This is a genomic window from Bradyrhizobium sp. LMTR 3 (assembly GCF_001693485.1).
GTDB lineage: Bacteria > Pseudomonadota > Alphaproteobacteria > Rhizobiales > Xanthobacteraceae > Bradyrhizobium.
The window spans coordinates 1-115343 of the sequence record NZ_MAXC01000053.1 but is presented as its reverse complement, the minus strand read 5'-3'; the positions used below and the strand labels follow the sequence as shown (position 1 = coordinate 115343).

Here is a 115343-nt window from a genome sequence, read left to right as displayed (position 1 = left end):
TTTAAGGAATGGTCGCACCATCGGTGCGTCGGGCGCCGGCGGAAGTGCTTGCATCCCGCGCGGCGTGCTCGCGCTGCCGGGCACGCCGGCGACGCTCTCTGCAACCCATTGCGCGCAGACGATCGCCTCCATTAACGAATTGCTGGCAAGCCGATTGGCGCCGTGCAGGCCGGTGCGGCTCACCTCGCCACAGGCCCACAGGCCTTCCACCGTGCTGCGCCCCGCGCCTTCAACCGCGATACCCCCATATGGTAGTGCGCGGCCGGCCGCACCGGGATCGGATCGACCGCGGGATCGATCCCGGCCATCCTGCAGAACGCGCTGATCACGGGATAGCGTGCGGCGAAATCCTTGCCCGGGTTAGTGCGGGCATCGAGGAATACGCGATGTCCCTGCGCGCGGCGCCGCCAGAGCGCGCGCGCCACCACGTCGCGCGGCGCAAGCTCGGCACCTGGCTCCTCCGTCATGAAGCGCTCTCCGGTCTCATCGATCAGGATCGCGCCGTCGCCGCGAAGCGCTTCGGTCAAAAGTGGCATCGGCCGTAACGGTCCGTCGAATGCCGTCGGGTGAAACTGCACGAATTCGAGGTCCGAAAGCGCGGCGCCGGCACGCGTGGCGAGCGCAAGGCCCTGGCCAAAACAGCCGGCAGGATTGGTGCTGTCGTCAAACAAGGCGCCGATGCCGCCGGTTGCGATCACCACGCGGTTGGTGGCGAGAACCAGCGGGCCGTCCGCACGTGCCGCGAGCAGCCCCTTGACCGCATCGTTTTCTACGATCAGTCGGCGTGCCTCAAAACCTTCCAGCAGTATGATCGACGGACAGCACCGCACGGCCGCGATCAACGCGCGCATGATCTCCCGGCCGGTGCCGTCCCCGGTCGCGTGCACGATCCGCCTGCGGCTGTGCGCGGCTTCCAGGCCTAATCGCCAGCTTCCGTCCGCCCGGCGATCGAAGCCAACCCCGAGATTCGCGAGGCGATCGACTGCGGCGGGCGCTGCGCGCACGATCCGGTCGGCAACCGCCTCGTCGCACAGTCCGGCATCTGCGGCGATCGTATCCTGCAAGATGGAGCGCGGGAGCTTCGTCCGCGCCGACCGCGGCGGCGAGACCGCCTTGCGCCCACATGGTGGAGGCTTCAGCTCCAAGGGGTGATTTCGACAGCAGCACAACCGGTTCGGGCGCAAGCAGCGTGGTCATCAGTCCTGCCGCGTCCCCGCCAACGATCACGGGCCGGCCAGCCCATTTCGAGATATCAGTGCTCATACTGCCAGCATCCTTTCCACCGAACGTCGCGCGCGATCTGCGATCTCGGGATCGATCGTCACCTCGTGCTCGCCGGTCTCGAGCGCCTGGCGGATGTTCTTTAGCGTGATCCGTTTCATGTGCGGGCACAGATTGCAGGGCCGAATGAACTCCACATCGGGGTGCAACACCGCGACATTGTCGCTCATCGAGCATTCGGTCAGCAGCACGACGCGCGAGGGTCGCTGCTTGCCGACGAAGCTCGACATCGCCGCCGTGGAGCCAGAGAAATCGGCTGCCGCCACGACGTCTGGGAGACCTTCCGGATGCGCCAGGATGGTCACGCCCGGATGATTTTCGCGCAGCTCGCGAATGTCATCCGCGTTGAACAGCTCGTGCACCTCGCAATGACCGTTCCAGGCGCTGATTTTCACCCCGGTCTGCGCAGCGATGTTGCGGGCGAGATGTTCGTCCGGCAGCATGATGACGTGGTCGGCGCCAAGCGACTCGACGACCGCCAGCGCGTTACCAGACGTGCAGCAAATGTCGGATTCCGCCTTCACCGCGGTCGACGTGTTGACATCGACGACGGGCACACCGGGGTAGCGTTGTCGCATCAGCCGCACGTCCTGTGCCCTGATGGGAATCCGCGAGCGAGCAGCCCGCCTTGAGGTCGGGAATCAACACCGTCTTGTCCGGATTGAGCAGCTTGGCCGTCTCCGCCATGAGGTGCACGCCAGCGAGCACGATGATGTCGGCCTCGACCTTGGTCGCTTCGCGCGCGAGCAAGAGGCTGTCGCCGACGATATCGGCCACACCATGGAAGATTTCCGGCGTCTGGTAGTTGTGCGCGAGCAGCACCGCATTGCGCTTGCGCTTCAATTCGAGGACGGCCTCGACGTCCTCGGCAAAGGTCACCCACTCAGGCTCCGCGGGTTCGATTGAGGAGCTATCCGCAGACCCCTGCCGCTCGCCGACACACGAGGTCGTGCTGACCTTCGATGACGGGCCTCGGCCGCCCTACACCCAAAAGGTGCTGGCAGCGCTCGCGCAGGAATGCGTGCGCGCCACGCTCGTCCCGGTCCGCAAGTCGTGTTGGCGCGGTTCATGGCAGCGGACAAAAGCTTTCGAAAGGCTCGCCGGGCGCGATGCGCAACCGATGCATCTGAGCAAGATCAACGACGAACTCGCCGTAGTAGTCTGGAGGAGCTGCATCATTGTGGCCTGCCTGCTTTGTATTCCTCAGTCAAAGCAGAGAAGCTGATGCAAAAGCATCCTGTGCAGATGCACAAAGGCTTATAAATACCGATCGATTATCTTCGAGATTTTGATTCAGCTAGACGCAATCTGAATCGCGCTGGAACGCGATGATCGCTATCAGAAACGCGAGATTTCTTGCTTCTAAAAGGCCTCGGACACGTTTTCCTTCCAGCGCACCGATCCGAACGGGCGTTCCAACATGCGTCGGACCCGCACGGGCTCAGGGCCAATGTGGAAAGCAATTGCCTGCTGTTCAATCGCGCGCTCCGACGGAGTCGAGCGGTTGCGCTGGCGCAAATAATCGAGCCATGTCGGGCAGTGATAGCGCTCGGTCCATAGTTCGGGATCGGCGATGTCGCGCGCTATCGACCAGCCATAAGCGCCATTGCGCTGCCGGAACAGCTGTACGTCCTGCATCACGTTGTGAAAGGACCGCGCATTCCCCTGCGTTACGCGATATTCGATCTCGACAACCAACGGGCCGCTGCGTCCGGTCAGCGCCAGCCGCACCTCAGGATCCTCAAGCACCTCGGCCTCTTCGCCCCACGCGCCGACGCGCGGCATGCGCCACCAAAGGCCTAGGAGCGGCGAGACCAACATCAGGGCGGCCGAGACCAGGAGCGCAGTTTGGACCCCAGCGGCATCGGTGAGATGGCCCCAACCCCAACTGCCGACAGCAATCCCGCCGGAACTCGCCGCCTGATAGGCCGCGAGCGAGCGTCCCGCCACCCAGCGTGGCGCCGATAGCTGCACGCCAATATTGAACAGCGCCCACGCCATCATCCACACGGCGCCCGCAAGAAAAAGCGCGGCCGTCGTCAGTACCGGCTCTCGGCTCAGCGCCACCGCGGCAATCGCACAGCCCATGGACAGCGCACAGGCGCGGATCGCCGCCTCGCCACTCATGCGCTTCCGCACCTCCGTGAGATTGAGAGCGCCGATCACCGCGCCCAGGCCAAAGGCGCTCAGCATGATGCCATAGGTCTGGGCATCGCCATGGAGGAGATCGCGCGCCACTAGCGGCATCAGTGCGATGATCGCGCCGCCGATCGCGCCTGTTACTATGGAGCGGGTCAGAACGATCTTGATCGATGGCGAATTGGCGATGTAGCGCACGCCCGTAACGATGGCACGGTTAAACGTTTCAGGCGGCAGACGCGACGGTTCGGAGAAAGGTTTCCACAGGAACAGCGCCAGCATTAGTGGCAGATAAAGCAGCGCGTTTAGTGCGAAAGCAGCTACTGCGCCAGCGGTCGCAACGACAATGCCACCGATTGCCGGACCTACACTGCGTGCGATATTGTAGCTGATGCTGTTCAGCGCGACGGCCGCGGGAAGCGTTTCCGACGGTACCTGTTCGCTGACCGAGGATTGCCAGGCCGGATCCATCAGCGCCACACCGCTGCCGACCACGAAGCACAGCGCCAATAACAGGTTCGGCGTGACTAGGCCGAGCCAGGCGAGGGCCGTCAGCGCGGCCGCGCCCGCGAGCGCGATACCAAGCGAAAATAGCATCACGATGCGCCGGTCATGCATGTCGGCAATGGCACCGGCCGGCATCGAGATCAGCATGACCGGCAGCATCAAGGCGGTCTGGACCAGTGCGACCTTGTCGGCCGACGATGTCATCTGCGTCATCGCCCAAGCCGCGCCAACGCCCCGAATCAAGGCGCCAAGATTAGAGAAAAGACTCGCCAGCCAGATGCGGCGGAACGTGACATGGTGGAACGGCGCAGTGATGCCATCGGCGCTGAAGGTCCGCGACTGGGGCAACTCGGTCATTTGGCTCCTGCCTCGCCTCCGATAATGTGAACCTGGGCCAGATCAGTGATGGTCCGGGCAACCTCGACGTTACCAGGCAACCTCGGTCTGCCTTGTCGATTTGGTCGACCCAGCAGCGGCATTGCTCGGTGAAGCGCGATCATCGTTCCGGTCTGGGCAGGGTTCGCAGTCAAGCACGGCATGTCCCGCTCGGTGGCGGTCTTGACTTCGAGATTGATGCTGATCGCGTAGCGAATGGACATGGCATTAGATCACGGCGACGTGAGGCGAGATCGCTGTTTCGCAGCCAAATCTCAGATGAACCTCTTGAACGGCCGAGTTCCGATATTTTGATCTCGTCAGGGTGGATGGGCCACGCGAGTGAATGGCGATACGATATTCGCGATTCTCAATTTGCCTTCGAACACCGATCTAAAGGAATTCTCCTCAGCTCTGCCGGCCGCAGCATAGAATAGAGTGACCAAACGCGGGTTTTGCGCGTTGTATGCGAGTGAGCGATGAAAAAATGCGTAAACGCACCTCGCGCCTTGGATAGCGGCATCAGCCTATACTTTGGTTTTCGGATGAAGCATCATTGCAAAGGGCAAAGTCTGCACTTGAGTACTTGAGGAATTCATCGGACCGAATATCGAGCAAGACTTCTGCCACGGCCGCAAAGCGGGCGTAGCACTTCTCCAATACGACTGTCGTCCTGAAGCGAAGCCGAATGACTTGACGCTCGCTTCGTAGAATTCCATCGAGTGGGCCCGTGGGTCGTGTGGACACTTATCGCATCCATAGGACGATGGCAGCGAAAGTGACGACGGCACGGTAATTTCGGGCGGTCTTTTCGAAGCGGGTTGCGGCGCGGCCGGAGCTGCTTGAGTTTTGAAAGGCACATTCCACGAGATGGCGCTGGACATAGAGATGCTTGTCTCGTGGATATTTGAGCGCGCGCGACGTGTTGGTGGGGATGATGACGAGCGCGCCTTTAACTGCGATAGCCTGGCGCAAGTGATCGGCCTCGTAGGCCGTATCGGGCCATGACGACCTCAACGGCGCGACGGAAACTGGAGGAGCTTCGATGCAAGTGCTGATGCCTGCAGAGCAGCTGTCTGAGGAAAGTGTTCGGCTGAAGCGCGAACAGCTTCCTGGGTAGGATTCAAGCGGGTTAGGTTGGCATGTCAAAGCGCAAGCTCCAGAAGCCTAAACATTTACCGTTCTTCGAAGCCGAATTCGTTCCAGCTGCTCGGGGATCGGCGCGCTAACGCTCCGGCGTTCAGTCAGAAACACACCTCCAAAGAAGGCCCCTCAATGTTCCTCAAGCGCGATTTTCCTGAGGTTCGCCGCAAAACCGCGCATAATTGCGTAATTTAGCTGGAAAAATGCAATCTGTCCCCGAAGCAGCGGGAATAAGGCACCGGATTCGAATAATGATTTATCAATTAACCGGTCAACGGCGCAAAGCAGCGACTGCTGCTCTCCTTGTAATGGAATTGCGAGCTTTTATGCGCAACCACGACTTTGTCTCCGATAGTCTCCTGGCCCTGACGGCGGCCGGCCTCGCGCTGCTCTGCTCGAGCCTGCTCGCGTTTGCATTCATCTAAAGGCAGCGCGCTACTCGCGCTGCGGAAGCGCTCGCCGTGCGCAAGAATGCTCTACGAGTCCTGAATCCAAAGGAAGATAACTTTGACGCTGAAAAAGGACCTTAATCTGGATGAAGGCCGAGAACACAAGGCTGAGGCCGCTGGTATCTAAACGGAAATGACGAAGGTGAGAGGTTTCGGGGAGTCGCCGACAGGAGTTTGCCTTTACTCGCTCGATCTTCTTTCTCCCACCCCCGTCTCACGATGTTGAGCCCGCCGGCAAAGCCATTCCCGCAACTTCCTCGTCGTCAGTCCGGCTCGACGGTTTGCCGGGATGGATGATCCGAAAAAAAGCGCGCCGGTCCTATTCATCGAGCAACCGCCAGCACTGCCCGATACCCGCAACTCATCTCATCTAGCCCCACGTTCCGCTTTTGATCGCTCCTGCTCCAGAGCTTCCATACCGTTTCGATGCAGCCAAAGAAGTCCCCTTGCGAGCTGACGGAGATCGTTTCGCTTCGGACCAATGGGCAGCCGTCTTGCGCGACGAAGAGCGTCCGCAGCTTGCTTCTCCAACGGCGAGAATTCCCGCTCTGTCGGCATCACCTGATCTACTCTCAATCAAACGCTCCGTTAGCTACACCGCTCAGGCGCCAAGTTTTGTGAAATGGCTCACAAAGGAAAAGCGTCGTGAACTGGTCAGGTAGCCCCCAGTCGTCTGTTTTCTTTTTGACGCAAGCGTTCACAAGAGACGCGGCATGAGCTTCGTGCAGACTGCAAACACATTCAAAGATGTGGATGGAGGCGAACGCGCGACAATGCACGACAGCTTGTCGGCGATCGTGATGCTTTGGAGGGCCCCCGACCGCGGGCCTTAACGCTGCACCATTCTGAGAGCTGCGATTGATCGCGCACGAATGCGGCTCTGGCCGCTATCGAGGAGCTAGGCTGCCCCTAGCAAGAAAATAGCGTTTCTGCCACTAGGCCGTCTGCGATGTGGCGCTGCGCTGTAGGAGACCAGCTCAGACAAGCAGAGAGCGAGCCAAGCGAATTGCCCAGTGCGCCTCGCGCAACCCGAAAGACCGTGACGTCAAAAGGTCTGCGATATGGTCAGCGCGGTGAAAGACCTCGGCGTGGAGACCTACGTCACGCTCGGCATGCTGACTCCCTGGGCAGGCCGCATGGCTCGCCGAAGCTGGGCTCGACTCCTACAATCAGAATGTCGACACTTCGCCCGAGTTCTACGACAAGATCATCACCACCGCACCCTGCAGGATCGCATCGATACGCTGGCGCACGTGCGCAATGCCGGCATCGAGATCTGTTGTAAGGCATCGTCGGCCTGGGTGAACGCGTTGATGACCGAATGGGCATGCTGGTTCTGCTCGCCAATCTGCCGAGCTATCCGGAGAGCGTTCCGATCACCTTTGGAGTCAGGTCAAGGGCGTGCCGGTCAACGATACCGCGGAGAGGCTGAATCCGATCGCCCTGGTGCGGTTGATCGCGGTCGCCCGCATTCTAATGGTGGGAAGCCCTAGGTGGTGTGGACTCTAAGGATTCCCTTTTAGGACCAAATCAGATTCAAGGCTGCTTTTGGGGAGGCAGTCTTGGGTGTGATGGATCGATTGGTCTTGAGCGACGCGGCGTGGGAGCGGATGGCGCCGCTGATCATAGGCCGGCCTGACCAGAAGGGCTCCACCGGCCGCGACAACCGGATGTTCGTGGAAGGTGTGCTGTGGATCGTGCGCACGGGCGCTCCCTGGCGTGATCTTCCGGAAGTCTTTGGGGATTGGAACAGCGTGTTCCGGCGCTTCAGTCGATGGAGCATCAAGGATGTTTGGTGGCGGATCTTCGAGGCGATGTCCGATGATCCGGACTTCGAATATCTGATCGTCGATTCCACCATCGTCCGAGCCCACCAGCACGCTGCCGGGGCCAAAAAAGGGGGTCTGAAGATCAGGCGCTCGGCCGCTCGCGCGGCGGCCTGAGCACCAAGATCCATCTGGCCGTCCGTGGCTTGGGATGTCCTGTGCGCTTCACGCTCACGGCAGGACAGAAGGGCGATGCACCGCAAGCGGCTGCTTTGCTCGAAGGCTTACCTGCCGAGGTCGTCATGGCCGATGCAGCCTATGACGCCGATCACTTGCGTCAGGCCATCGCCGCCAAAGGCGCGCTCGCCGTCATCCCCAACAACCCGTCACGCGCGCTCAAATATCCGCTCGACAAGCATCTCTATGCCCAGCGCCATCTCGTGGAATGCTGCTTCTCCAAGCTCAAGCAATTCCGCCGCGTTGCAACCCGCTACGAAAAGACCGCCCGCAACTACCGTGCCGTCGTCACCCTCGCGGCCATCATCTTATGGATGCGATAAGTGTCCACACCACCTAGTGCGGCCCTCCGCCGGAGTTGTCGCCGGCAATATTTTTCTCGCATGGTAACAAACGATCCGTTGGTTGTGAGTATTGGAAAGCGGGTTCTCCGACTGCGATGAAAAATAGCTTGTCTTCGACTCGCGCAGCCGCTCTTTCTCTGAGACTATCGATGTCAATCAGTGGTGCTTTAGAGAGGGGAACGCTGATGATCTGGAATGACGTCTTCGACGAAGCCAACAACTCCGGTCTGCGCACACCTCCGCGTCGTATGATTTGCGCGTCGTGTTGTTGACCTAATCCATTTCGCGTCAGCGTGCTGACACCGCAGATAGCGAACGCTTCTACAGCCGTACCCTGCCGTCGGATTTTGAATAGATGCGCACCCGCTTGTCTGAGCGGCGTGATGCAAGTTGCTGCCCGCTTCAATCAATCGTCCTTCGTCCCAACTCCAGCTTGCCGAGGAAAACAGGATGACCACGATAACGATCCTATCAAATTCGCCTATCGGATGCCGAATGTGTCCGGGCGGCCCCGTTGTTTCGTCGATTGAGCAACGCACCAGCTGGGAGATCGACTACAATTGAAAGCGCACCCAGATCGCCGAGAAGGCCGGCTTCGACTACGCCTTGACCCAAATCCGTTTCACCGCTGGCTATGGCGCCGACATGCAGCACGAATCGGTCAGCTTCTCGCACGCGCTACTCGCAGCAACTGAAAAGCTCAAAATCATCGCTGCCATCCCACCGGCCCATGGAACTCAGGGCTGGCCGTACTCATTCAGACGCGGTTCAATGGGGGCGACACCCAGGTCCAAAGAAGAAAGAGCGCTCCGTATGACCATGACAATCTTGCCGGCAGGTTATCTTCGATTTTTCTGGCGATTATTTCAGCTGCCATCGACACGAAGACTTTATCACCTCACCAATGGTGTGAGCTAAAGCGTCATTTGAGCTTCAAGATCGCAGCATATCTGCTTTGGGTCGGATGCTGCGGCAGCCTCGCTGCCCCGATGCTACTACGTGGTACGTTGAGCTTGGAGGAGGATGTGACATGGTGACCACGCGTGAAGTGTCTGTCGACGACGCCACAACGGTGACCCAAATGGTTGCTGCCCTACTTGCCGAACTTGGGGCTGGCCAAGCGCAGGCCGGATTAGATACCCAGCTGGTTGCCGACCTTCTCGTCATGAAAGAGCGCGTCTATGGGTTTCTCGCCTTCACCGAGGAACGTCCTGTCGGTATCATCATGGTGTCGGAAAGCGCTGCGCTTTTTGCGCGCGGAACCTACGGCATTATCACCGAACTCTACGTGGTGCCGGATCAGCGATCGTCTGGGGTCGCGATGCACCTTATTGAGGCTGCCGTGGGCCTGGGAACGGTAAAAGGCTGGGGCCAACTTGAAGTGGGAGCGCCGAGGCAGCTGATGTGGAGCCGCAGCCCCAACTCAGCATTGTACTTGAAGGCCGGTTTTGCAGAGATCGGCCCACGCCTCAAGTTGCCGTTGCACGGCCTAGCTAGCCCACGTGCGCAAGGCAATCCTGCGGGCGATCCGCGGTTAGATCCTCGGCGGCAACGCGGCCGATACCGCCGTGTCTCGGATTCATCTGCTGCAGGGTTTGCATGAGCGTCGATTTGCCGGCGCCCGATTGACCCGCGATGAAGTTTGTGACGCCAGGTGTGAGAGCATCGGCGTAGCAGCATGCGCATACCAACCCCTCGACCTGAGTGAACCGATCCGCTTGCTCAGTTCGAAAGGGGACATGAACCCCTGCGCCGCGCAGCGCGCCGGCCAACGCTCGCCAGTATCCGAGGGCGTCCGGACGGACGGCTTACGAGCGGGCCGTTTCTCGAAAGTCACGGTAGCTCTAAAGGTTCGGCGGAAGCGAACGCCGATGGCGAGCCTCTTGATCACCTTCTCCTCGCGGCTCTCCTCTCTGTAGCGCTGCCCCACAGCGGCCGTCAGTTCTCTTCGAGTCGCCATGCTTAGTTACCTCATTATCGCCCCCCGCAGTCCCATCCCACTGGAGAGCAAATTACGTGATCTTGGCGGGCTCGATCTCGGGATTGATGGACTTCGCCAGGAACTCGAGCGCGGGAACGTGATCCTTCGCCTTTGAATCGAGCGGCCGCAGCGCAATCGACGGTAGAGACGGGTCAACAACCTGATGATCATATCCAGGCGGACGCCGCCTTCCGGCGACTTCACGGCTGCGCCGTCGAACGCCACTCCGATCACCTGGGCCGTAAGCCTTTCCTCGAACGCCGACATCTTGAAATTGGTCAACACCCGCGACGCCGCCGACGCCGCGCGGTCCATGAAGTTGGCCATGGCCACCGTTCAATCCTTAATCGAAATCATCCGCGAAACCTGACCGACGGTCAGGGCTCGCCATACGCCGGCTCGGTCGAGCCGGTATGATGCAATGTTCGCGAGATCGAAGGGCGCTCGCGCAACATCCGGTATGACCAATGATAGGCATCCCACCGTCGTGGCGATCGCGTACGCATCGTCCGTGCTGGAATGATAGGCCCGACCGGGATGACTGTGTATCTGGGCGACGAGCGCAAGTTGAACACGAAGAGGTGAAGCGGATTGCCGAGACAAAATTTCCGGACGCGAGCCATCTCTTTGAGGCGGAGCATCTTTCTGTCGCTGGAAGTCATGCGCGGCCAGTTTTCGGACATGCCGAGGATGCTTGAAACGAGCCGCGTGAGGGATTTTCACTTCCTCGTCGAGGACGAGGCCGGGCATGAATTGCAGGTTGAGGATGGCCGCTTTTTGCTCAGCGAGGCTTAGCACGAAGGGCCAAGTTCGAGGCGGATCCATTGCTAGCCGGGAGTGAAGCAAGGATGTCCAGCCCTCGCTCATGGAGCCATCTCTTTTTGATAAACTGTGCCAATTGGCCCGATTTTCGACATTTCGGATCACTTTGACCCACAAAACGACAAATTGGATTGATTTTCGACCTGCACGCCGGTAGGTGGTATTCGACGATATCACCATTTTTGTGGCATAATTCGACTCTCAATATGGATTTTCGACTATGCAGCTGAACTTAGCGGAGACAAAGGCTTTCCAGGACAAGGAACTGCCTACCGAGGCCCAACTCATCGGGCTGTCCGCATTGGTCCAGACGCTGTCGGTTGCGGCACCCGTCCGTCGGCCTAGCGCCGTGTCGGAAAAGCATATCCGTGGCAGCCACCGGGATGAAGGCGACTGGCGGCTGTTCGACAAGCGATATTGGCCCGGCGACAATTTTGCAGATCACCTCACCTTTGCCCTGCGCCACGAGGACCTCGATCTCCTCGTGCTCAAGCGCGTGTTCAAGGCAGTCCCGAACGCAGAAATCCGTGACTTCGTCACGGCGGCACCAACCGGTGTACTCGCGCGCCGGGTCTGGTTCCTCTATGAAATGCTGACTGGTGAGACGCTCGACATTCCGGATACCCCGAACGTCGCAGCTGTCGATTTGTTCGACCCGAAGGCTTACTTCACAGGCAAGCCCAAGCTGTCAAAACGGCACCGCGTTCGCGACAATCTGCTCGGGACGAAAGATTTCAGCCCCTTCATCCGAAGGACTTCCGCGCTTGTTGCCCTCACAGAGAGTGGCCTTGCGGAAAAGGCCCGCGAAACCGTCGGGCGTACCGGCGGCCATGTGGTCTCCCGCGCCGCGAGTTTTCTGTTGCTCGCCGATAGCCGCGCCAGCTTCGAGATCGAAGGCGAACGCCCGCCCAGGAACCGGCTGGAGCGGTGGGGACGCGCTGTCGTGCAGGCAGGCAAGCATGCTCTGACCCTTGAAGAGATCGTGCGGCTACATGGGGTCCTCATCGAAGACATCCGGCTCGTTCATCCAGGCCTTCGGCCAGATGGCGTTTTTCTGGGTGAGCGAGACCATGAGAATAATCCGCTGCCTGAGTTCATCGGCGCCAGACCCGACGACCTGAACAGCCTCATGAAAGGCCTGATCGACGCTAACGCGCGTATGCGCGATGACGGGATTGATGCCGTTCTACAGGCGGCAAGCACAGCTTTCGGGTTTGTCTATGTCCATCCGCTTCAGGACGGCAACGGACGCCTGCATCGCTGCCTCATCCACCATGTTCTGGCGGAGCGGAAATTCACGCCGCCAGGCATGGTGTTTCCGGTATCGTCCGTCATGCTCGACCGGATTGATGACTACCGCACTACCCTACAGTCCCATTCCCGGCCCTTGATGGACTTTATCGACTGGAAACCGACAGCGGACAGGAATGTCGAAGTGCTGAACGATACCGCGGACCTCTACCGCTATTTCGATTGCACCGACGAAGCGGAATTTTTGTATCAGTGCGTCAAGAGAACGGTGGAGCACGATCTGCCGCACGAAATCGATTATCTGCGCCGTCACGACGAAGCCCGCCGCAAAATCATGGACACGGTTGAAATGCCGGATCGCCTTGCAGACGACCTGCTTCTGTTCATCCGGCAGAACAAGGGCGCGCTTCCCAAGAAAAGAAGAGAACGCGAATTCCAGAAGCTAACGGACGATGAGGTTGCCAGCATCGAGGCCGTTGTCCGGGATGCATTCGAAGGGTTTGAAGATAGCTCAAACGAGCAAAATCACGCCCCGTAAGCTTTCGCGACAAAATCCCTATGTCGCTGATTGTGCAGCCGATCGAACAAAAAACTCGGGACAGCAGAAGCCGACAATCTGAAGTCGATTCCCGCGACGGCCGTTGCGAGCCTCTCTGGCGGCCGGCTTAGTGATAGAGCAAGGACGATATGCTGCATCTGGTGACAAAACCGTCAGCCCCGCTCGTCAGCGGGGCCTTTTCTTTGATGGGACCGCGAGCACCCAGTACTCGTCGGACCGCATGATCGTCATCACGCGCTGAGTAACTGCCGAGTGGGCCGGATCCGGCGAACCAGCTGTACGCGACAGGTCGTGGTAGTCGATCTTGAAGAAGTAGCGGTCTGAGCCGAGATCGATAGAACCGAAGTCGAGCTCACCTTACGATCGTTGCCTCGAGTAAACCGATCGAACTTGCGCACGAGCTCAAGCAGCTCGGCCTAGCGCTGCCATGACAGGCTGGTGCCCCTGTTTCAGGAGGACGGTGCCGCTGAAGACAAGGGTCTGGCGAAAGCTGTCGTTCAAGCTGCGGACTGTTGCGGTCTCGGTGTTGTCGGTCGTTGGGGTTCTTCCCTCGGTTATCGGCCACGCCCTTCGCGGCCGTCGGAAATGCAAAAGGCCGGCGGTCATGAGCGGACGCGCAACGGAGGGTCCGACCGAGGGTTCCGAACTTTCGGTATGCGGTTGGATACTGTGCGCGTTCGCGCTCCCGGCCTATGACCGACATCCAGGCTGCAGCGTGGACGTGCCCAAGGGAGCCTGAACGAGGAACAGACAATGCTCGAACTCGAGACGCGTCTAGAGACGATAGCGCCGTCAGGTCGCGGCCGGAACGCTTCGGAAACTGCACTTTCCGATGATCGAAATCGGAAGGCCATTCAGGATCGTTGAAAAAGATGCGAAAGGTGAGTGCAGATGACTGTGACGCCATGGCGGCAGCGTACAACGCTGACAATGAGCACAATGTGGAGCGCGCTTTATCAGCGGCCTACCGATCTCGCTCTGCGGGGCGATGTCAAAAGTTTGCGCGAACTCGAGCTGGTTGGGGCAGGTGCAGCGCATTCCGCAGTCTTCGTTGAGGAAGGGGCGATCATCTCCAGTCTTGACCTCAGTAAGCGGGTTCGCACGACGGGTGTCTTGAGCGGCGCTAATGCGGGCAGATCGTCATCCACGCGGATGTTGCGAGGTCCTCGGTCAATTTCCCGCGACTCCCACTTACGGATATTCATGCCGTCGAGCTTCGGTCGGCCGCACGCGCATTCATTCCAATCCGATACTAATCACTCCGAAATTGGTATTGGCGTCACCAGTGGCGATTGCGTAGCGTATCGATGCGGTCGATTTCTTCGATGAACTTCAGCGCGAAATATGAAAATTCGCCTGATATGTGCGGTGCCCAGCAGAAATTGGCTAATTTTCTTCTTCATGACGAGGTAAGTCTTCCTTTGTGGACAGTGCCCGGCCGGAGGGCTCGGTCCGGTCGCCCGGATGAAAACTCAAGCCGAATGAGCGCACGCAGCAACAACTTTCCGTCGGATGCCGAGCGCGACGTTGTTCGAGATGCTGCACATGAGAGTCAAGCTCTTCGCTCCCCGCACTTACCTGCCGCAAGATTGGCGGATCACTACGATCTTGGAGCTGAACTTCACCTGTGCACGCACAGTGACTCAGCGACTCCGGAGTTCCACTACCAGGGTGGGGCCACAAAGAAGATGAGGATGCGCGATGGCCACGAACGCTTTGAGTGTCGCCCAGCGGCGGCAAGCTGCGCCGTCTGTGACAGAAAGTTTGGCCTGATCAGGTACTGCTCATGGCGGGCGACGCTGTGTTCCAAGAAGTGCCTGGACCGCGTTAAGGCACGCCGGGAACGAGACCGCCGCTGGCTGTTTCGATTTGAGGCGGTGGGCTATGCAGCAGCCCCTCAAAGGCGGCCGCAAGATGGATCTAGAGCTGCAAGTTCGATCTGGAGCTGCAAGATCTGTTCGACGGCGCGCCTCGTGAGTCGCCGATGAAGAGGTACTATTTTGATATCCGCGACGGCAGCCACTTCATCCGCGATAATGAAGGTGCGGAGCTGTCGAACATTGAGTCGGCGCGGGAAGAGGCGACCACTGCACTCTCGGAGATGGCCCGCGAATGGGTCAGAGGCAGGCCGCAGCACCGCATGGCAGTTGAAGTTCGCGATGATCACGGCCCAATCTTGGAGGCGAGCTTCAGCTTCGTGATCAAGGCGTGCGCGACGTGAAAGCCATTCGTTGGGATCGAAATGCAATCGTGGACGCCGATTGACAGCTGAAATCGCGGGTCATCACGGCGTTCTCATATAGCCAAGACCTACACAATAGACATCAGCTGATTGGGAGGCTGGTCCAGGCGCATGGGAAGCGTCAACTGGCTCTGGTCTGAGGTGTTCGCGAATCTCAGCTAGCCTTTTCCTTGTCTAGCGGATCACAAATGTCGCGTTGACACTTGTGGCGCAGAATGATTCAAGGCCGATGCAGAGCAGGCAGGAGAGAAATATGCCGACCATATCCACACGCCGCGCCGAAGTCACAGATGCCGCAACCGTCGCTCGCTTCGTTTATGCTCTCCTCGACGAGCTCTCAGATGGGAAGGCCCCCGGGATCGAAATCGTCACGCAAAACGCAGAGACAGTCCTTGCGGATATCAGCGTCGTCGCGGTGATCGCCTGCGCAGACAACGAGCCGGTTGGCGTCATGGTTCTAAACGAATGCACTGCGATCTACGCGGGCGGCAAGTTCGGAGCAATCTCGGAGCTTTATGTTCGCCCCGACATGAGATCGCAGGGCATTGCGCCTCATCTGATCGCTGTCGCTCTGGCGGAAGGACGCGCGCGGGGATGGAAGCGGCTGGAGGTCGGAGCACCGCGACAGCCGAAATGGAAGCGCACCCTCGACTTCTACCTGCGCAACCGCTTCGAGGAAGTCGGCCCCCGGCTTCGTCGCATGATATGAGCCCGTGTTGTCCGCTTAGCATAGTCTTCAAAAAGTCCCCTAGTCCTAGGCCCGCACGTCTTCCGCCATGCATGTGCGCTCAGCGTGCTGCGGGCATCGGTCCTGGTAAGTGATCGGAGACGCCTTGGGCCATCGTTCAACGGAGGGCAACGATTCCTTACCTGAAACTGGCGACGCAGCACCTGCGTGCAATCGCCCTCGAGATCCCGGGACAGGAGATGCGCTCATGAATATCTGGCCGAATACGGACGGCAGAACAATCGCGGCGACGAACATGGAGCGCATTTGCTGCCGGGAGCGGGTAATATTCTTGCTCGCTCCCATCCTCGCAGGATAGGCCGATCGGCTTTCTGATTATGTACATAAACGATGTCGTGGTTGAAGTTCGAGAAGTTTCCAATCGTGCTTCGCGACCAGATGATACCTGAAATATCCTTGAAGTAGTCGCCCTGGAACGCCGTCCGCGGGATAGCCTTACCCGGCTTTACGGCTCGTGCGATTTCACCGCTGAACGTAAACCTACGATCAACTACGTTCATCGTCTCGCGGTCGATAGAAAATTGCTCTCGCCGCAGGGATAAACCGCTGAAACTGCGTAAGGCATGCCCCAGTCACTGCCTGCAGTCCGAATTGCGCTGCCGAGACCCGCGACTATACACGAGGCCCTCGGGCATGATGCCGTCGGTCCGATAGCGTCGCAAGACCATGGCCGTCTTGTAGAGCGCGCTCGTAATCCGCAACTCGACTTCGCGTCGGGGAGCTGCCCGCAGAAGGCGTTTGCTGGTCCCGGCGGGTAAGAGTTCCGGCACTTGGACTAGATTGTCTTGATCCCGCGCGCCGGCGCGATTGCCTCAATCCAGATTATTCGCTTCCTTTGCGAATTCCGATGTCGGGCCCCTTATCTCCGTTGCGGCAGCGCGCAATTTCATTTCGAGAAGTTTCTTGCGAGCACGCACCAAATGGCGGCGGTTAAATACATCTCCCACAAACGGGATCTGGCTGCCTTGCAAACTCAGAGCGAAATAGTTGTTCGGCGTGGGAGTCACAATAAATCCAAAGCCGCTCAAGCTGCGCCTTGATCCAAGCTTCTGTCTGGCTCTTCGCTGCGTTGAGATTCTGCCATCCCACGCTCGGATCAGGGGCATCAACGTCGAACAAATCCATGCCATGCCCCGAACGCGTCAGGCGCTCGAAAGCTTCATGCGAGTGCGCCTGTCTCTGTCGTCGATGTGCCCTTATTGTGCTCCAGCTTTTTAGGCACCCTGCGAGGGAATTAAACCATTAAGTCATTGAAAGGCTTAATGGTGGACGCACAAGGGATTGAACCTTGGACCTCTCCCGTGTGAACCGTGAATTCGGTTATCACTGGGAGGGCGACTTCGTAGCTGTGATAGCTTACGGTTGAATTTATTCCAGCTTTTTGGCGACGGCCGGTGCACTGCAACCCGTCGCGGCTTGCTATACATTTAGCCCAGTTTTCGGCGACGCCCGGTCCGAGGTACTGCTCGGAAAGAAAACCTGCTGCCGTTTCGTTCTGCTGACGATCAGTCCTTAGGCAGTACAGCCGCTTCCAGGCATCGATTTCGTCGGGTTACTATGATCGGCGACGAGCGTGCTGTGAGAGCCTTGTATAGTGACACCCGCGTACCCACCGCCTTCGCTAGCTCCAGTTTGCCAGGTTTTTGATATTTGAAAGTGGCGCTGAATTTCGCTGCTGTTGGCGCTGCACGCCCAATAATGCTCTGCGGCTTAATAACTTCGGTCGTTTGCCCCAACCTGCTTTGTTAGTAGTGCATCGGACAATATGGCGTTGCAAGAATCCACGCCTTCAGCCTGTAACGCAGTTGGATAGGCGAGTTCCAGCAGTGCCAAAGATCGTGGACCTCCTGCCCATTGATGCGTTCAGCCACTCGAGGTGGACTAATCCAGAGCCACACTGAGGGCATTTTTCGTGATGTGCTATTGAGGCCGGTGCCATGTAGAACGTGCGTCATTTCCCAGGTGCAGCATACGATTCCTGGTAGTCTCGGGAAATGATCTACATCAACGATTTGCTCATTTTGGGGGACGCGCAGCGCGCCAGGAATATCCGGGTCAGCTCCGGAGCGAATTTCGGATTCAACTCGGCCATTCCCGAACTCGCAGAAGGGGCATTCGCGTCGATTTCGTCTCGGCCATGGCCGGTCTAGCGACAGAAGACCTTCAGATACACGAAGTCGATCGATATGAGCCAGCTGCGGATATCAACCCGCGCGACGGGCAAAGACTAGCGTAGCTCCCAGTGCGCACATGATGGCACCCGACACCTGTCGCATCTTGGTAAGGATTAACGGTCGAAGGCCGGCTCTCGCTCTCGCAGCCAAATGGGTCGCAACCAAATCGACACTGGTGTTGAGTGCAACCGAGATGAGCCCGAGGGCGATGAACTGCGCGGCGACGTTCGCGGATGGGTCGACAAACTGGGGAATGAAGGCGAGAAAGAATGCGGCCGTCTTCGGGTTTAGTGCCTCGACGATGATGCCGTCGCGGAAGGCCCGAGCCACCCCGGTCGTCTGCACCTCGGTCGGCTCGACAATGCGCGCTTCGCGCCAGGTCTTGAGCCCGAGCCAGATGAGATACAGGGCGCCCGCGATCTTCAAAAAAGTGAATGCCTCGGCGCTTGCCATGACGAGCGCAGATATGCCGACGGCGCCGCCGAACACGTGCACAAGGCCGCCGAGACCTAGGCCAACACTCGATGCCAACCCTTCCGTTCTGCCGCCGACAAGCGTTCGCGCCACGATATAGAAGATTCCTGGCCCCGGCGTGATCGCCACAAGCAGCGACGCTGCCAAGAACAGGAAGAACGTCTGGAAGTCCGGCATCGCCCACCCCTCTAATCGCGTCAACCAGTTCGCCTAGGGCCGGTCTTCGCACACGATGACTATGCTAACCTCAGGCCGGAATCGGAATGAGGGAAGCCACTTCCCGATCCTGCGGCTTTTCGCACGCCGCAAGGCCGGCGGCGACGCCGATGCGGTCAGCCTCGGGCCGGTTCTGGCTCATTTTGCGCTTGCCCTCGAACCTGGTGACCGGAATGCGCACTCCGATGATCCCTCGCAACTGGGAGGCAATGAAGTCGGTGGGGGCATCGCTGACGGCCCAGGGCTTCGCGCGCGACTTCTCATGGGTGTTCGTTAGCCGCGTGACCACCTCGAGCAGACGTTCGGGCTCGTGGAAGAACTCAACCGGCCCGTACGCGTGGACGGCGATGTAATTCCATGTCGGCACCACCTTCGCGGTTTCTTGCTTGGTGGCGTACCATGAGGGTGTCACGTAGGCTTCCGGACCCATGAAGATGGCCAGAGCTTCGCCGGTCGGAGCCGAACGCCATTGTGGATTGGCCTTCGCCAAGTGCCCGTACAGCACTCCGTGCTCTCCTTCGGTCTCATCGAGGAAGAGCGGCAAGGGCGTCGCAATCGGCCCGTCCGCGGTGGCCGTGACCAGGTTGGCGAGGCCGGCGGAGCAAATGGTCGCTCGGATTCTTTCGACCTCGTCATCTTTAAAGGCGGGGGGCACATACATGGCGGTTCTCCTCTTTCGGTCCTGAGATAGACCCAGCCTGGTGCGGTTAGAACTGCCAGTTATCACTGATTTTGATGGTCCAGTTGGAGGGGCATGGCGACTAGGACAATCGCCGCGAACGAAGCTGATCGACCGCCTGAGCCAGAAGCTGACAGCCGCGCTCGATCTGGCGCGCCTCCAGTGCGGCGTAACCCATGACAAGCCCGATAACGTCCGGCCGATGCCGGCGGCCAGGATGGGGGTGAAAGAGTGGGCCGACCGGATAGATGCCGACGCCTTTGACGCGAGCAGCCTCGATCAACGCTGCTTCGGACGTTTGGGGCAGATCGCGAAACCAGACCACCACATGCAAGCCGGCGGCTGCGCCGTCGATTTGGATTCGATCGCTAAATCTGCGGCGCAAAGCGTCCAGCAGGATTTGCCGCCGCTCGCCGTTGCGCCGTCGGACTCGCTTGACGTGCCTGTCGTATGCACCGGTCTCGAGCATCGTCGCGAGCGCTTCCTGCTCGATCAGCGGCGTGTGCCTGTCCATGATCTGCTTGGCCGCGGCGAACAGGGACTGGAGTTGAGAGGGCACCACCAGATAGCCGATCCTCAGCGTAGGCGAGAGCGTCTTGGAGACTGTCCCAAGATAGATGACGTCCTGGCTAGCTGCGAGCGCGTGCAGCGGGGGGACCGGCTTAGTGTCGTATCGGTACTCACTGTCGTAGTCGTCCTCGATTACATAGGCGTCGAACTTCCTTGCCCAGGCGAGCAACTGGTGCCGACGCGCGATCGGCATGACGCCGCCCAGCGGAAATTGATGCGACGGCGTCACGTACGCGAGCCGCGCTTCGGTCTTCGCAAGCTGCTCCGTGTCCAGTCCGTCGACGTCGACTGGAATCGGCACGGCGGCAGCCCCGTTCGCCGCGAAGACGTGCCTTGCCATCAGGTAGCCAGGGTCTTCCATGACGAACCGATCGTCGGAGTTGAGCAGCAGTCGCGCACACAAATCGAGCCCTTGCTGCGAACCGTTCACGATGATGATTTGATCAACGTCGCATCGCACGGTCCTCGAACGCCAGAGATAGGCCTGCAGCGCCATCCGCAGCCGCCGAGAGCCGCAAGGATCGTTGTAGGCCAATCTCGCGGGCCGCCGTGTCATTGCAGCGACCACGGCTCTTTTCCACGCGAGCACGGGGAAATCCGAAGGTGAGAGGTCACCATATCGAAAATTTGCGAGGAGGTTGCGAGATTGCTCCTCCGAGCGCGGCGCGACCTGTCTCAAACGCTCACCGTACCCCGACAGTCGCACCTTCCGTGACAACGGCCGCGACGTAGTGCGCACGCGTCCCCTCTCGATAACAGCTTGTGCAACGCGCGATCGTGCGCCATGGCGGATCTCGATGAAGCCTTCCGCCGCGAGTTGCTCATAGGCGATCGTCACCGTACCGCGAGATACGCCGAGTTCCGCGGCGAGGGCGCGGGACGACGGCAGCAGCCCATCGGCGCCGTACACGCGCCCCAGGATCTGATCCCTAAGCGCTTCGTAGATCTGACGCGCTCCCATTCGCGGGGTGCGGTGCCCAGGGGGCGTCTTGATCTGTGCCATCGAAAGTTCGCATAACTAGGCTTGCTTGATAAGCCACTCTCTAGCTATTCGGCTTGAATGCCAAGCTGTTCTGAGGAGTTAGCGACGCAGGCAACCCAGGGGCGCTCTTCCGGGTGGTGCCGCAGAATCCAATCCAGCAGGTCTTCGTTTCGGCGACCATTTCGTGCGTGCTGGTCAACGGCCGGTGCGAACGCAAGCGCCATAGAGCGCAAATGCAGTTCACCCCCGACAGCAAACCGTAATCTTTCTGCTAGTGCATTTTCAATGAACTCAGGCGCTGCATAGCCGCGGTTTTTACAGAATTATGGATTTCCTCGGGAAAGCCCTTTGGCAGCTCGCTATCGATTTTGGCGAGCGCAGCTTCAGCGGCAGAGGCGACACGTTCGATTGATTCCTGAACGAGCTTTTTCGGTACGCCCGCCGCTTCACCTGTCTGCAAGAAATGCCGGCCCTGTACTTCGGCAATGCTGTAATGATTGTTTGTCCCTACCGACGTTGCGAGCTTCATCTGCTTGCGCTGAATTTGACCGGTGTCCAGACTCGGCTGTGCCGTGAGCACGTCGTAAAGCGGTGTCAGATGGTAGCGGCCGCCCGGCGTGATGAAGATGCTGAAATTCTTCGCATGGCCGTCGGTCGCGCCAATCAGCCAAAAGAAGATCTGCGCTCTGAGCAGCGTCGCCTGATCATCAGCGGGCGTGTCGCTGCCTTTGAGCAGATCAAGAAGCTTCACCATGCCGGGACCGCCATCGCTCTGGTATTTGCGCGTCGGCGGGACCGACAAGGCCTGACAGCAGTCCTCCTGCGGCAGGCGGAGCAGGCGGCCATCCTTCGTCCACCGCCGGTCGAAGCGCTCGATGACGAGAGCCGTGGTGTTACCGAAAGTCGCAATCTCGGCATGATTCACCGGCAGGCCGAAGGCGGCAGCAAGTCTCAGGCAGTAGTATTCATTCTCGACGCTGTTCGAAAGATCGATGCCATTGGGCAGCTCCCCGATCTGGGTCTTGAAAATATGGGTCGTCGGCGTGGTGCCGTGCGGCTTCAGCCACTTGCCGCCGTGCCGCAGCAGCGCTGTTTTCTCCTGCGCTCCTGCCAGGGAAATCCGGAAATGATCGTCGCGCGTAAGCCCGAGCGGAGCCTGGGCAAGTCCGTTGAGGAGCTTTTCAATCGCTTCGTCATCGACGGCATCGCCGGCGATGGTGCGCCCATCGCCATGGTGATCATCATCGTCGGCGACGAACTGCAGGGCGCCGACGCAGTCCCTGCCGATAGCAGCGAGCAGGCTGTAGGCGTCGGTCCCGGCGGCGCTGACCCTTTGCGCTACCCGGCGACGGAGCGCGTCGGAGTCGGGTAGCAGATTGTCGAAGACGGCCGTGACGGCTTCGCCACGGAAGACATCCTCCCGCAGCGGCAGCGAGAGCGAGACGGGCAGGGCATGTTCCCATCCGAGCCAGTCAACCTCGTACCGGAATTCAATAGCGCCCGTCGCCGCCTTGCTCAGCAGGCCGACGAGGCGGTTGTTGAGGAGCACGCGCATTGGCTCATGGCGGCGACGCCGAGGCATCAGAAAATGTCCTCAAGCTCGGCGGCTGTGCCTTTGGTGCGCGGGACGATCCGGAACTCAAGGTCCAGGGCCGCGAGTACGGCAAGGATGGTGTCAAGCTTGGCTGCCGGATGGCCAGTTTCGATGAGCGAGATTGTCTCCTGGCGCAGGCCCGCCCGCGCGCCGACCTGCGACTGGCTGAGCCCCCACTTCTTACGGGTGCGGCGGATCAGGTTGCCAATCTGGTTGGGGGTGCGGGCGAGGTCGGTCATATTTTTACTCCGACCTGAGTATGCGCCAAATCCGATAAAATGGCAATATGGCAGGTGGCGCATAAATGGGGATTATGCCTCAAATTGCATAAAACACGTTTATTGGAATTAAGGCTGATTTCTCACCCATCGCATTCGCGAAGCCATGCGCGCTGACGGCCTGCTGCCTCCCCATGGGCTCTGGCGGTAAGCCGGTCGAAGTTGACGAGACTTTCTACGGTCGCCTTGAAGGCACTCCAAAGAAAGGCCGGTACGCTTGGGCCAACAAGAACGCGGTGCTCGCAGCTTCCACATTGACCAATCACTCCAAGGACGCAATACGTTCGCTGCGAAGGCGAGGACGTCATCTCAACCAACGCGGTTGAGGGTTACATTCGATCTTCAAGCGCGGCATGAAGGGCGTCTATCAGCACTGCAAAGAGAAACACCTTCACCGCTATCTCTCAGAATTTGACTTCCGTTACAGCAACCGCTGGCGCTCGGCATCGGTGACGGAGAACGGGCAGACCTGCCATCAAAGGCGCGGCTGGCAAGCGTCTGACGTATCGACCTCACAAGGCGCGATTTGTCGCGGCTAGCTCGCCGATTCCTCGGCTGGCGCGAAAAACACTACCCACAGTCGAAGCGGAGGCCTAAATTCGTTAAACATTGGCGAAAGTAGCCATTATTCTTGTTCCCATACTGGGAATCTTTAGATTGATCCCAACTTGGGAACGTGCTATGCCAATGAACGTAATAGCTAGGAAGGTACTCAAAGACTTTTGGGAACGATACCCGGACGCTGAGAAGCCCCTTAGCACCTGGTTCCAAATCGTTTCCAAGGGAACTTGGAGTTCCCCCGCAGATCTGAAGACGGCGTTTGGAAACAATGTGGACTTCGTCGGAGACAATAGAGCTATTTTCGATATAGGCGGCAATAAGTACCGCCTCATTGTTCACTTTGCTTACAAATATAAGACTGCCCTCATCAAATTTGTCGGCACGCACGAAGAGTATGACAGTATAGATGCGGAGACGGTGTGATGATGATGGACGTTCGACCCCTCCACAACGAACAGGACTATGATTGGGCTATTAACGAAGTAACTCGTTACTTCGAAAATCAGCCTGACCCTGGAACCGCTGACGGCGATCGATTCGAAGTGCTGTCCACCCTGATTAGGGAGTATGAGGACGCGCACTTTGAAATGTCCCATGCAGACCCGGTAGAGGTCCTAGAGTTCGCAATCGAATCGATGGGAAGATCACAAGCTGCCCTTGGTGATCTCATCGGACGGAATCGTGCGTCCGAAATACTCAACCGTATTCGTCCACTAACCCTCGACATGATCCGTACCATAAGTGCCGAATGGAATATTCCCGTCGAGCTACTAACTCCACAGTACGAATTAGCTAAGGCTTACGCTTAGCTCTGGATCCCCGCTTTCGCGGGGGTTTCTTTTCGTGTGCCGAGTATGAACGACAGCTTGGGGGTGGAAGTCCTCTACCTAGCCTGATGGTGGCGAAGGGTTAGCGAAGCGCAAGGGCGTCATCGTGAGGTAGGGTCTGAAGAAAGCGTGGAGCAAATCCGCGACCCGATGGACAAGAACCGGATAACGAGGCCTACCCGACCGGACGAGCGAGCAAATGATCGCGAAGTCCACAGCAATCGAGGGTCGGGGTGGTAAATTCGGCGGGTATGTGGAGAAGGCGGAACGCCCGGCGGTCACAGGACCGTCGATGGAAGCAGTAATCGAGCGTGAGAACCTGAAGAAAGCGTTGGCGCAAGTGAAGCGCAACAAGGGTACGGCAGGCGTCGACGGGATGACCGTCGGTGAGCTGCCGGCCTACCTGAAAGAGCACTGGCCTACGATCCGGGCCCGGTTGCTTGAGGGCGCCTACAAACCGCAGCCGGTACGGCGGGTGGAGATACCGAAGGCGTTGGGCGGCATGCGGCTGCTCGGCATCCCGACGGTCCTCGACCGCTTCGTCCAGCAGGCGGTGATGCAGGTGCTGCAGGCACACTGGGACGGGACGTTCTCCGAGACGAGCTTCGGCTTCCGGCCGGGGCGTTCGGCGCATCAAGCGGTGGAACGGGCGCAGGCGTATATCGCGTCTGGGCACACCGTCGTCGTGGATCTTGACTTGGAAAAATTTTTCGACCGGGTCAACCACGACATTCTGATGGGGCTAGCTGCCAAGCGGGTTGCTGACAAGCGTCTCCTGAAGCTCATCCGTGGGTTCTTGAATGCGGGTGTGATGGAAGGAGGGCTGGTCAGTCCGACGGAAGAGGGCATGCCACAAGGCGGTCCGCTCTCGCCGCTGTTGTCGAATCTGATGCTGGATGTGCTGGACAAGGAACTGGAGAGGCGCGGTCACCGCTCTATCCGTTATGCCGATGACTGCAACATTTATGTGCGCAGTCAGCGGGCAGGCGAACGAGTGCTGGCCAGCATCGAACGGGTCCTAGAAGAGCGCCTCAAGCTAAAGGTCAACAAAGCGAAGAGCGCGGTCGCCCAACCGAGTGTCCGCAAGCTCCTGGGCTTTAGCTTTACTGGCGGGACAGAGCCGCGACGTCGCATTGCGCCGCAGGCTCTCCCTCGCTTCAAGGCTAAAGTTCGGGAGCTGACGCGGCGCACGCGTGGTCGAAGCCTTGTGCGGACCGTCAAGGAGTTGTCCGTCTATCTGATTGGATGGCGCGGATACTTTGGCTTCTGCCAGACCCCGTCGATATTGCGCAATCTTCATCAATGGCTCAGGCGGCGGTTGCGCGCCATCGTCTGGAAGCAATGGAAGCGCGGAAGCACTCGTTTTGCGCAGCTGCGACGCCGCGGCGTCGGTCGGGACCGGGCGGCGAAAACCGCTGGAAGCCCACATGGCCCTTGGCGGCTCGCGAACAGCCCCGCACTCACCATCGCTCTGCCAAACAGCTTCTTCGCCTCACTCGGCTTGGCTTCCGTCACGGTACAGCGACATGCATAATCCGCCGAACCGCCGGATACGGACCCGTATGTCCGGTGGTGTGGGAGGGGCGGCGTCGTGAGACGTCCCCCTATCCCAATTGCCCTTGATTTCTCCTTCAGCGGCTTGTGCGGCGTACTCAGCCCACCACGCAACGCCGCCTCAAACCTGGCTTGGGCTTCCTTCTCAGGATAGGAATCTGTCAATGTCTCGCGCTGCTTTGAAGGCATTGTATCGCAAGCACCTGTCGCTTGATGAACTGTTCGAGACGTTGGACGGATTTCCGAAGATGCCCCCGCAAGCGGAAGCCCTGATCGGATCTTTCTCTTTTAGAGGACACGCTAAAGGAAAGCATCTTGCGCACAACCGGCGCTTCCTGCGCCTGAACGCGGTGGCGGGCGATCGGAAAGATCCGTAGCGGATCCAAGCGCAGCGTCGTCGACTCTCCAACGGCACGATGATAGCGCTCGTGCCGCCCGGCCTGGTCAGGGTTGCGCAGACGGCGCGAGCGCGGCTGCCTCTGGCAAGGAGAGGGACTAGCAAGTTTCCGTTCGGTGGCTCGCATCATCAGCTTTTCGGGCGGCGCGAAGCGCACAATTGTGTTCAATTTCGGACAGCGGCACAAAGCCCGTCGCGTTCAAAACGCTGGTCGCCGTGGAGTGCCGTTGAGCTTTTCATGGCGTGATCAGGCGCTTAATGCGCGCAGACGATGCGGCACGGACATTGCTAGTAAGGTCTAGCAATACTGAATGAGTGCTGAGTGCACACAGACGCGAGACGAGCGATGCTCTCCTTCCTTGAACCCATGTGCCCCGCTCCTGAGAGGAAAAACTTGTTGCTTGTTACTTGGAGCCTCGTCGCGCTTAGCGCGGCGGCACCGACATTCGCCGCGGATCTCGCTGGGCAGCCCGTCTACACCAAGGCACCACCGCCACCGGTCGCGGCCGCGATCAGAGATCAGCCTGCGCAAAAAGTCGCGCAACCTCTGATCGTTTTGGAGAGTAACATGGTGGTGGGCTTAGAATCTCCAGCTCCTCCGATCAAGGTGGATAACTGGCTGCGTGGCCAGCCCCTCACGAGCTTCCAGCCCGGGAAGGTGTACATCGTCGAATTTTGGGCAACGTGGTGCGCACCGTGTGTGGCGGAGCTGTCCCATCTGGTGCAGCTGCAAGAGAAATACAAAGACAGCGGAGTTGAGGTCCTCGGACTCGCAGCTCGTGAACGAGCTCCAACGGCGGACGAGGCCCGAAGCAAGTTGGATGCATGGTTGACCGAAAAGTTGCCGAATCTGAACTACCGGATCGGGTTCGACTACACAGGCGAAATGAACAAGCTTTGGATGGAGCCCAGCTTTTCTGTCGGGATTCCCACCTCGTTCGTCGTCGACCGTGACGGCCACATCGCCTTTATCGGTTTTTCGAAGCAACTCGATGACGTTTTGCCGAAAATTCTGAGCGGCAGCTGGCGCACCAGCGACGAAGCTAAAGCCGCCGCGATGACTAAGCCGATCTTCGCCAAACTTACGCCAGCGATGAAGGCGGGGGATTGGGCGAAGGCGCTTTCGGCGGTCGAAGAGGCCGTCGCTGTGATGCCGGACGATCTTAACTTCCGCGTGCTCCATGCGGATCTGTTGCTTCACAAGCTGCGCGACTTGCAGACCGGCTTGCCGGTCATGAGGCAATTAGTTCGCGACGCGATCGAAAAAAACTCGGAGCTGTGGCTGGCCGGGGCGCTGCGCCAACTCTTCGATGTGGCGAATGACAACTCCCACTTCCCGACTGCCGAGCGCCTTGCGATGGGCAAGGAGTTGTCCGAACACATTCTGGCGCTGAATCCTCCGCAACGGGGCGAAGGCTTCAAGTTCCTGTCCTATGGGGCGGTCGCTCAATATTGTTACGAGAGCGGCAATAAGGATCGCGCGATCGAGTTGATCGAGGTGGCGCTGAAGTCGCTGGACGATCCTGAGCTTACCCCGATTGAACTGAAACAGCACGTTATCTCGTTGTTGGTCCAAGTGCTTGCCAACTACAAGGGTGAGAAGGCTTGCTACGGCGCTCTTTGTGCAACTCCGCAAGACGGGTTTCCGAAAGCGTCAAAGCGATAGTCGGATTGGTCACTTGCTATCGCCTATTTCTCCGGCGGGCCAGTGGCAACTAAATCTGACAGTCCAACGACGGCTGAGCCATGCATGCGGATCGACGTCACTCATCTTCGCCCGTCGGGGCCTGTGTAGCCGCGTCGGAGGAGCCTCGTGACGGGAGAGAACGGGCTGTTCAAACAGCTGAAGAAGGCCTTGATCGAGCGGGCGCTGGGCGCCGAACTGAGCTCGCATCTGGGCTACGAGAAGGGCGACCCCGGCTGGCCGCGGCACCGGTAACAGCCGCAACGGGATGAGCTCAAAGACGATCCTCACAGATGACGGTGAGATCGAGATTGCGGTGCCGCGCGATCGTGCCGCCAGCTTTGAGCCGCAGCTGATCGCCAAAGGGCAGACGCATTTTACCGGTTTTGACGACAAGATCTTGAGCCTGTACGCCCGCAGCATGACGGTGCGGGAGATCCAGGGCGCAACCTGGCCGAACTGTATGGCACCGAGGTCTCGCCCGACCTGATCAGCCGGGTCACCGACGCCGTCCTCGACGCCTGCCGTGTCGTTCTGCCGAAGTTGATGCGCTGCTTCGAAGGTATGACCACCAAGTCCGCTTCGCGAGATGAACCGCTGGCCATACGCAAAACGCTGTCGCGGAGATTGTCGGCAACATGCCAGACAGGCATCGGAAATTCCTTGATTTCATTTGACCGCGGCGATGCTGAACGGCATTTGCGCGGCGTTCCCGGCGCCCGCGATTTGCCGGCCGTCAAATGGCGAAATGCAGATCTTGACAGCGTGCCAGCTGAAAAGCGCGCCGCGCCGGTCGCTAATCTTGAGAAGGTTCTGAGTAAATAACAGAAGGCAGGGGCGCCGCCAGCTGGCTCTGGATCTGCTGCGATCTGATTCCTGAATAGCCAAGCGGTGCCTGATCCCCACTAAGCTCGTTGGGCCGATGATCGAGCGCTTCTCGTTTGCGACGGCGCGCGCCGGCCGGATTCCCAAGAAAGGTGAGGCGATCCGGTACTTTGCGCGATTTTTGCAAGATGATCGCTGGATGATCAATTGAAGGTTCTCTTGTCATGAACGAGCAGCTGACGCAGCCGAATACCGCCTATGCGATTTGCGGGTTCAACGATATTCCAAGCCAGCGCGCCATGGGATTCGACCTCATGATCGTCGACGAAGACGGCAGCCACAGGCCGTGGCCCATTGTCGTGGTGCGCTGGGGCAAGCGGGTGTTTGCCTATCTCAACAAATGCCCGCACACTGGCGTCAATCTGGACTGGGAACGCAACCAGTTTTTCGATCCCCGCGGCATCCGGCTGATGTGCGGCAAGCACGGCTCGATCTTCGAGCTCGGCACCGGCCGCTGTGTCGACGGCCGGTGCAAGGGCAGTCTCACGCCGGTCGCGTTGACGGTGCTGGACGGCGATATCTGCGTGACCGGCGTGCGGCTTGTCGAGGAGGAGGATTCCTCTGGCTAAAGCTAAAGCCGGCGCTCAGACCGGCCGGTTCTCGTTACGGTTTCTCACGGGGTCCATCCTCTTCAGCCCGTCTTCGTAAGAGATCTCATCATAGGACATATCGACATCCTTGGCCGCGTCGAGCAGGTAGTCGAGCTTGCCGGGCGCGTCGAGCTTCTTGATGTCGTTCTTGTCGACCCCGACCAGGTCCATCATCTCCTTCCAAACGGTGGATTCATCGCACGGCAGCGCGTTGAAGGTGATACCACGAAGCTTTATTCGGTATTTCGCCAACAGGTCTATGTTGTTGCAAAACATGAAGTAGCTGCCATCAGGGCTTAGCGCGCCGTCAAGAACGTTTGCGACATCAGCAAGATAAGCGAAGCAGTGCAGATAGCCGGCCAGCACCGGAATGCTGCTTTCGCCTTCCTGCACGACCGTCAGTACCTGCTCGATCGAATAGTGGGGCGGCCGCTTCTCGTCTGCGACCTGGGCCTGGAATTTTAGTGCAATATCGCCGCGAAAGCCGAACCGGCCCTGCTTGGTAGTCCCGCCCTTGAATATGGCATTGAGCAGGCGCCCCTCCTTCTCCAACCGGCCTAGCGCGGTGTTCTCGATTGCAGTCATGAAAAATCATCCCTCGATCCAAGACAATCGCCGGACACTCCGGCGGCGGGAGACGCCATGCAAATTGTTTGCCGCCGCGTTCGTAACGCTTCATCGGCCAAATCCATAAAGAAGACACGCAAAGCCCCCGCGATCCCTCGAAGACCTTTGTCAGCAACCCGACACCCGTCGCAAAGCCAACAGGCGCGATTTCGAAAAAAGGTGAGCATTGTCAAGCTCGTGGGCGCTGGCATGCGACTTGCCAATTCGCATGCAAACGACTCGGGAAAATAAAGGGTGCCATGATCAATCTGACGGATAGCGCAGTGAATGCCCTCAAGAGCGCGATCTCGGCTTCGGCGCAGCCGACGAGCGGGCTGCGCATCATGGTCGAGGCCGGCGGCTGTGACGGATTCAAATACAGGATGGGCCTCGCCGACGAGGCAAAGTCCGACGACACCGTTATCGAGCGCGACGGGATCAAGGTGTTCGTCGACAATAAGAGCCATGAGCACCTCGCCGGCACGACGATCGATTTCGTGGTGGCGCTGGAGGGCTCGGGCTTCACCTTTGACAACCCAAACGCCAGCTCGAGCTGCTCCTGCGGCAAATCCTTCGGCAGATGAAAAGAGAAATCAAAGCATGCTGGTGGAACCAGAACGACTGAAGCAATCGCTGGTCATTGAGACCGATCGGGAGCAACTCATTCGCGCCGTGATCGAGGAGATCCGGCCCAATCTGCAACGCGACGGCGGCGACTGTCAGCTGGTCGGGATCGAGGGCAGCAAGATCATGGTCAAGCTGACTGGCGCCTGCGTATTCTGCAAGCTTTCAAGCGCGACGCTCGAAGGCATTCAGGCGCGGCTGGTCGAAAGGCTCGGTGAATTCGTTCGCCTGATCCCGGTCGCCGGCGCCGCCAATGCGCGGCATTGAACGAGGCGTTTGTGCCGATCTATCTCGACAACAATGCGACCACACGGACAGATCCGTGTGTCTTGCAAGCCATGTTGCCGTTCTTCACAGAGCGGTTCGGCAATGCCTCGTCCACCCATGCCTTCGGCAGCGAGATCGCGGGCGCGGTGGGCAAGGCGCGCCGCAGCCTGCAGAATTTGCTCGGGGCCGCCCACGATCATGAGATCGTCTTCACCTCCGGCGGGACCGAGTCCAACAACGCCGCCATCCTTTCTGCGCTTACGACCAAGCAAGGGCGCGACGAGATCGTCACCACCTCCGTCGAGCATTCCGCCATCCTCACGCTGGTCGAGCAATTGGCGACAAGGGGCATCAAGACGCATGTGATCCCAGTGGATTCGCGCGGACGGCTCGACGTCGAGGCCTTTCGCTGGGCGCTTGGACCACGCACGGCGATTGCATCGGTTATGTGGGCCAACAACGAGACCGGCACGATTTTCCCGGTGGAGTTTCTGGCCGGGTTAGCGCGTGCAGCAGGCGCGCTGTTTCACACCGATGCGGTGCAGGTCATAGGCAGAGAGCCCATCGACTTGAAAGACAGTGCTATCGACATGCTGTCGCTGTCCGCGCATAAGCTGCATGGCCCCAAAGGGATCGGAGCGCTCTATTTACGCCAAGGCACGAAATTCAGGCCGCTGATCTGGGGCGGGGCACAGGAACGACGGCGCCGCGGCGGAACCGAGAACATCCCTGGCATCATCGGTCTTGGAAAAGCTGCAGAGCTTGCGGCCGAGCGGCTCGAGCCGGAGCGCGTTCGCATTGGTGCGTTGCGCGATCGCCTGGAGCAGGCGATTTTGCACAACTGCCGCTGCATGGCGCTCGGCGATGTCAGCAACCGGCTGCCGAACACGGCCAACATTGCCTTCGAAGATCTCGAAGGCGAAGCAATCATCCACCATCTCAATCGCGCGGGCATTGCCGCTTCGCTGGGATCAGCTTGCAGCTCGTGCTCAATGGACCCGTCGCACGTGCTGCGCGCCATGAACGTGCCGGCGAGGAGCCTGCGCGGCGCGGTGCGCTTTTCCTTATCGCATGAAACCACCGTCGAAGAGGTCGATCAGGTCGTCCGCGTACTGTCCGGCATCGTGGCTAACCTGCGCGCCATGTCACGAGAGCATCCCAATCCCACCAGCAAATCGCCCCGATGCACGAGTTGATCTCATGAAAGTTATGATTCGCCGCTCTCCGGAGGCCGGCCTGTCGATTTACGTGCCGAAAAAAGATCTCGAGGAGCCGATCATTGAATCGGAGCACGAGACGCTGTGGGGCGGCTGGATCAGAATAGCCAATGGCTGGGTGCTCGATCTGCCCGAAATGGCGAGCGATACGCCGCTGCCGATCACGGTCAATGCCCGAAAGCGTGGCGAGGGCGGCGGCGACCGATGAAGGCGACCCCGCAAATCGCCTTTGTCAACGCGGCCGATGCGGAGGCGATTCTCACTGACGTAGCGACTAGGCTGCGTGCCGGCAGCATTGTTCCGTATCTCGGACCTGGCCTCGCCGATTTGTTCAAACCGGATCCGCCGATGACGCCGGAGGCCTTGGCTGCCTTCTTCGCTACCAAGGTCGCGCTGCCGCGCCGGGCCAAGGGCAACGTCTGGGCGTCGGCGCAGTACATCGAGAGCAACAAGCATCGCTCCACCGTGACGGCATTGATGGCGCAGGCCTTTGCCGCGCCGGTCGAGCCGACGCCACTGCATCATCATCTCGCCGCGCTGTCCCCGCCTATCATGGTCGATGCCTGGTATGACGGCGCAATGCGTGCGGCGCTTGGCAAGCACGAGGGGTGGGGCGAGGTGCAGGGCATTAGCCGCGCCGGCATCGGCGAGGACCGCTGGTATCGCTTCTATGATGCGGAGGGCAGAGAGGTCGATCCCACTATGGCGCAGAGCTGGACCACGGTCCTCTACAAGCCGCACGGCGGCGTGCTGCCTGCCAGGAATTTCCTGATCTCTGACGCCGACTATGTCGAGGTTCTGACCGAGATCGACATTCAGACGCCGATCCCCGATGTGGTGAAAGAGCGGCGCAGTGGTCGAAGCTTTCTCTTCATCGGCTGCCGCTTCAACGATCAGCTGCTGCGAACCTATGCGCGGCAGCTCACCAAGCGCTCGACCGGTGTTCATTACGCCATCGTGGAACCGAATGTGCTGTCCAGGAATGAGCTGCGCTTTCTGGTCGAACAGGGCCTGACGCCGCTTGCGATCCCGCTCCCGCGCGCGACCGAGATCCTGCTCGCTGCCTGACAGACCTTGTATATGAGTAATGTTGCTCGCGTGCCGGCGCACGCGAGTTGTCTTGCGTTTCGCGCCAGGGAATGACTGTGCTCATTCCGTGTCAGGATCGAGACGCCTGTCACACTTCGAACATTTCTAATGCTGTGCAGAAGGCTTCGCTTCCACGGCCAACCGCGGCAGGCGGCTCACTTTGTGACTTAGATCAAAATTGCTCGCCAATCCGGCCATGGCACGCGAGTTGCAAATCTTCTTTTCAGTTTCCGCCTGCAGGGAGAATGAAGGATGGACGCATCAGCGCTGGACGAAGCAAGCTTGGCAGGGAGCGCCGTCGACATCGGCGAGACCATGCAGGCTATCGCCGAGCACAAGGGCTGCGGCACGTCCGGCGGCAGCGGCAAGGCGAGCTGCGGCTCGCAAGCCGGCCGGGGTGAGCTGCCGACCGAGATCTGGGAGAAGGTCAAGAACCATCCCTGCTACAGCGAGGAAGCGCATCATCACTACGCCCGCATGCATGTTGCGGTCGCGCCAGCCTGCAACATCCAATGCAATTACTGCAATCGCAAATATGATTGCGCCAATGAATCGCGCCCGGGCGTGGTGAGCGAGAAACTAACGCCGGAGCAGGCGGCGAAAAAGGTGCTGGCGGTCGCCTCCACGATCCCACAGATGACCGTGCTCGGCATCGCGGGGCCGGGCGATCCCCTGGCCAATCCGAAAAAGACGTTCAAGACCTTCGAGCTGGTGGCCAAGGCCGCTCCCGACATCAAGCTGTGCCTATCGACCAACGGCCTCATGCTGCCCGACCATGTCGACACGATCGCCCGCTTCAAGATCGACCACGTCACCATCACCATCAATATGGTCGACCCCGAAATCGGTTCCAAGATTTATCCCTGGATTTTCTACAACCACAAGCGATACACCGGCCTCGAAGCCGCAAAGATCCTTACCGACCGCCAGATGCAAGGCCTCGAGATGCTGACCGAGCGGGGCATCCTCTCCAAGATCAATTCGGTGATGATCCCGGGCATCAACGACAAGCATCTGGTCGAGGTCAACAAGGCGGTCAAATCGCGCGGCGCGTTCCTACACAACATCATGCCTCTGATCTCCGCGCCCGAGCACGGCACCGCATTCGGTCTCAACGGCCAGCGGGGTCCGACCGCCCAGGAATTGAAGGCACTGCAGGATGTCTGCGAAGGCGAGACGAACATGATGCGGCACTGCCGGCAGTGCCGCGCCGACGCGGTCGGCTTGCTCGGCGAGGACCGCAGTGCGGAGTTCACTACCGAGAAGATTATGGCCATGGACGTCAATTATGACCTGGAGATGCGCAAGGCCTATCAGGCCAAGGTCGAGGAGGAGCGCGTCGCCAAGGTTGCTGCCGAGCAGGAAGAGCTCGCCGAGCTCGCCAGCGCAATGAGCGGCGTCAAGCTCTTGGTTGCGGTGGCGACGAAGGGGGCGGGCCTGATCAACGAGCATTTTGGGCATGCCAAGGAGTTCCAAGTGTACGAACTCTCCACTACCGGTGCCAAATTCGTTGGCCATCGCCGCGTCGATCACTATTGCCGAGGCGGTTATGGCCAGGAGGAGAGCCTTGCCACCATCATCCGCGCCATCAACGACTGCCATGCGGTGTTTGTGGCCAAGATCGGCGGCTGTCCGAAGAACAATCTTTTGAAGGCCGGAATCGAGCCAGTCGACCAATACGCCTATGAGTTCATCGAAAAATCAGCGATCACCTGGTTCAAGTCATATCTCGAGAAGGTGCAACGCGGCGAGATCCAGTATGTCGAGAGGGCCGAGGCGGCGATCCGGCAGGGCGCGCTGATTTCGGCTGCTTAAGGGAGGCGTCGATGCCATTCAAGATCATTGCCTCGCAATGCACGAGCTGCTCGGCTTGCGAGCAGGAATGTCCGAATGTCGCAATCTCGGAGAAAGGCGGCACGTTCTTCATCGACCCGAAGAAATGCACCGAGTGCATCGGCCATTTCGACGAGCCGCAATGCGTCGCGGTGTGCCCGGTCGACAACACATGCGTCGTCGACGCCTCATTGCCGCGCTACCAGGCACCGGCGTAAATAGGCTCGATCCCATGACCTTCACGCTGGCGTCCACCGCTGAAAAACTCGCGAGTTTCGTGCTGCGCGCCGATGACACCGCTGGCGCCAGCGTCCGGCTTGCCGTCACGACAGATGGTTGCCGGGATCGCACTGTCGATATAGGTGTTGCGCCGGCACCTCGACCCGGTCAGGAAGGCATCGAGCCGCAACGGCCTGAAGTTGCTTCTCAATGTCGAGAACCAGCTAATGCTTGGGGGTCTCACAATCGATTTGACCGACACCGCTGCACAGATCGAGCTGATCTTCCCAGAAGTAGGTGTGCTGCTCCAGCAGCAACGCTCCCATTAAAAGAGGAAAGCTGCCGATGAACCTCGATCGGACAGGCAATCCGCTGTCCAAGAGCGAGGGGGCGCTCATCGCGCACACGCTACTCGGCGACGGCCTTCCGCGCGAAGCCGAGGATCATCTGTGGCAGGCCGGGCTCTCCTATCACCTGGACGAGATCGCTGAAAAACACCTGCACGAAGCTCAGGCGCTGGCGCCGGGACACGCCGCCGTTCTGATCGGACTCTACCGCTTCTATTTCTACAAGGCTCGCTTGGCCGAGGCGTTGGAGGTCGCAAAGCTCTGTATTTCTAAGGCGGCGCGTGAAAACGGTCTCTCAGATGATTGGCGGCGGGTCAGCGCGACCGATGCTGCTTTCGCTTGCGACGAGAACAGTCTGTCGCGCTTCTATTTATTTTCACTGAAAGCCTACGCCTACCTGCAGATGCGCCTCGGCAATCTCGATGAAGGAAACGCGGCCGCCAACAAGCTCCTGGAGCTCGACCCGACCGACAAAATCGGCGCCAAGGTGCTCCTAGATGTGTTGGAGCGGATAGGACAGGACGATGACCGATGACATCGATGAGGCCCGCGACTGGCTAGGCAACGAGATCGACTGCGGCACCTGCACGCATCTCGGGCTCAGGGCCACTGGCGGCTGCTGCTTGATGCAAGCCTGCGTAAACGACCGCTATGCCCGCCGCATAGACCGCTTCTTCAACTGGAATCCGGCACTGGCCGACGCTTACATCACACATCCGCATTTCGAGGTGCGCGCGATCGCGGCCAGATACGCCAATCTGTTCCTGCTGCCGATGCTGCTCGACGACGCCGAGGAAACCGTGCGCTGGAACGCGGCGCGCCGCCTTCCCAAGCGCTTTGTGCTTCGGCTACGCAGCGACCCGCATCGGGATGTGAGGATGCGGGTTGCGACGTTGCTGGAAGGCGAGGAGCTGGCGCCAATGATGTCGGATCAGGACTATTACGTTCGCCTGGTGGTGGCGAGCCGGATCGCGCCGGCGCTGCTTGGGCGTCTCATGAACGATGACGAGCCCGAGGTGCGCCGCGTGGTTGCGCTCCGCATTCCCTATGACTGGCTTCTCGGCATGATCAATGATCACGATTCGAGCGTGCGGCTCGAGATCGCACGGCGGCTGTCTCCGGATTCGCTCAGCGTCCTGCGCCGCGATCCGGATTGGCGCGTCCGTTATGAGGTGGCAAGCCGCATTACGACGGACGAGCTGGCTGAGTTGGCCGAGGACGAGGACTCGATGGTGCAGGAAGTCGCCCGCGCGCGCGTGGCGATCCGGCCCGAACGACCGAGAGAGAGTGGGACATGAGCAACATCGTTCGCGACAGCGAGGTCGTCGAGCTCACCGGGCCGCCGTTCTTCAGCTTCGGCGAAAAGGTGCGGGCCAACCGGACCATCCGCAATGATGGAACCTATGCCGGCAAGGAAGTTGGCGAGATCATCGCCAAAAAGGGGGAGGTGGGTTACGTCGTCTCAATCGGCACTTTCCTGCAGCAGTTCTACATCTATGGCGTCGAATTTCTCGAAAGCGGCAACCGCGTCGGCATGAAGCGCAAGGAGCTCGAGCCGGTGCTGGCGCGCGAGGAGCTTGAGGACCTGCCTTTGCCGGAAGAGGCCGCGCCATGATCGACCCGAGGCTGCCGAAGTACCAATGGGGCCAGCGCGTCAAGGCGGCGGTCGACCTCATTAACGACGGCTCCTTTCCGGACGCACCGGCCGACGGACTCTTGATCGGCGCTGGAGCGATCGGCGAGATCGTGCAGGTCGGCAGGCATACCGAAGCGAACGTGCCAATCTATCTCGTCGAGTACGGCGAGCGGCTGGTCGGTCGGCTGTCTTGAAGAAGAAATCACAGTGCTTTGAGGGGAGCCTTTCACAATGACTGCCGCGGTGATGAGAAGAGTAGCGATCGGGATTAATCCTCATCCGAACGAGCTCGATTGCAAGCGGATCGAGCGCGCCTTGAGCTCGCGCCAGCGCTATCGCTATGTCTCGCCGACTGTCAAACCGGTGAGGGGTGGCTATCTGATCGAGAGTCCCTGCTGCTCTCACAATATCGACAAGGATGGCGGCCTCATCGACGTCGCGCTAGTTCACTATGACACGGTGAACGGCATGTGGAAGCTGTTTCGAAAAAACCACGCAAACGGAATGTGGGAGTTTTATAGCATTTACTACCGCCTGACCTCCGCAATCGAGGAATTGAACAGGGATCCCGAGCGGCTGTTCTGGCAATGAAGCTGATTTGGGAGCCAGTTATATGGGAGCCGCGATGGCGCTTGGCACAGACGAACTGATCGAAATCGGACGCGTGCTTGCGGCAGCGGAGCTTGATGCAAGCTCATTTTCCGAGCTGCGGCGCCGCTTTCCGCAGCTCGCCGTGACGCGCTGTGATGCCTCTGACGTGACGGAGCGGCCGTTCCTTAAGTTTCCGCATTTCGACCTGCATCTGATCGATGGCTGCGATCGCTGCGTGCAGATCACGACAGATCCAGCGCGGGCGATTGGCATCCTGCTGGCGGCAAGGAGTACTGGGCGGTGACCGGCGTTGGACTCGCGGGGCATCGCGACGATGGCGCAGACGCGGCCGAGGCCGATGTTTCCTTCATTCCGCTCTCCGATCCCGATATCACCTCCGCCGAGCTCTCTGCCGTTGAAGCGCTGCTGTGTTCGCCGCGAGTCTCCAATGGACCCATCACTGACGTCTTCGAGAAAGCCTTCGCCGCCTATCTTGGCCGCAAATATGCCGTTGCCGTCCCCAGCGGCACGATCGGGCTTTTGCTTGCGCTAAAAGCGCTCGGCGTCGGACCCGGGCAGGAGGTGATTGCCTCGCCTTATTCGTTTCGCGAGACGGTGCATGCTATCAGTCTAGTGGGCGCGCGGGCCGTATTTGCCGACGTCGACTATTGGTCGGGAGCCTTGGCTCCGGCCAAGGTCGAAGAACGTGTCACGGCCAACACGCGGGCGATTATAGGTGGCAACCCCAACGGCCATCCAGCGCCATGGTCGGAGCTGCGCGCGATCGCGCAGCACCATCAGCTGCCGCTCCTGGAGGATTCGACCGAAGCGATCGGATCGCGATACAAGGGCGAGCTCGTCGGCCGTTTTGGCGATATCGCCGTGTTCGACTTCGCCCAGCCACTGGCTCTGACCTGCGGTGAAGGCGGGATGGTGGTGACCGATGACATCGACTTGGCCGTTGGCTTACGTCGCCATCGCGCACATCGGCTGGATGAACGCTCCTCCGTTGTCATCAGCAGCGCAGCGCCCCACCAGGCCGGCATGAGCGATCTCACAGCTGCGCTGGGCCTTGCGCAGCTAAGGCGCCTCGAGGAAATCCTGGAGCGGCGCCGGCTCGCCGAACAGCTCTACAATGCGCATATGCAATCCTTTGAGGGTATCAAGCCGCCCTATGTGGCTCCCGATGCGACCGGGGTGAACTGGTTCCTCTATCTGGTCCATCTCGGGACGCGCTTCACGCGCTCCAGCCGCGATGCCATCGTCGATGACCTGCGCACCGAGCGGGTCGAGGCCGCCGCCTATTGCCATCCGTTGCATTTGAAGCGGCATTATTTTGATCTCGGCTATCGGCATGGCGATTTCCTGGTCACGGAGAAGATCGCCGATCGCGCCCTGGCACTGCCATTTCACACCCATCTGACCAGCGACCATATCGAGTTTATCGTGGCGACGGTGAAGGATGCGTCAATCAACATCGGCGCTGGCGCAGCAATTTATTAGAACCGAAGAATCATCAATGGGACGCAAAGGGAAAGCTTGAATGTCGACAGTCAGGGTCTCACAGTGGGACAAGATAATGGAGGTCATTCAGGCCACATCACTATTGGCGGTGCTGCAGAACCCGAAGATTCCACAGGGGGCAGACCAAAGACGGATCCTCCGACGTCCAGCAAGGCCGCAAGGAACTCTTGAGGATAGGTCCGAAGAGCGAGCGAGGAGAATGAGAAGCTCAAAACGATCGGAGCCGTCGGCTCCGAGTTGCCGCTCGCCCGCGAGCCCAAGGTGCTCGGAACGAAGACATGAACATCGAGCCCTTGGGCTTCGGCTCGGGCTTCTGCAGGCCCGGCGCTAAATAGCAGGGAAGGCAAATGAATTTCGCAGCAGGTCACTGTTCCCTGAACGGGATAGTGGTCGAGATCGGCGAGCGCCGGCCGGCCTTAGGCCGCACGATGGTTTTGGTTTTCTCAGCGCGCCGTCGGTGCCTGCCAGGAGCCGGCCGGTGAAGTTGGCGCGCTTCGGCTGACCCGTGCCGCCGTCGATGCCTTCAGGCAGGAAAACCTGACGACAGCATGAGCCAAGGGAGCACCGCGACATGGGCAGCCAAGAGATTGAGGTGTTCACCGTCTGTCAAGCCGATGCAATCGAGCGGGGCGGCGCGAAGGGCTTTAGCCTGTCGCGGATCGACGAGAGCGGCGAGAGCCGGCCGTTTCCGATTGTCGTGGTGCGGACCTTCGCAAACGACTACCACGGCTACCTCAACCGCTGCCCGCATGACGGTGTCTGGCTCAACATCGGCTCCGGAGAATTTTTCTCGTCGGACCGCGCCTTTATCAGATGCGGCCGGCATGGTGCGATCTTCGAGATCGACAGCGGGCTTTGCATCGACGGCCCCTGCAACGCAAAAGCCCTGGAGCCGGTCGCGCTCGCCGTGGTCGACGGCGACGTCTGCCTATGTGGCGTGAAGCTGGTGGAGGACAACGGGTTTCCCGATCCGTTCGAGGACAGCGATGAAACCATGGACATCATGATCCATCCGGATTAACAGGCATGATCTCATGGCCGTGGCTCAGGAGTCTTTCGGGAAAGCGCTGTCGTTCGGATGAACATTGGCGCAGGCCTGCGCCTGTCGCTGCTTTCGAAGTCGTGAGAGATCAAAGTGCCGGCACGCCGGCGGAAGTCATCCTGTAGCCCGGCATGAATGAATGGTACTGGGACACTCGAACAACGAGACGCGCAGCGATTTCGATGTTCGAGCGCATTGGCGGACTTGTGAGGACCGATCGGCCGTCGACAGCTCTTATAGCGCATGGAGGCATTACCCGAAACGGAGATCATCGGCGCCGTGCATCTGGCTGATGTCCGGGGCAGCAAGCAGGTGTTCAAGTGCTATCTCACGGAGTGGACGGCGGGCCAAGACTCGACAGGCCCGAGCAGGGCTACGCCAGCGCCATCTCAGTTTTCTCATTGGCGGCGCCGAGCTCAACCCCGCTGGTTCGCTTGCATCTGCGGCGCATTGCTGGGACGATTGCCAACGAAACCTCGCGCGCCGAACTGAACCTCCCGTTAGCAACGCTCGGCCGACTGGGGGCGCAACCACGCGGGCAATCCGGGATGATGAAAGACGGCGGCGCTTCCTAAAGACTCGCTTAGAGGCGCTGACCTCGTCCCGCTTGGCTTTTTCTTACCGTTCGCTCTTGGCCTGCGATAAGACGCCGGCGTCCCTTTAGGAGAATTGGCGGCTACCTCTCCATATATTGCTAGATCCACAACTCGCGTGCTGCGAGCGCGAGCTGCACGGTTCCACCCTGTGTACGGAGTGAGGCAGGCCGGCAAAGGGGGTGAACATCGACGCCAGCACTTTTTGGTCGGGTGAAGCCGGGTGCGGCCTTCTTCCGATGACAACCGCGCTTATGGAGGGCGCCGAGACCGAGCAAGTGCTAGTGACATCCAAGGCGCGCTTGAAACAGAGAAGGCCCCCGGCGGTCACAACGCCGCCGAGGGCTCCGTCTGGGCTGGAGGGGGATGTTTGAGCCCAGACGTAACAAGACCGTTAGGGTGAGATAACGATCCTGTATCAGGAGTTCTTTCAGACTCGCTGAAACTAGATTGGCCGTGCGTGCAGCGAGAGGGGGAACAACCCTGCGAAGTACCAATCCCAGTCACGCACGGCAATTCAAAGGGCATACCCATTGACCGTAGTCTTGTAATCGAGGTCTCCGCCCCAGGAATCAAGGCAAGCGCCTCAAGGTGTACAGCGCGAAGCGCCAGCGCCACTGGCATCGCTGATTGCGATTTGCCATTGGCGCCAGTCGGGCTCCTAGCCGGCGTGGCTTGCGATCTCGCGCAAGCCACGCTCGGCGATCACGCGCGCGCGCCTCGTCGTACGGTGCAACGCTCACCGAAAGATGGGTCGGTTCGCGCCGGATCATGCCGGTAGGCGACCACGCCTTGCTACAGCAAAGCGTCGATCTCATCAGGAAAATCGCCAAAATTGATGAGCTCCTCCAAGAAGACGACATTATAGCGATCGCTTCATTCTTGAGATGACATTGCAAGAGCCGGGCCATCCAGAAGGACCGGTATTCTCCGTCTATTTGGAGCCTCGCTGCGGAAAAGCTGGAGGCGTGAGCCCGGCTCGATCTTTGTCACGTCTGCAACAGAAGAGATCGCTGCTGTAGCAAACGTGACAGTGACTAGCAGTCGCACGTTGGCAGATTGAGAATGACCGGCGCGGACGCGCGCGTCGCGCATCTTGGTTCGAAGCTTGCATGGAGACGCGAGATGGCGGCCAAGCAAAGCGCGAGCGAGGAATATCGCGATGATGGGACCAGACTTTGAGGCCCTGATCAGGGAGGCCTTTCCGGAGGCGGAGGTGTCCGTGACAGATGTTGCCGGCAACGGCGATCATTATGGCGCCCGCATCATTCCGCGTGCCTTTACAGTTAAGAGCCGAAGCAGCATCAGATTTTGCATGCGGCGCTCAAGGGGACAATGGGTGACGAACTTCACGCGCTCGCGCTGATGACCGCGGTCCCAGGGGCGATGCACTCGGACCTGGTCTCTCTTCATTTAACCCAATCGAACGCGTGGCAGGCGCATGAACTCAGAAACGGAATTCGAGCTTCCTCAACTCTACAGGCATCACGTCTTTGCCTGCCACGTCCAGCGTCCGCCCACACATCCGCACGGCAGCTGCGGTGCAGCTGGCGCGCAAGTTCTGTGGGACAGGATGAGCAAGGCGATCGAAGCGCAAGGGCTCACCGATATCGGCTTCACGGCGGCGGGCTGTCTCGGCTTTTGCAACGTAGGTCCCCTGATGGTGATCTATCCCGATGGCGTCTGGTACCGCCCGACCACGCCTGACGATATCGACGAAATCATCGAGTCCCATCTCAAGGAAGGCAAACGCGTCGACCGCCTGGTAATGGTGTTGAAGCGGAGCTAGACGAAAGCTCGGTTAGGGCCGCCTGCGCGGGCTATCAGGTACGGCGCGGCTACACGTCCAAACGGAACGTCTCTGAAACGTCGTATTACCAGCTCGCCAGGATGATGAGCGGTGGTGACCTCACGCCTCTCTTCAAGAAATCCGTCCGCAACACCGAGCCCTTGACCTTATCGGTGTGGACTTGATCTCATCGGGATCTTCGGTGAGATGAATATTTCTGATCACGGTGCCGCGCGTAGAACGAGCCTTTGAGCTTCAAGTCCTTGATCACCGTGACGGTGTCACCCTGGTGGCGTACCGCTTGAAACCCTGGCCTTGACGTCCATGTGGTGCATTCCGCCAGTCGCGCCGAGATGAGACTTAATCGATTGCTCTTAACTTAATTCGATCGTGTCTGTCGTCACCTAATGCTCGCTCCGCCAATACTCACAGCCAGGGCGGATGCGGCGCCGGGGCCCGGCTCCCGGCGCTGAGAGAGATGATGCTTCTTCGAATCGTCAGCTCGCTCGATCTTTTTGTTTGGAACCGGTTTCCACTCTTCCGGATCGTGCTTTTGTCAGTACTTGTAGGTGATGCCGCCGCCGACCAGCCATGGGTCGATATTGGCGCGCCCGGTGACGGGAATGGCGTTGTTGACGGTGGCCGAATAATCCGGCCGCAGCCACAACTTCTTCACGTCGACATTGAGGCCCCAGTGACTGTCGAGCATGTAGTCGAAGCCGAATTGGACCGCGGCGCCAACCTGGTTGCTGATGTGCAGATCCGTCATCGCTAGCCCGGCAAACGGCGTATTGGCCGCAGACTGGTTGAAAAAGACGGTGTAGTTGATGCCAGCGCCAATATAGGGCTTGAACGCGCCGAAATCGGTGAAGTGATACTGCAGCGTCAGCGTCGGCGGCAACAACCAGGCTGTGCCGATTTCGAGCCCGTTGAGCGTCCCGGTGCCGCTGATCTGATGCTTGGTCACGCCGAGAATGAGTTCGGCGGCGATGTTCCTGGTGAAGAAATAGGTGATGTCGAGCTCCGGTATGGCCTGATCGCTGATCGAGAGCCCGGAATTCGGCGACGACAGGGGCGGGACACCGGCAACATTGACCGAGCTGCCTCCGGCATCCGGCAGCACGCCGAGCACGCGCAGGCGGACCATCCAGGGATTGAAGGGGGCGACCGGCGGCGCTCTGGTGTAGATCGACGCCGGTGCCAGATCCGCAGCCCGTACCGACATGGCGGCCCCACCGAACGCCGCCGCGAGCACGAGCAGCGACGCCATCGTTAGAATTGCTCTTGTTCTCATCAAAATCTCCATTCCCAAGTCAGCGCGGGGAGTCGCGCGACGCCTCTGTCACACCACAAGCGGGCTGGTGAATGATGTGATGCGGATCAAATCGAGCGGGTGATGGCGCGATTAAGTCGACACGTTGCAAAATGATCACTGGCCTTGCAGCATGATGACTTTTCTTCGAACATTTCGCTCTATATTTGTCTGAGCAGGATTCTGTCTGTATTGTACCTCAGCCGGCGAGCTCTAAGTCCACCAGGTTGCAGAGAGCGGTCGGAGGCTGGTATCTCGGCGACACAGTTCGTGACCTGTACAAGATAAGTCGTGGCTGCGCTGCATTGGCAACTACGCTGTTGTGTGCACTGAGGTTTACCTATCGCCGACCAATATCGCTCTGCGCCGAAGCGGCAATCTCGAAGACTCCATGCTGCTCATCCTCACCCATCACGGTTGCGAGGCAGTAACGTTCCGTTTTCCGTCAACCAACTGAATGGCTCCAGGCGGATGAGGCGTCTCTAATGCGCCAAGACTTCTACTCCGCGGACGAGGCGGTCAGCAAATTTGAGCCTAAGAAATCGGCGCTCGCTCAACTTGCTTGCCTGCTTGTCGATCTACCAAAAGAGACAAGTGCCAACGCAGCGGAGTCGAAAAGGCCCGCTCTGATTGGGATGGCGTGGTACTCGAACGGACGATTTGCCGCGATTGAAACGTCCATAGAATCAATTGAGGGCATGCTGCTGAGGCTTGAAGAAGTCGATTGATAACGCAAACGCTAAGGCGCACGGCGAGACAGCGGTGCCCGACGCTCTGTGTTGTCGAGCAGGGCTCTTAAGAGTGCACCAGCCGGCATCGGACGCGCCGACCGCCCTTGGATTGCGGACGGAGAATGTGCGGGCATTCGTCGCCAGACTAGGGCAAGCGCAAAAGCTCGCCCTGTCGTTGCCCGCTCCACAACGCGCTAGTTATTGCCAACTGGAGGTCGGCCGTGCGCGGCGTGTTGGCGTACTTGTCCCGCCAGCTTTTTTAAACCGCGAACTCCTCGATCGGTGAGGGGCGGCGAGTCACCATGGCTCTGCCGCCCCATACCCTGAATTTATTCTCGCCAGCTCGACCCGATGGCGTTCCAGTTAGGCGGTTCTTGCCCGAGAATGTTGCGAACGAAGAAGTCCAGGAGCTTGAGCTTGCTGTAACTGCCTGGTGCTCCGTGATCTGCGCCGGGCACCACAAGCCAGTCGAAGTATTTTCCCGCCCTGATGAGCCGGTCGGCAAGCTGGAAAGTAGAGGACGGATGGACATTGCGGTCCGTTTCGCCGACAATGAGCAGCAGCTTACCTTGCAGTCTGTGGGCGTTGTCGACGGCGGAGGATTGAGAATATTCGATGCCGACTGGCCAACCCATCCACTGTTCGTTCCACCAGATCTTGTCCATCCGGTTGTCGTAGGGGCCACTGTTCGCGACCGCTACCTTGTAAAAATCAGGATGGAAGAGCAGCGCACTCACCGCGTTCTGCCCGCCGGCGGACGTGCCAAAAATGCCGACGTTCGAGATATCGTTACCAGGAATACTTCGCACTCGCCGCCTTGTGCCACAGGATTCTATCGGGAAAGCCGGCGTCCTTCAGATTTTTCCAGACAACGTCGTGGAACGCGCGAGAGCGGTTGTTCGTACCCATTCCATCGATCTGAACGACAATAAACCCGAGCTGTGTGAGAGGCTCGACGAAGGCCGAGAAGGACTTGGGAACGAAGGAACCAGTCGGGCCGGCATAGATATACTCCACGACCGGATATCTCTTGTTTGGATCGAAGTTGATCGGCAGGTGAATGATACCCCATATATCAGTTTCACCGTCCCGCCCCTTGGCATGGAAGCTGAGTGGCGGTTGCCAGCCGGCCGAGATGAGTTCGGAGATCTCGGCGCTCTCGATCTGCATCAGCTCGGCATTATCGCTGGCTCGGTGCAGCGTCAAGCGCGGCGGGACATCGATGCGAGACCACAGGTCGACATAGTAGCGGCCGTCGGGCGAAAACTCGATGTGATGATTGGCCAGCTCAGGCGTGAGCGCAGTCAGTCCCGTCCCGTCGAAGTTGATGCGGTAGGCGTGGACGAAATAAGGGTCCTCCGCTGGGTTCATCCCGCTCGCGCCAAACCAGATCTGGCGCTTGACCGGATCGACGTAATAGACGGTGCGGACCACCCAATCTCCTCTGGTGATCTGGTTTTTGAGTTCGCCGGTCCGGCCATTGAAAAGGTAGAGATGCTCGTATCCATCGCGCTCGGATGCCCAGATGATCTCCTTTCCATCTTCAACATCGTAGCGGAAGGTCTTTCCCGTGTGACGCTGATCCGTTAGATGCTGGTAGTCAATGAACGTCTTGCTCCGCTCATCAATCAAACAGCCCACCTTGCCTGTAGCAGCTTCCACTTCCACAAGGCGATAGACCTGATGTCCGCGCTGATTATATTCGAAGGTGAAGCCGCGGCCATCCTTCCACCAGCGGATCGGCGAAAGACTGTAGGGATTTGGGAACGAAGCATTGTCGATTGCGATCTGGCGCCGACTGACGATATCAAACAGCACCGGCTGGTGCAGTGCCAAGGTATCACCCGCCTTCGGATACGTCATCGTCCAATGTTTCGGTTGAAGCTGGTCCCTCGGTGATGATTCGAGGTAATGGACCTGCCGTTTGTGCCCTGGACGGATGCGGTAACCCGCGAGGTGACGCGAGTCTGGAGACCATCTCAGCGTCGACAAAGCATAGTAGTTGGTTTCAGATCCGTCCCAGGTCAAAGGGATGCCCCGAGAGCCATCCCTGCTGCGCAGGAACAGGTTGTAGTTCTTAGAATAGGCTAGCCATTTGCCGTCAGGCGATACGCTTGTCTTCTCTCGATTATTTTCCGCGGGTGGCGTGCGGTCATAGCTGTACTGATAGGCTTCGGGTGGCATGGTATTGCTTGTGCACGCATCGCTTACAAGGTCGCAGCTCCACCGGGTATTCCCGATGTTGAAGGTGATCCTGCCAGCATCTTCGGCCAGCTTGAACGGTCGAAGGGCAGATTGTCGGCCTTATAGTCCTTGTGGCTTGCCCTGTTCAGCGCGGCCGCGAGGCGGGTGTGATCAAAAACCGGCTGTTTTGTGCCCGTGGCAGCATTCACGAGAATGAACTGATGCTTGCCTTTAGTCGTCCGCCGGTAGACGAAAGACTCACCATCTGCGCGCCAGAACGGCACGTCGGGGACATTGATAGTGAGCTTTGCATATTGGTCACCGATCGTGAGCGCTCGCTTGTAATCGGAGAGCTGCAGCTGATTTGCAACGCTATCCGTCGGAGCACTCGCGGCAGTGGACCCCTGCTGAACCAATAGAGCAAGCGTCAAAACGCCGAACTTGTACATGGACGGTTACCTCTCCTGATTGTCTGGCGTGAAATACAAGCGTTGACTTCCCGAGTGTTGTGCGGCTGCGTTCAGCGTATACTCCAAAGACCCGCACCGGACTTCTGCGCGTAAAACGCCGTGAACGCTGCTTCCAATTCCCTAGGCGCTCGTGGTGTGCAGAATCGATGCCAACGGAGCGCGATGCGCATTTCCCGCGTTTCTCGATTTAGTATGTCATCTACGCGACAAAACGTTGGATGTTGAACCAAGCCGCGCGTCTACGATCAAACACGAACCCCATGCCATTTATAGATTACTGTCGACATCAGATCGACCACGCTCGCGTCTACGCCACTTGACTCGTTATAGATATCGCCCGGCTTTTTCTGCCAAGCACGCTCGCCTTCAGGCTGCGATCGTCAAGGATGAGAAAGGCGGCGATGGGAAATGGACCTCGTCGAAACAGCCAGCATTTCGCCGTGCGGCGTTCGGCGCGCGTCGGCCTTGGTGTAGAAATGCGGGCATCCGGCCTTCAGACAGAGCTGAACTAAAATGATCGTGTTCGCCTCGATCGCAATCACGCGGAGCGATTGCAGCATTTTAGCGAGACTTCAGCTTCGCTGGGGAGCGGAATCAGTGTCGTCCTTCAGGTACTTCAGCATGTTGTTGCAGGCGTCCTCGGCCTCCGCGAAACTTTGGAGGGGCGAGCCGAGGACCTTGATCGCGCCACGGTCCTGGTGAAGCGGACGCCACGACGCGACGTAGCCCAGCCTTCCGCGAAAGCCAAGACCGGCGGGGCTCTGGAAGCTGATCACGAACGAATAGTGGTCGCTGCTTGCGCTCCATATCTCTATGTCTTCGACGGCAGGACGGAATTGCAGGGGCATCAGATTTCGTTCGCTGGGCCAGCCCGAGAACCAAACTGCTGCTGGCCGGCGCCGGGCAGGGTCAATGCAGCGCAGCACTCGCCGGCAAATTGCTGGTCAATCCATGCCATCGTTTTCTTATATCCACGGCCGGACGTAGGAGCATTAACGTCAGGCTTCGGCGTACATTGTAACAATCGAACTCCACGGACTGCTAGACCGTATGCCTGAGGAGGCCGGAGGCCTATGGCCTGTAACGAGGCCACTTCGCCTCCACATTGCACGGCAATAATATGGATGTCTTGCGGAGGGCACCTTGCGGTAAATCAATCCGGAGCCCTCGCACCAGACTTTCGCAACCGCTGTGTGACCGACTTGAGTGGTCCAGATTAACCCCGGCGCTATCCTATGGGCGGAAACACACCCGTGGGACATCGACTTCATCACCACGCCGATGACCGATAGCTTCGATCCCTCCATTTTCCCATTCCACTGGGACGGGCAGGCCGGCCGTCAGAAGTGTCGCAGTCCGTTGCAAACACCTCTTCTGGTCGCACACGCTGCAAGGCGCTCGCTCGATCAGGCAAACCGATCGAAATGGTGGCTTCCATCGGTAAACCTTCGTATAGCAGGTCCCCTCTTTTCTATACCGATCGTCCACCTCCGTACAATTGAACATGTCCTCGAACTGGTTAGCTATCGGAGGTTGTAGAGTGTAAACGGCAAATTCCTCCGCGCTCGCCGAATGGATTGATTGCACGATGCAAAGCCGCAGTAGCGAAGTGCTTTTCATGATAGGTGGCAGCATAAACCTATGTTCGGCAGCTCGGCCTATCCCTCCTGAGATGGTCAGCGCCTTGCTCCAGTATAATTGGCACACCATGAAGCTTGGCCCTAAACAACTAGAGAGGTATGTTTCTCGGCCTTTCCCGGTCGGGGACGACGCTCGCGCGTTTACTTCAGCAGCGCTCCGATATTGCACGCCGCCTGGACCGCTGCTTAATGCTGGGAATTGAACCGTTCGGAGAGTGGACCACGACATCCGGCAGGAATGCCTTTGATGCTGGGCGGGACCTCCGAATCAGTCACGATGATGAGCCGCCGTTTTCTGATGCAGCTTGCACCAGTACTTGGTAGCAGCGGGTATTTCCAGCCAAACGGGCGTCCGGCTCATCGCAACAAAGAGATATCGCAAGGTTGATACATTGCCAAATGTAACTGAATCGATTGTGCCCGGGGCACGCGCGCTAGAGGCAAACGATCGAGATCTTGGTTTAGATTTCGCGAAGGGAGTGCTTATCACTTTGGTGATCGTCGGTCACCTGATCCAATATGTCGTCTACCGAGATGAAGGCTTCTGGGAGTCGCCATGCTTCAAATGGATTTACATGTTTCACATGCCACTCTTTATGGCGATAAGCGGATATCTCTCTTGGGGAGCGCTCTTACGAAGGCCGTTCACTCGAGCCATCGGTGATCGTGCGATGCAGCTCTTCTTGCCCATGCTGTTTTGGTACTTTCTTCTGAAGACCGCCAAGTTGGCCGTATTAAGCTCGTCCGCCAGCGAACCAGGCAGCGTTTTGCAGTGTCTAAAGGATTCCGCCGGCACATACTGGTTCATCTGGGCTGCTTTTGTTTCTTTCCTTCTCGTCAAAATTCTTTTGATTTTCAATCATCGTTCGCCCTGGATCTTATTCGTATCAGTCATACTAGTCGTACTTGCACCTCTGACATTTTCCATATCACCTCTCATCAAGTACACGTTTCCGTTTTTCTGCCTAGGAGTATCGTTTGCTCAGTCGAGAGAATGGTGGACGAGCATAACGCGATCTCACAAGCCGTTCATCATCATGTTTCTTTCCATAGCGGCTTTGGTGTGCTTTCTAGCCTGGGGCAAAGACACTTACATCTACAACAATCTCGCCCAAGTGCAGGATGTGCAGTCGGCAAAAAATGTAGTTCTGATGCTTCTTGGCTCCGCAGCGGCCTCAGCGATCATGATCGTGCTCGTCCTCCAATGCTGGAAAGTTGGCCGCTCAAATCGAGTGACCCGCTTCATCACCGTGAAACTGGGACAGAGCACGTTGCTGCTATACTTGATACAAGGTGCGGTCTTTCGTCTCATGGATTCGATCCAGTACGGGGAACTTTGGGATCTCACGACTAGGTTGGCCGTCGCGGGAATTCTTGGGGGAGCAATTGTTGCCATCGCGCTGATCATACACTGGATCGTGCGCGACATTCCCTATCTAGCTCAGCTCGTTCTTGGATCGCCACCACGCTCGGCTCGTTTAAAGTATCAGCCCGCAGACAACTAGCTGCAGCCGAGATCTGAATTCTGGCCCGGCTCCTGGGTCTCCTCGCAGCCTCTGCCATTGTGGTGACGTGATAGACCTGGTTCACGTGTGTCGTTATGGCGCCGCAGCACGCCGTCCGCCGCGATATGGATCATCGCCGTCGTCATAACTTCTCAGTCCCACCTTGCGGTCAACGCGCGTCCGACAGCCGTTAAGCTCGATCTCGATGACTTCTGCCCCCCGCGCGCGGCGGAGTCGAAGACGGCGGCGTCAACGCCGAGAACCGGCGTAGAGGTGATCTCTAGAGGAACACGCGCCGGCACGGCGTCCCCGCCCAGTCGGCCTTAGCGCGCTAATCGGCGCCACGTGAACAATTCGCTTGCAGACAAGGCGTTGCGCCGCGCCGTTATTGACACCAAGCGTGGCCCGCCACAGCTCTCGGCAATGATCCGCTGCTTTTCTTCCAACACAACAGCGTCGTGCGCCCGTCGAAACAACCCGCAGTCAGGGAAAGCTTCGAAATAGGCCGTATGAATTAGTCATGCGCCCTATGTATTCACTATCGATCGCACCGATAAGGCGGCCTTCGCCGGAGCGATACGGAGAAGCTCAAAAAGTCGACGCCGCACCGAGCCAATGGGATGCCTTGTGTACGCGCCCGGTACGCGACTGCGAGAACGACTGCGGCTCGCCGAAGCCGGAGCAGATGACTCGAACTATTTGTTCTAGGGACGGTTACTTCGGCACGCGGGGATGCTTCGTCCAAAATGCGGAGCTGATAGTTGTTATCAAATCAGGACAACAGTTCATAGATGGCGGGAGCTCAACATGGCCTTTCCCACCCAGGCCTGCTACGATCGGACCGCCGCGTCGCCCTCAGCCCATTTCAATAGCGACAGTTCGGCAGAGAACCCTGGACCGAACGCAGCCAAGATCCCGTATGATCCTGGCGCCTGCTTCTCATGTTCAAGCACGTGATCTAAAACGAATAATACAGTTGCGCTGGACATATTTCCATGGCGTCGAAAAGTCTCATAGCTGGAAATGAAATCCTTAGACGATCTCCCGAGACCCCGCTCAAAACCTCCAATACCCTTCTCCCGCCCGGATGAAAGACTAAGCTCTTCACCTGAGTAAGATGGATGCTATCTGCCGCTAGCAATGGTGGCAGCGCAAGTGGCATCAATTCGCTTATGATCGATGGAACGCGCTTTGAGAATACAAGTTCAAATCCGAAGTCGCCGAAATGCAAGCCCATTCCAGGACTCGTGTCCGGGTAAAGCAAGCTCGTACTTCTCACAATTCCAACTTGCCCGCGCCCCCTTCAGCTGGGCCAACATTAGCTACCGCAATGAGGAGTATCGTGCTCGGCTGGACGTTCTTTATCGAGCTGGATTACGAGTGCCACGTGTCCGTCTTTTCCATCAATTGCTAAAGCTGGTAGTTGACTGGTGCTGCCGCTCCGCTTTGAGGTGCATTGCATTAGGGTATGATCCGGAAACACGGAACCAATTTACCGAGAAGATATCAACCTAGCCGCAGCGGTAACGCTGATCGGGACGCCTCTAGGTTGCACCGCCTGTCATGTCCGGCAAACACTTGGGAGTTCATTGACGGGGGAATGTTGGCCAATTCCCCGGTTTCCTCTTGCTGAAGGGCGCCGGCCGGCAATTGACCAATCAATTTCCGCGTCGTGCCTGGGCGTGGGTTTGGAAATGCGTCGGGCGACGATACTCATCAGGCAGTGATAATCGCCGGATACGGCCTTCACACAATTCGTCGAGCATGTGTAGCAATTGGGACAGCGTCTCGGCGGCGCGGCGAATACGCCGATCGCGGAGGGCAGGGCAGATGCTCCAGTCGGTACCGGGCTGGCGCATTGATCGACCAAGCCTCCAAGCCCGTTCGCGGTCGACGCCTCCACGCGGCGCAGGCCCGTAACTCAAGCTGCTGAAGCAACGGTTCCGAGGCGGCGAGCGGCGATTTTGGCGTTGCCCTTGCCCATCTTGACATAAACGTTCGTATCGTTCCGTCCCACCCTCTGGATGCTCGACGATTACCTGCGTTCAATTGAGCTGCCGAGGGCGTTCATCCTAGGCTGCATCCTGCCCTCCTTGGGCGTTTCCTCCCTAGACTTCGGCCGCTTGTGGCAACGCAGGCGGCCTTTTCTTTATCAGGTGCCCGCTGACCGGCATCACGCTCTCCAATTGGCTCGGAAAACAAGTGGCTGGGCTGTAAATGAGCGTCACCTTCGCCGCCGAACCGGCGAACATTGATGAACTGGATACTGGATAAGTGATCGACGCCCTCACGTCGGCAATCTCACAGCTTGCGGCCGATATCAGCGCAAGGTGGGCGAAGGCGCTCGCCGACGCGCGCACGCTGCTCGATTAGACGATGGAAGAGATCCTGAAAGAGTAGGGGGAGAGGAAGGGATGCTAGGCGTTTCGACACTGGAACGGCGCTCGAACTCGGAGGACCAGTAGGCAGAGCTGATGAAACTCATTGCCGATCTGTGCAGCATCGAGCTATCGAACAACAAAGATCTTGGTCGGCATCTACGCCGAGCCGGAGAAGACCAAGGGCGGGCTCATCCTGTCGACCGGGGCGATCAAAGAATCAGTCGGGCAGGGCACCGTCAGCCTGGTGCTCAAGAAGGGCAAGACCCCTTCAAGGGTGAGCCGGAGACCGGTACCTATTTCCACGGCCAGGACGTCAAGATCGGCGATTGGGTTGTGTTTCGGCCCGGCGATACTCGGAGCGTCCAGATCAATGGGCGTGGATAGCCCATGGTGGTCGACAACGTGCGTGATCAACACCGCAGATAGTGACGCATCGGCAGAGCCTTCGGGCGCGCTCAACGAGAGCGCCCTGTTGTCAGCTTCGAGACGAATGTCCGCGACTTGACGCTACACACATCCAGTACGAAGCGACTGTAGAACCTCCAACTTTCAACATCGGCTCGCCGCTTGCTTTATTCGTGGCACCATCACCGGTCGGAGGCGGGGCGGTGCTTTAGGGGGGACGTCCTCGGGCGTCCGGGCCCGCCAATTTGCTGGGAGGCGACATGAAGCAGCATGTTCCAGCGCCTGCAACTGCGGTCGCAGCCGCTCATGCTCTCCACTGTGATGTTCTTAGCAAGCACGAACACGAAACCACTAACTCGTCCTTCGGGGTTCCCCGATGACGTCCGTCGATCGCCTGGCCACCCGGCTCACGACGCGACTTGCATTTTTTGTCTCCGGCTTCGGCATTGCGGCGTGGGCGCCGCTGGTACCGTTTGCGAAGGAGCGGCTGGCGGTCGATGTCGGAGTTCTCTGCTTTCTGCTGCTCTGCCTGGGCATCGGCTTGCTCGTCTCGATGCTTTTGAGCCGTTTGTTGTGCGCGCGCTACGGCAGCAAACCGATCATCCTGATCGGCGGTTTCGGAATCGCGCTCATCCTGCCGTGGCTCGCGGTCGCCAATACGCCTCTGGAGCTCGGGGCCGCGTTGGTTGCCTTCGGCGCCTCGCTAGGCTCGATCGACGTCGCTGCGACTGTCAATGCGGTCGAACTGGGGCGTGCAGCGAAGCGTCCGCTGATGTCCGGCTTTCACGCGCAATTCATCACCGGCGAATTTGCGGGCTTCGACGCGATGACCGCATTGGCTGGCTGCACGTTGTGCCTTTTTCATCAATCCTAATATCCTTGTCCGGCTTCTGACAGCGGCAAGAATCCTGTCACGTTCAAAACACCTGGTTCATCCACCGGTCGCGCGAAGTTTTCAAAGTAGATCAGAGGCTTAAAGGGCGTGGAAAGGGTTGGCACGGCGGTTGCTACGAGGATGCAGCAACACTGAGTGAGGGCTGAGTGCACGCAGACGCGCAAGACGAGCGATGCTCTCCTTCCCTTGAACCCGTGTGCCTCGTTTCTGAGACAGAAACAAGCTCGCGCGCAAGCGAGCGCGCAATCTTTGGCAAATTGGTTGATGGAGAGCAACATGTCTTCACTGAGACAAATCGCGTTCTACGGCAAGGGCGGCATCGGCAAGTCGACCACCTCGCAGAACACGCTGGCGGCGCTGGCTGAGATGGGCCACAAGATCCTGATCGTGGGCTGCGATCCCAAGGCGGACTCGACCCGCCTGATTCTGCACGCCAAGGCGCAGGACACGATTTTGAGCTTGGCGGCGAATGCCGGCAGCGTCGAGGACCTGGAAATCGAGGACGTGATGAAGATCGGTTATAAGGACATCCGCTGCGTAGAGTCGGGTGGTCCAGAGCCGGGCGTCGGCTGCGCCGGCCGCGGCGTCATTACCTCGATCAACTTCCTCGAAGAGAACGGCGCCTATGAGAACATCGACTACGTCTCCTACGATGTGCTCGGCGACGTCGTCTGCGGCGGTTTCGCGATGCCGATCCGCGAGAACAAGGCGCAGGAGATCTACATCGTTATGTCCGGCGAGATGATGGCAATGTATGCGGCCAACAACATCTCCAAAGGCATTCTGAAGTATGCCAACTCTGGCGGCGTGCGGCTCGGCGGCCTCATCTGCAACGAGCGGCAGACCGACAAGGAACTGGAACTGGCGGAGGCGCTGGCCAAGAAGCTCGGCACCCAGCTGATCTATTTCGTGCCGCGCGACAACGTCGTGCAGCATGCGGAGCTGCGCCGCATGACCGTCCTGGAGTATGCGCCGGAATCCCAGCAGGCCGATCACTATCGCAATCTCGCGACCAAGATCCACAACAATGGCGGCAAGGGCATCATCCCGACCCCGATCTCCATGGACGAGCTCGAGGACATGCTGATGGAGCACGGCATCATGAAGCCGGTTGACGAGGCCATCATCGGCAAGACCGCAGCCGAACTCGCAGCCGAGTAATAGGACATACCGAGAGAGGCCGGCCTTCCCAATGCTGATTAGGAGGTCGGCGCTTCGGCGAAAGATGTCGTGACCAGCATCACGATGCAGCGGAGCATATATGATCACTGTAGAAAGGTCAGCAATCCATGTCCGAAGCGCAATTCTTTCCGCTTATGGCCGCCAGAGCGACTGAAGCGAACGATGAGCGGCATAGGGGAATTGCGACCTACCGCCTGCTCACTGGGGCGGACCCCGCAGATGCTGACATACCCACTGACGGCAATTTCGATCGTCACGTGCTGGCGTCCATTCTGGCGGCCGCCACGATGGATGGTGGTCTGGTCTCAGAAAAGGTGGGTCTGTCCAGCCATGAGCTGGCTGCGTTGCTGGAGCAGTACTTCCCGTTGATACGGATAGACGCCGAGGAGTTGCTCTTGCCTTTAAAGCACAATGAGAGCGACGAGGCCGCAATGTTGCGTGATCTTCTGCTCTCGCAACGCTCGACCGAAGGGGACATCGGCAACTGGCTAGCTGCGATGATCGCGCGTCGCGCGATCGAGCCAAATCACTTGTGGGAAGATCTCGGATTGCGCGGTCGTGGCGAACTATCCCGGCTCCTAGCCCGCCATTTCGCGCCGCTGGCCACGCGCAATACCAATAATATGCGCTGGAAGCGCTTCTTCTATCGCACGCTGTGCGAGGACGACGGCCTTGTCATGTGCACGACGCCAGTGTGCACGCAATGCAATGATTTCAACCTTTGCTTTGGCGATGAAAGCGGCGAAAGTCAGATGGCCGAGCGTCGGCGCGACGTTCTGCTGCAGGCGGCTGTCCCGCTCTCGGCCGGCACCTGGCCCTGAGCGACATGGGATGAATCGGTTGTTGGCCAGACTTCCGACCAGGGACGCCGGAGACCATGCGAGCCTCGACGAGTTGCAGGTGGAACAGGCCTCCGTCCAACTCAGTGGGCAATATCCCGCCGCCGGCTGGAATAACGTGTTGCTCAAAGCCGGGGTGCGACCGACGCGCCAGCGCCTGATCCTAAGCGAACTGTTGTTTGCCAGGGGCGCCCGGCACGTCAGCGCAGAGATGCTATTTGCCGAGGCGCACGAGACCGGCTTTCCGCTCCCATGGTCTACCGTCTACAACACTTTGAACCAGTTCACGCAAGCCGGCCTCTTGCGCCGGTTCTGTCTTGATGGGTCGCGAGCATTATACGACACCAACACCACACCGCATCCGCATTATTATCTACATGGCGAGGATACGCTGCTCGATGTCCCCGATGGGGATCTCCTGCTTGTGAATGTGCCGGAGCCGCTGCGCGGTCACGAAGTCTCCTGCGTCGATCTGATCATCCATCTGCGCCGGAAGCGGAGTTGAGGGCATCCACCGCGTGGTGAGGTAAGCCGACGCCTTGAGTTTTGCGATGCTGTCGCGTTTGCGACAATCCGGATGTGCCGAAAACTGCGAGCTAGTTCAATAGCTTGGGGCCGGGTGCCGGCGTGGCATGCGGGTTGCTCAAGCCTTGCTTTGCCAGGAACAAGGAGCCTTCCATGATCGCCGTCGCCTCTGCCAAACCGTCATGGTCCAAGACGTCATGGGCAGGTCCAATCGTGCTCAACGACACGACACTGCGCGACGGCGAACAGGCTCCTGGCGTTGCCTTCACCATCGACGAAAAGGTGACGATCGCGCAGGCGCTGGCGCGGGCCGGTGTCACCGAGATCGAAGTAGGCATGCCTGCCATGGGCAGTGAGGAAATCGCGGCTATCCGAGCCGTGGTCGAAACCGGTCTCCCGATCACCAGCATCGGCTGGTGCCGGATGCGTGAAGTCGATGTCGATGCGGCAATCGAGGCCAAGGTGTCGATGGTCAATATCTCCATCCCGGCCTCTGACGTGCAGATTGCCGCCAAGCTTGGCGGCGACCGCGAGCTGGCACTTGAGCAGGTGAGACGGGTGGTCAACTATGCCCGCGAGCGGGGGGTTGAGGTTGCCGTCGGCGGCGAGGACTCCTCCCGGGCAGATGCCGATTTTCTCATCAAGCTGATCGCCACCGCAAAAGCCGCGGGCGCACGGCGCTTTCGTATTGCCGATACTCTCAGCGTGCTTGATCCCGACTCCAGCTATGCGCTGATCGCGCGGTTGCGCGCGACCACCGATCTTGAGCTCGAATTTCATGGCCATGACGATCTCGGGCTCGCGACTGCCAATACGCTTGCCGCCATCAAGGGCGGCGCGAGCCACGCCTCCGTGACCGTCATCGGGCTCGGCGAGCGGGCGGGCAATGCGCCGCTCGAAGAAGTCGCGGTCGCTCTCAAACAGCTCTATGGGCGCGACACCGGCATCGTGCTGCCGGAGCTGCAGAACGTCGCGACCGTTGTGGCAGCCGCGGCTGTACGCACGATTCCTCTGAACAAGGCGATCGTCGGTGAGCATGTGTTCACCCACGAATCCGGCATTCATGTCCATGGCTTGATGAAGGATCAACGCACTTATCAGTCGCTCGACCCCCATTTGCTTGGTCGCTCCAACCGTATTGTGATCGGCAAGCATTCCGGGCTGTCGTCGATCACCACGTTGCTTGACGAACTGCAGCTGGCCGCCAGCGCCGAGGAGGCAAGACAGATCCTGTTGCGGGTGCGGAAACATGCCACCGTGCACAAGCGACCGGTCGCGCGCGAGACGGTGGTGGCGATCTGGCGCGACGTCTGCGAGCGCTTGTTGAGCAATGGTGCGTGAGGCGGCCATGGTCCGGCATTATTACAGCCGTCCACTTCGAAACCGCCGGTGTGCCACGGAAGCCCTCGCTGATCGAAGACGTAGGCTGCGGGACCATATGCACCGCCGCCTGCGCGAAGCAGCGTCGCAAGGAGATGACCAGCCGGTGTCGGGTCCCGCCCACAGGCCGGCGATCTAACCCAAAGGAGATAATTCGATGAGCAACACACAGGCGGCAGTCGGCATCCTGGATCGACTCAACAAGGCCTCCTCGGCCGAAGACTTTTTTGCGCTGCTTGACGTCGATTACGACCCGAAGATCGTCAATGTCGCGCGCCTGCATATCTTAAAGCGCATGGGACAATATCTCGCCAAGGAAGAATTCGAAGATAGCGCGGAGACCGAGGTCAGGGCGCGGTGCAAGGCGGTGCTGGAACAGGCTTATGCTGACTTCGTGGCGTCCTCGCCCATCGACCAGCGGGTGTTCAAGGTCTTGAAGGATGCGGTCGCGGAGCCCAAGAAACCGGCGGCCTTCGTGCCGTTAAGCTCGCTGAAATAGCCTCACATATCAGTTCAGATCTGCCGCAAGCCATGTCGGTCCAGCGCGTTGTGCCATATTCCTCCTCATCCACATCAACTCTGTCCAGTAATGCGCGAAGCGGTGCTGTCGCATTCGCGACGTATGTCGGAATTGTATGGACGGCGATGCTGACGGCCCGCATTGATGAACTTTCTCAAGGCGTTGATTGGACGCCTAATTCTTGATTTTCCCAACTGGTACGACACTTGCTGTTCTCCGGCTAAGTCCGCTCATTGCGCCGACTACACAGAATGTTGCCGTCCGAGATGAGATCTGGAGCACGACCAATCATGTTGCCGTTACTGCTCGCCGCTCGCGCCGGCATCCACTTATGGCTCACGCTCGCGTTAATGCCGTTCGAAGTTGCCCTTGACGCCATTGAGGCTGGGATTGACCGGGAGATGACCGCCAATGGGTAACTCGCGATCTACGCTAGTCTGGAGAAGATATGCAAGATATCGTTTGCACCAAGCAGGTTCCCAATTCAGCGCAGATTCGCGTCAGCCCGTGACCAACACTATCGTGCGTCAGGGGCGCCAGGCATCATCAACCATTACGCCTTGTTCGCGCTCGAGGCCGTGGACTAATTGCGTGACAAGTTCGGCGGCGAGATCACCGCGCTCACCACGGTCGACGCGGAGTGCTGCGCCAAACCCGGCGTGCAAATGTGGCGCACAAGGCTGCTCAATCTGGCCAACTATGGCAGAAGCAAACCAGCCAGATTTGCCGCGCCGTGGTGACCGACGGCCGGCACGCGGCGGTGGGCCGGCTGTGAAATGGAGCGCGCGGGAGACCGACGTCACGGAGTCTCGAAACGCCCGGCTCGCGCCGACCATCGTCAAGCGAGCCTTTGCGCCGTCGCCACGCGCCGAGAAGACGGAGCCGGTGGAAGCCGCCAAGCAGCCGAAGGAGGTGCTGATGAAAGCCATCTTGAAGGGCCAACCCAAGCTGGAGACCGATCTTGTGGTGCAGGCGCGCAGGTTCTAAGGGGAATTCAAAGCTATGAGCAACATCACCAAAGCTCCCACGCCGGCCGCGGGCGGCCGCGCAGGAATAAAAAAAGAATTGCCCGAGCACTTTAAGGCCTACAAGCACATCTGGGTCTTCGTCGAGCAGGAGCGTGGCCAGGTGCATCCCGTCTCCTGGGAACTCATGGGTGCAGGCCGCAAGCTTGCCGACAAGCTGAAGGTTGATCTCGCCGCGGTCGTCATCGGCCCGGAGGCCGAGACCACACGCAAGGCCGCGCTCGAATCCTTCTGCTACGGCGCCGATCTAACCTATCTCGTGACCGAGAATGTGCTCTCGGAGTATCGAAACGAGTCCTACACGAAGGCGCTGACCGATCTCGTCAACACCTACAAGCCAGAGATCCTGCTGTTGGGCGCCACCACGGTCGGTCGCGATCTTGCAGGCTCGGTAGCCACCACACTACTGACGGGTCTCACCGCGGACTGCACAGAGCTCGACGTCGACGCGGATGGTTCGCTTGCCGCCACGCGTCCGACCTTTGGCGGATCGCTGCTTTGCACGATCTACACTTTGAACTACCGGCCGCAGATGGCAACCGTCCGCCCGCGCGTGATGCCGATGCCAGAGCGTGTCGAGCGCGATGCCGCCCGCATCATCGTCCATCCGCTCCGCCTGCTCGAAGAAGACATCGTGACCAAGGTGCTGTCCTTTGTGCCCGACCGTGATTCGGCCAAATCCAATCTCGCCTATGCCGACGTCGTCGTCGCCGGCGGGCTGGGATTGGGTTCGCCAGAGAGTTTCCAGCTGGTACGACAGCTCGCCTCCGTGCTCGGAGCCGAATATGGCTGTTCGCGTCCGCTGGTACAAAAGGGCTGGGTCACCTCCGATCGGCAGATCGGCCAGACGGGCAAGACCATCCGGCCAAAGCTCTATATCGCCGCGGGCATTTCCGGCGCGATCCAGCATCGGGTCGGTGTGGAGGGTGCCGATCTGATCGTCGCCATCAATACCGATAAGAACGCGCCAATCTTTGACTTTGCCCATATCGGCGTCGTCAACGACGCTATGCACTTGTTACCAGCGCTGACGGCCGCATTTCGTGCACGGCTTTCGCCGCATTCGCGTGACCGGATCGCGAGCTAGAGGAGGTTGTTGTGATCGAGGAGAAGTTCGATGCAATCGTGGTCGGCGCCGGCATGTCGGGCAACGCGGCGGCGCTGACCATGGCTAAACGCGGCATGAAGGTGCTGCAGCTGGAGCGCGGTGAATATGCCGGCTCGAAGAACGTTCAGGGCGCAATTCTCTATGCCGACATGCTCGAAAAGCTGATCCCGGATTTTCGCGACGACGCGCCGCTCGAACGTCATCTCGTCGAGCAACGGTTCTGGCTAATGGACGATCGCTCCCATTTCGGCGTGCACTACCGCTCCGAAGACTTCAACGAGGAGCGGCCGAACCGGTACACGATCATCCGCGCGCAGTTCGACAAATGGTTCTCGTCCAAAGTGCGTGAGGCCGGCGCGACCGTGCTGTGCGAGACCACCGTCACTGAGCTCGCGCGGGACGCCCATGGGAAAGTCATCGGTGTTCATACCGATCGCCGCGACGGCGAAATCCACGCAGATGTCGTGGTGCTGGCCGAAGGTGTGAATGGCCTTCTCGGCACGCGTGCGCGACTGCGCGAACGGCCAAAGCCTGACAAGGTGGCACTCGCGGTTAAGGAAATGCACTTTTTGCCACGTGAGACCATCGAGGCCCATTTCAATCTCAAGGGCGACGAAGGCGTCGTTGTCGAAGCGGCCGGCACCATTTCCCGTGGCATGACTGGAATGGGCTTCATCTATGCCAACAAGGAGTGCATCTCGATCGGCATCGGCTGTATCGTCGCCGACTTTCAGCGCACCGGAGAGACGCCTTACGGGCTACTCGATCGTTTCAAGCGTCACCCATCCGTGGCGCCCCTGATCGAGGGCTCGGAGGTCAAGGAATACTCCGCGCACCTCATTCCTGAAGGCGGCTACAAGGCGATCCCGCAGCTCTATGGCGATGGCTGGGTGGTGGTGGGCGATGCGGCGCAGCTCAACAATGCCATTCATCGCGAGGGCTCTAACCTCGCGATGACTTCGGGCCGTATCGCGGCGGAAGCGATTGTCCAGGTGAAATCGCGCCGCCAACCCATGACCGCGGCAAATCTGTCAGTCTACAAGAAGATGCTGGATGAATCTTTCGTGATTAAGGATCTCAAGAAGCACAAGGATATGCCGATGCTGATGCATACCAACTCGCAAAACTTCTTTCTTACCTATCCGCAGCTCGTCTCCAGGGCGATGCAGAACTATGTACGCGTCGACGGTACGCCGAAGGCTGAGAAAGAGAAGGGGACATTGAAATCCTTTGTCAACGCGCGGTCCTGGACCGGTCTATTTGGCGATGCATTCCGCATCGCCCGTGCCTGGCGCTAGCCAGCCAAAATCGAAGCCAAGGAAGCTGAAATATGAATGTCGAGACATCAGTGCGCGTCGAGGACAAGCTGTTCTACAACCGCTATCTCGTTGACGTCGGTCGTCCCCACGTCAAAGTGCGCGCACACACGAGCCCATCCCCGCAGCTGCTTGCACTTTTGAAGGTCTGCCCGGCACGCTGCTATGAGCTCAACGATAAGGGGCAGGTCGAGGTCACCGTCGACGGCTGCATCGAGTGCGGCACCTGCCGCGTAATCGGCGAGCCCACCGGGGACATCGAATGGAGCTATCCGCGTGGCGGATACGGTGTGTTGTTCAAGTTCGGATGAGAGCTGCACGGCAGGCGTAGTGTGATTGCCCTTTATTGAGGTGATCTCACGGTAGATCCATGTCTCCGCGCCTCTGCGCGCCGCCCTGCTTGTGCGCAGAGGCTGTATCGATGGCGGTAGCTGGTGACGTGCCCAGCGAACGGAACGGTCGCGGGAGCTTTGCGTTGCAATCAAATTCCCCAGATTTTCTGCGCGCCATCATTGGCGCACTGATTAGAAGATCAGGATCTTCGCACCGCTGCACGTCGGAGAACCTTTGTGCGTTGCTCTCGCCTCGTCAAAGCCTGATCCAACGCGGCAGGCGGCTCCGCGAACGCCGGTTTGGTGGGAGCCGGCGCCGGTAGGCGGCAGCAGCCAATCTCATCAAGGAGGGCGGGACGATCGGGCGAGAATGTCGTCCCTTTGAGAAGAGGGAGCAGTTCGGTGACAGCAGCCATGCCCATGGTGAAGAATGGTTTGGTCATGCGCGGCGAGGCGCATGTTCGAGGAAGATCCACTTGCACCTACGAACTGCTGACGTCCAATTCCCTAGAGCAGGTGTACGGCCAAGTCGGAAGGACGAACTGATGAAGTACCATGAGGAGTTCTTCTGGATGACAAGGCGCGCCTGGTTTCGGGCGGCGGAGATCGTCAAGGTGTGCAGTTTAGGTCCACGCGAGAAAGATGGGCTCGAGCTGATCGCTCCGCTGCACCGCCACTGATCAACAGAGCGAAGCAAGGAACATGTCATGGGACGTGTGAACGAAAAGGTCATTCTGGTGACCGGCGGAGCTCGTGGGATGGGTGCAGCTCATGCGCGCCTGCTTGTCGCTGAAGGCGCCAAGGTCGTAATCACGGATATTCTTCATACAGAAGGAGAGGCTCTCGCGGCTGAACTGGGCACTTCCGCCATCTATGTGCGTCAGGACGTCACCCAGCCGGAGGAGTGGGCCAGGGCGGTCGCGACCGCCGAGAGCAGCTTCGGCGCGCTGCATGGGCTGGTTAACAATGCTGGCATCGCCAGCATGGCCCCGATCGAGCAGTTCCCGCTCGATCAGTGGAACAATGTTATTGCTGTCAATTTAACCGGTGCGTTCCTTGGAATGCAGGCTGCCCTGCCGGCAATCCGGCGCGTAGGCGGAGGTTCGATCGTCAACATCTCGTCCGTCGAGGGGCTGCGGGGCACTGCCGGGCTTCATGCCTATGTCGCTTCCAAGTTCGGCGTGCGGGGTATAACCAAATCTGCTGCGCTGGAGGCGGCGGCCTCCGGCGTCCGCGTCAACTCAATCCATCCCGGCTTCATCACCACGCCGATGACCGAGAGCTTCGATCCCTCCATTTTCCCCATTCCACTGGGACGGGCAGGCCGGCCGCAGGAAGTGTCGCAGGCAGTCTTGTTCCTGCTCAGCGACGAGTCCAGTTATCTTACCGGTTCCGAGATCGTCATCGATGGCGGTCTGACGACCGGCATCCCACACAAATGGCTGGCGCCCGAGTATATCTTTTGATGAGCACCAACTGATCGACCACGCCAGGACAACAAGACGGCGCGGTTCATCGTCTCAGCTCTAGGGATCTTCGGAGGTGGTATCTCAGTTTGAAATTAGACCGCCCAAGTGCGGTGCCTCTTCTCGGCTTCGACCGAAAAGGCAAGTTTTGTCGGCTCGCAATCTGCGACTTTGCCGTGAACGAATTTCAGGCAGAAATTGAGCTTGTCCAAAAGCTCTTCGGCGGCCGCCACAACATCCGACATGCCGGATAGTGATCGGTGGTGATAAACCGCATTCCGCGCCTCCCGCACCTTCTCAAATTTGGCGGTGAAGTCGGCTGCACTTAGCGGACGGAATTTTGGGGAGAATACCGCCCAGTGTTCCTCAATAAGCTGCCGTATGTGGGCCAAATGACAATCGTGCATAAACTCGTAGCCGTTCGCCATTGCATCAATCGGCCCATTGGGGAACTGCTTGCCCTCAATATCCAAGATGACCGTGCCGATTCTAAAGGCCGCATGGCGGGCGAGTGGAACGCCGCCGATCTGCGCAATATTCTTGGCTCGCCCGGCCCTTCTTTAGCTCCTCGTAAATGGCGCGCCACCACCGTGGATGCTTGTAGTGCTGCTCTAAGGTCACTGCGACAGTCGAGCGCAAAGCGTTCTCGAAAGAGTGAAAGACCGGGAACAGCTGAGCGTGTTCAGCCACTTTGCGGTTATATACGGAGAAGATCGCCGGTCGCCAATCATTCGGGAGGTATTTGAGTATTTGACCCTTGTTTCCCTCCTTGACTTCGCTCAGGGAGCCCTCAAGTAGGTATGGACTTACAAGGGTCAAATCGGACTGAAAATCCTCAACCTGGCTGGGCGTTGGGGAGAACGGCAAATAGTCGGTAAAGAACTTCGTTAAAAATTCGTAAGAGATATCTGACATTTAGGCTGGACCGACTATTTTTTTAAGGAACTTGACAGGGGAGCACGAGTTAGCGATAAACCTGACCACTCCGGGAGTGATGGCGCGTTGCGACATTTGCCGTTGGGCCGCTACCTGAGTCTAAACATCTTTGAAAGAGGCTCCCGAATAGGGGGCCTCTTTCGCCGTTTAAAGACCTCATAACTTGCCCAACAAACCGAGACAGCCCCCTCAAGGGCTGTCTGTGGTATGAGACGAACCGTCTGGGTGAGCCACACGAACGTGCCGCTCTCGTGCATCACAACCAGCACACTCGATCCAACTTTAGCCGACGCCATACTCGGCCAGCGTACCTTTGTCCTAGAAAAGAAGCCCGTTGATCTTCTCGATTGTCAATCCGGCCGTCTTGGACGGGCTTGACGGCGTGCGCGAGCTCCAAGAACCTGCGGTGGGCTTTTTCTTCGGGTCGGGGTAGGGCGGTCTGCAGTCGGCTTCATGCAGCAATCTTGATGATCTTCGTAGGCTCCGCGCATAGCGATCTTGCGCACATCATCCGGCAGAGGACGCTATAGCGCCTTGCTTCATCCCATGGCGCCCGCATCCAGACGTCACGGCCTTAGCGGTCGCCAGGATCACGTGCATGGCTTTTGGGTGAATAGGCTCGATAAGCGCGTTCGGGCCGTCATCAGAAAGCGTAGACGAGGTGAGGCCCGAGACCGGCTTTGGATTTGGTGCTGCGGTCGCCCTTGAACTCGGTCCCGATGCCAGCGCAGGCACAGAGCGGCCGATCCTCATTCATCGCGAAACAGATGACATCCTTCTTCGTTTCGGGGTTCGCTTCGGGGCGCATTCGGCAAAGCCGTTGAAGGGCACGAGGCACCGGTTGTCCAGCTTGAGCCACACGCGCCAGTGTGGCGACGACGTGTTCCGGATGTTGCTCACTGGCGGGCCGCCGGTCTGGGCCGCTCAAGCCGCAACGGGTCGGAGATGTGGACGAAAGAGCGCTAACGCCTGAAAACTGCGTAAGCACGCGCCAAATGAAGACTTTCCGAATGCGTCTGTGGCATGCTCGCTTTTTTTAACACGTCGTCCCCTGCATACAATCGGTAGCGTCGATTCCAAGCGCCGGCCACAGACAAAAGGACCAAAAATGAAGAATCAGAAGAAGCCGGGAAGTGATCACGGCGCGGATTTCGTCGAAATCACGATTGTCGTGAACGGTCAGCCTGTCGTCATTAAGGCCGTAGAGCAGCAGCCGCTGCATGTGGCCTGCCAAAAGGCGCTGGAGGAGACCAAGAACCTGGCTCAGCCGCCCGAGAATTGGGAGATCAAGAACGAAGCGGGCGAGCTGTTGGATCCGGACAAGAAGGTAGGGGAGTTTGGATTCGGCAAGGAAGTGACGCTGTTCCTGAGTCTCAAGGCTGGCGTGGCCGGTGGCTGATCTCCAAACTGTCGATCCCGAGGTCTCGCGCGTAAAGTTCGAGCGGGAGCTTGCCAACTATCGGAGCATGGAATCGGTCTATCGCAAGAGGGGCTGGATCCTGCTTGAAGCAGAGTTTCCGGAAATCTTCGTGGTTTTCGCGGCGACCAAGCCAAGACCGCCTCCGATCGTCGCTGGCATCGCGCTGAATTTTACGGATTACGATCTACGGCCGCCCTCCGTCAGGTTCGTGGACCCTTTCACGCGCGAACCGATACCCGCCAAATTGCTCCAGGTGCAAATGCTTCGCCGTGCGGCAATCCCGGGCGCAACTCCCGAAACCATTCTGGCGCTGGCCCAGCAGGGAGGGGTGCAAATGACAAACATGATTCAGTACAACAGCCCTGATGATCGGCCATTTATTTGTCTTCCCGGTATTCGCGAATACCACGACAATCCCGCTCACACGGGTGATTCATGGCTAATGCATCGAGGCTCTGGCGAAGGATCCTTAGCTTTTATCCTCGAAAAGATATGGCACCACGGGGTAAAGCCGATCGAGCATTACCAGGTACAGGTGCAGGTCCAGATCCCGGCGGTGAACGTGCTGCCCTCATTACTGGCCGTACCGGAATGAATCAGATTGCGGACGTTACGGTCCTCTCGGTACCGCCTGGCTGCGTAGACGAACTCCATGCCCATTTGCGGAAGGTGGGTCGTGAAGGGCATGAAGGTCTCGGCCTCTGGGTAGGCCGTCAGACGGGGCACCATTTTCAGGTACATAGGACGCTCATTCCCGCCCAGCGCCACATACGTACTGCCGATGGGGTGTGCGTCGTAATAGGACCTGAAGAGCTGCATCGCATAAATGTATGGCTGTACCGGGAGAAGCTTGCGCTCATTGCCCAGATACACAGTCATCCCGGCCGAGCCTATCATTCCAGCACGGACGACGAGTACGCGATCGCCACGACGGTGGGGTGCTTGTCTTTGGTCGTGCCGGACTTCGCGCGAGTGCCCTTCGATCTCAGGGACGTCGCATCGTACCGGCTTGACGGGGCTGGAGTGTGGCGCCCCTTGTCGGTTGGCCAGGTTACGCGGATGATTTTAATCAAGGATTGAACGATGGCCAGGGCCAACTTCATGGACCGCGCGGCGTCGGCAGCGTCGCGGGTGCTGACCAATTTCAAGATGTCGGCGTTCGAGGACAGGCTTGCCGCGCAAGTGATCGGAGTGTCTTTCGACGGCGCAGCCGTGCAGTCGTGGGAAGGCAGAGCCAGCCTTGATATGATCATCAGGCTGTTGTCGCGTCTTTATCCCACAATCGCGCTGCGGCCTCTCGATGAAAAGGCGAAGGATCATGTTCCAATCCTGGAGTTCCTGGCGAAGTCCATAAATCCTGAGATCGAGCTCGCGAAAACCAGGAAGGCCGTTACGGTTTCCGTGGTCGTTGGAAGCAGTCCGTCGCGCATTAAGTGTCCGACCTTCTTCATCGGCTCGGACGAATGGAGAGCCAAACTTTCGAGCCGCGTTCCGGTTGGCTCCGGCAAGTCGATGAATCCGTTTGGCGCGGGAGCTACGGCATGCTTCGCGGCAGCCAACGTTTTTCGGACGGTATTTGCCGACCAGCTGGAGCAGGGCGACGCCGACGAACTTATCGACCTGTCAATGCTGACCTACGCCCAGGGTACTCCTGACTCCGGTCCGGGTATGGAAGGAACGGATATCGGCGAGACTCACCTCGTCGGGCTCGGCGCGATCGGCAATGGTGCCATTTGGGCCTTGGCTCGCACGGCGAGCCTTAAGGGATCGCTCCGTCTGGTGGACGATGAGGAGGTCGATCTTTCGAATCTACAGCGCTACGTGCTGGCCGGCCAATGTGATGTTGGTTCACCAAAAGTGGATCTGGCGCGTGCCGCGCTCGCGGACACGGCGCTGGAAGTGTCGGCTCATTGTGCCAAATGGGACGTCTATGTGAGCGACCGGAACGATTGGATGTTCGAAAGAGTCGCTGTCGCATTGGACAACGCTCCGGACCGCATTGCCGTGCAGGGGGCGTTGCCGAAATGGATCGTAAACGCCTGGACACAAGAACTTGATCTCGGAGTGTCGCGCCATGGCTTTGATGACGGCCGGGCATGTCTGGCCTGCCTTTACTTGCCTCACGGGAAGATAAAGGACGAAGACGAGAAGATTGCTGAGGAGCTGAAGATGCCGGAGGCGCAACAGGAGATCCGGGATCTCCTTCAGACGAACAGGCCGGTGGATGTAGGTTTCGTCGAACGTGTCGCCAAGGCGTTCAACATTCCGTCCGAAGCCCTTAAAGAGTTTGTCGGCCAGTCCGTCCGATCCTTTCACCAGCGGGCAATCTGCGGGGGGATTGTCATGCGCCTGACGGACGGAGCGCAGCCGGTGAGAGCCGTTGTGCCGATGTCGTTTCAGTCGGCTCTCGCTGGTATAATGTTGGCGGCGGATCTCGTGAAGCACGCTTCCGGGCTTCTGAACCTGCGGACCACAAGCACACGGATTAACCTGCTTCGTCCACTCGCCTCGCACCTTCACGATCCCAAGGCGAAAGATCCGTCGGGACGGTGCATCTGCGCCGATGAAGACTTCTTAGCTGCATATCGACGAAAGTACGGAAGCTGCAGAGCTCGTTAACTTCGATCTGATCACTATAGAATGCCTCGCCTCACGGTAGGCGCCGCCAACGTGCGCCTCCAGCCGGACGCGCTGTTTTCATTTGGAAACGGCTGCCAATCTATTGAGATTGCTGAGGGGCGCCTTTTCCCAAATGCGCCACTATGAACCGGATTTCGATTCCAGAACACCCCCGGCAAGAGCGCGAAGGAGTGGATCACACCACCGCCTGGGTCACGCCCATGCCGGCCGCCTCGATCGCAACCGCAACCGACTGCACGATCGCGGCAAAGCGGACCGCGGTTTGGATGGCCGCCGAGCTGACGCCGGCTTCCCGCAGCGCCTTCTCATGAGCGTCCATGCAGGCGCCGCAGCCGTTGATGGCGCTTACCGCCAGCGACCACAGCTCGAAATCGGCTTTGTCCACGCCGGGATTGCCGATCACGTTCATGCGCAGCCGCGCCGGAATCGTCTTGTATTCCGGATTGGAGGCGAGGTGAACGAAGCGGTAGTAGACGTTGTTCATTGCCATCACGGAGGCTGCGGATTTCGCCGCCGCGACCGCGGCCGGCGTCATCACGACGGCGGCCTCAGATTCCATTGCGGCGATCACCACGGGATTGCGCGCCGCGATCGCGGTGGCGAGCAACAGCCCGTATTTGCTCTGCGGTGATAGCGTCTCATCCGACATCATCGACGCCAAGTTGAGTCTGACGTCCTTGGCGAAATCGGGAATCTGGTCCTTTAGCTGTTCAATCAACATGATGCCTCAAGCAACTTTCAAGGTTTCGCCGCCGATCTCGCGGTTACAGGCGCAGAGCTCGTCGGTCTGTAGCGCGTCCAGAACGCGCAGCGTGTCCTTCGGGCTGCGGCCGACATTTAGATTGGTCGCGTAAACGTGCTGGATCGTATTTTCGGGGTCGACGACGAATGTGTAGCGATAGGCGACGCCGTCGGGCGAACGCACATCGAGGCCATCGACCAGCCCGCCCTTAGTGTCGGCAAACTGCCAGATTGGCAGATGTTGCAGGTCCTTGTGCGAGCGCCGCCAGGCGAGCTTGCAGAACTCGTTGTCGGTCGAACCGCCTAGCACGACCGCATCGCGGTCGGCAAAATCCTTCGATAGCCGGGCAAACTCCGCGATCTCGGTTGGGCAGACGAAGGTGAAATCCTTGGGGTAGAAGAAGATGACTTTCCATTTCCCAGGGAAGCTGTTCTCCGTCAGCGTCTCGAACGCGCTCTGCCCGTTCTCCTCGTGCTGGTGAAAGCCGGGCTTGACGCCTGTGATTTCGAACGACGGCAGCTTACTTCCAATTCCAAGCATATTGTCCTCACAAGATTGCTTCGCGCGGAAACTGATGATTCCGGCATCAGGCGAAGCAAGCGATATGCCAGATGATATCGCGATTCAACTGGCGGAAATGCAACAATCGGACGCTCGCCGTGGAGGCAACTCAACATCATGGTTTCCATTGAATGGTCCTGCCGTCCTGCTTCAATGACTGAGTATGTTGCCGTGCTCGACCGGTTGCGCGCCTTTGAACGATTAGCCCAAGTCAAATGTTCGGGTGTGTTATAATGCCAAAAGAATGCGCTTGATAAGATGAACTCAGCGCGCGGGGCAATGTTCCGCCAAGCCACTGGTCGCCCTCACGACGCGCGCGAGGACCGCTGATGTGAGGTGGAGCGGGAGCTGGGATGAACTTGTTTTGATCGATGCCGATGGATCGGGGATAGTAGCCGAGCGAGCTCAAGCCAGATCCGTTGATCAGGATCAAAGGCAGCGTAGACGCTTTTAGGCATAAGGAGTGATCTGGAAGAATTGGGAGGCACGGATGTCAGCAACTGAAATCGCGACACGTCATTTTTCCGCCGCCATTGCGGAGGCGGAGGGCGCGGGTCTTGGGACTGACAGCGTTTGCCGCGCGCTGCTTAGTTGTTTGGTCGCGAAATATCTCGAGAGCCGGCCGGTCGACGACGTTCAGTCGGAGTTGCGCTTCGTCGCCGATAATTGCGATCCAGCGACGGATTTCATGTTCATGCGGCCGTAGCGCGGCTGCGCTCTCTCTCTTCATCATTGCGAGGAGCGGAGCGACGAACTAATCTATTCTCTCCTTCTGCCGCACGATGGATTGCTTCGCTGCATCAGCGGCTTGCCTTCTGGGAGGTCAAGGCTCGCTCATGGCCCTCGTGTGAGAAGAAACGTCACGTTCAACGCGAGCACAGAGATCGATGTCAAGCGCGCCAAGCCCTCCTGTAACATCGCGTCTGTCATTGGCGATGTAACGGCGATCCGGACGGTTTTGGGAATTGAGTCATCGGCGCTCTCCCCGAGGACAGCAAACATTTCGGCAGCGGGAATGTGAACAATAAGCCTCGCTGCTATTGCGACGCATGCGCGGGCCGAAATGTTCGACGGTAATTCGAGATCGATGCCGTAGGAGAGACGTACAGCGGCGGGGTCGCCAAAGGCGGTGCCTCAAACTGTTACAACACAGCGTCCATCAGCAACGCTTTAACTACATCATCGGCGTTGAATTCGCGGCCACGGGACTTGGCGCGTCGCTGCATTTGCTAAGATCGAGGCCGCCGCGGACGTTCTCGGGGTCAAAATTGTGGATTTCCTCCCGCCGTGATCAAGCTGTCGGATCTGATGATTGGTAAATAGGCGCTGACGCGATGGAATGCGCGCGAATGCGCGGCAGACGCAGGGCGATGTCGCGCCATCGTCCCTCCACGACCTGTCGCTAGCACAGCAGCGTCGTGCCGACATCTCCGGTGAAAGTCCGCCACGCGGCATGGTTTTTCGGGAACAGCAGTGAGGAGCGGCACGCCAGCAATGATCGCATCAGCAAATTCCTCGCAGGCCCTGCCCGGACGCCTCCTTCCTGGAGAATTTGTTGATCACGAGGAGATCGACGTGCCGTTTGATCGCGCGGGACACGACAACTGCGGCATCGGCAAACCCATTAGCATCGTGTTTGCAGGACATGGCGCCGCTGCCGAGCGGCCGACGGATCGGAATCTCGCGCCCCGTTGCAACGTCGAGTGCTAGCATGGTTTTTCGTGCCGTTTGCGCCCTTGAAGGTTCGCTGGACGATGCCGCCGACGCGCACGCCTTGCCGCGCGAGATCCTGGGTCAAGTCGGCGAGCAGTCTATCCGCGTCTTGTTCCGGCCTGTAGAGGATTGCCGCAACGCGCTTGGGATCGATCTCGGCGAGGTTGGCGATCATAGGCTTGATCCTCTGGTCGTTTCACCTGCAGCGCCTGCCTGTCCAGTATCTACTGCTGGCGTAGATGGCGCGATGCCCTAGGGTTCAGAGGTCGTGAACCGGCGAGACGACCTTTGACCTGGGGCGAATACGTCAATTCCATAGTTGAGCCTTAGCGCATAGGCAGCTGCGCGTCATGCGCGCCGTGCTGGAGGTCGCCGCCACACCTTTGGCCCGTACACTGAACTGCGCATCGATTGCAAAGCTAGCGAGCCTATCGCTGAAGGCGATTTCGATCCGGTCTGGTGTGGCTGTCCTCACGTGCTCTCCTTGCGCTGCACTTCTCGATCAACGCTGCGGTGAAGATTACCGCAAGGCCGAGCATCACCATGCCCACGGCGAGCCAGCTTGGCCACGGCGGCGTTCGGAAGCGGCTGCACCACGAAAGACAGCCCGTACAAAACCGATCCGACCACAAGCCCGGCAAAGGTGAAGGGGAGGGTGCGTCCGTCCCACAGAGACGCGCGAATTCCGCGATCAGCTTTGGCTGCGTCGACTCACAGGTGCCGAGCGCTTTCACAGCGTGCTCCGCGGCTGCGCCATAAAGCGCCGCCGCCGGATTGTAGATCGACAGTTTTGCGAAAGTCTCCGCGTCGTTCACAAACTTCTGAGTCGAACTCCACAGCACGAGGTTGCCGATCGCATAGGTGAAGCGGCTTTCCGGAACCGCGAGACGGTTCTCGACCAGTTTGCTCGGGCGGGCATCGTCGGCCGAGAGAAACATCTCAAACGGCGCCCCTTGCGTGATCTGGCCGTAAAACTGTCCGCTCGCGCCAAAGCTCAACGGGGCCTCGCCTAGTCTTCTGCTTAAACGACGCTGCATCTCCTTGGCCTGCATGGTGAAGTTCGCAGCGACCGTCACATCGATCTCTGCCGCTTCTGCAGTTCCGACCACAAGCAGCGTCAGAATTGAATTGATCAGGATCAATCGGGTAAGCGTCATCGGGAATTCCTGGGACGGGGCCGCTGCGATGGCTGTGGCCATCGCGGCTCTTTACTCCTCATCCCAGCAATCCGCGTGCCGTTCAGGAAAATGGTGCGCGGCCTTGGTTGATGATAGTAAAACGCGCATAGCTGCCAGCGTGCCCTGTCGAATGGCTGGGTCGGCTTGTCATGCTTCCGATATCGGCGTCTTCAACCGCACATGCGTGGCACGACAAGAGTGGAAGCTTAAGATGATGCCGCTCGCCTCTCGTGCCGAGCTTCTCGTTTCACGCCGCGGCGCTTGCCTGTCCAGGCTCTGCTGTTGGTGTGGAAGCCGCTATGGTTTGCAGTGGCGGTTCGGAGGCCGAGAGCAGCGAAACTTGCTTGAGCTGGGCGAATACGTCGATTCCAGCCTTGAGGCCTAGCGAATCAAAGGAGAAACGCGTGATGCGCGCCAAAATCTCCGCGCCCGAGCCCCCGGTGCCGAGCGCAAGTACCAGCGTGATCTCAGCCGCGCCGAGCGGCAAACAGGCTCTGATGCGCGCCGGAAAAACGTTGAGGATGGAGCCTGCGCGCGGCGCTTCGCGCGCGACGCTGACGTCGCAGGCAGAGATGCGCAGCCGTTGGTGCACGCCTGGTGCAAGCGGCGGCGCCGGCACCAACAGGCGCGCACCTTTGAGGCGGAGAATAAGAAGCCCATAGCGCGCATCATAGCCGCTCACCACGGCATCAAGGCTGATGGCGGCTTCCCGGCTCGTCGCAATCGGCAGCGCAGGATCGCTCTGCAAGACATGCAGTGGCCCAGCCGCGGTTACCATGCCGCGCTCCATCATAACGAGATAATCGGCAAAGCGTTCGATCTCCGCCATGTCATGGCCGATGTAGATCATCGGCAGAGCGAGCTTCTCGGGCAGGCGCCCGACGAACGGCAGAATCTCACGTTTGGCGCAGCTGTCGAGCGCGCCAAGCGGCTCGTCCATCACAAGCAATCTGGGCTGAGACAAGAGCGCGCGACCGATGGCGACGCGCTGCCGCTCGCCGCTGGAGAGATGCGAGGGAGAGCGGTCGAGCAGCGTCGCCAGATCGAGCAGTTCGATCACCTCATCAAACGCGATCGGCCGCGGTTTGGGCTTGGGCGCACCGTAAAGCAAGTTGCGCCTGACCGACAAATGGGGAAAAAGGCTAGCTTCCTGAGACACATAGCCGATAGGACGCAGATGAGGTGGGCGGAAGGTAGTCTCGTCCTGCCATACCTCGCCATCGATGGCGCAGAAGCCGGTCGGCAAACGCTCAAGGCCGGCGATGCAGCGTGCCACCGCAGTCTTGCCGCAGCCTGGCGGGCCGAAAATCGCCGCCACGCCTTTGGCCGGTACGCTCAAGTGCGTATCGACCGGAAAGCTAGTGATACCGCCGCTGAAGGCAATTTCAATTCGGCCCGGTGTGGCTGTCCTCACGTGCTCCTCCTTCTGCTGTATTTGTCGATCAAGGTTAAGGTGAGGACTACCGAAACGGCGAACATCGCCATGCCGCCGGCAAGCCAGCTTGCTTCGCGCCAGCGCGACACTTGGACAAAATCGAAGAGAAAGGCCGACAGGACCTTGGTGCGCCCAGGAATGTTGCCGCCGATCATAACCACGACCCCGAACGTGCCGATCGTATGCGCAAAGCCAAGCACGGCGGCTCTCATAATACCCGGTAACGCCAGAGGCACGGCGACCGTGAAGAAGGCATATAATGGCGAGGCGCGCAGAGTGGCCGCGATCTCAAGCGGGCGGTCACCCACAGCAGCGAAGGCGTTGCGGATGGGCTGCACCACCAAAGGAAGCGCGGACAAGACCGATCCGACCACGAGTCCCGCAAAGGTGAAGGCCAGCGTGCGCCCGCCCCAGAGAGAGGCGAGAACGCCGACCGGGCGGGGGCCGAGCAGGGCAAGCAGATAAAAACCGAGTACTGTTGGCGGCAGCACCAGCGGCAGCGCGATGATCATGGCCACCGCCTCAGTCCAAAGGCTCTTCGAGCGTGCTAGCCACCACGCGAGCGGCGTGCCAATGATCAGCAGGATCACGGTGGTCACGCTCGCGAGCTCGATCGTGAGCCCGAGCGACTGCCAGATTTCTGGTGAAAAGCTATCCATGCGCGTCAACTTAAGCGTTCGAGCACAGAGCAGATGGTCATGCTCGCGCAATGATTGCGTAGGCTAGCGGGCCCTTTACGGAAGGCGCGCGTCGCTCGTTTATTGGCGTCAGTCTCCAACCGCACCACGTCCTGCAAGATCGGGTCACAAACTCCTGCGGCACGAGCCAGCGCGAAACGGTCTTGCTGTCTGCGAGTTGCGAATGCGGGGCGGCGCTGAGCTCGGCATTGACCGTCTCGACCAACTGGGTAGGCCTGCGTGATGGTTGCGCTTTCGACCAGCATCGGTTGCATCCCGACATAGACGTCGATCGCCTTCATCGCTTCCACCGCAGCCGCGCCATAGAGCGCCGCGGCGGAGTTGCAGATCGACAATTTTAGGAAAGATGCTGTCCTGAACGTGTCGGAGCCGTTCACGAACTTGGCCATCCTGCTCCAGAGCACCAGGCTGCCCCTAGCGTAGGTGAGCCGGCTTTCACGTACGGCGAGAACATCCTCGACCAATTTCTTCGTGCGGGAATCGCCGGCCGAGAGAATCACTTGGCGCAGCCCGTCCGGCGTAATCTGGCTATAAAGCTGTCGGCTCGCGCCGAACACGGCCTTCTGTTTGGATTTCTGCTTGAAGGTTGCGAGGTCCCCGGCCGGCTCGGTGAACTTGGCGGCAACCGCGACATTGATTTTCGCCCGTTCTTCACTTCCGAGCATAAGCGGCATCAGTGCTTTGATCGGGATCAATCGAGCGCGGCTCATCGGGCAGTCCTGAGACGGGGCCGCTGCGAGCACTTTGGCAGCGGCGGGTTTGCTCCTGATCCCAGCAATCGGCGTGCCGCTCGCCGGATCTGGTGCGTGCCTTGCATGGCCAGCGAAAACACGCGTAACTGCGTGCTTTTGGATGATGTTGCCGATCGTCGGACTTCCGACATCGTCGTCTTGAATCGGACAGGTTGGCCGCTCGTGTTATGTCGGTCGCCTCTCAACGCGCGGCGGCCAGATATTCGAGCGTATTGAGGGAGGAAAATCATGACAGGATCGGAACTGCGGCCGCCGCGCGGGCGTCTCGACCTGGTGAAACCTCCTTTATGTCCAGGTTCTGATCGCGATCCTGATCGGTGTCCTCGTCCGCTGCTGTCGCCGTCTCTCGCGACCAATAACTTGGTAAAGTCGCTCGGCGACGGCTTGATTAAGCCGATCAAGATTGGTGATCGCGCCGATCATCTTCTGTAAGGTGGTTTCCGGCATCGCTCGCATCCGTCATGCGAAAAAGGTCGGACGCTTATATGCCCCAATGAACCAACCATGTGTGTAAGTTCAATGGGTTAGATGTGGTAATCTACCACGTGCCGGACGCAGGAAAAGCGCTGTAATGAGTTGATAAGATCGCAAGTTTAGTTGCATTTCAATGGTTTGCTCCCTTCGTCTAGCGGTCAGGACGCGGCCTCTCAAGGCTGAAACAGGGGTTCGATTCCCCTAGGGAGCGCCAGCCTCACTCCTTTCGATCTGAGTTTCCTCTCGTTTTCGGCTTTTTCCCAAGCCCACGGAAGTGGTTTGGACAATCCTGTTCGCCTTGTGTCCCTCAAGCTTGATCACTGCGTCTTCCGCAAGCCCAAGCCTCTTCGGTATAGCGCTCAGCTTCAGCCAGCGTCGTGTGTCCGAGGACAGACATGATCATCTTCGCCGTTGCGCCGGCTTCGGCGAGCAAACGTCCGGCGGCTTTCCTTAGGCCGTGCGGCTTGCAATCGAGAGGCAGTCCGGCCTCCGAGATAGCGTTGCGCATCCATCCACTAAACCATCAACGGTGAAGGACTTGCCGTAAGCAGTCGTAATGATCACGACGTGTTGCATGTCATAAGCGTCGAGCGCTTCGACGGTGTCCCGATGTAACGGGATGAGAAGCTCGCGCCCGGTCTTCTGTTGCTTTATCCTGATCTTGCGCTCTGCCGTGATTGTGCGTCTGCGCCATCCAGACTACGTCGGAGCGGCGCTGACCCAGATTGAGGAAAAGGTGAAATGCCGTGCGCTGTTTGGTGCCGAGCGGCCAGCGTTTTTTGAATTGCTCAATTTCGTCATCGGTCCACGACGAATTTTTTTGATCTCCGGCCGCTTGATACCCAATGAGGGATCATGCTTCAGCCATCCGATGTTGATCGCGAGACGGATCAGGATCCGAAGCTTCTTCAGAGTATCGAGTGCCGCACCGGGGTGATCCGCATAGGCTGAAGAATGCCGGTGATGATGCGCTCACGCGAGAGCCCGGCGACCGTGCGATGACCGTGTTCGGTGCGGAGCGTCTCAAGGCGGCTAATGTAGCCTGTCTTGCTCGTATCACGGAGGCCAACGTATTCGGCGCTCTTCATGTAGGAGGCAATGAGCGCCGAGATGGCGCCTGGCGCGGCCGGCACAAACCGATCTCGAACCGGGGCTGACTGGCCTAGCAGTGCGGCTTGGTACGCCGCCATAAATTCTTCGCTTGCGGGGTCATTCGGCAAACGAACGCCGATGTCCTTTGCCGCGACGAAACGATAGGTATGTATGGCCCTTGACGTGATTGCGCTCAACGTGAGGCGGCAGTTTGCGGGGCATCGACATCACTCCACGTTTCGTCAACGCGAGTATTATTGCCTTCGGATGGCGCTGCATGCCGCTCATAAGGAAGCACAGAAGCCCTTCGCCCGCGCCGCCGGAGCGATCTTTGCATTTTTTTGGAGCGCGTCCCTGGACTTAGATCAGTTATCGCGCCGCTTCGGAAGATCCGAAGATCAATCCTGCCGAACGCCAGCGTCTTGAAACGAAGCGCTTGGCCGGCACCATCAACGCGAGCGGTTCTTGTTTGAAAGGAAGCTCAAGGCGCTGGCCCGGTTGGAGGCGCGGGAGAGGAAATCGCTGGAGACGAAAATCCGCAGACAAATCTACGAGGCGGAGCCTGGTCGGGATGAGAAGGCTCGAAACTACTACGATCAGTTCATGACCAACATGATCGATGTCACGGGGGCCAAAGAGGCAGACCAAGTCGGCATGTCCAATAAAAAATCTTGGAAGAACCTCAAATCGAGCAATCGGAAGCCGACTGGCTACGCTTGGGGCGAGGCGACCGTTCCGAACGTTTGTATAGTTTAAGCTTTACATTCAGATTAGAATGTAAAGCTATAGATTGACATTCAGTGCCATTCTCGTATAGTTTTATCTATACAAGTCCTGGCGATCTGTCAAGCTATGAGTATGCAAATGAGTGTTCAAGACGTAGTTCAGAAGCAATATCAGAGGCTTGTCGACAAGGCAGCGGCAGACCACGCCGCTTTGCGGACACCGCCGGAAGGGTGGTTCCGAACGGTCCGAAACGCACTAGGCATGTCTGGCACCCAGCTGGCGAAGAGGTTGGGCGTCACCCGGGCTCGCATCCCTCAGATTGAGCAGGCTGAACTTACTGGCGCAGCAACCCTGAAATCGATGCAGGCTGCAGCGGAGGCCATGGGCTGCCGGTTTGTCTACGCCGTCCTTCCCGTCGGAACGATCCAGGATGTCATAGCTGCTCAGGCGCGAAAAAAGGCGCAGGCGTTAGTCGGTCGGGCAAGCACCCACATGGCGCTTGAGGACCAAGCACTTTCCAATGCCAAGATCGCTGCGGAAGTGGAACGTATAGCAGCCGACCTCATGCGGGAGATGCCGTCCAATTTTTGGAGCGACAAATGACCGGGCTGACAGAATATCCGGAGGGCGCCACACCCCTAGACCCCAACGAGCTCGGGGGCTTGAAATTCAAGCACATCACCACTCGTGAAGAGCTGGACGAACTTGAGCAAGCGAATATCGAGTCCGGTTTGCAATGGCTTGGCCGCCATCGCGGCGAGGTTCTGACGGATGACTTTGCAGTTAGCCTGCATAAGCGGATGTTTGGCGACGTCTGGGACTGGGCAGGTACGTTCCGCAAGACTGGCAAGAATATCGGCGTCGATCCTCTTCACATCCCCGTTCAATTGCGGACGTTGATGGATGACGCGCGGTACTGGTCACAAAATAAGACATATCCTGAATTGGAGGCAGCGGCACGGTTTCATCATCGGCTGGTTCAAATCCACCCATTTCCAAACGGAAACGGACGGCATTCTCGGATCATGGCGGATACGATGCTTGAGCGGGTCTATGGTGCGAAGCCTATCGATTGGGCGGGTGGATACGACCTTCAAAAAATGAATGATCGGCGCACTACCTATATTGCAGCGCTGAAGGCTGCCGACGCAGGCAATCTCACCCCGCTAATGGCCTTCTGCAATCCTAACGGTGGCCGCTGACAACGACGTGAAAAAGCGATGGTAGGCGCACGAAGGGGGAGCGCATGAGCCGTACCGTCACAATTCCGACCGCCGGCATCGGCAAGGCCATCGCAGCCCTCACAATAGGCTTCGTCAAGCTTGTCCGACGGCGCGTTGAAGATCGTCGCAACCGGCCAGAAGGAGATCCCGCAGCGCCGGCATAGCGAACCGGACGCACGAAGCAGACTGACCGCGATCGCAAGGCGCGCTCTCCTAGAGGTTGCGGGACACGACCATACACGGAGGCCGAATTTGTTCTGCCTTATCGAGCTACCCGAGCAGCCCTCAGGCTACGTCAATCTCTCGACCGGATCCGATTAGGAGGCCTGGATCCGGAAATGTCTCCCGGAGGGGCCGCATCAGGAAGTGCAGCGACGACTGATCTCCAATCTCAAACACGTTCTCGTCGGGTTGAAGATGAAGGCCGCACGGATCGTTTTCGCCGCCGACAGGACGAGCGGCAGCAAGCGGCTCTGGCTGGAGCCGTAACCCGTTGTCGCATTGTCCAAAGCTGTTACGGGCTCCGCGTATTCGCGGCCCGAATTTTGGACGGTGCCGTCTCGGGCATCATCAGCATGGCGCAGAGTCCGGCGGCGGTAGCGACAAGCATGTACCAAGCGGGCGCCAGCGCGTTCCCAGTAACGTGGGTCAGCCAAGCGACGACGAGTTGAGCTGTGCCTCCGAAGGTCGCTATCGCAACAGCGTAGATCGTCGCGAAGGCGCCGCCTCGGATGCTCTTGGGCAAGCCTTCGGCCATACCAACATAGAAGGCGCTATACGGAATCGTTCCGACGAGGGTGAGCGCGCCGAGACCTCCGAGAAGCGCCATGGGACTGCGGCTCTCTACGATCCACAAGAACACCGGATAGGTCATCAGCAGCGCGGCGATCTGCGGCCATATCATGATGGGCCGGCGTCCGGCCCGATCTGCGAGCCAACCGCCCAGGAGTGCGGCAGCAATCCCTACTGCATTGCTGACGACCGTCGTCGCAAAGGCGAGAGGCGCGGCAACTTGCAGGGTGTTCAGTGCATAAGTCGTCATATATTCCGTGACATAGGTGATAATCGTGCAGCTGGCCAAAATAATCAATCCCAAGCTCATCATGCGGCGGCTGGCACGCAATTTCCTTGCGGGATCAACGGCGAGGGCGGGCGCTTCAGGTCGGTGCAGCGTTTCGGGGAGGGCCCTGCGCAACCAAAGTCCGACCGGCAGCGTACAGGCGCCGAGCAGAAATGCGATCCGCCATCCGTACGCATCCAGCGACTCGCTTGTCATAGTGAGGGAGAGTATTTCTCCGACTAGCGCTCCGGCCGTTGCAGCTATTTGTTGGCTGGCAGGCTGAAACGAGACGGCAAGGCCCCGGCGTCCGGCCGGAGCCGCTTCCATCAGATAGGCGGTCGTCGGACCGACTTCGCCTCCCAGGGCGAAGCCCTGCACCAAACGCGCGAAAATAACCAATAACGGAGCGGCGATTCCTATCGTGTCGTACGAGGGCATCACAGCCAACACGAGTATCGCGACACTCATCATAACAAAACTGGCGGTCATTGCGGGCCGGCGTCCGACTCGATCCGAGTACGAGCCGATCACAATGGCCCCGATGGGTCTGGTCACGAAACCCGCTCCGAAGGTCACGAGCGACAGCATGAGGCTGGCGAACTGATCCTTCGCCGGGAAGAACGCGTGACCGATCTGGATGGCGAAAAAGCTATAGGTCCCGAAATCGTAGAATTCGAGCATATTGCCGATCGTCGCGCCCAACACGGCATGGCTGGTCAAGCCTTCATCTGCCGCAAGGAGGGTTGGCTTCGAGCTTCGCTGATTGAATTGTTTAGCCATGCATGCTTGGATCCATCTCGAATGCAATCCTAGAACATTCCGATCAATGATGTGGAGCACCTTGCGCTCCGCATGAGTAAGAAGCCGGTTCGCGCGACTCACCATCTCAAAAGCTGGATCACTGCGGCGCAGCCGCGAGCCTGTACGTGGGCCTATTACAATCTTTGCCCCGACGATGAAACCCCGCCGACAACGCCAGCGATCGCGTTCGGCGTCGCGGATCGGGTATTGGCGATCGGTGATTGTTTGGGCGCAGCGCAACCAGATGGCTGCGCTTGAAAGGAGCCTTGTAGCTCAGAGAAGTGCCGGCAGCACATGTACGGTTCGAGCTCGTGAATCGGTGTTGTCTTTCGACGCCAGATGATGTCCGCGGGCCTTTAGCGCCATATCGAGCCCGCACCAAGGGCACCAGCCGCCTTCGCTCACGCTGCGCACCATTGCCTCTCGACCTTTTCGGCGTCAAAGGCGCATTCTCGCAAGTATCCTTTTGGCTCTCCCCTAAACTGAAGTGCCACAGTCAGCTCGTCAGGGCCGAATGGACGACTTTCAGAAAACTCACTGCCGGAGCCGGGACCTGACGTATATGCGCTGATCGCGGGTGTTGCGTGCGTAGGGCGAGGCCGAGACATTATCTGGCGATCTGCGCCTGTTGTATCCGCGACAATGCAGCAGGACAAAACACGCGGCTGCGCTGTGTGTGCCAGTATGAGATATTCCTTTGATTAATGAACGTTGATGCACTGTTTTCGCCACCGGCACGCATTTGCCCGGACCCGACGATTGCTGCAATCAAAAGAGTGCTACGCGAGCACAAGGTCATCTTTCTTCCGCAACCAATGTCAACACGATGCCGCCGACCAGGAGCGGTTCGCTGCCCGTTTGGGAAAGCTGGTGCAGCATCCGACGCTCGGTGTCACTGAGGGAATCGATCCTCGAGCTTGATCCCGCTCGCGGAGCCGGCCGGGCCCATGTGGCGGCCGATGGCACCTTCGCCGATGCTTACTCCATAGGATTTTGGTGCTGCAAGCCGTTGTAATCCCCAATTTGCGGCGATATCGTCTCAACGCGGCCGCTCATCTCGACGTGCCGCCGCGGCTTGCAGACGAGCTGGGCCTTTCACAGCAATGTCTTCGACTATGCCCAAATGGCCCGTCTCCGCGAGCTCGATAAGAAGCATTTTGACGAGGTCTTCACCAGAACCGTCTTCGAAACTGAGCATCCCGGAGCGCTCGTTTGAGCTCAGCGAACTGGTGGAAGATGACGAACAGCGCGATCATTCCGGCGCCCAATTCAGCGATTGCCTGACTGGCCAACAGTCCGTTGAAGCCCCATATGAGCGGGAATAACAGTACGGCCGGTATGAAGAGAAAGCCCTGCCTCGCCAAGGACACAATCGCACTGAGGCGTGCTCTCCCAAACGACTGAAGCATTGTCGTCACGAAACTCTGAATACCGAAAAGTCCAAAAAAGAGATGGAAGACGATGCAGGCCGAGACGGCAATTTCCGTGACCTTATCACTTTCGCTGAACAACCTGACCAACGGCCGGGCAAAACTCACAACGGCCGCAGAATACGCAACGGAAAGAGCGATAGTCATGGAGAGTATGAACTTCGCAGCCTTTAATACACGAGCAAAGTCGCGCGCGCCCCAACCGAACCCCAGGATAGCTTGAGACCCTATACAGAAGCCGGTGATAGGCAGTGCGCCGATCGTCAAGATTCGCACAGCTATTCCCACGGCAGCGATGGAATCGTCGCCGAACGGCGCAGCAGCCCCGTACAAAAGCATAACAGCAACAGCAGATAGAACACTGGTCATGGTCGCCGGCGCCCCTATCAAAGCCAGCTGTCTGATGCGATCTGCTCGCAACGAGATGTGAGATATCCTAATGAGGACTATTCCGCGAAGCTTCATAAAATACGCAATATAAAGGCTAATACCAGCGATCTGAGATACCAGCGTTGCGAGAGCTGCGCCACGCACACCGAGGTCCAGTAAGAATATGAAGACGGGATCAAGCGCAGCATTGAGCATGAAGGCGGTAATCATCGTCCACATGCTGAATCGTGTATTGCCTTCGGCTCTTACGATAAAGCCGTTGACCATGTTTAGAAGCATCAGGGTGTACCCGAATAATAGCGTCGCTGCGTAGTCGAGCGCCACGGGCATGATGGTTGGAGTGGCCCCGAGCGTTACGAAGATCCCTCGCAGATTTAGAAGAAGAGCGACGGTGAAGAAGATACCGATCGGAGCGGCTAGCGCGAGTGCAGTACTCGCGCCTCGACTCGCCTCCAGGTACTCACCGGCGCCAAGATGACGAGATATGAAGGACGCTGTTCCAACACCGATCCCCTGTCCGACTGCCGCGAGCAGGACCACGATCGGCAAGGTCATGCTGACAGCTGCGATCGCCTGCGCGCCAAGTGCGCCAACAAAGATTGCGTTGACGACCTCCTGTAACGCGTTGATCGATAAGCCAACAACAGACGGGATGGCGAGCCGCAGGATAAGGCTCACGAGATTGGAGTCCGAGAGATCGATGTGCTGCCTTTTATTTGGCAAGACATCGCTATCGCTCTTGACGGCGAATTCCGCATCCGGCTCATTCATGGATAAAAGTGTGCCGAGCTCTTCCGAATTCGCTGATCGTCTGCAACAGCTCCTGTCGCAACACCGTGCAAAGATTGCGGGTCACCTCATAACCGACGTCGGTTGGATTATACCTCGATTCGATCTGGAGATGCCCGGCTTGATATCCGACATCGAACCAGAAGAGGTGAATCGCGGCCGCTTCATCCATGTCTTCGCCGATCCAGAGGGGAGAAGGTTCCTTGGCTAAGAGACGGCGTGGAAAATGGCACTGCAAACCCGCTCGATAATTCAATCCAATTCTGGGTAGGGGCAGGCGATCGATCCGGCTCCGCACGGCTGGATCTCGGTTTAGGAACTTCATGGCCCGAAAGCCTATCCCCCTGCGCGGCAGGGCATTGCGCTGGCTGTATATTGAACGAGCACGATCTGGACGAGACTCCATTCCGGTGAGACTCAAGGGAAGCGGAACGAGCTCGCTGACATGGCCGATGATCTGAGATGGATCGAGATCGTCAAACAGCCGACCTCGGGTTGAGGTAAGGCTATCAATCCAGAGCGAATAGTTGCCGAAAACGCGTCCAAAGGCGCCAGATATAGCGGCAAGAAACACATCAAAGTCCTGACAATGTGCCAATCTGGCTGTAATGTTGAGCAGATCAGCTGTCGCTTCTTTGTCAATCTCGAGATGGTATTTGGCCTGATCTTCCCAAAGCGGTCGGCAATTTGCTTCATCCACGCGACCTTCAAGGTGTGCATAGTGAAGCTCTCTCGCGGTTAGTTTCGAAAAGCTCGCGCCGCCCGATGAAGTGTCGCTGACATGAAAATTGAACTGATGATAGTCAATGCTCTCCCAGAATTTGAGTTCGGCGGGCGCTTCGCAATTGGCGTAGCGATCAAGGCGATTCAACCATGGAGAGAGCATTTGTATGTTCTCAGGACCACTCACGGTGTGGCCTGAGGCAAGGGCGTTGTACGCCGCATCCAATGCTTCCAAAAACAGTCGATAGCCTATCCCGTCCGCTACAAAATGATGCATCAGGACCAGCAGATAGTAATCGCCGCTTTCCGATGTGCGGAACACGGTGACGTTAACAAGAGGCGTCTGGCCGTCAAACCGAAATATATGTTGACGTCTTGTTGAGACGCTCTCGATAGCCTTACGCTGCTGTAGGCCGGTCATTCCGACAAGGTCGATCTCCTCCACGAGGCGTTCGGCCACGGAAGGTCCGATTGTCAGACGTAGACCATCGTCGGTTCGGGCAACACGGAGTCTGAGGCCTTCGTGCCTATCCATGACATGGGCAAGGGCGCGCTCGAGGATTCGGATATTCAGGATGCCGCCGGGCAAGAAGAACAGATCGCCGATATTGAAATGCTCATCGAAGCCGACAAGACGGTTCCAAGATGCGATTGCCGGGATAACCGGCAATGAGGCATCCGCGGAAGGGAAGGTATGGAGTGTAACCGCCGCTCCGTCTGCCGCCAATTCCCTGATGGTCGGTGTTCGATAGATTTGGTCGACAGCAAGATTCAGTCCGGCTTTGCGCGCCAGCGTCACGCAGCGCACGCTTAGAAGAGAGTCTCCGCCGATATCAAAGAAGCTCTGATCGATTCCGACCCACTTGGCGCGTAATAGATCTTGCCAGATTCCAGCAAGAATACGCTCCTTCCTGGTGCGGGGCTCAGCAGATGGAACAGGCCCGACCTCGCGGTAAGGAACGGACGACAGGCGAGCACGATCTATCTTTCCGCTCGCCGTAAGGGGGATAGTATCAACCAAACGGAAGGCGGCGGGAATCATGTAGGACGGCAATGTATGGCGCAGGTGGGTGACGATATCTCCAGAGCTTAGACCCTCGCGAGCCGGAACCACGCTAGCGATCAAGCGACGATGGTCATCGGCGCCTTCTGCGACGACAGCGGCCTTTGCGATTGCCGGATGAGACTCAAGGGCCGTTTCGACTTCCTCCAGCTCGATGCGAAAGCCCCGTACTTTGATCTGGTTGTCCGATCGGCCGCAAATCTCGAGAAGGCCGCTGGTTGAGATGCGTGCGACATCGCCACTTCGATAAAGAACGCTGTATTGCCCATCATCATACGGATTCGGCACGAAACAGCGATTGGTCCGATCTTGATCCCGCCAATACCCAGCGCTCACGCAGCGTCCCGCGATGCAGAGTTCACCGGCGGCACCGACAGGGACTCTCTTCAATTGCTTATCGAGCACGTAGAGTTTGACGTTATCAATTGGGCGCCCAATGGGGACGAGCGAGGAGCCGTCGTAGGCATCCGATGTTTCGTAGACCGCTGCATTGGATGCACATTCCGTAGCACCATAGAAGTTCCACAACGGCACGTCCGGGAAATACGCACGCCAGCGAACCGGGAGCGAGCAAGGCATCGGTTCGGCGCCGCTTGTGACCATCCGCAAGGCGGTCGGTCGCGGGTGCCGTGCTTGGGAAGCAATGAGGCCGGATAGGAGCGGCGGCGAGGCAAATAGGTGTGTCACGCGACGTCTCGCCAACGTGCACAACAACAGATCTGGATCCAGCAACTGCTCTTGGGTCAAGATCAGCGCGGGCAAACCTCTCAGAAGCCCCCCAAGGTACTCCCATGCCGACGCAACAAGTGATGCGGACTTCTGGACAGCCATCACGTCGGTACTCTCGAAGGGAAAGCGTCGCCACATCCAGTTCAGTCGATTGAGAATTGCCAATTCCGGAATAAGAACCCCCTTCGCCTTCCCGGTTGAGGACGAGGTGTATATGAGACTCGCAATTCCCCGGTCTGATGGTTTGTCGCTGCACTTAAAATCGTGCGCGGGCGCGCCGCACCCTTCAAGGGTCAATAGACAAATCGACGGCACGTCAAAACCAGGATCCGAGGCATTTGCGTGAACCAAAAGCTTTGCCTGACTATCTTGCAAAATATGTTCGATCCGATCACGCGGATAATCCGGCGATATAGGGACAACAATGGACTGCAAGGCTCGTGCCGCAAGAATGATAGCGGCCACGTCAGGCGACCGGTCGACCAGCATGGCGACCATATCGCCAGCCCCCACGTCAGAAGCCCGCAGTACCGACCTGATAGCTGTTACGCGCTCACGCAGGTGGTCGAATGTGATCTCACCGAAATCACCAAAATATGCCACCTGGCTGCGATTTGAGACGCTGATTTGCTCGAAGGCTTCGATAAGCGGACATTCAGTCTCATATGGCTGCGCCGAGCTATTCAGCGAGTCCAGCATAGTGACGTCTGACGCGCTGAGGCAGCTCAGATCTTTAATGGGCGCAAGAGGCTTCTCAACGCAGGCTGCAATTAGACAGCGCAGATTGTCGGCCATGCGGAGAATCAGATCGCTGGAAAATATGTCTTCTGCATACGCGAGCTGGAGGGCAATTTCATCGCCCTGATCTTGTGCATACAAGGTCAGATCGAATTTTACATAGCCGGTCTCATATTCGCGGAATGTGAGATCCAACTCATGCTGGCCAAGTGGCTCCGCGGCCTCGGAGTACATGTTGAACATGACCTGGAAGATCGGTGATCGTCCCGCTTCGCGATGAAGCCGGGTATCTCTTACCATCCAGCCGAACGGATACGCCGAATTTGCGATGGCATCGCTGACGATGCCCTGGATGCGCAAGGCATGAACCGCAAAGGACTCGCCGACATCGATCGCGGTGCGGATTGGTAGCATATTCAGGAAAAAGCCAACGATCTCGGCGCTGCCAGGTTGATCCCGTACGACGTGCGGTATGCCAACGATAATATCGTCCTGACCGCTATACGTGCGCAGCAGCAGCTTGAAGCAGGCGAGGAGTGTTGTCGACGTCGTGCACCGATTTCGGCGCGCAAACTCACGTACCTGATTGGAGAGCTCGCTGCCAAGCAGCACCGCATGCGAGGCGCCGCGGTAGGAATTTGTCTGTGGCCGCGCTCGTCCCGTTCCAAGCGAAAGCACCGGCGGATCATCACCAATCTGACGACGCCAATAGCTACGTTGGTTGGCTAGCGCCTCTGCAGTAACGTGTTGTGTTTCCCAGACCGCGTAGGTCGAGAGTGAGGCGCGGTTCTCTGGCAAGAACGCGGCGGCATCTACGTACCTTTGTCGAAGGTCTCTGAGTAGAACAGCGATCGACCAGGCATCGATGATAATTTCATGAGCGGTGATCAGTATGAGATGGTTGTCAGGGCCAAAACGGATCATGCGCGCGCGAAACAGATGGCCTTGGCTGAGATCAAAGCTGCCGTTCAGCTCTGTTCGCCGTAACTCTGCGATCAGCTCCTCAGCTTCCTGCGCCGTGAGAAGAGATGCATCAGCCAGTTCAAGACTTGCGCATTGCGGAGCATCAAAAAGCTGAACCGGACCGTCCTCGTCGATAAAGCGCGCCGAAAATGCCTGATGAGAATGAACGACATCGGTCCAGGCGCGATTGAACGCGGTCAGATCAATGATTCCTTTTATTCGCAGGCCGCCTTGAATGATGTAGTTCTTTGCAGACGGATCGAGCTGCGAGAGAAACCAAAGGTGCTCCTGTACTCGCGTCAGAGGCGACCGCATAAGCTTTCCGTGCGTCGGGGCTGTGCACGGTTTGGATTCGACTTGGGCCGAGATCGAAGCCGCAAGAGACCGGATCGTTCCATTCAGGACCAGCCTGAAATCCGTTCTCACTCCGAGCTGGGTCTGCAACTGGCCCAATATGAGCATTGCCCGTAGCGAGTCTCCGCCGAGGCTTATGAACTGGTCCATCACGCCAATGTTCTCAATACGCAGAACGCGGGACCAAATTTGACACAGCTGGGCTTCGAGCTCTGTTTTCGGCTCCTCGAATGGCGTCGGCAATAGAGGGCGAACACTGGCCGGGTCCGGCAATGCTCCAAAATCGACCTTTCCGTTTCTGGTCAGTGGAATACTGGCGAGGTGGATGATCCTTTCTGGGAGCATGTAGGTGGGAAGCGCTTCGGCAAGAAAGTTCTGAAGCTCGCCTTCCGTTACTTCAGCCGGAGCTGACACGTACGCGATGAGTCGTCTCGATCCAGTTTCCCCCTCGGCCCTGGCTATATCTCTCGCCATAAGCTTTACGCCTGCGCAGAAGGAGGCGACCGCGACGGCGCCACGTACCAAATGATGAGCGGCGAGGCGGGCCTCGATTTCTCCAAGCTCAATTCTGTGGCCGCGGATTTTGACCTGACGGTCCCGTCGACCAAGACATTCCAAGAGGCCATCGGAACGAACGCGCCCGAGATCACCTGTCCTGTATAGGCGCTGGAACGACGGGTTGTTTGAGAACGGGTTTGGCCCAAAGGCATCCTTGGTGCGAACGTCATCATTGACGTAACCAGCAGCGACACCAACGCCGCTAACACAGATTTCGCCGACCTCTCCCGTATTGCACAGCCTCGGTCCGTCGGCGACATAAACCATAAGGTTAGAAATCTGTTTGCCGATCGGCACATAAGAGTCAGCCAGCGCAGGCGCTACGGAAACCAGATGATGCGTAACGCCGTCCGCGCACTCGGTCGGCCCGTAGTGGTTGAGAATGGGGACCCGGGGATATAAGGCCAGCCACGCACGCGCCAGTCCGGGTGTTAGAGGTTCTCCGACCGTTGAAATAATCCGCAAACTGTCCAGAGCTCGCTCAGCCGCCGCAAGCGACTGCAGATGTTCAACAAATATTGCAAGCATCGACGGAACAAATTGAACAACCGTCACGCCGTATCCTTTAATTGCTTTGAGGAGGGATACTGGCGATTTCAGTGTCGCATCATCAATGATTGCGATCGAGCCTCCGACGCAAAGCCCTGCCAGAAGCTGCCACAGCGAGATGTCAAAGCAGTGCGATGCCGTCTGCGCGATGCAATCAGTCCGAGTGAGGGTTAGGGCATCAATCTTTGCCACCAAATGATTGTTTAGGGCTGCGCGCTCGATCATTGCGCCTTTAGGCTTGCCCGTCGAACCCGACGTAAACAGAATATAGGCGAGTCCATCCTCGCACGATGGTGGTACAACAGGCGAAGTCTGGCCCTCGCGCAGCGCCGCCTCTATCGCTATGAATTGCGCCGTGCCTTTGCTGCTCGCCTGCAATTTGCTGAACAAATCCAGCTGGTCTGGGCCAATAATCAGAGCGCAGCGACTCTGCTCGATCATGAATGATGTACGCGAAGCCGGTAACGATGGATCGAGAGGCAGGTACGTTGCTCCAGCCCTCAAAATTGCAACTACCGCCGTCGCCCAGTCGAGGTCCCGCTCACCCCAACAGCCAACGACCATGCCGTTAGCGCCCCGCTCTCGTAACGTCCTTGCGAGGGCATCCGATCTTAATCGCAGCGCTTCGTAGGTGAGTTCGTCTACGCCGTACCTCAGCGCAACCCTTTCCGGATCTGATCTAGCAAGGCGATCGATCGCCGTGATCGGGTCGATCGATTGCAGTTCCACAAGCTGATTTTTGCTTGATCGATTTTCCGTAGGCATACGCTTCCCGCCATTCGTCGCTTTCTGCGACCCTTAAATCAGAACACCAAGGATCCTGATTGAGCGTGTGCAATGCGTAGCCACCCTGGTTCTGCCAGTCATACTGTGCCGTTTTGCCCGTTTCTTAACTTCTCGTCCTTTGCGTTCACTACTGTTTCCGCGATGATCGGCAGGGGAACACGGCCGGACGCTAGAGCCTCAAGTCGGCGTTGGCATCTACCAGATCTTGTAGTAGACACTCGGGTAGTCTGCATGGCATCCGCAACCAAGCGCGCCCAGAGACTCGCTCCGGCTTGTGAGTTCTTTCATTTGTAGGCGCCTGCACAATGATTTGGTGCGCTCCTCATGAAAGCGGGGGCTTGGCGCTCGCCGGGCTACAGGTCGCCCGCGGCGACCAAGCGGTAACATCGATTGTGCAAGAACCAACACAGAGGCGTGCTACCGTTTTCCACGAAGCCGGCGTTGTTCGCATAGCCGCTGAAGGGCAATCGTTGCGCGCTCAGTCGTTTTGACGCTCTTGGCCATAACAAGATAGCTATGGGCGGCGTGGCGAGTCGTGGGCGTGCAGAACCATCACCGCGAGGTCCTTGGTCTGTTGATGTTCGCAAGTCGTCCACCTTGGTGCAAGCGAAAACGCGCTCAGAGAGCTTTGCTGTGAACGGCAGGGGACGTCCAGTCTACCCGAAAGGGCTTATCGAAACGGCTTTGCGAACCGGAATTGAATTGCGGATGGCGCCTTCGCTTAGTCTCCACGGGACGCATGCTCGGTAACTCCTTTTCCTAGAGCAGAACCGATAAGAATAGTGTTGCAACAAAGCCACGCAGCACTACGGCGAAGCCGGAGCCGGACTGTTATTATTACGCGGGTATTCGTGGTAAGTTGGAAGACGCTGATGATGAGCCTTTCCTGCGCGTGCCGCGTTGCGTGATTATCGCTCGTGATGATTCTTCCCAACCAGCCGAACTTCGATAACGCGCGGCGTAGCCGGTGCGAATCCCTGTGCGGGTAGACGGGTCCAGCGTCCAGGCCGGCTCCGCTCGTCGGTAATATCCATTGGCTTTCACCGTTTCGCATGAGCCTCGATAGGTGAGATCGAAAGCCTGTCCAGGCGAACAAGAATCTCCCGCTACTGCTGCAGCGAGAAAGGTGGTTTCCTGCTGCGCAGCATACTGGCGGACGCTACAGCGCGATTGTCAGCTTCAAGACCATTGTCCACAACCTGACGCATGGACCCCGGCACGAAGTAACTGGAGCCCCCCTCAATTTCCAAGCGGCACGCTGTTTGCTTCAGTCGCGGTGCCATCACTGATGCCAGCTTGAAGGCGCTCGGTTGTGGATCGGGAAAGCGCCGCGGAGTGTTTGATGCGATCTGGAGTTCGTTTTTGGGGAGCGACAACGATTGCGCTGGTCGCAAGCGGTGCAGCCAATTCGGCGGACCTTGAGCCAGCAGTACAACTGCCACCGGCCCTAGGGAGCTGGTCCGGAGGAGATATTGGCGGGCACGTCGGCGTTGGTTACGGCCAAAAATCCTTTAGTGATCCCTACGGTCCGTCAGTCTATGGCGTCGTCGTCGATAGTCCTGTGTTCCTGGCAGGCGGCCAGATCCGCCCCAACTGGCAGAAGAGTAGCTGGGTGTTTGGCCTCAAACTCGATGCCAGCGGTGCTGTCTCCAACGGCACAAATCCCCGCCTCGCGGCCTCCGGCAAAGTGCTGACCGTAAACTTGCAAAGCAAGTCCAAACGTCTTGTCCCCGGGGCCGGTCGCCTCGGTTACGCTTTTGGCGCGCAGGGCCACACGCAGGCCTACCTCAAGCAAGGCGTGGCGCGGCAAAACAATCAAGGCGACCTCATCAATGACAACGAGTGTGGCCAATGTCGGCGACGGCGCGCTCGACTTCTGCAAGGCGCTCGACGAGGTCTTTCCCGGCGCACCCCACCAGCGATGCTGGGTGCACAAGACTGTGAACGTCCTGGACAAGGTCCACTTTCTGTGCAGGCCACTATGAAGAAGGATTTGCGCGAGGTCTATTGGGCGCGACCCGAGCGTCCGCCGAAGTGGCGATCGACGTCTTCGCCGAGAAGTATTAGGCCAAGTACGGAGGGGCGATCGAATGCCTGGTCAACGATCGCGATGCACTGCTGGCCTTCTACGATTTTCTTGCCGAACATTGGGATCACTTGCGCTCCACCACCAATCTCATCGAGAGCGTGTTCGCCGCGGGGCGATACAGGATGGTGCGGAAGAGGGGCTCCTTATCGCCAACCACCGCCAGGCCGATGGTGTTCAAGCTGGTGATCGCCGCATCAAGGACTTGGCGGCGGCTCAACGGCATAAATCAGTCGCCGACGGTCGTCGCAGTTGTCAGATTCAACGACGGCATTGACGTCATCCAAGTGCCGGAAAACCAAGCGCCTGATCACGTCGTCACCTAAATCCCGAATAGCTCAGCTTATTGGGCCGATAATTCAAATGGAAATTTCTTAATGACTATGAATGCCGAGAAGGAAGCCCCACCGGCTCTGTCCACCGGTGCGACGCATATGCTCATCGAGCTATGGGGAGCGAAGAACCTCGACGATCCGACCATTGCGGAAGACGCAATCCGAAAAGCCATCAGTGCGGCGAGGGCGACATTACTCCACCTTCACGTTCATAAGTTTTGTCCGGGTCACGGCGTCTCCGCAATCGCCTTGTTGGCTGAATCGCACATTACCTTACATACTTGGCCTGAGAGGTCCTACGCGGCCGCTGATGTTTTCGTATGTGGCGACAGCGATCCCACGCGCGCCGTGCCGGTTCTGGTTGAGGCCTTTCAGCCCGAACAGTCTGACATTCGCAGCTTCCGGAGAGGCGTGTCAATCAAGCCGACGCGTTGAAGCAGATGATTGATCTCATTGGAATAGCCGATCATGTTTCCGACCGCCCGGGTGAGGTTATCGAGCTCACTGCCGCAATCGAAAAACATCTTGGGCTAACCTCTAGCATGAAAGCTTCACCGCGAGGCTTTCGGGTGTGAAAGCTTCACGCAACTTGTTTATGATAACATCTTTGGTGCCATGGCGGCGGCGGGCATAATTTGGCATCCGCTTTCCGTCAATGGCGTAGTCGAAGGAGAGGTATTCGCAATGTCAGGACTTGAAGCGTTTAGTACTGCGTAGTCAAAGTCAGCCATGCCGATCGATTCATCAAAATTCTTCGACTCCATTCGCATCAAGCCTACCAAGGTGAGTGGGAAGCGCAAGGCGCAGGCGGGTCAGGAGGCCGTCACCTGCGAATGGGCGGGCTGCCAGAACAAGGGCTCGCACCGCGTGCGGAAGGGGCGCGAGAACGCGCGCGAGTACTGGCACTTCTGTCTCGACCATGTCCGTGAGTACAACCAGTCCTACAATTTCTTCCAGGGCATGAATCCGGAAGCGGTTGCGCGCTACCAGAAGGATGCGCTGACCGGCCATCGCCCGACCTGGAAGATGGGCGCCAACACCAGCGCCGAGCGCGGCAAGGGCAGCGCCGCCGATCCCTTCAACGTGTTTGCCGAACTCAACGGCCGCGCCGGCTGGCGGCCTGGCCCCGGCGCGCAGGGCAAGCGCGAGACCTGCACGATGATGAACGCCGAGCGCAAGGCGCTGCAGGTGATGGGGCTCACCGCCGAAGCCACGCTCGAGGACGTCAAGACCAAGTACAAGGCGCTGGTGAAGCAGCACCATCCCGACGCCAATGGCGGCGACCGCTCCACCGAAGACCGCCTGATCGAGATCATCAAGGCGTACAACTATCTGAAGACCGTGGTGCGCCAGGCGTAGCGCCCCGCGCGTCAGACCCGTAGCCCGGATGAAGCGCAAGCGTAGTCCGGGCTTCTCTCTCGCAGATGGATTAACCGTTCCCGGACTACGCTTCGCTCCATCCGGGCTACGATGTCATCCGTTAAGAAGCCGATTCAAGAGGTGACCGGTCGCTGGGCGGCTGCGATGAGGGCGGTCAGGAAGAGGCACCAGAGAGCCCTCAGCCAAGCCAGGATGCGGCAAAGTTGTGGCCGATGGCGGAGAGGATGTTCTTTCACGGACGACTCAATAATGAGTCGAACAGAAAATGCACTTATTCAATGTGCTTCCTCAGTCGGTTGAGCGAGTATCGCATCAAGATCACCCATCTTGTCATCCTAAAATCGGACCGTTGCACGCAAGCAGACTTGCTTGCGCGCACTGAACGCACGACTGAAAGTACGCACCTGTTAAGTGGGACAATGACGAATTGATATCTTTGAGATAATCGAATCAATTGCAGATGCGCACAACTCCACTGGAACGAACCAGTCAGGCGCATGAGAAATCCCCAACCTTCCAAGAATGAGGGAACCAATCCCGTCCGAAGCCGGCGCGATTTGCCCGCGGCGAATAGCGCCGACTCTCACTCGTTGGGCGTTGCCGGCCTCTCGCAGATCGGTCGAACCCTAAAATTAGAGGCAGACCTTCCCCCGATTTAGATAAATAAAGATTATCGTAGTCTGACTGCGACCTAGACATCCAATTCAAGAAAAAGAGATCCATCTCCGGTCGCAGGATACTGCACGGAGCCGGCCTCAATCGTCATTGGTAAGTGCGTCGGGCCACGCGCCGTGAAGCACGCGCAAGATGGGAACAGTATCACCGTCGACCAGGTAGGCCTGCCAAGATGTGTGCGGGATGATTAACTTGCGCGTGCCAGCGACGCGCCCGGGCCGGCCATTGTCAGGAAAGTCGAGGCGGCCCGCGCGGCATCGGCAATCTGTTCATCAACATGGACCGCTGCACGGGGATTCTCGGCTTCGATGTAGCTGAAAAAGCCGTTGCGATTGGACGGCGCGAATCGCGACCAGACGAGTTTCACCGTTCATGCTCCGCCACTTTTTCGAAGCGCAGCCGTACGGCGTTGCGCTAAATGCGCATCGACCTCGGAATAATCGAGATTGGGCCGGGTATCCGCCAGTCCTTCTCACGAAACCAGCTATCGTAAGTTTGGCTGTTGCTCACGGGCTCCAGCAGAAGCATCCCTTTGTTAGCCGTGCGTGTTAGCAGGATCCGCACGGCGTCGGATACCGTGAGACCCATGTTTTCCAGAACCGCGGTGGGCCTTTCCTTTACGTCCGCATCGATTCGGGTTTGGACGAGAGCATGCGAAGCCATAGCGACTTCCTCTATGCGCGGCTACGTAATGCATTTTTAATGACGTGCGCCAGAGACGTCACAGCCTCGTGAGCGGGGTGAGCACGGCGGCCAAACGGACCCGCTTTCGGCGAAGCCGATGCCGCGGGCCCCCAGTCCGGGCTGCGGCGGGACCACATGGGCTGGAGGCCTTCCTGTCCTCCTTCCACCTCGATCGGGGTGGCGTAGATCGGAGCCGGGAGCTCGGATCGTCCAGCTTGACCGCGAGATAGTCACGCTCCCTGTCCTTGGCGGTCTTCTGCCAGGGGGCGCCTAGCTCGACATTAGGCCCGAAGATGCGGAAGTGCGGCCCTTAGAGGGGTTCTCGACGCGGACCAGCTTGGCCTTGGCATTGAGAGCGAGGTGCGAATCGAGCCGGAAAAGCCGTTGCAGTTCGAGGAAGGTGCCGATGGTCGCCATTGTCGTGTCCTTTTTTCCAGTTTCCCAGGCTGCGCCCATCGCGGCCTCGATGGCTGGCGACAAACCGGGGGCGGTCGTAAGGGGCCGGCACGCAGTAGAGGGCGGCCAGGGTGCGACTTTCTTGTTTTGCGCGAGCAATTGATACGCAGCGTGGATGCTTACCATCCAAAAAATCAATTTTACCAATGTTGCGGAATGTTGCATTGGCAACAGCACCTGACGCGCACCGATCACGTCACTGCCTCTATCGGCGACGCGGCTCGGCTGAGGAACGGCGTCCCGTTCGCGTCGAGGCGCCTGATGGAAGCAACAGGATGGTAGATCAAAATCGCGAAGGAAATCATCGCCAAGACCGAGGAATACCCGCGGGCGCCGGCGAGAAACGATCGCCGCGGAACTTACCTTGCGTGGTCCCAGTCGCCGAGTTGACGAACCTCGTCTACGACCTGGAGCAGTCCAACGGCCTGCAGATCGAGATAAACACGGATGATGCCTGGTCGAATCTCAAGCATATCGACGACACGGTTGAAGCTGTCCACGGCTCGCTAAGAAGGCCTGAATGGAGAGACGCGTCGTCATTACCGGAATGGGCGGGCCGTGCGGCCTAGGCACCTGCGCCGCCTCCAGCTGGAAGGAGATGCGCGAAGGCCGCTCCGCCACCGGCCCGATTGTCAATTCCGAGCTTTACGAGCTGAAGGTCAGGATCGGCGCCGACCTCAAAGCGCTATCGGAGCAGGACATCGACCGCAAGCAGCTCGTCGATCTCGACGCCACCTCCAATGTGCTGCGCCAGCGCAAGGTGCGCGTGGCGCTGAACAATGCCTCTGCCTTCGGCGGCACGAACGGTTCTGGCATTCGGCCAAGCTAGTCAGGAGAGTTTCGGTTCACCGTCTGGCGGGTTGAACGGCCGCATGGCTTCGCGCGTGGTGCGCGTCTTGCTTAACGAGAGAAAACACACGTAACAGCCAGCCTGCCTTTGGAATCACGCTGCAGGCTGTCGGATTTCCGACATCGCCGTCTTCAATCGGACACGGCTGGCATGAAAGGCTCGTCTGATGCCGTCGCCTCTCAACGCGCGACGGCTCGGTGTTCGAGTTCGTATGGGAAGGAGCGTCATGACCACCATCGCAACTGCGGCGCCCGCGCGGGCCTCGCGAACTTGGTACAAAATCCTCTACGTTCAGGTGCTGATCGCGATTCTGATTGGCGTCCTCGTCGGTTGGCTGTGGCCGTCGCTCGCCACCAACGACTGGGTCAAGGCGCTCGGTGACGGCTTCATTAAGCTAATCAAGATGGTGATCGCGCCGATCATCTTCTGCACCGTAGTCTCGGGCATCGCGCACATCCAGGATGCGAAAAAGGTCGGCCGGGTCGGCCTCAAGGCGCTGGTCTATTTCGAGATCGTCTCCACCTTTGCCTTGGTGCTCGGCCTGGTGATGGGCAATCTTTTTCAGATCGGCCACGGCCTTGCGGCCAAGCCCGATGCCGCAGCCGTCGCCAACTACGTGAAGCAGGCGGAAGCCTCGAAAAGCGTCGATTTCATCCTCAATATCATTCCCGACACCGTGGTCGGCGCGCTGGCGCGCGGCGACATCCTGCAGGTGCTCTTGTTTGCGATCCTGTTCGGCTTCTCGCTGATGGCGCTGGGTGAGCGCGGCGCAAAGTTGCGTGGCATGATCGACGATGCGGCGCACGCGGTGTTCGGCGTCATCGCCATTATCATGAAGGTAGCGCCGATCGGCGCGTTCGGGGCCATGGCCTTCACGATCGGTAAGTTCGGACCATCGGCGCTCGGCAATCTGATCGGTCTCGTCGCGCTGTTCTATGCCACGGCCGCGCTGTTCGTGGTGGTCGTGCTCGGTCTGATCTCGCGCTTCGTTGGGTTTTCGATCTTTAAGTTTATCGCCTATATCAAGGATGAGCTCTTGCTCGTGCTCGGCACCTCGTCCTCGGAAAGTGCGCTGCCGCAATTGATGACCAAGCTCGAGCGGCTGGGCTGCTCCAAGCCCGTGGTAGGTCTCGTGGTGCCGACCGGCTACTCCTTCAACCTCGATGGCACCAACATCTACATGACCCTGGCAACGCTGTTTATCGCTCAGGCGCTCGGGGTCGATCTCAGCTTCGGCCAGCAGCTGACCATTCTCGTCGTGGCGATGCTGACCTCGAAAGGCGCAAGCGGTATCACCGGGGCCGGCTTCATCACGCTCGCGGCGACACTTTCAGTGGTTAATCCTGCGCTGGTGCCCGGCATGGCAATCGTGTTCTCGATCGACAAATTCATGAGCGAGGTGCGCGCCCTTACTAATATCACCGGCAACGGTATTGCCGCGGTGTTCGTGGCCTGGTGGGAAGGCGAACTCGACCAGGCCACGCTGCATGCGCGGCTTAACCACAAAATCGATCTCACCGACGACACCTCGAGCACGACAGGGTAGGCGGCCGCATTTCTATCCGTCATTCCAGGGCAAGTCGAACTCGGGTGTACCCGAATTCGCGGGTCTTAGTGGTGCAAGTCGGCAGCAGCCGATTTGGATTGCGCACCACGGAAATCTCTCGCCGCGATCTCTGGGCCGCGATCTCTGGAGTGCCGGTTCGCTCGCTTCGTGAGCGCCCCGGAATAACGTCTAACAAGGCTGCCCGTGAAACGAGGGCAAGAAACCCCCGTTTGCCGGCGGTTTCTATGAGTGCCGAGTATGAACGACTGCTTGAAAGTGGAAGTCCTCTACTCCAACCGTATAAAGGCGAAGTGTTAGCGAAGTGCAACGAGGCCATCGCGAAGGGGGTCTGAAGAAGCCGTGGAGCAAAGCCGCGGACGGACTAATCTAAAGCGTGATGAGGTTAGCTTAAATTGGATTCCCAAATTAGGAGACCTCTGACTTACCATGAGGGCTCGGCGTGGAGGCCAGCATGGATGGAAAAACCTTGTTCTGAGGATCTTCGGAAGCGGGTCGCTGTAGGTTGCTACCGGCGGATTGTCCTGCAACGAGGCGGCTAAACAGTTCGGTGTTGCGGTCAGCACGGCGGTTGGGTGGGTGCGACGGCATCGGGAGATCGGCAGCGTGGCGCCCGGCAGGATAGGCGGCCACGGGCCGAAGGCGATTCCGGCGAACACCGTGTCTGGGTTTTAGGGCGAACCAAGGGGGCTTTATCTTGCGCGGCTTGGTCGCCGAGCTCGCTGATCGCGCGCTGACGGCTGATTACCGCTGAGTGGGAGTTCGTCCACGCCGAGAAGCTCAGCTTAAGAAAACGGTGGTGGCTGGCGAACGCGACCGTCCGGACCTCGCCAGACGGCGAGCTCAGTGGATCAAATATCAAGATCGCCTTCGAACCTGAGCGCTTGGTCTTCAGAGACGAGATCTGGAACAGGACCGATATGGCGGCCTTGCGGGGGTGGGCGTCCGGTAGCGAGAGGAGTCCCAGCAAGATTCCGCATGGCCGCTGGAACACCATAACCTTCCTGGCTGCATTGCACCATCACCGGATCGAGGCGCCATGGTTTCTCGAGGGGCCGAACGATGGTGAGTTTCCGCCTTTACGTCGAGAAGGTCCTCCTTCCGACGCTTCGTCCCGGCGAAATCCTCATCATGCACAATCTCGGCAGCCATAGAAGCAAATCGTACGTCAGCTTACCGGCCTCTTCAGTTTCACATAAGTGCCGCTGTCGTGAACGCAGAGCCGATCCTTAAGCATCGTGCGACCGTCTTTATAGCTCCGTCTCCGTGCTGCAGATTATCGCAGATATGGTGCGCTCGACCTCGGACGTCAGGACACTCAAGTGATCCGCAAGCCTTGCGAACAGCTCTCCCTTTTCCAGGTTAGTCGCCAGATCGCTGATCAATTTTCATTCGGCTGCATCAGTGCGGAGCTTTTTCAAGTGCTTCTGCAGGTCTTTCATTAATATACCGTGGAGCGGCCTTTTCAGACCAATTAATCGGGGTGTAGTTCAGCTCTGGTCCATTTCCGAACGAAGCAATTCAGCATAGGTGCGCAGATTGTTAACAACAAAGCGGCAACGTCCGGCGTTCGTGCGACCGGCCAACACTTGCCGCCGCACACTTTCCCAAAGAGACAGTAGCTCTCATCTTTCGAGCTTGAAAAGTTCATCAGGACGCCCCAATTCTTGCGCGCAGATGCTACAGGCTTAAGGGCCGGAGCGTTCGTTTCGGACATTCCCACGCAGAAACCACGACCCGCTGCACATTAACCACACGAGTTTTTCGGTCACCCACGCTACGACTATCACGTCGGTTCGAACAGAATAGCTGGGTTTTGCAGCTTCTGTCTTTGATCGTTCCACATGTTGCCAGCTAGCCGGTGTGGCTTAGACTCATCAGTTAGCTGCGATCCCACTTCGTGCTCAGGAATTAATTTGACGTGTAAGCGGTCGCGCAGTTCAAAGGAAGTGAGCGATGGAGGTGGCATATGTATTCGGCTCTTGTCGGGATTCTTATTCTTTTGAGCATCGGCATACTATTGGCCCACGCAATGGATGCTTTCCGTTCGCGTTCGTGAGAGCAATTCCCGATGCGGACTATCCTCTGATGCAAACAGTGGTGCGCCTGCCTCAGTTCTGAGGACAGATCGCGCCCGGTGAAGCGATCGAGTTCTCAGAGCGCCGTCATGCGTGCAGAGGCCCCGTCAGCCTAGCGATATCGGCGGCGTCGCCCTTAGCCGCTCTGAGATCCGGCGGCGACTTCGGCGATCCGAAGGTGATCCGGAATTCGGCGAACTGACCCGAGGACGTGTTCGCGCTCGGGGTTGTATCCTTCTCGCAAGTCCGCGGGAGGCTCAGATCAGACCCGATCAGGAAGTCGCCTATATAGGGGCCATCTAGCTTCTAGTTGAACCGGCTTAGCCATCCTTTCAAGGTCGAGTAAGCACCTTTCAAGGCTGTCATTCGCTTCGGCTGAGAACTTCTTGTTTCGTCTTGCCGCTTGAAACGCGGCTTGACTGCTTTTCCACTCACCGCGCTCAAGTGTCTGCAGACCCTCGTGAGATCGCTCGACACATCCTCGGGGATAAAGCTACGTTTTCGAGCGGTATCATTTCGGAAAGAACGCCTTTGACGCTGCCTACTCGGAGCCGGAAGCCCCTCGAACTTGAGCTCCACGAGTGGGACCAGGCCTTCTTCCGTCCCTCCAACACCCTTCCCAGGCTCTTGATCAGTGATCTGAACATCCTGAACTCGTCTCGACAGAAAAGGCCCATCTAGGCTAACTACCTTCGCGCAGCTCTCGGACCTGGCCTTGATTGCCTGGTCGAAAAGCCCCTCGTTCTTCCATATGTGCGAATGGACGCCGTGCAGCGAACCGGCTGGTTAATGCGGTGGCAGAGCTCAAGGAGACCAGGCAGGCGCACATCACCGTTTGGTGGAATGGCGGTTCTCGCGGCGGCGGAGCCTTTCGCGAGAGGCTCTATCCCACGCTGGACATACTGGCAACCAACGCCGGCAACGGCGTTGGCCGCAGAAGACTGTTTGATGATTGAGAAGAAGCTGGCAAATATGTAAGCAGTCATCACGGCTGCAAATAACAGATTCCCGATCGTCGTGATGGGCGTGGCTCAGACGCGATGATAAAGCCGAATAGATGAGATGCCGCACAAATCCTGTGGTGCAGCGGGGTGCGAATTGCGGCGCTGGCTTGCGCGGCTCGCGAAATCGGGTGCTACTTGATTTAGTCCGAACAATTCGAAAATGATCGAGCAGAAATGCTTGTGAACACGAATATCCATCCGACGAATGAGACTGTCGCAGCCGTCACCGCGCCATAGCTTCCTCGGCCTGCTGAATGCCACTACCAGCAGCGTGAGCAGCGATAAGTACTTCGCTCAGTGCGCTTCGGCACTTATTGTGTCCAGGAGTCTTCGAAGCGCTTGCGCGTCATGACGCTGTGGTGCATGGCAAACGGAACCATCCGACCCCTCTACGGCAAGCGATTCGATGCATGTCTGCCGGCCAGTCTTTGGCCCGACTAGGCAGCTCGCGAAACCGACAGCACATAAGATTGTGATGAAGAAAGCGATGTCCGCGGCCGATCCGTAGAGAAAACTGACGATCCTTGAAAATCGCATTCCGGACGACTCCTGGATAATGGGGTGGGTTGGGGTCATGATCGACTCCGTTAAGCCAACACTGCCCCACGCAGGGCAATAAAGAACACCGAACTCACGGCTCAAAACCCTGAAGAGGCACTTGGTTTGTCGGTAACGCGATAGTAGGTGTTTTTGAGGAAAAAATCGTCCGGAATCTGCTCAACAGGCCTCTCGATCCTGGTAGCTGAACGGTAGTCGAACGGTCGCGCTACGCTCCGAGCATGCGGTCGTTCTTGTGATCGGGCTATCCAGCGCTTCGACCGAATTGCGCAACCACGACGAAATCAAGGCGCTCTACCTCGGCGCTCGCCGCGAAGTGGCGTCAGCGAGAAGCCGCTGACGCCTGCCGTTGCCTGACTTTGATTGACAGAGGGGAAACTGGTCTGGCTACGGACAATCTAGCGCGCAAGATCACCCGAGACGTTTATTCTCGAACTATAGGTGGAGCAATCGACATGTTCTCGACGATCTGTACTATGAAGGCGACGATCGGCGGTATGACGATCCGTAGGGCTTGCGCTAATACGACAGTGTTCATGGGGCCAGCTGGGTGCGGCCAGCCGGGCCTCCTGGTCAGAAACTTGTGAGATGAACGCCCTCATAGATTTTAGCTCGCATCGAGGCGAGCGGCGACATATTTTCGATACCGAGACAACGATTTTAGAACGGGATAGGGGTGTCAGGCACCCCGTACCCGCGACTGGACAGCAAAACTGATCGGAGTGCCAGTTAGTGTGCAGGAACCGCTTGGCGCGATGGCGAGCACTGGCAGTTTTAAGGCGCACCGATAAGCAGCACCCCGCTGCAGTGGCCCGCGAATGATTCCGTCCTCATAGACACGAACACGCGTGTCGCCGGTCCACGGCCTTGGCTTTTCGACTGCGATCTACAGCATCGCTCGCCTCTAATCCTGTCGGGCAGGGAGAGGGGTTAGCAAGTTTTCGTTCGGTGACTCACAACATCAAACCGGCTTTTCTGGCAGCGCGAAAGGCGCAATTCGTGTCCAACACCTGACAGCGGCACAAAGCCCGTCAGGTTTAGAACACCGGCCGGCTTGGGCTCCGTGGAGTTTTTCAAAGCGTAGTCAGACGCTTAATGCGCGCTGACGAAGATGGCACGGCTGTTGCTCTTGAGATCCAGCAATACTGAGTCAGGGCTGAGTGAATCCAGAGCGCAAAACGAGCGATGCTCCTTCCCTTGAACCCGTGTGCCCTGGTCTGAGAGAGATAAGCTGGCGCAGAAAGTCGCGCAACGTTTGGCAATCGTTATGGAGAACAACATGGTGCTGCGCATGGAGTCCCCAGCTCCTCCGATCAAGGTGGAGAACTGGCTGCGTGGCCAGCCCCTCACGAGCTTCCAGCCTGGAAAAGTGTACATCGTCGAATTTTGGGCAACTTGGTGCGGCCCCTGTGTGGCGGCGATGCCCCATCTGGTGCAGCTGCAAGAGAGATACAAAGACAGCGGAGTTGAGGTCCTCGGAGTCGCAGCTTGTGAACGAGCTCGAACGGCGGACGAGGCCAGAGCCAACTTGGACGCATGGTTGACCGAAAAGTTCTCGAATCTCAACTACCGCATCGGGTTCGACTACACAGGGAATATGAACAAGCTTTGGATGGATCCCAGCTTTTCTGTCGGGATTCCCACCTCGTTCGTCGTCGACCGCGACGGCCACATCGCCTTTATCGGTTCTCCAACGCGACTCGATGACGTTCTGCCGAAAATTCTTAACGGCGGCTGGCGCACCAGCGATGAAGCTGGAGCCGCCGATACAGAGCGGCTCGCCAAAGGCGAGATCTTCGCCAAACTTACGGCGGCGATGAAGGCGGAGGATTGGACGAAGGCGCTTTCGGTGCTCGAAGAGGCCGTGGCCGTGATGCCGGACGACGTCAACTTACGCGTGCTCCATGCGGGTCTGTTGCTTCACAGGATGCGCGACATGCGGAATGGCTTGCCGGTCATGCGCCAATTGGTCCGCGACGCGATCGACAAAAAATCCGAGCCGTGGATGGCCGGGGCGATGCGCCAACTCTTCGATCCGGCGAATGACAACTCCCACTTCCCGCCTGCCGAGCGCTTTGCAATGGGTAAGGAGTTGTCCGAACACATCCTGGCACTGAATCCTCCGCAACGCGGCGACCGCTCCAAGTTCCTGTCCTATGGGGCGATCGCTCAGTATTATTTTGAGAGCGGCAACAGGGATCGCGCGATCGAGTTGGTCGAGGTGGCGCTGAAGTCGCTGGACGGTCCTGAGCCTATCCCCGACAAACTGAAACAGCAGGTTATGTCGCTGTTGGTCCAAGCGCTGGCCAACTACAAGGGTGAGAAGGCTTGCTACGGGACTCTTTGTGCGACTCCGCAAGACGGGTCTCCGAAAGAGTCAAAGCGCAGGCGCCGGAAGAGAAAACATGAAAAAGGGTAGTAGTCGGAATTGCTCATGGGCCAATTCGTCAATTTCTGCGGCGGGCCAGTGGCAACTAAAGACCATCGAGTACAGCGCTGGATCGTTTGCGGGCAGGTTGGAGGTCCAAATTGCGATGACCTCCGGCCGGATCGAGGCGGACCTGATCTTCAGGTGAAGTCGCGCCGCCATCCCATGATGCAAACACTCTGAGCGTCTTAAGGTCTACACGAAATGCTGAACGACTCCTTCGTCATAAAAATGCACCCTTTGCGCACGGCCATGGCGGCGGCCGGATTTAGGCGGCCACCGCCATGCTTCTGCAGACGGGCGAAGATGAATGGCGCCGATCCGCATGCCTGGCTCACACAAACTATCGAAAGGACCGCGCAAGGCTGACCGATGTCTCAGATCGATGCTCGCATGCTGTGTAACACTCAAAGCTTGAACCGCTTCAGCTACGCTTATGCAAAAAGGGGGTGAAATGGGCAGAAAATTTCGATCGCAGCCCCCAAACGCCGGGCATTATTGCGTCGCCTCGGACGACAGCGCCAAGCAGTCAGCACATCGCGTCTGGATCAAAAGGGTCTTACGCCGCCTGTGGCAGAAACTGCTGGCGCCATGATCGCTAAAGATGACAAACCACCCGCCGCAATCGGCGTGGTGATCCCGTTCGTGTTCCGCCACTGGCTGAAGCAGCCCGTCCGGCTCGCGATCGTCCTCGTCGGCTTCTTAGGCGCAACGGTGGCCGAGCTGTTCATGCCGGTTTATTCCGGCTATCTGGTCGACGCGCTGACATCAGGTCCGTCCGACCAGGGAGCGCAGCAGGCGGCGTTCTTCGCCTTCGGCGGCATCCTCGCGCTTGGCTTGCTCTGGATCATATTGCGGTTTACAGGCTTGCAGGCGATCGTGCCGTTCACGCTGACGACGATGTCGGATGTGGCGCGCGAGGCCTTCATGCGGGTGCAGCGGTTCTCGACTGACTGGCACGCCAACTCTTTCGCCGGCTCGACCGTGCGCAAGATCACGCGCGGCATGTGGGCGCTCGACCTGCTCAACAACACGATCCTGATGGCATTGTTGCCGTCGCTGGTGGTGCTCGTGGGCTCGATGATCCTACTCGGTCTACATTGGCCGGTGCTCGGCGAGATGGTCGGGGTCGGCGCGGTGATCTATGTCGCGATCACGATGGCATTCACGATCGGCTACATCGCGCCGGCGGCGCACGTATCAAATGCCTGGGACACCAAGGTCGGCGGCACGCTGGCGGACTCGCTCACCTGCAATGCGGTGGTGAAGTCCTTCGGCGCGGAGGCGCACGAGGATGCGCGGCTTGGCAGTGTCGTCAGCCGTTGGCGGGCGCGGGCACGGCGCACCTGGCTGCGCTACAACGCCACCGGCGCAGTGCAGCTCGTGATGCTGTTGTGCTTTCGCGCTTCCGTGATCGGCGGCGCCATCCTGTTGTGGATCGCCGGCCGCGCCTCACCGGGCGACGTCACCTATGTGCTGACGAGCTACTACGTCATCCACGCCTATTTGCGTGACGTCGGCATGCACATCAACAATATGCAGCGTTCGGTGAACGATATGGAGGAGCTGGTCACAATCCATGGCGAGCCAATCGGTATTGTCGATGCGCCGGATGCCAAGCCGATCGACATTCAGGGCGGAAGCATCACGTTCGAGGACGTGACCTTCCTTTATCGGGGCCATCGCGAGCCGCTCTACGACGGATTGTCGATCGACATCCGCGCCGGCGAGCGGGTCGGTCTGGTCGGCCGTTCCGGCTCCGGGAAGACCACGTTCGTCAAGCTGGTGCAGCGGCTCTACAACGTCTCCGGCGGCCGTATCCTGATCGACGGCCAGGATATCGCCAAAGCGACGCAGCAATCGCTGCGCAGCCAAATCGCGATTGTGCAACAGGAGCCGATCCTGTTTCACCGCTCGCTGACAGAGAACATCGCCTATGGCCGGCCTGGCGCCAGCATGGCGGCAATCGAGCAGGCGGCGCGGCTTGCCAACGCGCACGACTTCATCCTGCACCTGCCCAAAGATTACGGCACGCTGGTGGGCGAACGCGGTGTCAAGCTGTCGGGCGGCGAGCGGCAGCGCGTCGCGCTGGCGCGCGCGTTCCTCGCGGACGCACCGGTCCTGATCCTGGACGAGGCGACCTCCAGCCTCGATTCGGAATCGGAGGCGCTGATCCAGCAGGCGATGGAACGGCTGATGAGGGGACGCACCTCGATCGTGATCGCACACCGGCTGTCGACGGTGCGCAGCCTCGATCGCATCCTGGTGTTCGACCGTGGCGAGATCGTCGAGCAGGGCACCCACGCCGCGCTGATCGCGCGGCCGGGCGGCGTTTATCGCGGGCTGTTCGAGCGGCAGGCCATCGAGTTCGGTCAGATCTCCGCGGCAGGCCAGGCTAAAGCATGGCTGGCCGCATCCTCGCAGCCTTAGCGCTATTTACCTTGGCTGTAGCTGATTGGCATCGCGCCGGTCAGCCCTCCAGCATCGAAATCGAAATTCACCGCGAAGGTGTAGGATTGTCTTGAGGGAAAGTGTCTTTAAAGCGGGAATAGGGCGTTTGTCGGAAGGCAGTCGGAGATTCCGGGCCTATTTTGCTGGGCGAGTATTATGATCAAAGCGAAAAGGAACTATTCGCTCATCCTCAAGCGCGATGTGAATGTCCTGCGGGATCATATTGGCCGTACCAAAGCTGCTTTCGACTTTTGTGCGACTGTTTCGGACAGCGAATTGATCAAGATCCTGTCTGGCGACCTTGAATTGCGCCAATTGGATAAGGACTTGAGCGGCGGATCTGGTGTTCAGGCACTGATTACTAGAGACTTTTTCAAGACGGGATTGTCATCAGGTTAAAGCCAAGGGACCTCGTCATCCTTTTAGCATCATCCTTAAGCAGGCGTGCGAGTTCGCCTCAAGAGGTCACCTTCGTCATTTGACGGCCTGCATTGTCGTGTTCAGCCATGTCCAGTTGAGCGCATCGTGTCCGCAACTCAACACTAAACGCTTAAGTATTCTCCGCCTCGGTGAAGTGCATGGATTTTTGCCTCTTCAAGCGGGGCCTGCTCAACCTTTTGGGTGGCACGCTGATTGCTGGGAGACGCTGAAGGATCCGTTGCGATCGTGTCGGTGCCGCAGCTGTCCGCCTACGGAAACAGATGAAGCTTGCTCGACTGAGCCCAAATCCACGCCATGGGGGTGCACTGTTGAGTGCGGCTTCATTAAGTGAAGCTTTGCCGCTTCCATCACTGGTGCCGCTGTCATTGATCGCGCTGGATACCTCTCAACACTGGCTGATTTGATTAGCATTCAACCCGGTTGCGCCCGAGCGGCTGCAAACCAGTGTGACACCGGATTAAGCCGCAATGTGGTGCGGCGCGTACGGCGAGAACTCCCCAACCCAGAGCAAGGAGTAGCTGAACATGGCACATTGGTCTGCTTCGGTGCTCGCAGACGCTTGCAAACCGGGCGATCGGGATAGGGAACTACCTGCAGCCGCATCAATTCGCTCCAGCATCTTTGTTGGTAGTGGTACGCTAGCTATCAGGTGTGCTCAGCTAGTAAGTAAGATGGGTCATGTCGTCTGCGCTGCGCTATGTGCCGACGCCATATTCCGGGACTGGGCTTCTCGCGCTAACATCTTGTGTGTAGAGAGTGTTGAAGAGCTCTCCGCGTTGATGAATGCCGACCCGGTAGAGTGGATATTTTCCGTAGGAAATCCATTCATATTGCCGCCGGATGTGTTTGCCCGAGTCCGTCAAGGCGCTTTCAATTACCAAGACGGTCCGTTGCCACGATATGCGGGAGCTCATTCGATGTCTCGGGCGCGGCTGGCCCAAGAGGCCGACTATGCTATCGCGTGGCATCGTATCGATGATGGTGTTAAGACGGGTGAGTTGGTGGTTGAGCGCCAAGTTTCTATTGCGCCAACCGATACGGCGTTGAGCCTGAACCTCAAATGTCATGAAGCCGCTGTCGAAGGCTTCCGCGAGCTTCTAGCTGGCTTAACGAATGGAGAGCTCCATGCTGGTTCGCAGGCGCCAGTGGACGGAAGCGTTTCTCCGAGGCGTCGACGCCCAGATGCTGCGGGCTGTCTGCGATGGAATCGCTCCGCGCAAGATCTCTCAACGATCACACGCGCCTTAGACTTTGGGCCGTATCATTATAATCCGTTGTGTCTGCCCAAGGTGCACCTAGGCGATGATGTTGTCGCAGTCAGGCGCCTGGAGATATCTGCTGGACGCTGCGGCCTTACGGCAGGGTCCCTGGTTGAAATCCACCGCAGCAACTGGCGTGTGGCGACAGGGACAGAGGATGTTAATGTTTGGTTTGCCAGCTCAGACGGTCTGACTCTGGATGCACGGACGCTCGCGACGCAGTCCGGTCTGAATGTAGGCGATCGCCTGCCGATTTTGAGCGATGGGGAGGCGCGGAGCATAACTGTTGCCCATGAAGTGTTGGCGCCTCGGGAGAATTTTTGGCGACAGCGGCTTGAGCAGTTTAAGACATTGCAGCTTCCGTTCTTGTTGTCTTCGGAACCTGCGGCTCCGGCTAGATGGCAATCGAGTTCCTGGCTCATTCCAAGTGCTTTGGCCGAGTTGTCGCCATTTGATCGTACTGAGTACTTGCTGAGTGCTTGGCTGATCTATCTCGCCCGCATCACGGGAGAATCAGAGCTCCAATTGGGATGGTTTCCCGCACCGAATGGGTGGCGAGCCGGGATAAAGGCGGTGGAGGTGCTTGTCGCTTCTGTCGTGCCAATGCAAATAACCATCGATCTCGGTGGTGATTTCGCAGAGGTACGCAGGGCGGTCGCGGCCGAATGCGCTGATCTGAGGGAGCACGATAGTTTTCCGCGGGATCTTATTGCGCGCTCTCCGACCTTGCGCGTAAAGGAGGCGCTACAATCGCGCCGACCTTGGCCGATCGGCGTGACGGTGACCGCAAATAGCTGTTCTGCCGCTGGTGATCTACCTTCAAGCCAGAATTCTGAGACAGCGCTCTCCGGTGATTTGCTGACGTTTGAGGTTTGCGCTCTCGATGGGAGCTTTCGGTGGCACTTTGATGCCAGTCGCTTGGCGCCCAAGCAGATCGACCGTATGACGCAGCAGTTGCAAAACTTGTTGTGTGCTGTGATAGCCGATGCGCAACAGCCGGTCGCTCGGGTTGAGTTGCTGTCGTCCGAGGAGCGCGCATACCTCTTGGAGGAGCTGAACCGGACGGCGGCGCCCTATCCGTCGGAGCGGTGTATCTATGAGCTGTTTGAGGCGCAGGTGCGCCAGGCGCCGAATGCGACGGCGGTGACCTATGCGGGCGAGCACTTAAGCTATGGCGATCTCAATGCACACGCGAACCGGCTCGCACATCATCTGATCGCGCTCGGGGTGAAGCCGGATCAGCCGGTCGCGATCTGCCTTCAGCGCAGCGTGATGATGGTGGTGGGGCTGCTCGCGATCCTGAAGGCAGGGGGCGCGTATCTGCCGCTCGATCTGGCTTATCCGTCCGCGCGGCTGCGGCAGGTTCTTGAGGATGCGGCGCCGCAGCTGGTGCTGGCTGATGCGGTGGGACGCGCGGCGCTGGGCGAGGTGGGCGTCGATGTGACGGTGGTCGATCTCGCGACGGCGACACCGCCTTGGGCAAATCTGCCGGCGTCGAATCCGGATGCGCGCGCGCTCGGTCTGACCTCGCGCCATCTCGCCTATGTGATGTACACCTCGGAATCATCAGGCACGCCCAAAGGCGTCGAAATGTCCCACGGCTCACTGATGAATTTGCTCTGGTCCTCTCCGGAGCTTGGCGCGCCCAAACGACGCACACTTCAGTTCACGACCCTGAATTTCGACGTGTCGCTCCAGGAATTGTTCAGTTGCTGGAGGGACGGAGGGCTGCTCGCGCTCGTGCAGGAAGAGACCCGCGTGGACTTCTCCGCCTTGCTGGAATTTGTGTGGGGGGAGGCGATCGAGCGGCTTTTCCTCCCATTCGTCGCGTTGAACTATTTTGCGGAGGTCTGGGGCGCTAAAGGAGTGCTGCTGCCCTCTCTGAGGGAGATCTATACAGCAGGTGAGGAATTGCGGGCCACGCCAATCCTCAGGTCGTTCTTCGAATTGCACCCGAGGGCGAGATTGATCAATCAGTATGGGCCTACAGAAACCCACGTCGTTACGGAGCACCATCTTGCGGCTGACCCAGAATGTTGGCCGCAATTGCCTCCCATCGGCCGTCCGATCGCGAACACGCAGATTTACCTGCTTGATAGTCATGGTGAACCCGTTCCGTTTGGCGCTATGGGGGAGCTTTACATTGGCGGCGCGGGGGTGGCGCGTGGCTATCTGAACCGGCCCGAGCTAACGTCGGAGCGGTTTTTGGCCGATCCGTTCAGTGGCGAGGCGGGGGCGCGGATGTACCGGACCGGCGATCTCGCGCGCTATCTGCCGGACGGCAATCTGGAGCTTTTGGGCCGCGATCGACGACCAGGTGAAGATCACCGGCTTCCGGATCGAGCCCGGCGAGATCGCGGCGCGGCTCGTTGAGCACGCCTCGGTGCGCGACGCGGTGGTGGTGGCGCAAGGGGAGGGTGCGGCCGGGAAGCGTCTTGTCGCCTATGCCGTTACGGCTGCCGAGCATGCCGGCGAAGCTGAGGGGCCTGAACTTGCCGCCACGCTGCGCCCGCACTTAAGTGCGCGCTTGCCGGAGTACATCGTGCCGTCTGAGTTTGTGCCCCTTGAGGCGCTGCCGCTGACGCTGAACGGCAAGCTGGATCGCAAGGCACTGCCGGTGCCGGAGGATGAGGCGTATGCAACGGGGCGGCTATGAGGCGCTGCAAGGCGAGATCGAGATCACGCTGGCGCAGCTCCGGGCGGAGCTTCTGGATCTCGCGCGGGTCTGGCGGCACGACCAATTGTTCGCGCTGGGCGGAACTCGTTATTGGCGGTGCGGCTTCTCAGTCGAGCGCTACATCGTGCGTAGGTTTAGCACCGCTGGACTCTTCCAATCTCCCTGAAAGAACTTGCATCGAAGATTGATTTGGAGCCACACCGCAATACAGCTCAAGTGCTTTCCGTTCATGCACGGGATCGCAACCGCCACTCTTCTTTATTCCGACATGTCTCGGAGATTGTTCTTAAGTCCTCAGCTTGGCAATCAAAGAGCTTTAGCCGAAGGGCCCATATCGCTCGCGGGATATTCCTCTGGGGGCAATGTTGGCTTATGCAATTCCGAGTAACAAGTCTCGATGAAACTACATCATTCGTGGCTTTCATCGATGTTACGGTTACCCGCAAATCCATTGAGCCTATCCGAAGCCAAAATAGTACTGGAAATGGCTTTGAGCCTTCGCGTGCTTAGATGATGAGCGGTTCGAAGCGTTGGAGCACTTTGCTGGACAAAGCTCAGTTGCTCAGCTGTTCGAAAGGCGCAGCAAATTGGAGCGATACCTGCAGATCGTGATCTCCACAATGAGACTTTGATGTAATTACCCATTATCAGCGCTGCAGTTGTATCAATTTCCGTTCCCTGCCAGTTGAATACATGAGTTTTTATGCCGCTGAGCCTCTGCTCAGCCGTCCGGCACGAGCAGTCAAGAGTTTCAATAGGTCCGAGACAAATTCGCCGATGCGGGGTTGGAAACCAGATTTAGATGCGGCGGCCATTCATGGCGCGTATCCATTCGAGGCAACCACATGACGATGATGATTGTTCCAGAGACTTCTGGCTCGATCCTTATCAGCGGCCTTAAACAACTCGCCGACAGCGCCCAAGGAAGCAGCGGTCAAGCAGGCAAGCGGCTCGTTGTCGCAACAGTCTGCTAGGACAATAGCGCCTGGCGGATGGCGATGCGCTGCCGCTCACCGCCGGAGAGATGTGAGGGAGAGCGGTCGAGCAGCGCGCTTGCCGTGCAACTCGACCAGCCCATCACGATCGGCGCTGGTTCGGGTTCGGGGCGCCGTTAAACAAGTTGCGGCGCCGCACACTTTCTTTCTGTGGGATTAGACCAGGATCAACCTGGCCATTTCTCCTCGTCTGCAATGGAGAGACCTATGTCGGCTTCGAAATTGGGCTGATCTTTAGACTGATGTCATTCACAATCCTGGGCGGAAGGAGTTTGTCGGATGACAGACGATTCGAAATCGCACGGCGAACCAGGCGCACATGAATGCCGTTCGGATATAAACTAGGGACTGTGGGTGAAACCCAGGATCTGAGCATTTCCCTGGCTAAGTTTCTTGAAAACTTAGGCCAGATGGCGCGCTTGTGGCGGGTGTTGATGAACCTCTTCGCATCCTAGAATCAACCGAGGTTGCGTCGTCTCGTTTGTCGCGGCTAGCTCTTGGGCCAACAGTAGGAACGCTGAACGCCGTGTCCATGACCTTGCCCCCTGGACTTAATCCAGTTTGAAATTCACTCTGGCCCATATGAGAACCAGAGCATGAAGCGCAGCCGCTTTGCGGAAGAGCAGATCATCGGGATCTTGAAGGAGCATGAGTTCGAGGGCGCAGCGCCCACGCGCCGGGCGATCTCGCGGCCCGGCATCCCGGCCGACTTCATTCTCATCACATCGCGCACTTGGCGCATCGCAAGCCTCTCCGTCGGCATCCAGGTGCCCCTTCGCAAAACCGAAAGGCGGGACCGTATCGGAGCAGAAGAGGCCTCGTCACCCGGGCGACATCATACCGGAATGGCGGGCGACATCGAGCGGAATCAGCACCCGAGAAGTCTGCGGATGGCGAAGCGATGCCGGAAATCGTGCACGCGCGGCCCGCTATGGTCGCCTGGCGCCGCAGGCCGATCCCGCGCGAGAGGCGCCAGAAAACCCGATGAACATACTAGTGCAGCAATCGGCCGGCGCGCTCAGCCACGAAGAAGTGCGCGCCGCAGCGCGACCCGAGGTGAGCATCGCGCCGTTTCGGCGTAGCTGCGGAGAGCCGCACCAGTCGTCGGATGCAAGGCCGCGATTTGCGAACTTGCTCTCCCGGGCTGTCAGCACGCCTGCGCGAGATCGACATCGGCACGCTCAAGCCCGATCGCCTTGGACAGACGCATGCCGGTCACCGCCATCAAACCGAACAAATAATGATAAGTCCAGCGCCGCAATCTGGTTGCAGGAGGCAGGGCAAGTGCCGCCTTCAACAGCGACTCGATTACAAGAGTGGCAAGATCCCGACGCGTGGTACCTCTGTCTCGGGATCGATGCTCGCGACATGGCGCGCGAAACCGCGCCCGTCGGTTCATCGCAAGGCCCAATATGCGCGCCGGTCGGGTGGCAGAGTCGCCCAGGATATAGCGGGCTTTGTGGTGATGGTCGTGGCCTTGCGCTTCTCCATGAAGGAGACGAACTCGCCGAGCCTGGTGCTGGTACTTGTATCCAAGGCATTGGCGCATGCTCAGATACTGCTCGAGTGCGGATCTCAGAGTCTTTGCACGTCTCCCGGCCACGGCAGGCTCAATGTGCGGAGTCTCTGGATATCGACCTTCGCATAAAACGCGCGTGGTGTCATGGCTCTCGTGTCGCACCAACTGGCCGATCTCTGACAAGGTCGCGCCCGATCGGAGAAGCTCGGTGGCAAGGCTGTGTCGGAAGATATGGGCGCCGTCGTGGGCGTAGCCAAGGACACCGGCGCGGCTCCCGGGCTTGGCGATCATCGTAGTCGGGCCCCCGGATGCAAAGCCGACGTGAGGCGCGAGCGTGCGCAGAAACAGTCGGCGACACGACGACGTCGGGCGGCGATCAGGCAGGTAGGCAACACAGCCGCGCCGATTTCTGGAGACATCGGCATTCGCGCCCGCTGGCGACCCTTGGCGCGCATCATCAGGATCGCGTGATCCCGCCGTCCCATCGCGGTGGCCCGATCGCAACCATGCAGGACCTTCTGGACTTGCGCGGCGGATAGATAGGTCGGCAGGCTTGCGAGCTTCCATCGCCTGATCGAGGGTAGATCCGCTCCGGCACCAAAGGGCAGAAGCGAGCCACAAAAGCATTAAAGCGTCGAGAATGGATGGACGTCTGCATCCTGCCATGTCAGCGCGCGTTGTCCATCGGAAAACTAAATGCCTTTCAGTGTTTCGATGAGCGGTTTCCGAGCTGGGAAATCGGAGCTGTTAGCGCTGGGCAGCTGACTCTGGATCACAGACTACCACCTTTAGTAGGTTCGTTGTTCGAGTTTCTCAGGTAGTGAGCGGAGCCATTCTGGGAGGCACACATCACGCAACAGAAGTCCCGGCCGAAACGCACGCACGTTCCGGCCGTCGCTGTTGTGCACAGCTCGCGCAATTTGAGAAAAGCGTGGCTTGGTCATTGAAGCACTACCTGCGAAGGAGACCTCTATGGGTGGAGTGATTGGCGAGCCACGTAATTTTCAGACTCTTGAAATCCTAGAATCGAACGTCCGCTCATACTCACGTTCGTGGAAGGCGATCTCCTTGTTATCGCGAATCCGATCCGTACCCCTGAACCGATTCCTCAGCGGGCATCGACCCTCGCAAACTCGGGGCCGCTGAAACGCAGATGCGCGATGCGACGCTTCATCGCTACATCTCATTGCAATTTCTGTCGGCGCGGTACCTTCCGGCTACTATGCCGCTCGCAGCGCCACATTGCGGAAATTCGGCTAAGGAAGTCCGTATCATTTCGGCAGAAAAGGAGTTGATGAGTTCACGCGTTTTACCTTAATCATTCTGGAGATCTACATGAAAAGGCCCATGATCAGCGGGAAGATCGAGGAGGTCATCTACGCGCAACTCGAGCGAGGTGAAGACCTTCTTCGAGCCCTTTGGGACATCTGCAAACAAAACGATGTCAAGACAGGGGTCCTTCTGGACGCGACCGGCTC

At 58.6% G+C, this 115343-nt stretch carries 91 protein-coding genes, 1 tRNA gene and 17 pseudogenes; 72 read left to right on the top strand and 37 right to left on the bottom strand.

Translation table 11 applies throughout. The features are described from left to right. Positions 1–3: 3 nt before the first annotated feature. Positions 4–1263 (bottom strand): annotated as a pseudogene (locus LMTR3_RS32785) (L-aspartate oxidase); the annotation flags it as partial. Further along, positions 1260–2184, bottom strand: a pseudogene (gene nadA, locus LMTR3_RS32780) (quinolinate synthase NadA). The pseudogenes LMTR3_RS32785 and nadA, both read right to left, overlap by 4 nt. Positions 2185–2230: 46 nt before the next feature. Between nadA and LMTR3_RS40450 the strand changes: the two are divergent. Beyond that, positions 2231–2506, top strand: a complete 276-nt coding sequence (locus tag LMTR3_RS40450; RefSeq protein ID WP_502686693.1) for a hypothetical protein — start codon at positions 2231–2233, stop codon at positions 2504–2506. A gap of 137 nt (positions 2507–2643) precedes the next feature. On the opposite strand, the gene LMTR3_RS32775 is transcribed toward LMTR3_RS40450, so the two are convergent. From LMTR3_RS32775 to LMTR3_RS38175, 3 genes and pseudogenes are all read right to left on the bottom strand, one after another. After that, on the bottom strand, positions 2644–4284 hold the full coding sequence (locus tag LMTR3_RS32775; RefSeq protein ID WP_065749097.1) for an MFS transporter: 1641 nt from the start codon (positions 4282–4284) through the stop codon (positions 2644–2646). After that, complete coding sequence (locus LMTR3_RS32770; RefSeq protein WP_065749096.1) at positions 4281–4526, bottom strand: hypothetical protein; 246 nt, start codon at positions 4524–4526, stop codon at positions 4281–4283. Before LMTR3_RS32770 ends, LMTR3_RS32775 begins: the two co-directional genes overlap by 4 nt. Positions 4527–5049: 523 nt before the next feature. Then, a pseudogene (locus tag LMTR3_RS38175) lies at positions 5050–5301 on the bottom strand (IS5/IS1182 family transposase); the annotation flags it as partial. 1610 nt (positions 5302–6911) lie between these two features. On the opposite strand from LMTR3_RS38175, the pseudogene LMTR3_RS39650 reads away from it, so the two are divergent. From LMTR3_RS39650 to LMTR3_RS32750, 4 genes and pseudogenes are all read left to right on the top strand, one after another. Next, positions 6912–7373 (top strand): annotated as a pseudogene (locus tag LMTR3_RS39650) (biotin synthase BioB); the annotation flags it as partial. A gap of 83 nt (positions 7374–7456) precedes the next feature. Then, a protein-coding gene (locus LMTR3_RS37080) for an IS5 family transposase (RefSeq protein WP_141686920.1) occupies positions 7457–8220 on the top strand; the annotation gives its coding sequence in 2 pieces (ribosomal slippage) (positions 7457–7792 and positions 7795–8220; 762 coding nt in all). 509 nt (positions 8221–8729) lie between these two features. Further along, a pseudogene (locus LMTR3_RS39645) lies at positions 8730–8990 on the top strand (LLM class flavin-dependent oxidoreductase); the annotation flags it as partial. Between the two features lie 281 nt (positions 8991–9271). Beyond that, positions 9272–9844, top strand: a complete 573-nt coding sequence (locus LMTR3_RS32750) for a GNAT family N-acetyltransferase (RefSeq protein WP_065749093.1) — start codon at positions 9272–9274, stop codon at positions 9842–9844. A gap of 714 nt (positions 9845–10558) precedes the next feature. On the opposite strand, the gene LMTR3_RS39640 is transcribed toward LMTR3_RS32750, so the two are convergent. Then, positions 10559–11089, bottom strand: a complete 531-nt coding sequence (locus LMTR3_RS39640) for a hypothetical protein (RefSeq protein ID WP_245320086.1) — start codon at positions 11087–11089, stop codon at positions 10559–10561. A gap of 175 nt (positions 11090–11264) precedes the next feature. Here LMTR3_RS39640 and LMTR3_RS32740 point away from each other — a divergent pair, with 175 nt between their 5' ends. Continuing rightward, on the top strand, positions 11265–12833 hold the full coding sequence (locus LMTR3_RS32740; RefSeq protein ID WP_065749091.1) for a Fic family protein: 1569 nt from the start codon (positions 11265–11267) through the stop codon (positions 12831–12833). Between the two features lie 186 nt (positions 12834–13019). On the opposite strand, the pseudogene LMTR3_RS39635 reads toward LMTR3_RS32740, so the two are convergent. Continuing rightward, positions 13020–13199 (bottom strand): annotated as a pseudogene (locus LMTR3_RS39635) (DUF3768 domain-containing protein); the annotation flags it as partial. 1639 nt (positions 13200–14838) lie between these two features. On the opposite strand from LMTR3_RS39635, the gene LMTR3_RS32735 reads away from it, so the two are divergent. Beyond that, positions 14839–15075 carry a DUF6894 family protein gene (locus tag LMTR3_RS32735; protein WP_065749090.1) on the top strand — a complete coding sequence of 79 codons (237 nt, stop codon included), beginning with the start codon at positions 14839–14841 and terminating at the stop codon, positions 15073–15075. A gap of 274 nt (positions 15076–15349) precedes the next feature. Then, on the top strand, positions 15350–15805 hold the full coding sequence (locus LMTR3_RS32730) for a GNAT family N-acetyltransferase (protein WP_065749089.1): 456 nt from the start codon (positions 15350–15352) through the stop codon (positions 15803–15805). An 851-nt stretch (positions 15806–16656) separates the two neighbouring features. Here the strand turns inward: LMTR3_RS32730 and LMTR3_RS38170 are convergent. The 6 genes from LMTR3_RS38170 to LMTR3_RS32705 form a co-directional block, all read right to left on the bottom strand. Beyond that, a complete protein-coding gene (locus LMTR3_RS38170) occupies positions 16657–16872 on the bottom strand; it encodes a hypothetical protein (protein ID WP_141686917.1) in 216 nt (71 codons plus the stop codon). A gap of 1176 nt (positions 16873–18048) precedes the next feature. Next, complete coding sequence (locus LMTR3_RS32725; protein ID WP_065749088.1) at positions 18049–18669, bottom strand: LysE family translocator; 621 nt, start codon at positions 18667–18669, stop codon at positions 18049–18051. 70 nt (positions 18670–18739) lie between these two features. After that, on the bottom strand, positions 18740–19369 hold the full coding sequence (locus LMTR3_RS32720; protein WP_065749087.1) for an FMN-binding negative transcriptional regulator: 630 nt from the start codon (positions 19367–19369) through the stop codon (positions 18740–18742). A gap of 100 nt (positions 19370–19469) precedes the next feature. Continuing rightward, on the bottom strand, positions 19470–20960 hold the full coding sequence (gene pdxR, locus LMTR3_RS32715; protein ID WP_065749086.1) for a MocR-like pyridoxine biosynthesis transcription factor PdxR: 1491 nt from the start codon (positions 20958–20960) through the stop codon (positions 19470–19472). Between the two features lie 250 nt (positions 20961–21210). Continuing rightward, positions 21211–22521, bottom strand: a complete 1311-nt coding sequence (locus LMTR3_RS32710; RefSeq protein ID WP_065749085.1) for a type II toxin-antitoxin system HipA family toxin — start codon at positions 22519–22521, stop codon at positions 21211–21213. After that, on the bottom strand, positions 22521–22772 hold the full coding sequence (locus tag LMTR3_RS32705) for a helix-turn-helix domain-containing protein (RefSeq protein ID WP_065749084.1): 252 nt from the start codon (positions 22770–22772) through the stop codon (positions 22521–22523). The genes LMTR3_RS32710 and LMTR3_RS32705 overlap by 1 nt, the downstream gene beginning before the upstream one ends. Positions 22773–22890: 118 nt before the next feature. Here LMTR3_RS32705 and LMTR3_RS40445 point away from each other — a divergent pair. From LMTR3_RS40445 to LMTR3_RS32665, 9 genes and pseudogenes are all read left to right on the top strand, one after another. Beyond that, a pseudogene (locus LMTR3_RS40445) lies at positions 22891–23408 on the top strand (transposase); the annotation flags it as partial. 90 nt (positions 23409–23498) lie between these two features. Beyond that, positions 23499–23795 carry a type II toxin-antitoxin system HigB family toxin gene (locus LMTR3_RS32700; protein ID WP_065749332.1) on the top strand — a complete coding sequence of 99 codons (297 nt, stop codon included), beginning with the start codon at positions 23499–23501 and terminating at the stop codon, positions 23793–23795. Next, positions 23795–24181, top strand: a complete 387-nt coding sequence (locus LMTR3_RS32695) for a helix-turn-helix domain-containing protein (protein WP_245320085.1) — start codon at positions 23795–23797, stop codon at positions 24179–24181. The genes LMTR3_RS32700 and LMTR3_RS32695 overlap by 1 nt, the downstream gene beginning before the upstream one ends. Before the next feature lie 217 nt (positions 24182–24398). Beyond that, on the top strand, positions 24399–25733 hold the full coding sequence (gene ltrA, locus LMTR3_RS32690; protein WP_245320083.1) for a group II intron reverse transcriptase/maturase: 1335 nt from the start codon (positions 24399–24401) through the stop codon (positions 25731–25733). A 184-nt stretch (positions 25734–25917) separates the two neighbouring features. Beyond that, positions 25918–26130 carry a hypothetical protein gene (locus LMTR3_RS32685; protein WP_141686916.1) on the top strand — a complete coding sequence of 71 codons (213 nt, stop codon included), beginning with the start codon at positions 25918–25920 and terminating at the stop codon, positions 26128–26130. A 588-nt stretch (positions 26131–26718) separates the two neighbouring features. After that, positions 26719–27816 carry a redoxin family protein gene (locus LMTR3_RS32680; protein WP_141686944.1) on the top strand — a complete coding sequence of 366 codons (1098 nt, stop codon included), beginning with the start codon at positions 26719–26721 and terminating at the stop codon, positions 27814–27816. 156 nt (positions 27817–27972) lie between these two features. Next, positions 27973–28353, top strand: a pseudogene (locus LMTR3_RS39625) (transposase); the annotation flags it as partial. A gap of 144 nt (positions 28354–28497) precedes the next feature. Then, complete coding sequence (locus LMTR3_RS38795; protein ID WP_176722045.1) at positions 28498–28659, top strand: hypothetical protein; 162 nt, start codon at positions 28498–28500, stop codon at positions 28657–28659. Positions 28660–28883: 224 nt separating this feature from the next. Next, positions 28884–29288 (top strand): Rieske (2Fe-2S) protein, encoded by a 405-nt coding sequence (locus LMTR3_RS32665; protein ID WP_065749080.1) that lies wholly within the window; start codon positions 28884–28886, stop codon positions 29286–29288. Between the two features lie 15 nt (positions 29289–29303). Here the strand turns inward: LMTR3_RS32665 and LMTR3_RS32660 are convergent, their stop codons facing one another. After that, positions 29304–29894, bottom strand: a complete 591-nt coding sequence (locus LMTR3_RS32660) for a hypothetical protein (protein WP_065749079.1) — start codon at positions 29892–29894, stop codon at positions 29304–29306. 281 nt (positions 29895–30175) lie between these two features. On the opposite strand from LMTR3_RS32660, the gene LMTR3_RS32655 reads away from it, so the two are divergent. From LMTR3_RS32655 to LMTR3_RS32575, 16 genes and pseudogenes are all read left to right on the top strand, one after another. Beyond that, complete coding sequence (locus LMTR3_RS32655; RefSeq protein WP_065749078.1) at positions 30176–30499, top strand: HesB/IscA family protein; 324 nt, start codon at positions 30176–30178, stop codon at positions 30497–30499. Between the two features lie 16 nt (positions 30500–30515). After that, a complete protein-coding gene (locus tag LMTR3_RS32650) occupies positions 30516–30806 on the top strand; it encodes a NifU family protein (RefSeq protein WP_065749077.1) in 291 nt (96 codons plus the stop codon). 11 nt (positions 30807–30817) lie between these two features. Then, positions 30818–32002 (top strand): cysteine desulfurase NifS, encoded by a 1185-nt coding sequence (gene nifS, locus LMTR3_RS32645; RefSeq protein WP_502686692.1) that lies wholly within the window; start codon positions 30818–30820, stop codon positions 32000–32002. Positions 32003–32006: 4 nt separating this feature from the next. After that, positions 32007–32231 carry a putative nitrogen fixation protein NifT gene (gene nifT, locus LMTR3_RS32640; protein WP_065749075.1) on the top strand — a complete coding sequence of 75 codons (225 nt, stop codon included), beginning with the start codon at positions 32007–32009 and terminating at the stop codon, positions 32229–32231. Continuing rightward, entirely contained in the window at positions 32228–33091 is an 864-nt protein-coding gene (locus LMTR3_RS32635) for an SIR2 family NAD-dependent protein deacylase (protein ID WP_065749074.1), read from the top strand. Before nifT ends, LMTR3_RS32635 begins: the two co-directional genes overlap by 4 nt. A gap of 336 nt (positions 33092–33427) precedes the next feature. Then, the gene (gene nifB / locus LMTR3_RS32630; protein ID WP_245320111.1) at positions 33428–34927 is read left to right on the top strand and encodes a nitrogenase cofactor biosynthesis protein NifB; all 1500 of its coding nucleotides are present in this window, start codon (positions 33428–33430) and stop codon (positions 34925–34927) included. Between the two features lie 11 nt (positions 34928–34938). Then, the gene (locus LMTR3_RS32625) at positions 34939–35163 is read left to right on the top strand and encodes a 4Fe-4S binding protein (protein ID WP_065749072.1); all 225 of its coding nucleotides are present in this window, start codon (positions 34939–34941) and stop codon (positions 35161–35163) included. 346 nt (positions 35164–35509) lie between these two features. Continuing rightward, complete coding sequence (locus LMTR3_RS32615) at positions 35510–36046, top strand: tetratricopeptide repeat protein (protein WP_065749070.1); 537 nt, start codon at positions 35510–35512, stop codon at positions 36044–36046. Further along, positions 36036–36809 carry a 4Fe4S-binding leucine-rich repeat protein gene (locus tag LMTR3_RS32610; protein WP_065749069.1) on the top strand — a complete coding sequence of 258 codons (774 nt, stop codon included), beginning with the start codon at positions 36036–36038 and terminating at the stop codon, positions 36807–36809. The genes LMTR3_RS32615 and LMTR3_RS32610 overlap by 11 nt, the downstream gene beginning before the upstream one ends. After that, on the top strand, positions 36806–37126 hold the full coding sequence (locus LMTR3_RS32605) for a nitrogen fixation protein NifZ (RefSeq protein ID WP_065749068.1): 321 nt from the start codon (positions 36806–36808) through the stop codon (positions 37124–37126). Before LMTR3_RS32610 ends, LMTR3_RS32605 begins: the two co-directional genes overlap by 4 nt. Beyond that, positions 37123–37363: pseudogene (locus LMTR3_RS32600) on the top strand (nitrogen fixation protein NifZ). Before LMTR3_RS32605 ends, LMTR3_RS32600 begins: the two are co-directional and overlap by 4 nt. A gap of 15 nt (positions 37364–37378) precedes the next feature. Further along, complete coding sequence (locus LMTR3_RS32595) at positions 37379–37738, top strand: DUF3024 domain-containing protein (protein WP_065749067.1); 360 nt, start codon at positions 37379–37381, stop codon at positions 37736–37738. A 34-nt stretch (positions 37739–37772) separates the two neighbouring features. Beyond that, on the top strand, positions 37773–38042 hold the full coding sequence (locus LMTR3_RS32590) for a DUF6129 family protein (protein WP_065749329.1): 270 nt from the start codon (positions 37773–37775) through the stop codon (positions 38040–38042). 65 nt (positions 38043–38107) lie between these two features. After that, positions 38108–39241, top strand: coding sequence for a DegT/DnrJ/EryC1/StrS family aminotransferase (locus LMTR3_RS32585; RefSeq protein ID WP_245320108.1), 1134 nt, complete (start codon positions 38108–38110; stop codon positions 39239–39241). 592 nt (positions 39242–39833) lie between these two features. Beyond that, positions 39834–40283, top strand: coding sequence for a Rieske (2Fe-2S) protein (locus LMTR3_RS32580; RefSeq protein WP_065749065.1), 450 nt, complete (start codon positions 39834–39836; stop codon positions 40281–40283). 2055 nt (positions 40284–42338) lie between these two features. Beyond that, on the top strand, positions 42339–42686 hold the full coding sequence (locus LMTR3_RS32575; protein WP_065749064.1) for a (2Fe-2S) ferredoxin domain-containing protein: 348 nt from the start codon (positions 42339–42341) through the stop codon (positions 42684–42686). A gap of 556 nt (positions 42687–43242) precedes the next feature. On the opposite strand, the gene LMTR3_RS32570 is transcribed toward LMTR3_RS32575, so the two are convergent. After that, positions 43243–43980, bottom strand: a complete 738-nt coding sequence (locus tag LMTR3_RS32570) for an OmpW/AlkL family protein (protein ID WP_502686691.1) — start codon at positions 43978–43980, stop codon at positions 43243–43245. A gap of 503 nt (positions 43981–44483) precedes the next feature. Here LMTR3_RS32570 and LMTR3_RS32565 point away from each other — a divergent pair. Further along, positions 44484–44726 (top strand): hypothetical protein, encoded by a 243-nt coding sequence (locus LMTR3_RS32565; protein WP_065749062.1) that lies wholly within the window; start codon positions 44484–44486, stop codon positions 44724–44726. A gap of 332 nt (positions 44727–45058) precedes the next feature. Here LMTR3_RS32565 and LMTR3_RS40145 read toward each other — a convergent pair. From LMTR3_RS40145 to LMTR3_RS32550, 3 genes and pseudogenes are all read right to left on the bottom strand, one after another. Beyond that, positions 45059–47362: pseudogene (locus LMTR3_RS40145) on the bottom strand (S9 family peptidase). Between the two features lie 401 nt (positions 47363–47763). After that, positions 47764–47943: a hypothetical protein gene (locus tag LMTR3_RS32555; protein WP_065749061.1), complete on the bottom strand. Its 180-nt coding sequence runs from the start codon at positions 47941–47943 to the stop codon at positions 47764–47766. Between the two features lie 12 nt (positions 47944–47955). After that, positions 47956–48231 carry a hypothetical protein gene (locus LMTR3_RS32550; RefSeq protein WP_065749060.1) on the bottom strand — a complete coding sequence of 92 codons (276 nt, stop codon included), beginning with the start codon at positions 48229–48231 and terminating at the stop codon, positions 47956–47958. A 1184-nt stretch (positions 48232–49415) separates the two neighbouring features. Between LMTR3_RS32550 and nolL the strand changes: the two genes are divergently transcribed. After that, a complete protein-coding gene (nolL, locus tag LMTR3_RS32545) occupies positions 49416–50528 on the top strand; it encodes a nodulation factor fucose acetyltransferase NolL (RefSeq protein ID WP_176722052.1) in 1113 nt (370 codons plus the stop codon). Between the two features lie 830 nt (positions 50529–51358). Here nolL and LMTR3_RS40440 read toward each other — a convergent pair. Then, positions 51359–51598, bottom strand: a complete 240-nt coding sequence (locus LMTR3_RS40440; protein ID WP_084029950.1) for a 3-oxoacyl-[acyl-carrier-protein] synthase III C-terminal domain-containing protein — start codon at positions 51596–51598, stop codon at positions 51359–51361. 1404 nt (positions 51599–53002) lie between these two features. Here LMTR3_RS40440 and LMTR3_RS38160 point away from each other — a divergent pair. The 14 genes from LMTR3_RS38160 to LMTR3_RS32485 all read left to right on the top strand — a co-directional run bounded on the left by LMTR3_RS38160 (position 53003) and on the right by LMTR3_RS32485 (position 63902). Beyond that, positions 53003–53293, top strand: a complete 291-nt coding sequence (locus LMTR3_RS38160) for a hypothetical protein (protein WP_141686914.1) — start codon at positions 53003–53005, stop codon at positions 53291–53293. A 397-nt stretch (positions 53294–53690) separates the two neighbouring features. Then, complete coding sequence (locus LMTR3_RS32535) at positions 53691–54188, top strand: MFS transporter (protein WP_065749058.1); 498 nt, start codon at positions 53691–53693, stop codon at positions 54186–54188. A gap of 297 nt (positions 54189–54485) precedes the next feature. Then, positions 54486–55370: a nitrogenase iron protein gene (gene nifH / locus LMTR3_RS32530; RefSeq protein WP_065749327.1), complete on the top strand. Its 885-nt coding sequence runs from the start codon at positions 54486–54488 to the stop codon at positions 55368–55370. 128 nt (positions 55371–55498) lie between these two features. Beyond that, a complete protein-coding gene (locus tag LMTR3_RS32525) occupies positions 55499–56212 on the top strand; it encodes a nitrogen fixation protein NifQ (RefSeq protein WP_084029949.1) in 714 nt (237 codons plus the stop codon). 79 nt (positions 56213–56291) lie between these two features. Continuing rightward, on the top strand, positions 56292–56735 hold the full coding sequence (gene irr / locus LMTR3_RS32520; protein WP_245320079.1) for a Fur family transcriptional regulator Irr: 444 nt from the start codon (positions 56292–56294) through the stop codon (positions 56733–56735). A gap of 173 nt (positions 56736–56908) precedes the next feature. After that, complete coding sequence (nifV, locus tag LMTR3_RS32515) at positions 56909–58096, top strand: homocitrate synthase (RefSeq protein ID WP_065749056.1); 1188 nt, start codon at positions 56909–56911, stop codon at positions 58094–58096. Between the two features lie 196 nt (positions 58097–58292). Continuing rightward, positions 58293–58634 carry a nitrogenase stabilizing/protective protein NifW gene (gene nifW / locus LMTR3_RS32510; protein ID WP_065749055.1) on the top strand — a complete coding sequence of 114 codons (342 nt, stop codon included), beginning with the start codon at positions 58293–58295 and terminating at the stop codon, positions 58632–58634. Between the two features lie 608 nt (positions 58635–59242). Continuing rightward, positions 59243–59395, top strand: coding sequence for a hypothetical protein (locus LMTR3_RS39610; RefSeq protein ID WP_245320078.1), 153 nt, complete (start codon positions 59243–59245; stop codon positions 59393–59395). Between the two features lie 31 nt (positions 59396–59426). Continuing rightward, positions 59427–59642, top strand: a complete 216-nt coding sequence (locus tag LMTR3_RS39605; protein ID WP_245320076.1) for a hypothetical protein — start codon at positions 59427–59429, stop codon at positions 59640–59642. Positions 59643–59657: 15 nt separating this feature from the next. Further along, complete coding sequence (locus LMTR3_RS32500; RefSeq protein ID WP_065749053.1) at positions 59658–60767, top strand: electron transfer flavoprotein subunit alpha/FixB family protein; 1110 nt, start codon at positions 59658–59660, stop codon at positions 60765–60767. An 11-nt stretch (positions 60768–60778) separates the two neighbouring features. Next, positions 60779–62086 (top strand): FAD-dependent oxidoreductase, encoded by a 1308-nt coding sequence (locus LMTR3_RS32495; protein WP_065749052.1) that lies wholly within the window; start codon positions 60779–60781, stop codon positions 62084–62086. 32 nt (positions 62087–62118) lie between these two features. Beyond that, complete coding sequence (locus tag LMTR3_RS32490) at positions 62119–62415, top strand: ferredoxin family protein (protein WP_065749051.1); 297 nt, start codon at positions 62119–62121, stop codon at positions 62413–62415. 566 nt (positions 62416–62981) lie between these two features. Then, the gene (locus LMTR3_RS39925; RefSeq protein ID WP_283809337.1) at positions 62982–63116 is read left to right on the top strand and encodes a hypothetical protein; all 135 of its coding nucleotides are present in this window, start codon (positions 62982–62984) and stop codon (positions 63114–63116) included. 27 nt (positions 63117–63143) lie between these two features. Then, positions 63144–63902, top strand: a complete 759-nt coding sequence (locus LMTR3_RS32485; RefSeq protein ID WP_065749050.1) for a glucose 1-dehydrogenase — start codon at positions 63144–63146, stop codon at positions 63900–63902. A gap of 95 nt (positions 63903–63997) precedes the next feature. On the opposite strand, the gene LMTR3_RS32480 is transcribed toward LMTR3_RS32485, so the two are convergent. Continuing rightward, the gene (locus LMTR3_RS32480) at positions 63998–64375 is read right to left on the bottom strand and encodes a hypothetical protein (protein WP_065749049.1); all 378 of its coding nucleotides are present in this window, start codon (positions 64373–64375) and stop codon (positions 63998–64000) included. A gap of 1571 nt (positions 64376–65946) precedes the next feature. On the opposite strand from LMTR3_RS32480, the gene LMTR3_RS32470 reads away from it, so the two are divergent. Genes LMTR3_RS32470 through LMTR3_RS32455 form a run of 4 tightly spaced genes read left to right on the top strand, consistent with a single transcriptional unit; the run spans position 65947 to position 68877 of the window. After that, complete coding sequence (locus LMTR3_RS32470; protein WP_065749047.1) at positions 65947–66237, top strand: DUF2604 domain-containing protein; 291 nt, start codon at positions 65947–65949, stop codon at positions 66235–66237. After that, on the top strand, positions 66230–66853 hold the full coding sequence (locus tag LMTR3_RS32465) for a putative metal-binding protein (protein ID WP_065749046.1): 624 nt from the start codon (positions 66230–66232) through the stop codon (positions 66851–66853). Before LMTR3_RS32470 ends, LMTR3_RS32465 begins: the two co-directional genes overlap by 8 nt. Continuing rightward, the gene (locus LMTR3_RS32460; RefSeq protein WP_349643835.1) at positions 66751–67338 is read left to right on the top strand and encodes a Mov34/MPN/PAD-1 family protein; all 588 of its coding nucleotides are present in this window, start codon (positions 66751–66753) and stop codon (positions 67336–67338) included. Before LMTR3_RS32465 ends, LMTR3_RS32460 begins: the two co-directional genes overlap by 103 nt. Positions 67339–67341: 3 nt before the next feature. After that, a complete protein-coding gene (locus LMTR3_RS32455; RefSeq protein ID WP_065749044.1) occupies positions 67342–68877 on the top strand; it encodes an E2 ligase fold family C protein in 1536 nt (511 codons plus the stop codon). A gap of 196 nt (positions 68878–69073) precedes the next feature. Here LMTR3_RS32455 and ahpD read toward each other — a convergent pair whose 3' ends face one another. Continuing rightward, positions 69074–69619: an alkylhydroperoxidase, AhpD family gene (gene ahpD, locus LMTR3_RS32450; protein WP_065749043.1), complete on the bottom strand. Its 546-nt coding sequence runs from the start codon at positions 69617–69619 to the stop codon at positions 69074–69076. 6 nt (positions 69620–69625) lie between these two features. Next, complete coding sequence (locus LMTR3_RS32445; RefSeq protein ID WP_028350616.1) at positions 69626–70180, bottom strand: peroxiredoxin; 555 nt, start codon at positions 70178–70180, stop codon at positions 69626–69628. A gap of 511 nt (positions 70181–70691) precedes the next feature. On the opposite strand from LMTR3_RS32445, the gene LMTR3_RS32440 reads away from it, so the two are divergent. Next, a complete protein-coding gene (locus tag LMTR3_RS32440) occupies positions 70692–70907 on the top strand; it encodes a hypothetical protein (protein ID WP_028350617.1) in 216 nt (71 codons plus the stop codon). A gap of 797 nt (positions 70908–71704) precedes the next feature. On the opposite strand, the pseudogene LMTR3_RS32435 reads toward LMTR3_RS32440, so the two are convergent. From LMTR3_RS32435 to modA (LMTR3_RS32415), 5 genes and pseudogenes are all read right to left on the bottom strand, one after another. Continuing rightward, positions 71705–72089: pseudogene (locus tag LMTR3_RS32435) on the bottom strand (DUF2478 domain-containing protein). Positions 72090–72342: 253 nt separating this feature from the next. Next, a complete protein-coding gene (modA, locus tag LMTR3_RS40435; protein ID WP_502686690.1) occupies positions 72343–72990 on the bottom strand; it encodes a molybdate ABC transporter substrate-binding protein in 648 nt (215 codons plus the stop codon). Positions 72991–73339: 349 nt separating this feature from the next. Continuing rightward, complete coding sequence (gene modC / locus LMTR3_RS32425; RefSeq protein ID WP_065749041.1) at positions 73340–74506, bottom strand: molybdenum ABC transporter ATP-binding protein; 1167 nt, start codon at positions 74504–74506, stop codon at positions 73340–73342. Continuing rightward, positions 74503–75186 (bottom strand): molybdate ABC transporter permease subunit, encoded by a 684-nt coding sequence (gene modB / locus LMTR3_RS32420; RefSeq protein WP_065749040.1) that lies wholly within the window; start codon positions 75184–75186, stop codon positions 74503–74505. Before modB ends, modC begins: the two co-directional genes overlap by 4 nt. A 5-nt stretch (positions 75187–75191) precedes the next feature. Further along, a complete protein-coding gene (modA, locus tag LMTR3_RS32415; RefSeq protein WP_141686913.1) occupies positions 75192–75935 on the bottom strand; it encodes a molybdate ABC transporter substrate-binding protein in 744 nt (247 codons plus the stop codon). A 322-nt stretch (positions 75936–76257) separates the two neighbouring features. On the opposite strand from modA (LMTR3_RS32415), the pseudogene LMTR3_RS38150 reads away from it, so the two are divergent. Further along, positions 76258–76461, top strand: a pseudogene (locus LMTR3_RS38150) (cation:dicarboxylate symporter family transporter); the annotation flags it as partial. A 130-nt stretch (positions 76462–76591) separates the two neighbouring features. Then, positions 76592–76665: transfer RNA gene (locus LMTR3_RS32410), tRNA-OTHER, on the top strand. Between the two features lie 93 nt (positions 76666–76758). On the opposite strand, the gene LMTR3_RS39585 is transcribed toward LMTR3_RS32410, so the two are convergent. Both LMTR3_RS39585 and LMTR3_RS39580 read right to left on the bottom strand, forming a co-directional pair. After that, positions 76759–76959: a tyrosine-type recombinase/integrase gene (locus tag LMTR3_RS39585; RefSeq protein WP_245320074.1), complete on the bottom strand. Its 201-nt coding sequence runs from the start codon at positions 76957–76959 to the stop codon at positions 76759–76761. A 400-nt stretch (positions 76960–77359) separates the two neighbouring features. Further along, complete coding sequence (locus LMTR3_RS39580) at positions 77360–77740, bottom strand: hypothetical protein (RefSeq protein ID WP_245320073.1); 381 nt, start codon at positions 77738–77740, stop codon at positions 77360–77362. A gap of 268 nt (positions 77741–78008) precedes the next feature. On the opposite strand from LMTR3_RS39580, the gene LMTR3_RS32400 reads away from it, so the two are divergent. The 3 genes from LMTR3_RS32400 to LMTR3_RS32390 all read left to right on the top strand — a co-directional run bounded on the left by LMTR3_RS32400 (position 78009) and on the right by LMTR3_RS32390 (position 79471). Further along, positions 78009–78299 (top strand): hypothetical protein, encoded by a 291-nt coding sequence (locus LMTR3_RS32400; protein WP_065749039.1) that lies wholly within the window; start codon positions 78009–78011, stop codon positions 78297–78299. Between the two features lie 108 nt (positions 78300–78407). Beyond that, the gene (locus LMTR3_RS32395) at positions 78408–78872 is read left to right on the top strand and encodes a mobile mystery protein A (protein WP_065749325.1); all 465 of its coding nucleotides are present in this window, start codon (positions 78408–78410) and stop codon (positions 78870–78872) included. Beyond that, on the top strand, positions 78869–79471 hold the full coding sequence (locus tag LMTR3_RS32390; protein ID WP_065749038.1) for a mobile mystery protein B: 603 nt from the start codon (positions 78869–78871) through the stop codon (positions 79469–79471). Before LMTR3_RS32395 ends, LMTR3_RS32390 begins: the two co-directional genes overlap by 4 nt. Before the next feature lie 535 nt (positions 79472–80006). Here LMTR3_RS32390 and LMTR3_RS32380 read toward each other — a convergent pair. The 4 genes from LMTR3_RS32380 to LMTR3_RS32365 all read right to left on the bottom strand — a co-directional run bounded on the left by LMTR3_RS32380 (position 80007) and on the right by LMTR3_RS32365 (position 92382). Further along, positions 80007–81332: an MFS transporter gene (locus tag LMTR3_RS32380; RefSeq protein WP_065749036.1), complete on the bottom strand. Its 1326-nt coding sequence runs from the start codon at positions 81330–81332 to the stop codon at positions 80007–80009. 1190 nt (positions 81333–82522) lie between these two features. Continuing rightward, on the bottom strand, positions 82523–83944 hold the full coding sequence (locus tag LMTR3_RS32375; RefSeq protein WP_065749035.1) for an MATE family efflux transporter: 1422 nt from the start codon (positions 83942–83944) through the stop codon (positions 82523–82525). After that, positions 83937–90404 (bottom strand): non-ribosomal peptide synthetase, encoded by a 6468-nt coding sequence (locus tag LMTR3_RS32370; RefSeq protein ID WP_065749034.1) that lies wholly within the window; start codon positions 90402–90404, stop codon positions 83937–83939. The genes LMTR3_RS32375 and LMTR3_RS32370 overlap by 8 nt, the downstream gene beginning before the upstream one ends. 1552 nt (positions 90405–91956) lie before the next feature. Further along, positions 91957–92382, bottom strand: a complete 426-nt coding sequence (locus LMTR3_RS32365) for a hypothetical protein (protein ID WP_176722043.1) — start codon at positions 92380–92382, stop codon at positions 91957–91959. On the opposite strand from LMTR3_RS32365, the pseudogene LMTR3_RS39570 reads away from it, so the two are divergent. The 3 genes and pseudogenes from LMTR3_RS39570 to LMTR3_RS32350 all read left to right on the top strand — a co-directional run. Next, positions 92279–92837 (top strand): annotated as a pseudogene (locus LMTR3_RS39570) (transposase); the annotation flags it as partial. The gene LMTR3_RS32365 and the pseudogene LMTR3_RS39570 overlap by 104 nt on opposite strands. A 51-nt stretch (positions 92838–92888) precedes the next feature. Next, positions 92889–93281 carry an adenosylmethionine decarboxylase gene (gene speD, locus LMTR3_RS32355; protein WP_065749032.1) on the top strand — a complete coding sequence of 131 codons (393 nt, stop codon included), beginning with the start codon at positions 92889–92891 and terminating at the stop codon, positions 93279–93281. Positions 93282–93575: 294 nt separating this feature from the next. Continuing rightward, a complete protein-coding gene (locus LMTR3_RS32350) occupies positions 93576–94205 on the top strand; it encodes a J domain-containing protein (protein WP_065749031.1) in 630 nt (209 codons plus the stop codon). Between the two features lie 776 nt (positions 94206–94981). Here the strand turns inward: LMTR3_RS32350 and LMTR3_RS38145 are convergent. The 3 pseudogenes from LMTR3_RS38145 to LMTR3_RS37005 form a co-directional block, all read right to left on the bottom strand. Beyond that, positions 94982–95268 (bottom strand): annotated as a pseudogene (locus LMTR3_RS38145) (type II toxin-antitoxin system RelE/ParE family toxin). A 3-nt stretch (positions 95269–95271) separates the two neighbouring features. After that, positions 95272–95564, bottom strand: a pseudogene (locus LMTR3_RS32340) (type II toxin-antitoxin system RelB/DinJ family antitoxin). Between the two features lie 134 nt (positions 95565–95698). Continuing rightward, positions 95699–96002 (bottom strand): annotated as a pseudogene (locus LMTR3_RS37005) (DUF736 domain-containing protein); the annotation flags it as partial. Between the two features lie 559 nt (positions 96003–96561). Between LMTR3_RS37005 and LMTR3_RS37000 the strand changes: the two are divergent. The 10 genes and pseudogenes from LMTR3_RS37000 to LMTR3_RS39920 form a co-directional block, all read left to right on the top strand. Beyond that, positions 96562–96766 (top strand): annotated as a pseudogene (locus LMTR3_RS37000) (beta-ketoacyl synthase N-terminal-like domain-containing protein); the annotation flags it as partial. 351 nt (positions 96767–97117) lie between these two features. Next, entirely contained in the window at positions 97118–98437 is a 1320-nt protein-coding gene (dctA, locus tag LMTR3_RS32320; RefSeq protein ID WP_065749027.1) for a C4-dicarboxylate transporter DctA, read from the top strand. A 2890-nt stretch (positions 98438–101327) separates the two neighbouring features. Next, positions 101328–101489, top strand: coding sequence for a hypothetical protein (locus LMTR3_RS38785; RefSeq protein ID WP_176722041.1), 162 nt, complete (start codon positions 101328–101330; stop codon positions 101487–101489). A gap of 1885 nt (positions 101490–103374) precedes the next feature. Next, positions 103375–104514, top strand: coding sequence for a TlpA disulfide reductase family protein (locus LMTR3_RS32310; RefSeq protein WP_141686910.1), 1140 nt, complete (start codon positions 103375–103377; stop codon positions 104512–104514). Positions 104515–105114: 600 nt separating this feature from the next. Further along, positions 105115–106953: an ABC transporter ATP-binding protein gene (locus tag LMTR3_RS32305; RefSeq protein ID WP_065749026.1), complete on the top strand. Its 1839-nt coding sequence runs from the start codon at positions 105115–105117 to the stop codon at positions 106951–106953. A 177-nt stretch (positions 106954–107130) separates the two neighbouring features. Beyond that, the gene (locus LMTR3_RS32300) at positions 107131–107373 is read left to right on the top strand and encodes a hypothetical protein (protein ID WP_065749025.1); all 243 of its coding nucleotides are present in this window, start codon (positions 107131–107133) and stop codon (positions 107371–107373) included. Positions 107374–107939: 566 nt separating this feature from the next. Continuing rightward, entirely contained in the window at positions 107940–111047 is a 3108-nt protein-coding gene (locus LMTR3_RS40140; protein ID WP_084029947.1) for an amino acid adenylation domain-containing protein, read from the top strand. Next, entirely contained in the window at positions 110992–111330 is a 339-nt protein-coding gene (locus LMTR3_RS38780; RefSeq protein ID WP_065749023.1) for an AMP-binding enzyme, read from the top strand. Before LMTR3_RS40140 ends, LMTR3_RS38780 begins: the two co-directional genes overlap by 56 nt. Continuing rightward, positions 111311–111517 (top strand): hypothetical protein, encoded by a 207-nt coding sequence (locus LMTR3_RS38775; RefSeq protein ID WP_065749022.1) that lies wholly within the window; start codon positions 111311–111313, stop codon positions 111515–111517. The genes LMTR3_RS38780 and LMTR3_RS38775 overlap by 20 nt, the downstream gene beginning before the upstream one ends. Before the next feature lie 679 nt (positions 111518–112196). Beyond that, positions 112197–112325, top strand: coding sequence for a hypothetical protein (locus tag LMTR3_RS39920; RefSeq protein ID WP_283809336.1), 129 nt, complete (start codon positions 112197–112199; stop codon positions 112323–112325). Between the two features lie 1168 nt (positions 112326–113493). On the opposite strand, the gene LMTR3_RS39555 is transcribed toward LMTR3_RS39920, so the two are convergent. Then, positions 113494–113643, bottom strand: a complete 150-nt coding sequence (locus LMTR3_RS39555) for a site-specific integrase (RefSeq protein ID WP_245320070.1) — start codon at positions 113641–113643, stop codon at positions 113494–113496. Between the last annotated feature and the right edge of the window lie 1700 nt (positions 113644–115343).

What these genes read in the sequence shown, in the direction of transcription:
- LMTR3_RS32775 (WP_065749097.1), bottom strand. Translation starts at nt 4,284, where the DNA reads ATGACCGAGTTGCCCCAGTCGCGGACCTTCAGCGCCGATGGCATCACT.
- LMTR3_RS32770 (WP_065749096.1), bottom strand. Translation starts at nt 4,526, where the DNA reads ATGTCCATTCGCTACGCGATCAGCATCAATCTCGAAGTCAAGACCGCC.
- LMTR3_RS32750 (WP_065749093.1), top strand. Translation starts at nt 9,272, where the DNA reads ATGGTGACCACGCGTGAAGTGTCTGTCGACGACGCCACAACGGTGACC.
- LMTR3_RS39640 (WP_245320086.1), bottom strand. Translation starts at nt 11,089, where the DNA reads ATGAGCGAGGGCTGGACATCCTTGCTTCACTCCCGGCTAGCAATGGAT.
- LMTR3_RS32740 (WP_065749091.1), top strand. Translation starts at nt 11,265, where the DNA reads ATGCAGCTGAACTTAGCGGAGACAAAGGCTTTCCAGGACAAGGAACTG.
- LMTR3_RS32735 (WP_065749090.1), top strand. Translation starts at nt 14,839, where the DNA reads ATGAAGAGGTACTATTTTGATATCCGCGACGGCAGCCACTTCATCCGC.
- LMTR3_RS32730 (WP_065749089.1), top strand. Translation starts at nt 15,350, where the DNA reads ATGCCGACCATATCCACACGCCGCGCCGAAGTCACAGATGCCGCAACC.
- LMTR3_RS32725 (WP_065749088.1), bottom strand. Translation starts at nt 18,669, where the DNA reads ATGCCGGACTTCCAGACGTTCTTCCTGTTCTTGGCAGCGTCGCTGCTT.
- LMTR3_RS32720 (WP_065749087.1), bottom strand. Translation starts at nt 19,369, where the DNA reads ATGTATGTGCCCCCCGCCTTTAAAGATGACGAGGTCGAAAGAATCCGA.
- pdxR (WP_065749086.1), bottom strand. Translation starts at nt 20,960, where the DNA reads ATGGCACAGATCAAGACGCCCCCTGGGCACCGCACCCCGCGAATGGGA.
- LMTR3_RS32710 (WP_065749085.1), bottom strand. Translation starts at nt 22,521, where the DNA reads ATGCCTCGGCGTCGCCGCCATGAGCCAATGCGCGTGCTCCTCAACAAC.
- LMTR3_RS32705 (WP_065749084.1), bottom strand. Translation starts at nt 22,772, where the DNA reads ATGACCGACCTCGCCCGCACCCCCAACCAGATTGGCAACCTGATCCGC.
- LMTR3_RS32700 (WP_065749332.1), top strand. Translation starts at nt 23,499, where the DNA reads ATGAACGTAATAGCTAGGAAGGTACTCAAAGACTTTTGGGAACGATAC.
- LMTR3_RS32695 (WP_245320085.1), top strand. Translation starts at nt 23,795, where the DNA reads ATGATGATGGACGTTCGACCCCTCCACAACGAACAGGACTATGATTGG.
- ltrA (WP_245320083.1), top strand. Translation starts at nt 24,399, where the DNA reads ATGATCGCGAAGTCCACAGCAATCGAGGGTCGGGGTGGTAAATTCGGC.
- LMTR3_RS32685 (WP_141686916.1), top strand. Translation starts at nt 25,918, where the DNA reads ATGTCTCGCGCTGCTTTGAAGGCATTGTATCGCAAGCACCTGTCGCTT.
- LMTR3_RS32680 (WP_141686944.1), top strand. Translation starts at nt 26,719, where the DNA reads ATGGTGGTGGGCTTAGAATCTCCAGCTCCTCCGATCAAGGTGGATAAC.
- LMTR3_RS32665 (WP_065749080.1), top strand. Translation starts at nt 28,884, where the DNA reads ATGAACGAGCAGCTGACGCAGCCGAATACCGCCTATGCGATTTGCGGG.
- LMTR3_RS32660 (WP_065749079.1), bottom strand. Translation starts at nt 29,894, where the DNA reads ATGACTGCAATCGAGAACACCGCGCTAGGCCGGTTGGAGAAGGAGGGG.
- LMTR3_RS32655 (WP_065749078.1), top strand. Translation starts at nt 30,176, where the DNA reads ATGATCAATCTGACGGATAGCGCAGTGAATGCCCTCAAGAGCGCGATC.
- LMTR3_RS32650 (WP_065749077.1), top strand. Translation starts at nt 30,516, where the DNA reads ATGCTGGTGGAACCAGAACGACTGAAGCAATCGCTGGTCATTGAGACC.
- nifT (WP_065749075.1), top strand. Translation starts at nt 32,007, where the DNA reads ATGAAAGTTATGATTCGCCGCTCTCCGGAGGCCGGCCTGTCGATTTAC.
- LMTR3_RS32635 (WP_065749074.1), top strand. Translation starts at nt 32,228, where the DNA reads ATGAAGGCGACCCCGCAAATCGCCTTTGTCAACGCGGCCGATGCGGAG.
- nifB (WP_245320111.1), top strand. Translation starts at nt 33,428, where the DNA reads ATGCAGGCTATCGCCGAGCACAAGGGCTGCGGCACGTCCGGCGGCAGC.
- LMTR3_RS32625 (WP_065749072.1), top strand. Translation starts at nt 34,939, where the DNA reads ATGCCATTCAAGATCATTGCCTCGCAATGCACGAGCTGCTCGGCTTGC.
- LMTR3_RS32615 (WP_065749070.1), top strand. Translation starts at nt 35,510, where the DNA reads ATGAACCTCGATCGGACAGGCAATCCGCTGTCCAAGAGCGAGGGGGCG.
- LMTR3_RS32610 (WP_065749069.1), top strand. Translation starts at nt 36,036, where the DNA reads ATGACCGATGACATCGATGAGGCCCGCGACTGGCTAGGCAACGAGATC.
- LMTR3_RS32605 (WP_065749068.1), top strand. Translation starts at nt 36,806, where the DNA reads ATGAGCAACATCGTTCGCGACAGCGAGGTCGTCGAGCTCACCGGGCCG.
- LMTR3_RS32595 (WP_065749067.1), top strand. Translation starts at nt 37,379, where the DNA reads ATGACTGCCGCGGTGATGAGAAGAGTAGCGATCGGGATTAATCCTCAT.
- LMTR3_RS32590 (WP_065749329.1), top strand. Translation starts at nt 37,773, where the DNA reads ATGGCGCTTGGCACAGACGAACTGATCGAAATCGGACGCGTGCTTGCG.
- LMTR3_RS32580 (WP_065749065.1), top strand. Translation starts at nt 39,834, where the DNA reads ATGGGCAGCCAAGAGATTGAGGTGTTCACCGTCTGTCAAGCCGATGCA.
- LMTR3_RS32575 (WP_065749064.1), top strand. Translation starts at nt 42,339, where the DNA reads ATGAACTCAGAAACGGAATTCGAGCTTCCTCAACTCTACAGGCATCAC.
- LMTR3_RS32570 (WP_502686691.1), bottom strand. Translation starts at nt 43,980, where the DNA reads ATGAGAACAAGAGCAATTCTAACGATGGCGTCGCTGCTCGTGCTCGCG.
- LMTR3_RS32565 (WP_065749062.1), top strand. Translation starts at nt 44,484, where the DNA reads ATGCGCCAAGACTTCTACTCCGCGGACGAGGCGGTCAGCAAATTTGAG.
- LMTR3_RS32555 (WP_065749061.1), bottom strand. Translation starts at nt 47,943, where the DNA reads ATGCTGCAATCGCTCCGCGTGATTGCGATCGAGGCGAACACGATCATT.
- LMTR3_RS32550 (WP_065749060.1), bottom strand. Translation starts at nt 48,231, where the DNA reads ATGCCCCTGCAATTCCGTCCTGCCGTCGAAGACATAGAGATATGGAGC.
- LMTR3_RS38160 (WP_141686914.1), top strand. Translation starts at nt 53,003, where the DNA reads ATGAAACTCATTGCCGATCTGTGCAGCATCGAGCTATCGAACAACAAA.
- LMTR3_RS32535 (WP_065749058.1), top strand. Translation starts at nt 53,691, where the DNA reads ATGACGTCCGTCGATCGCCTGGCCACCCGGCTCACGACGCGACTTGCA.
- nifH (WP_065749327.1), top strand. Translation starts at nt 54,486, where the DNA reads ATGTCTTCACTGAGACAAATCGCGTTCTACGGCAAGGGCGGCATCGGC.
- LMTR3_RS32525 (WP_084029949.1), top strand. Translation starts at nt 55,499, where the DNA reads ATGTCCGAAGCGCAATTCTTTCCGCTTATGGCCGCCAGAGCGACTGAA.
- nifV (WP_065749056.1), top strand. Translation starts at nt 56,909, where the DNA reads ATGATCGCCGTCGCCTCTGCCAAACCGTCATGGTCCAAGACGTCATGG.
- nifW (WP_065749055.1), top strand. Translation starts at nt 58,293, where the DNA reads ATGAGCAACACACAGGCGGCAGTCGGCATCCTGGATCGACTCAACAAG.
- LMTR3_RS32500 (WP_065749053.1), top strand. Translation starts at nt 59,658, where the DNA reads ATGAGCAACATCACCAAAGCTCCCACGCCGGCCGCGGGCGGCCGCGCA.
- LMTR3_RS32490 (WP_065749051.1), top strand. Translation starts at nt 62,119, where the DNA reads ATGAATGTCGAGACATCAGTGCGCGTCGAGGACAAGCTGTTCTACAAC.
- LMTR3_RS39925 (WP_283809337.1), top strand. Translation starts at nt 62,982, where the DNA reads ATGAAGTACCATGAGGAGTTCTTCTGGATGACAAGGCGCGCCTGGTTT.
- LMTR3_RS32485 (WP_065749050.1), top strand. Translation starts at nt 63,144, where the DNA reads ATGGGACGTGTGAACGAAAAGGTCATTCTGGTGACCGGCGGAGCTCGT.
- LMTR3_RS32470 (WP_065749047.1), top strand. Translation starts at nt 65,947, where the DNA reads ATGAAGAATCAGAAGAAGCCGGGAAGTGATCACGGCGCGGATTTCGTC.
- LMTR3_RS32460 (WP_349643835.1), top strand. Translation starts at nt 66,751, where the DNA reads ATGGCACCACGGGGTAAAGCCGATCGAGCATTACCAGGTACAGGTGCA.
- LMTR3_RS32455 (WP_065749044.1), top strand. Translation starts at nt 67,342, where the DNA reads ATGGCCAGGGCCAACTTCATGGACCGCGCGGCGTCGGCAGCGTCGCGG.
- ahpD (WP_065749043.1), bottom strand. Translation starts at nt 69,619, where the DNA reads ATGTTGATTGAACAGCTAAAGGACCAGATTCCCGATTTCGCCAAGGAC.
- LMTR3_RS32445 (WP_028350616.1), bottom strand. Translation starts at nt 70,180, where the DNA reads ATGCTTGGAATTGGAAGTAAGCTGCCGTCGTTCGAAATCACAGGCGTC.
- LMTR3_RS32440 (WP_028350617.1), top strand. Translation starts at nt 70,692, where the DNA reads ATGTCAGCAACTGAAATCGCGACACGTCATTTTTCCGCCGCCATTGCG.
- modB (WP_065749040.1), bottom strand. Translation starts at nt 75,186, where the DNA reads ATGGATAGCTTTTCACCAGAAATCTGGCAGTCGCTCGGGCTCACGATC.
- modA (WP_141686913.1), bottom strand. Translation starts at nt 75,935, where the DNA reads ATGAGCCGCGCTCGATTGATCCCGATCAAAGCACTGATGCCGCTTATG.
- LMTR3_RS39585 (WP_245320074.1), bottom strand. Translation starts at nt 76,959, where the DNA reads ATGCGCAACGCTATCTCGGAGGCCGGACTGCCTCTCGATTGCAAGCCG.
- LMTR3_RS32395 (WP_065749325.1), top strand. Translation starts at nt 78,408, where the DNA reads ATGAGTGTTCAAGACGTAGTTCAGAAGCAATATCAGAGGCTTGTCGAC.
- LMTR3_RS32390 (WP_065749038.1), top strand. Translation starts at nt 78,869, where the DNA reads ATGACCGGGCTGACAGAATATCCGGAGGGCGCCACACCCCTAGACCCC.
- LMTR3_RS32380 (WP_065749036.1), bottom strand. Translation starts at nt 81,332, where the DNA reads ATGGCTAAACAATTCAATCAGCGAAGCTCGAAGCCAACCCTCCTTGCG.
- LMTR3_RS32375 (WP_065749035.1), bottom strand. Translation starts at nt 83,944, where the DNA reads ATGAATGAGCCGGATGCGGAATTCGCCGTCAAGAGCGATAGCGATGTC.
- LMTR3_RS32370 (WP_065749034.1), bottom strand. Translation starts at nt 90,404, where the DNA reads ATGCCTACGGAAAATCGATCAAGCAAAAATCAGCTTGTGGAACTGCAA.
- speD (WP_065749032.1), top strand. Translation starts at nt 92,889, where the DNA reads ATGACTATGAATGCCGAGAAGGAAGCCCCACCGGCTCTGTCCACCGGT.
- LMTR3_RS32350 (WP_065749031.1), top strand. Translation starts at nt 93,576, where the DNA reads ATGCCGATCGATTCATCAAAATTCTTCGACTCCATTCGCATCAAGCCT.
- dctA (WP_065749027.1), top strand. Translation starts at nt 97,118, where the DNA reads ATGACCACCATCGCAACTGCGGCGCCCGCGCGGGCCTCGCGAACTTGG.
- LMTR3_RS32310 (WP_141686910.1), top strand. Translation starts at nt 103,375, where the DNA reads ATGGTGCTGCGCATGGAGTCCCCAGCTCCTCCGATCAAGGTGGAGAAC.
- LMTR3_RS32305 (WP_065749026.1), top strand. Translation starts at nt 105,115, where the DNA reads ATGATCGCTAAAGATGACAAACCACCCGCCGCAATCGGCGTGGTGATC.
- LMTR3_RS32300 (WP_065749025.1), top strand. Translation starts at nt 107,131, where the DNA reads ATGATCAAAGCGAAAAGGAACTATTCGCTCATCCTCAAGCGCGATGTG.
- LMTR3_RS40140 (WP_084029947.1), top strand. Translation starts at nt 107,940, where the DNA reads ATGGCACATTGGTCTGCTTCGGTGCTCGCAGACGCTTGCAAACCGGGC.
- LMTR3_RS38775 (WP_065749022.1), top strand. Translation starts at nt 111,311, where the DNA reads ATGCAACGGGGCGGCTATGAGGCGCTGCAAGGCGAGATCGAGATCACG.
- LMTR3_RS39920 (WP_283809336.1), top strand. Translation starts at nt 112,197, where the DNA reads ATGACGATGATGATTGTTCCAGAGACTTCTGGCTCGATCCTTATCAGC.